Below are 101,104 nucleotides of genomic sequence, written 5' to 3'. Positions count from 1 at the left end.
GTCTTTTTCAGAGTTTCCTTAGAGGCCGATCGCTTATGAAAACACCTACCCAGACCAATGCAATTGACTTTGACAGTGCCAAATTGCAACGCCTGGGGTTTGGTCAGCCATCCCTCCTCCCCCGCCGCCCTACTACCCTTGCTCAACTTCGCCAGCAATTGGGCCTGCAATTGCAGACCAGCCTGGAGCCTGAGCGCATCCTCGGTGTGTTCTTCCGTGAGATCCAGCGCCTGGTGCCCCTGGACGCTTTGCAATACCGCCACCAAGCCAGCGACTTGCGCCTGGAATTCGGCCATCGCGGCCACCATTCGGTGAGTTACAGCCTGAGCCATGAAGGCGAGCACCTGGGCGAGCTGATCTTTCGCCGCAACCAGCGCCTGGCGGAAGAGGAACTCGGCCAACTCGAATCCCTGCTAGCCACCCTCCTTTACCCGATGCGCAACGCCCTGCTCTACCGCGCCGCCACCCGCAGCGCCTTGCGCGATCCGCTCACCGAGACCGGTAACCGCATCGCCATGGACCAGACCCTGCAACGGGAAATCGACATGGCGCGCCGGCACCTCAATCCGCTGTCCTTGCTGATGCTGGACATCGATCACTTCAAGACCATCAACGACACTTACGGCCATGCCGCTGGCGATAAGGTGCTGCGCGCCGTCGCCGGGGCGATCAAGAGCCAGTTGCGTAACGTGGATATGGTGTTTCGGTTTGGCGGGGAAGAGTTTCTGATCCTGCTGTCCAACACCGGCCGGGATGCGGCGGCGATGGTCGGTGAACGCCTGCGCCAAGCGGCGCAGGCCCAGGATTATTGGGCGGATGACACGCGGATCGAATTGACGGTGAGCCTGGGGTGCTCGACTTTGCTGGCCGCCGAGTCTGCCGAAAGCCTGCTGCGTCGGGCCGACAGCGCCTTGTACGTGGCCAAGCGCGAAGGGCGCAACCGCCTGGCAATGGCGGGGTAAGCCCCCGCCACTCACATTACATCACGCTTCGCTGGCGACCCGCGCCTGGCGCTCGCGCACCACGGCTGGGGCTTTTTCTTTCTCCAGGCGCATGCAGCTTTCCAGGAACAGGTACATATAGTCGTAGCTCTTGCACACGGCTTGGCGCAGCTCGGCCTGCAGTGCCTTGGTCGGGTTCATTCCGGCCAGGGTGCAGATGATTTCCAGCGCTTCCCAGGGGTGAGCGTCATCATACTGCGCGTGCATCTTCAGCCACTTCATCGCACGCTTGCGCTCTTCCTCAGGGAAAGCCGCCGCATAGACGCCGGTAGAACACACCACGGCGGACCATTCCCCGGTAGCGCCCTCGATCGCATAGTTGGTTGCGGCGATGGCCACGATAAGCGAATCGGCAGAGCTGGTGTGCCAGCACCAATGGCTCAGCGCGTGCAGCTCCGGTGGTACGTTCTGGGCCTGCAACTCCTCCAGGCTCACACCGTGGGCACGGGCCCAATGCACCCAGTAGTCGGCGTGGTTGAGTTCCACGCGAATATTGCGCATCAGCCAGCGGCGCGCCATGTCCTCCCCAGGATGGCGGGCAAATTTGGTCTTGGTGAGGTTCTGTGCCATGTACAAGGCAAACTGTTCCACCACGGGCCATCCACCGATCAGGTAGTGGCGCATGGTCTTGGCGCTGAGCGTGTTGTCGCGCATGCGCTGGTACAGTTCGTGTTCGACAACGCGGCGCTTGCTCTCGCTACAGTCCAGGATCAGTTTCTGAGCCCAGGCAGGGTAACTGGAGGCTTCCATAAGCGGGCCGGTTCTGATGAATGTGTCGATCACTGTTAAGGCTCCTTTTTAAGTGTGATTGTACAGACCAGCAAATGTTTCAGCGGAATGTGCCGGGCGCCTTGAATAACAGAGGCTGCGGCCGCACAGGTCGACACTGCAAGCTATCAAAGGTAAACAATTGCGGTCGTTCAATCAGGTAGCCCTGAGCGTAATCCACACCAATTTCGAGTAATGCCTGTTCGATTTGCGGTGTCTCGACAAATTCAGCAATTGTGCGCTTACCCATGACATGGCCGATGTGGTTGATCACTTCGACCATTGCGCGGTTAATCGGGTCGTCCAGCATATCCTTTACGAAACTTCCATCGATCTTCAGGAAGTCTACAGGTAAATGTTTAAGATAGGCGAATGAGGACATTCCGGCACAGAAGTCATCCAACGAGAAATGACAGCCTAAGGCTTTGAGTTCATTAATAAAGCGGATCGCACTGCCCAAGTTTGCGATAGCACTGGTTTCAGTTATTTCAAAACAGATCATGCTCGGCGGAATATTGTATGTATGAAACTTCTCACGCAAAAACCCGAGAAAGTCATCATCACCAATGGTGATGCCTGACAGGTTGATCGCACACATGGCCATCGGGCGTCCCGGTCGCTCCTGCATGCACCGGTTGATGATCTTGAACACATTCTCCACCACCCAGCGGTCCAGGGACGTCATCAGACCGTAGCGCTCGGCGGCCGGAATAAAGCTGTCGGGCAGGATGATACGGCCGGCCTCGTCATGCAGTCGCAGCAGGATCTCGATATGCCCATCCCCTCCGTCGGTCTGTCCCAGGGGCGAGATTTCCTGGGCGTACAGGCAGAACCGGTTCTCTTCCAAGGCCATGTGCAGGCGCTGCACCCAGGCCATTTCGCCAAAGCGCAGGGACAGTTCCGAGTCGTCGGCGTGGTACACCTGCACGCGGTTGCGGCCTTTTTCCTTGGCCATGTAGCACGCCATGTCGGCGGCGCGCAGTGAGGTTTCCAGGGTGGTCGGCGTGTGCCCCAGGTGCACCAGGCCGATGCTGACCGTAGTCATGAACGGCCGGCCCTTCCACACAAAATGCAGGCTTTGTACCGTGTGGCGCAGGCTCTCGGCGATCTTCTCTGCCACCGCCGCCGGGCAGTTTTCCAGCAGGATGCCGAACTCATCGCCGCCCAGGCGCGCCAGGGTGTCGCCTTCACGCAAGTCCGACTGCAACAGCGCACAGATATGCCGGAGCAGTTCGTCGCCAGCGGCGTGACCACAAGTGTCGTTAACCAGTTTGAACTGGTCCAGGTCGAGGAACATCAGCGCATGCCGCTCACCCAAGTGCTGCGCGGTGGGATGCATTACCTGTTCCAGGCGGAATTCGAATTCGCGGCGGTTGGCCAGGCCGGTCAAAGCGTCGTGGGTCGCCTGCCAGGACAGGTTGGCGATGTATTGACGCTCCTGGGTCATGTCATGCAATACCAGCACCGCCCCCGTGACCTTGCCGGCGCTGCGGATCGGCGCACCCACCAGCGTCACCGAAACCGTGCTGCCATCCAGGCGCTGGATGGTTTTGGAATGCTCGCTGCCGCCACTGAGCTGGCCCTTGACGATGTGTTCAATGAGTGTAAAGCCGTCGGGCTGGGCATTGTCATCCAGCAGGTTGAACAGCGCCGCCAGGGGCAGCCCATGAGCCTGGGCCGAATTCCAATGGGTCAGCGCCTCGGCCGCAGGGTTCATGTAAGTGATGGCGCCGTCGACATCGGTGGTGATCACCCCATCGCCAATCGACTCCAACGTGATCTGCGCTCGCTCCTTCTCTTGCTGCAAGGCGTCGGCAAACGCATGACGCTGGGTCAGCAGCTTATGGGTACGCAGCAGCGCCAGTACGATCAGGCCCAGAGCCGTGGCCAGGTTGGTGGTGAGCAGCAACCGCAGGATCATCCGCGAGCCTTCGCCCAAGGCATCACTGAACGCCTTGGCCGCCGGTGTCACGCCTTCGTTGATGGCGGTGATATGGGCTTTCCACTGGCGCACGTCGTTGGCGCTCACCTGGTCGCGGCTGATCGCGCCGTGCATCTCACGGGCGAGGTCATCCAGTTGCACCAGGTAGCCATCGCCGACTGTCCATAGTTCGATGGCTTTTTCCAGGTAGCTGAAATGACGGAAATTGAGGTACAGCCAGATCAGGCTGGAGACGTCGTCCGGGTGGTTGCCACCCTTGAGGATGCCCAGGCGGGCAGCGCTGAGGTCTGGTGTAGATTGGTCCAGCGCAACTCGCAATTCATGCCCGCCCTGTGGCACGGCAATCGCCTGCTGGTATTTGAGGTAGGTGGTTTCGTCACGATTGTCGGCGTAGAGCGTCAGGTAATAGATGGCATCTTTCTGGCCCTTGGACCACAGACTTTCACCTGCCACATAGCCGCGCACTGCCGAGAGCACGTAGAGACTGACGCAGCCTAACAATGCCTGGAACAGTACGACGGCGATAAAAGGCCAGACAATGCCCAACAGCCGTGGCGTTCCGAGAGTCCGCTTTTGCTTCATGAAGCCCCTTGCACATGCACCGCTGGATACGCACGCGAAACACCGCTTCCGATAGCTCAGCCTAGGCTAAATCAACGAACTTGCTGCAAGTGCCCGTAGAGTTTGGCGTACAACCCACCGTCAGCAATCAGCTGTTGATGGTCGCCGTCTTCTGCAATGTGACCGCCATCGAACACCAACACTCGGTCGGCTTGCTTAACCGCCGACAGGCGGTGGGCGATGATCAGTGTAGTACGGCCATTGAGGAACCGCGCCAGTGCCTGGTGCAGGTTGTACTCGGTGGCAGCGTCCAGAGCGGAAGTCGCCTCGTCGAGGATCACCACTTTCGGCTCGGCCAGCACCATGCGCGCAATCGCCAGGCGTTGGCGCTGCCCGCCGGAAAACCGCACGCCGGAACGCCCCACCACACTGTCCAGGCCCATCGGCAATGCCTTGACGGTAGCATCCAGCTGAGCGATTTCCAGTGCTTGCCAGCAGGCCTGGTCACTGCGCTCGCGGCCCATGGTCAGGTTGGCGCGCACCGTGTCGTTGAACAACGCAGGGTGTTGCAGCACCACGGCGACGTTTTCGCGAATGGTCTCCAGGCCGATTTCCTGCTGGGTCGCACCGCCAAAACGGATGGTTCCGGCCTGGGGCGTGTAGAGCCCGAGCAACAGTTGCACCAGGGTACTTTTGCCGCCGCCGCTGGCGCCGACGATCGCGACCTTTTCACCCGGCGCGATAGCCAGGTTCAACTGATCCAGCACCAAATCTTCGCCATAACCGAAATTGAGGCCGCGCACTTCAATGCCAACGGTCTCACGCCCCACAAAGGGATCTTCGCCCCCGGCGTACTGCGGCTCATCGGCACGCGCCAGCAGTTCGTTGATCCGCGTCAGCGCGCCGCCCGCCGCGTAATAGGCGTATTGCAGGTTCAGCAATTGCTCCACCGGGCCAATCATGAACCACAGGTAGCTGAACACCGCGAGCATCTGGCCGATGGACAGGTCGGAGAACAAAACGGTAAGCATCGCCGCTGCGCGGAAGATGTCGATACCGAACTGAAACAGCAAACCGCTGGCGCGGCTGGAGGCGTCGGTTTTCCACTGCGAATGGATCGCGTAGTCGCGCACTTCCTGTGCACGCTGGCCCAGACGCCCGAGGAAGAAGCCCTGCCGATTGCCGGCGCGGACTTCCTGGATCGCGTCCAGGGTTTCAGTCAGCGCCTGGGTAAAACGCGAAGTGCTGTCGTTTTCCAACTTCTTCAGGTGTTTGACGCGCTTGCCCAACTGCACCGTGGCGTAGATCACCAGCGGGTTGAACAACAGGATCAGCAACGCCAACTGCCAATGCATCCACACCAGGATCGCCGAAGTACCCACCAATGTAAGCATGGCCACCAGGAAGCGGCTGAGGGTTTCGCCGACGAATTTGTCCAGTGTGTCCAGGTCGGTGACCAAGTGCGTGGTGACCGTGCCGCTGCCCAGGCTTTCGTATTCGCCCAGGGAAATACGCTTGAGCCGCTCGATCAGACGCACACGGATGCGGTACACGATGTCTTTGGCCAGCCGCGCAAACAGCCGCGCCTGCACCACGTTGAACACCAGGGCACCACAGCGCAGGAACAGGGTCACCAGCAGCATCAGGCCGATATAGCCGGCCGCCTTCTGCCAGCCCAGCGGCAGCGCGTGATTCATCACCTTGAGGGCAGTGTCGCCGTGGCCCAGCAGGACCTCGTCCACCAGCAGCGGCAACAGCAAGGGAATCGGTACGCTGCACAGGGTCGCCAGCACGGCGACGCCATTGGCGATCCACAGGGATTTCTTGTGACGCAGGGCCAGGCGGCGAATTTCCGCCCAGGTCAGGCGATCAGTGCGCTGGGCGGGTTCATGCACAGGTGGCTCGCTCCAGCCATCGGCCCAGCAGAGGCGACAGCTCGGACAGCGGCTGGTAACCGTTGGTCAGCAACGCCAACTGACCATTACGCTCGGCCAGCAGCGTCGGGAAACCGGCGATGCCCAGGTCTTGCACCCAGGAAAAATCGGCCGCCGTGGCGGCATGCTGCTCAGCGCGGTCAAACTCGCCGGCAAACTCGATGCGTGGGATACCCGCCTGCTCGGCCAATTCCACCAACACGCTGGCGAGGGTCACGTCGCGGCCTTCCACATAGAACGCACGCTGGATCAGCCCCAGCAGTTTCCAGGCGCAGTCCGGCGCCAGGCTGCGGGCGGTGACGATGGCGCGGCACGCCGGCTCCGTGTCGTAGACAAAACCGTCGGGCAACGCGCCTTCGCGCTTGAACGGCTGGCCAGTGGCGTCGGTGACTGCCTGCCAGTGCTCAAGAATATAGCGCCGCGTGGTCGGCTCCAGCGCGGCGCCGCTGCCGGTGCGCAAGCCGCCCACCACCAGGTGCAGTTCCACGCCGGCCGCCTGGGCCTGCTCCACCAACGCCTCGGCAACCGGGGCAAAACCCCAGCACCAGGAACACATCGGGTCCATTACATAGAGCAGGCGCGCGGACATGGGTCAGGCCTCGGAAGGGGTTTGCTTGTAGTTGAAGCCAATCGGGTGCGGCATGTTGCGGGCCTTGGCCAGCTCGATCTGCTTTTGGCGGTCGATTGCGCTGCGACGGGTCTTCTCCGGCAGCTTATCCCAGCAATGCGGGCAACTGATGCCCGCCACATAATGCTCGGATGCGCGGTCTTCGACACTGACCGGTGTACGACAGGCATGACATTGATCGTAGTCGCCTTCGCTCAGGTCGTGGCGCACGGTCACGCGATTATCGAAAACAAAACAGTCGCCTTGCCATTTGGTTTCTGCCTGCGGCACCTCTTCGAGGTACTTCAGGATGCCGCCCTTGAGGTGGTAGACCTCGTCGAAGCCTTCGCTGAGCATGTAGCTCGACGCCTTCTCGCAACGAATGCCACCGGTGCAGAACATCGCGACTTTCTTGTGCTTGGCCGGGTCGAAGTTGGCTTTGATATAGTCGGGAAATTCGCGAAAACTGGTGGTTTTCGGATCGATCGCGCCTTCAAAGGTGCCGATGGACACTTCGTAGTCGTTACGGGTGTCGATCAACAGCACTTCCGGGTCGCTGATCAATGCGTTCCAGTCCTGCGGATCGACGTAGGTACCGACTTTCTTGTTCGGGTCGACGCCTTCGACGCCCAGGGTCACGATCTCTTTCTTGAGCTTGACCTTGGTGCGGTAGAACGGCTGGTCGTCGCAGTAGGATTCTTTGTGGTCGATGTCGACCATGCGCGGGTCGTTCTTCAACCAGGCCATCAGGCCGTCAATGCCTTCGCGGCTGCCGGAAACCGTGCCGTTGATGCCTTCTTGGGCGATCAGCAAAGTGCCTTTGATGCCGTTGTCGACCATCGCCTGCAGCAGTGGCTCACGCAGGGCGACGTAATCTTCGAGGGTGACGAACTTATACAGTGCCGCCACGACAATCGGTTGAGTCATGGGTGTTCTCTCCAGGTGGCTACCCTCGTAAAGGGTGAACCGGATGCAAAAAAAACGCGCCGGCTGAGCGGCGCGTTGCAGATTCTAACAAATGCCCGGTGTCAGAGACACCCGATCATCAATCATGTCCGCCAGCGCAGGTCGGCGAGGCCGGGGCTGCGTCGATTTTCGCCCATTCTTCAGGCGTGTAGGTATGCAACGCCAGCGCATGAAACTCGCTCATCAGGTCACCCAGGGTGGCGTAGACCTTCTGGTGGCGCTTGACGCGGTTGAGCCCCTCGAACTGCGGGCTGACCAGCACGGCCTTGAAGTGGGTCTGCAACCCACGGCTGTGCATATGGCTTTCGTCCAGCACGCTCAAGTGGTTGGTGCCCAAGGCGGCAAGCGCCGTTTCGATACGCTGTTGCATGGTCATTCCTGCTTACTTCTTCTTGGCCGGAGCGGCGGCTTTAGGCGACAGCTCGTTGGTCATGTCTTCCAGCAGCTTGTTGACCACCGGCACGGCGCTTTCCAGCTTGGCCTGGGTCATCTGGGCCGATTGCTGGGTCAGCTGCGGCATTTTTTCCAGGACTTTCTTGCCCAGCGGCGACTGGTAGAAGGCAACCAGGTCCTTGAGTTCGGATTCGCTGAAGTTGGTGGTGTAGAGCTTGACCATGTCAGGTTTCAGCTTTGGCCAGCCGATGGCCTGGTCCAGGGCGGCGTTGGCCTTGGCCTGGTAGCTGTCCAGTACGGACTGCTTGGCGGCAGGCGCCTTGGTCTGTTCGAAACGCTGGGCGAACATTTGCTGCACTTGCATGTACACCGGAGTACCCAGCTTGTCGGCATGGGCCAGGGTAAGGAAGGCTTCGGCACTGGCGTTGTGGCTGGCGGTATCGGCAAGAACCTGGCCGCTGGCGCAAACCAGAGCAACCGCGGTACAGATGGCACGAAGACGAGTCATCGAGTTTCCTTTTCTAGCAGGCGAGGTCAGACCCCAAGGGCGCCCATTCTGCGCCTAAAAAACCTTATGGCTCAACCCCGAGCCATGTAGGACAAGGATTCTCGAGGGATGAACCCGATGAAATGTCTTTTAGGGAACCCCACCGGTCGATCAAGGCCTAAACTGCGCAAACAGACCTGAAGGAGTGTGCCCGATGAGCCGTATCGAAACCGACAGCCTGGGAGAAGTCCACGTCCCGGAGGACGCTTACTGGGGCGCCCAGACCCAACGTTCGCTGGTTAACTTCGCCATTGGCGAACAGCGTATGCCGCTGGCGGTATTGCACGCCCTGGCCCTGGTCAAGAAGGCCGCAGCACGGGTCAATGACCGTAATGGCGACTTGCCCGCAGACATCGCCCGCTTGATCGAACAGGCCGCCGACGAAGTGCTCGATGGTCAACACGACGACCAATTCCCCCTGGTGGTCTGGCAGACCGGCAGCGGCACCCAGAGCAATATGAACGCCAACGAAGTGATCGCCGGCCGCGCCAACGAACTGGCGGGTAACAAGCGCGGCGGCAAGAGCCCGGTGCACCCCAACGATCACGTCAACCGCTCCCAGAGTTCCAATGATTGCTTCCCCACCGCCATGAGCATCGCAGCAGTGCAGGCCGTGCATCAGCGTCTGTTGCCGGCGATCGCCACGCTTTCCGGCGGCCTGGCCGAACAGGCCGCCAAGCACATGAAGCTGGTGAAGACCGGTCGCACCCACATGATGGATGCCACGCCGATCACCTTCGGCCAGGAGCTTTCGGCGTTCATCGCCCAGCTTGATTACGCCGAACGCGCCGTTCGCGCTGCCCTGCCCGCCGTGTGCGAGTTGGCCCAGGGCGGCACCGCCGTCGGCACCGGGCTGAATGCGCCCCACGGTTTTGGCGAGGCGATTGCCTCCGAGCTGGCGGCGTTGTCGGGCTTGCCGTTCGTCACCGCGCCGAACAAATTCGCCGCCCTTTCCGGCCACGAACCGTTGGTGACACTGCACGGCGCGCTGAAAACCCTGGCCGTGGCCCTGATGAAAATCGCCAACGACCTACGCCTGCTCGGCTCCGGCCCGCGCACCGGGTTGGCCGAAGTGAGGCTGCCGGCCAACGAGCCCGGCAGTTCGATCATGCCGGGCAAGGTCAACCCGACGCAGTGCGAAGCGCTGTCGATGCTGGCCTGCCAGGTGCTGGGCAATGACGTGACCATCGGCATCGCCGCCAGCCAGGGGCACTTGCAGTTGAACGTGTACAAGCCGGTGATCATCCACAACCTGCTGGAATCCATCCGCCTGCTGGCCGACGGCTGCAACAACTTCCAAGAACATTGCGTGGCCGGGCTTGAGCCCGACCCTGTGCAAATGGCCGAGCATTTGGAGCGCGGGCTGATGCTGGTGACCGCGCTCAACCCGCACATCGGCTACGACAAGTCGGCGGAAATCGCCAAGAAGGCCTACGCCGAAGGCTTGACGCTAAGGGAGGCCGCGCTGGACCTGGGCTACCTCACCGACGCGGAGTTCGACCAGTGGGTTCGCCCGCAGGACATGCTCGGCGCCTAGGACGCCATGCGCAACCGCCGGGCCTTGAGCCCGGCGAGCAACGATGGCGCCAGCGCGACGGTCGCCGAACCCAGCACCACCACCAACGCCCCGGCATAGCCCAGGGCGTTGATCTCTTCGGCCTGCACATAGTCAGGCCACAACCAGGCTGACAGGGCGACCGCCACGAAAGTCACCAGCGGCGTCAGCGCCAGGGTCGCACTGACCCGCGAAGCTTCCCAATGGGCAAGCGCCTCGGCAAAAGCGCCGTAGGCCACCAGGGTGTTCATGCAGCACGCCAGCAACAGCCAGCCCTGCAGCGGGCTCAGGTCCAACGCCTCCATAGGATGCGCCCAAGGCGTGAGCAACAAGGCGCAGGTGAGGTAGATCACCATCATCACTTGCAGCGAATTCCACACCGTCAGCAGTTGCTTCTGACCCAGGGCGTAAAACACCCAGATTGAAGTGGCAAGCAGGATGGTCAGCACGCCAGCGGTATAGGCGCCAAGGGACGTCAGCAACTCCTCCAGACGCTGGTTGAAGAACAGGCCAAAGCCTGCAATCAACACGAATAACCCGAGCACCTGCCCGCGACTGAAACGCTCCTTGAACACAAACACACTGGCGATCATCAAGAAGATCGGCCCCATCTGCACTACCAGCTGCGCGGTGCCGGGGCTGAGCATTTTCAGGCCCACCAGGTACAACACGTAGTTGCCCACCAAGCCACACACCGCCATGCCCACCAGCCAGCCGCCCTTGGGGCCCAATACCTTGCGACTGGGCAAGCGCTTGGTCAGCGCCAGGTAGATAAACAGGCAACTGCCGGCCACGATCAGGCGAAACCAGGTGACGGTGATCGGGTCCATCACCTGCAGCACTTGCTTGAGTTTGATCGGCAAGATGCCCCAGAGCAGCGCGGTCAGCAGGGTCAGGAGAAAACCGTAGACCCAGCGGCCGGAAGAGATGTGCATGAGTGCCCCAGAAGCCAGAGGAAGTGGAGCCGCATTCTAGGGGCACCCGACGCACTTTGTGTAGCGAAGATCAGCGCACCGCTTCGAACAATCCGGTGGCGCCCATGCCACCGCCCACGCACATGGTGACGATGCCATAACGCAGATTGCGCCGCTGCAACTCACGTACCAGATGCCCCACCTGCCGCGAGCCGGTCATGCCGAACGGGTGGCCGATGGAGATCGAGCCGCCATTGACGTTGTACTTGGCGTTATCGATTTCCAGGCGATTACGCGCATACAGGCACTGGGACGCAAAGGCTTCGTTGAGTTCCCACAGGTCGATGTCCGCCACTTGCAAGCCCTTGGCCTTGAGCAGCTTGGGCACCGAGAACACCGGGCCGATGCCCATCTCGTCCGGCTCGCAGCCGGCCACCGTAAACCCACGGAAAAATGCCTTGGGCTTGAGCCCCAGCGACAGGGCTTTTTCCAGGCTCATCACCAGCGTCATCGAGGCGCCGTCGGAGAGCTGCGACGAGTTACCCGCCGTCACCGAGCCGTCCTCGGCAAATACCGGCTTCAAGCCTTGCAGGCTGGCCAGGGTGGTGTCCGGGCGGTTGCAATCGTCACGGTCGACCACGCCTTCGAGCACCTGCACTTCACCGGTGTTCTTGTCTTCGACCTTGTACTTGACCGCCATCGGCACGATTTCATCGTTGAACAAGCCGTCGACCTGAGCCTGGGCAGTGCGTTGCTGGCTTTGCAGGGCGTAGAGGTCCTGCTCTTCGCGGCTGACGCTGTAGCGACGCGCGACGATCTCGGCAGTCTGGCCCATGGGGAAATAGATACCCGGCACCTGCTCTTTCAGCAGCGGGTTGATCAGGTTGTCGGTGTTGACGCTTTTCATGGTCAGGCTGATGGACTCGACGCCACCGGCAACGATGATATCGCTGCAGCCCGACGCGATCTGGTTGGCCGCGATGGCAATCGCCTGCAAGCCCGACGAGCAGAATCGGTTGAGGGTCATCCCCGCCGTACCGGTGCCCAATTGCGAGAGCACCGCCACATTGCGCCCGATGTTGTAGCCCTGGGCACCTTCGTTGGAGCCGGCACCGACGATGCAGTCCTCCACCGTCGCCGGGTCGATGCCATTGCGGGTAAGCAACGCGTTGACGCAATGGGCCGCCATGTCATCCGGGCGGGTCTGGTTGAACTTGCCGCGAAAGGATTTGGCCAGGCCGGTTCGCACGCTGTCGACGATCACTACTTCACGCATGGGCTACCTCGATCTTGTGGTTGGCGGGAGATGGATCGAGGATAGATCCAGCTCCCGCCAACCGCGACGATCATTCACCCCGCCTATACAAAACCATGGCGCCGAACCTATCTGTAGGAGCGAGCTTGCTCGCGAAAACTCGAGAGCGCCTCGCTTACCCAGAAAACACGCGCCATCGTTGACGATTTTCGCGAGCAAGCTCGCTCCTACTTCTTGCCTTTCTTGTCGTGCTTGTCGGATTTGCCGAACGCGTCTTCCAGCGCCCGGTTGATCGTGCGCAGCACCTTGACCCGTGCCCAGCGCTTGTCGTTGGCTTCCACCAAGGTCCAGGGCGCGATTTCGGTGCTGGTGCGGTCGACCATATCGCCGACAGCGGCGCGGTAGTCGTCCCACTTGTCGCGGTTGCGCCAGTCGTCCTCGGTGATCTTGAAGCGTTTGAACGGGATTTCCTCGCGGGCCTGGAAACGCTCCAGCTGGGTCTGCTTGTCGATGGCCAGCCAGAACTTGACCACGATCACACCCGCGTCGCGCAGTTGCTCTTCAAAATCGTTGATTTCGCCATACGCGCGCATCCAGTCCGCTGGGGTGCAAAAGCCCTCGATGCGTTCCACCAGCACGCGGCCATACCACGAACGGTCGAACACGGTGAACATGCCCCGCGCCGGGATCTTCTGCCAGAAACGCCACAGATAAGGCTGGGCACGCTCGTCCTCGCTCGGCGCGGCAATCGGCACAATGTGGTACTGGCGCGGGTCCAGCGCCGCCGCGACCCGACGGATCGCCCCGCCCTTGCCCGCCGCGTCATTCCCTTCGAACACCGTGATCAACGCGTGCTTGCGCATGCGCTTGTCACGCATCAGGCCGGAGAAGCGCGCCTGTTCGGTGATCAGCTGCTCTTCGTAATCGTCCTTTTCCAGGCGCTGCGTCAGGTCGAGGCTGTCCAGCAGGCTCTTCTTGTCCACGGAAGCGATCAACGGTGCCGGGTTCATGCCGCTGGCCTTGCCCTTGGGCAGCTTCAACGCATTTTGCAGGCCTTCGAGCAGCAGCTTGCCCACGGTGAGACTGCGATAGTTGCTGTCCACCCCTTCGATCACATGCCACGGCGCATAGTCGCGGCTGGTGCGGCGCAGTACGCGCTCGCCGAAATGCACGAATTTGTCGTAGGTCTCAGACTGCTGCCAGTCCAGCGGGCTGATGCGCCAACTGTGCAGCGGGTCGTCGGCCAGGGCCTTGAGCCGCGCCTTCATTTGCTTCTTGGAGAGGTGGAACCAGAACTTGAAGATCAGCGCGCCTTCATCGCACAGCATTTTCTCCAGGCGCTCCGCACCGGCGATAGCCTGGTCCAGGCGCGCGTCCTTGATCTGCCCATGCACGCGGGCCTGCAGCATCTGGCTGTACCAATTACCGAAGAAGATCCCCATGCGGCCTTTGGCAGGCAGTTGCCGCCAGTAGCGCCAGGCCGGTGGCCGGGCCAGTTCTTCATCGGTCTGCTGGTCGAATGTGCGCACCTCGATCAGGCGCGGGTCCATCCATTCATTCAGTAGCTTGACGGTCTCGCCCTTGCCGGCGCCTTCGATACCGTTGATCAGGATGATCACCGGGAAGCGCTTCTGCTGCTGCAGCTCGTACTGCACTTCCAGCAGGGCCTCGCGCAGGGCGGGCACTTCGGCGTCGTAGGTGTCTTTGTCGATGGCGTGACCGATTTCGGCGGATTCGAACATGGGCAGCTCCGTATCAAGATGGCTCAAGACTAGCGGATTGGGCAGCAACACGCGGGAGGAAATTCCATCGGCGCTTGTCGTAGGTCAATTCATTGCCGGTTGATCGGCTAGAATGGCGGCCTTGTCTCTACCGAGCTGCTCATGAACCCCATCACCCACGCCCAGCTTGACTGGGATGACCAAGGCCGCCCGCACTCGCGGGTATTCGACGACGTGTACTTCTCCGACAAGTCCGGCCTTGAAGAAACCCGCTATGTGTTCCTGGAACAGAACCGTTTGCAGGAGCGTTTCGCCGCCTTGCCGGTGGGCGGGCGGTTGGTGATTGGCGAAACAGGGTTCGGCACGGGCTTGAATTTTTTGTGTGCCTGGCAGTTGTTCGAGCAACACGCGGTGGCGGGCGCACGCCTGCATTTTGTCAGCGTGGAAAAGTACCCGCTGAGCCACACCGACCTGCAACGCGCGCTCGCCCTTTGGCCAGAGCTGCAACCGTTTGCCGAACAACTGCTGGCGCAGTACATCGCCATCCATCAAGGCTTTCAACGCCTGGTGCTGGATAACGGCCGCGTGACCCTTACCCTGTTGATCGGCGATGCTCTGGAGCAACTGCCGCAACTGGATGCGCAAATCGACGCGTGGTTTCTCGACGGTTTCGCCCCGGCGAAAAACCCGGACATGTGGACCGCCGAGCTGTTTGCCGAACTGGCGCGACTGGCCGCACCTGGGTCGACCATCAGCACCTTTACCAGCACCGGCTGGGTACGCCGACTGATCAATGCCGCCGGTTTCAAGATGAAGCGCACACCGGGCATCGGCCATAAGTGGGAGATCCTGCGGGGTGAGTTTCTCGGCTGGCCCGCAGAAACACCGGCACCGATCGCAACCAAGCCCTGGTTTGCCCGCCCGCCTTCCATTGAAGGCGAGCGGCATGCGCTGGTGATCGGCGGCGGCCTGGCCGGTTGCGCCACCGCCGCCAGCCTGGCGGCGCGCGGTTGGCGGGTCAGCCTGCTGGAGCGTCACGCGGGCCTGGCGCAAGAAGCCTCGGGCAACCCGCAAGGCGTGCTGTACCTCAAGCTATCGGCCCACGGCACAGCCCTGTCGCAGTTGATCCTAAGTGGTTTCGGCCACACCCGACGCCTGCTGGAGCACCTGCACCGAAGCGTCGACTGGGACGGTTGCGGCGTACTGCAACTGGCCTTCAACGCCAAGGAAGCCGAGCGCCAAGCGCAGTTGGCCGCCGCCTTTGCGCCCGACCTGCTGCACCTGCTGGACCCGGCACAAGCCCAAGCGTGCGCGGGCGTGGCGCTGGAGCACGGCGGGCTGTTTTTCCCCGAGGGGGGCTGGGTGCATCCGCCGGCGTTGTGCGAGTGGCAGGCACGTCATCCGTTGATCACGGTGTTAACACATCACGAAGCCCTTGAGCTGCAACGCGTTGACGGCCAGTGGCACGCCCTGGCCGGTGACACCCGGCTGGCCAGCGCGCCGGTGGTGGTGTTAGCCGGTGCGGCCGAGATCAAGCGTTTTCCGTTCAGCGCCGACCTGCCCCTCAAGCGTATTCGTGGGCAGATCACCCGCCTGGCGCAAACCCCGCAGAGCGAAGCCCTGGCCACCGTGGTCTGCGCCGAAGGCTACGTGGCCCCGGCACGCCTGGGCGAGCACACCCTGGGCGCCAGTTTCGACTTCAAGAGCGACGACCTCACACCCACCGCCGCCGAACACGCCGGCAACCTGGAGATGCTCCGCGAGATTTCCCTCGACCTGGCCCTGCGCCTGGGCGCCGACGCTTTGGTACCCGAGCAGCTTGAAGGTCGCGCCGCCTTCCGTTGCACCAGCCCCGACTACCTGCCGATAGTCGGGCCGCTGGCCGAACGCCGGGCCTTCGACGAAGCCTATGCTGCGTTGCGCAAGGATGCCCGCCAGATCCCCGAGGCCGCCTGCCCGTGGCTCGACGGGCTGTACATCAACAGCGGCCACGGCTCGCGTGGCCTGATCACTGCGCCACTGTGCGCCGAACTGCTGGCGGCCTGGCTGAACGATGAACCGTTGCCGGTGCCCGCCAGCGTGGCAGAGGCGTGCCATCCCAATCGGTTCGCCGTGCGGGCGTTGATTCGCGGCACGGGTGGGTCATAACAACGGTACCTCGCATACGTTCAACGCGCCGGGTTTCAGCGCTTCTTCGGTCCGGCGCTTGATTTCAGCACTTTCAACCTGCTCCCGCTCAAGCGCAATCACGTTCATCTGCTCGCGATAGTCCGCATCAGCCAGCGTCTGCCCCTGATCGAATACCGCCTGCAGGCGTTCGTAGAAAGGCTTCATTACGTGATCAAACTGGCTGTTGAACGTTTTTTTCAGGTAGCTGCTCCAGAACGGCAACTCAACCAGAAAGTCGGGCAAGGCGGAGGAAATCTCCGCCATCCGGACGCGGTCAGCGGCGCTCTTCAAGTCCTGAGCCGTCACCTCGGCCAACTGCTCAAAACGCATATGCCGGGGTTGGCCTGGCAGGTCAAAGGTATCGGCCAAGCCCTTTCGAAAGGCCAGGCTCACCTCCAACGGGTCGGCACTGGGATGTTTTGCACTGTGCTCCAAGGCATATCGCTCGATCTGGTCAAGCCGAAACAACCCCTTGCCCAAACGCAGTAAGTGCTCAATCGTCAACTCGCCGCCTTCAACGCCTTTTGAGGCGTCGTGAATATGCGTCAGCACCTCAAGATTGCTAAAACTTGCCGCCGCGCCATCATCACAGTTGAGCGGCGTGGCGGCGCGCTCGAAGATTTCTGCACGAAAATCTGCATCGGCTTCGGCGGCTTCAAGCACCCTCCAGACACGGCGGCTCATGTCCTCGCGGACCTTTTTGGTATCGGCAGTGCCGCCTAGCCCAGCGAGCAAATTGAACAGACCATCGGAACCCGGCTCCCCTCTGAGCGCCACCCAGGTGGCTCGCCTTTTTGCGAAGTCACTCCCTACATCCGTCAACCAGAGCTCCTGCGCCTTTTGCTCGGTCAAACGCACGATATCATCCTCCAGATAGCCCATGCCGACACCAATACGGTTGCGATAGGTACGCACCAAATGCCGGCTGGGCGTGTCCAGAGGGTTGTCCCCCAAGTGAAGCGTTTGTGCGAGTACTCTTGGGACTTCGGACAACCATTGCGGCAATGCGGTGATCTGGTTGCCGCGCAGATCAACCGTTTCCAGATAGGGGGGCCTTCGAAACCCGGCAGGCAATTCCTTGAGCCCGCAGTTATTCAGGAATAAGGCACGCAAGTCGAACATCCGGTTGATCGCCGGAGCGTTCAACAGCGGGTTGTGATTCAGGTTCAGGACCCGTAGCTCGGTCAAGCTCGCCAGCTTCGCCTGGGTAGTTTCGGTCAGTTGCAGTTGGTTGTGGTTCAAGTACAGGCGCCGCAGCTCAGGCATCTGTGACAACGCCGCCGGTAGCTGGCTCACCTTATTGCCTTCCAGGTCGAGTGCATTCAGCCCCTTGAAGTGCTCCAGGAAAGCCCCGACTTGATCATCAAGGTCCATGTTGCGCAATGCCAACCGGCGTACATGGGCAAAATCGACCTCGGGCGGCAGTTGCGGCAAAGCGCCTACGAGTAGACCGTCCAATTCCAGGCCAAGCACCTCTGCACCGCGCTCATTGCGCAGCAGTGTTTTGCGTTTCCAACTGCGTTCGATCGCCTTCATGACGGCCTTGCGGCCCTCGCGCAAGTCCTTCTTGGCCGAGCGAGTCATGCCCTTTACAGCCGCTTTATCGTCGCACCAGCGCGTCAATGCGAGCTGTAAATCCTTGAGTTGTTGTTGCAGCGCCTTGACGGCCTTGGCACGTGACACATGATCCGTGCCCAGGTCTTGCAGCAGTAGCGTGAGTTGGCGTGTGCTCAACTTGGGATAGAGCTTGCCGACCTTGCGCATCAAGGCTGACGGCTGCGGTGCCAGATCCTCAAGCACCGCCTGCACGCACGCCACCGACGGCTCGGGCACTGCGCGTTCGGGCCAGAGATAACGGGCGAGCGTATTGCGCTCTGTCTCCGCCTTGCCCAGCAGTTCATGACGTAAGTGGCTGGCACGCTGAGTCCCATTCAACCTCAGTGTGGCGAGCTGGTCGGCAGATAGCGTTTCGGTCAAGGCATGGTAAAACCCCTCAACGCCCTTTGCGACTGGCGCCAACGCCTTGCCTTGCGCGTCGAATGCCTGAAAACCGCCGGCAGACGAGACGATCGTGCGACGCGATGTCGCCCGCGGCCCGCCGAGCTGTGCGACAACCTCGCCATTCAGTGAGCCGCGGCGTAGCTGCAACGCCTCGGTCTGCGGCCAGTCGAACACGCGCCCCAGCAGCCCGATAGCCAGGCGCTGGGTCGCCTCCGTACCTTGCCTCGGCCAGTACAGGCCACTTAGCGCGCGGTCTTCATCCAGCAGTTGCAAGGCCTCCCGGGTTCGTTGGGCCAGCAGCAGCGGCACCCGCCGCGTCTCGCGCAGGCGCAAACGCTGGCGGGTCGAAGCAGTGGACAGCACCTCCCAGGCAACGCGATTCGGCAGGCTCGGGTAGTGATTCATGAGCAGTTCATGATCGACATGAGTGATGGCATCGGCCTCCCCATACAACTGCTCATAAACCTGCCGATGGCTGAGTTCGAGCGACGCAAGCAAGCGACGCCGCAACGTCGCTTCAGCCTGGGCGGGTTCGACGCTGCCACCCAGCAGCGCCTGTGTTTCCTCCGGGTCCAATGCCGCCAACAGCGTGGGCATCACTTCACCGCGTTCAAGTTGCTGCTCGGTGATGTGAATGCTCAGGTCTTCGTAGTCAAAGGGTGCGGTATCCGGGTAGCTCTCAATCAGGTTGCCCTCCTCGTCCAGCACCTCAAAAAAACGCCCACTGGGCCAGCCCGGCATATGCGGCAGTGCAAGCATCTGAGTGCGTGCGGTGCTCAGGTCCAACTGCTCCTGATGCTCAAGCTGCCAGGTCAGGTCACGGACTTTCTGCTCCTGCATGAAGCGCACCACGCCATCCTTGAAGCGCTCTGGCAATGGCAGGTTTTCCTGGGCCAGGTAACGCACGCGGGGCAAGGACAGATCGGCGATGGTTGCAATCTCTCTCAGCCGCTCCCCCGTCAATGCCCCAAGGGCGGGACCCAATCGCTTGATAATGTAGGCAGGCTCTTCCCAGTCCTCGGGCCGCTCCCATTCAAACTGCCAGCCCCCCGTGTAGTTATGCTTGAGCGGTGGGCGGTACGCCTCGCTTCGCAGGGGGTGCGTGACGGACCACTGCTTCGCGGTGACGTCGAAGGCGATCGAATACATTCCACCTGCGATCTTGGCGTAAGCGTGTCCGTTGGTCTTATACACGCCCATACCGTTAGCTACCGTGCCGGAGACCACGTGCGGGGACTGACGATAAGCCCCTGTCCTACGACGCCATAACCACTCACTACCGTCGGGTCGTTTGACGGCCTCCATTGCATCAAAATAATCCGCGGGCGGCGTGGCCAGTCGTTTGACTGCGCCGAAGGCCTTGGCTCCTGCCGCAAATGCCGCCATACCGGCGATGCTCTCTGCCACGTTGGCCAAGTGCTCCAACGCTTCGGTTTTCTCATTGTGGTTCCAGTCGTCAATGCCCTCGAACACCTCGCCCAGCAATTGGCCAATGCCAACGCCCATCATCAGTTGCCCCACCACCGGGACCACAAAGCCGGCGATGTTGAGCAAGGTCAAGCCTGCATCCAGATAGCCTTGCAGGCGCTTCTCACGGGCCTCTTCATCCACCTGCGCCGTGGGCACCGCCAATGTGTACGCGTCGATTTTCAGCTTGCCGGTACACACGTTGAAAAAGAACCTGGAGAAGTTGCCGGTATCCACCACAGGCTCCAACCGCATCAGTGTTCGGCGCTGGTCAAATCGTTGAAAAAAGCCGAAACGTTCGGACTCGTCCAAATAACCGGTAAAAAAACGCCGGTACGCGTTCACCTGAAGTTTGAGCGTCAGGTAGGTCTTGAAATCCTCCAGCGACGGGTACTCGTACCAAGGCCGTACCGGTTCGTTGGGCATATAGAGCACCACCGGGCCTGAGGGAAAACCGTCTTCGGCGGCGTTGGCCAACACCATCACGCCCCACAGGCAAGTACCGCCAACATTCAGCCCTTGCCACACCATGGGTTTGCCGTGAAACAGCAAATGCGTGACTTCTGTGGCGGGCAAATCGGCCTTGAGCAGCGCCTGCAACAAGGCATAAGTCGGTGCGCTGACAAAGCCTTTGGCATACGCGATATGCAGGTCAACCTGCATCTCCAGGCATCTGGATTTGCCGATATCGGCGACGGCAGGGTTATAGGGGCCATCACTCGGCGAGGGCAGTTTGAACACCTCCTGCAGGTGCTGCTGATAAGCCGCCCCCAGGTTCAGTTCACGACAGTAACCGGCAAACATCTCGGCGCCGAGGCCTCTCACGGCAGTGTTTCCCAGACTGATGACCGAGCCTCGCCCCATCCCGTCAGGCTGAGCACTCGTCGACGGAAAATTCTGCATGGCCGCCTGCAACAAGCTGTGTCTTTCCACCTTGACTTTGGTTCTCACCGGCGCTGTCGGCACTTCAATTGAGATAATCCAGTGGTGAACTTCCAACATCGTGCGCTCAACATCCAGCACTCCGTGCCCCTTTGCGGCCAGAAAGGCCTTGAGCTTCTCGGCGCAGAATTGCTTGAGCGGCTTGATCCGCGCCAACAGAGCGGCCGCTTGTTCACGCGGCCGCTTGCTGACTTCATGAGCTTCTAACAGGGCTTGGCGCGTGGCGACATCGGCGCCTTTAAACCAGTCAGGCAGCTTGTTTTGCAATACCTGGGCTTTGTCCCAGTCGCCTGTGATGTCTAACAGCGCGGCACTCATGTCATCTTGAGTCGGAGGCAAGACGAAATGGTTTGAATACTGTGTTTCGGCCATTGGCAATCATCCTTATTGCGTTGAGTAATGCTGTCCAACGATAAGGCCGATCCCACTGCTGATTGACGCAAATACTGGGCAGATCAGGCGCCCAACTCCCGCACTATTTGCATAACTCCCAGCGCTATGTACCGCCTTTTTGCTTGATGCCACGCCGTCCGCAGAGGAGTTCAAAGGCGGTCAAGGCTCTTTGCCTTATAACCGATTGTTCTAAAACTCCCAGGATAGGCGTGTGTCAGTTTCTGGGTACGCGCCCTTTGGGCGTATTGAGTCTTTCCCCTCCCCAACGGAAAAACCGGTAAGGAATTTATGTGCGGATTAGCTGGCGAGTTACGTTTTGATCAACAACCTGCCGACCTGGCAGCGATAGAACGCATCACCCACCATTTGGCCCCCCGTGGCCCCGACGCTTGGGGCTTTCATGCCCAAGGGCCAATTGCCTTGGGCCATCGACGCCTGAAAATCATGGACCTGTCCGACGGCTCGGCCCAACCGATGGTCGATGCGCACCTGGGCCTTTCCCTGGCCTTCAACGGCGCGATCTATAACTTCCCGGAACTGCGTGAAGAGCTGGAAGCCCTGGGCTACGCCTTCTATTCCGGCGGCGACACCGAAGTGCTGCTCAAGGGCTATCACGCGTGGGGCGAAGCGCTGCTGCCCAAGCTCAACGGCATGTTTGCCTTTGCGATCTGGGAGCGTGACGCCGAGCGCCTGTTTATTGCCCGTGACCGCCTGGGCGTGAAGCCGTTGTACCTATCGCGTACCGGCCAGCGCTTGCGCTTTGCTTCGGCACTGCCGGCACTGCTTAAAGGCGGCGACATCAATCCGATCCTGGATCCGGTTGCGCTTAACCATTACCTGAACTTCCACGCCGTGGTGCCTGCACCGCGTACCTTGCTCGCCGGCATCGAAAAACTGCCGCCGGCCAGTTGGTTGCGCATCGACGCCAGCGGCAAGACCGAGCAGAAAGTGTGGTGGACCCTGCCCTACGGACCACACGACGATGAAAAAAACCTCACTCTCGAAGACTGGACCGATCGCGTGCTCGACAGCACTCGCGAAGCCGTGGCCATTCGCCAACGTGCGGCCGTGGATGTGGGTGTGCTGCTTTCCGGTGGCGTCGATTCGAGCATGCTCGTCGGCCTGCTGCGCGAAGTGGGCGTACAGGATCTGTCGACGTTTTCCATCGGCTTTGAAGATGCCGGTGGCGAAGCGGGCAACGAATTCCAATACTCGGACCTGATCGCCAAGCACTACGGCACCCACCACCACCAACTGCGCATCGCCGAAAGCGAGATCATCGAGCAACTGCCCGCGGCCTTCCGCGCCATGAGCGAGCCGATGGTCAGCCATGACTGCATCGCCTTCTACCTGCTGTCGCGGGAAGTGGCCAAGCATTGCAAAGTGGTGCAGAGCGGCCAGGGTGCGGATGAACTGTTTGCCGGTTACCACTGGTACCCGCAGGTGGATGGCGCCAGCGACCCGTATGCCGCTTACCGCGGCGCTTTTTTTGACCGTAGCTACGACGACTACGCCGCCACTGTCGCGCCGAAATGGCTGACTGCCAACGACGCCGCCGGTGACTTTGTACGCGAGCATTTTGCGATGCCGGGGGCCGACGCAGCGGTAGATAAAGCCCTGCGCCTGGATAGCACAGTGATGTTGGTAGACGACCCGGTCAAACGCGTCGACAACATGACCATGGCCTGGGGCCTGGAAGCGCGCACGCCGTTCTTGGATTACCGCCTGGTGGAACTCTCGGCCCGCGTACCCGGCAAATTCAAGCTGCCCGACGGCGGCAAGCAAGTCTTGAAAGAAGCCGCGCGCCGCGTGATCCCGAGCGAAGTCATCGACCGCAAGAAAGGTTACTTCCCGGTGCCGGGGCTCAAGCACTTGCAGGGCGATACCCTGAACTGGGTGCGTGAACTGCTGCTGGACCCGAGCCAGGATCGCGGCCTGTTCAACCCGGCCATGCTCGACCGCTTGCTCACCGACCCGCAAGGCCAGCTGACCCCGCTGCGCGGCTCCAAACTGTGGCAACTGGCGGCGCTGAACCTGTGGCTCAGCGAACAAGGAATCTGATCGATGAAACCCCATGCAGCGGCTTACAGCCAACGCTTGCTCAAGGGCCAGGCGCCGTCGTACGAGCGCCTGCAGGCCCGGCTGGCCGAAGACGGCAGCCCGTTGAGCGCAGACCCCATCGCCGTGCATTGCGGTTGGGGACGGTTGTTGATCGGCCATACGTTTCCGGACCCTGCCAGCCTCGCCCAGGAATTGCTCAATGAGCAGCCGGGCGAGCGGGATATCGCCCTGTACGTGGCGGCGCCCCAGCAGATTTTGGGGATTGATCCGCAGCAATTGTTCCTTGACCCGTCCGATACCTTGCGCCTGTGGTTCAGCGACTATCGCCCTGCCACTCGGGTGTTTCGCGGTTTCCGCATTCGCCGGGTGCAGACCGAGGCGGACTGGCTGGCAGTGAATCAGCTCTACCAAGGGCGCGGCATGCTCCCGGTCGACGCCGAACGCCTCACGCCGCGCCATCAAGGTGGTCCGGTGTATTGGTTGGCGGAAGATGAAGACAGCGGCGCAGTGATTGGCAGCGTCATGGGCCTGAATCATCAAAAAGCCTTTCACGACCCGGAAAACGGTTGCAGCCTGTGGTGCCTGGCGGTCGACCCGCAATGTACGCGGCCCGGCGTGGGCGAGGTGTTGGTGCGCCATTTGGTGGAGCACTTCATGAGCCGTGGCCTGAGCTATCTGGACTTGTCGGTGTTGCACGATAACCGCCAGGCCAAGAACCTTTACGCCAAGCTCGGCTTTCGCGCACTGACCACCTTTGCGATCAAGCGCAAGAACGGCATCAACCAGCCGCTATTTCTCGGCCCGGGCCCGCAGGCGGGGTTCAATCCCTATGCGCGGATCATTGTCGAAGAGGCCCATCGGCGTGGTATCGACGTGCAAGTGGATGACGCAGATGCGGGCTTGTTCACCCTGAGCCATGGCGGGCGTCGCGTGCGTTGCCGTGAATCCCTGAGCGATTTGACCAGCGCGATCAGCATGACCCTGTGCCAGGATAAAAGCCTGACTCATAAAGTGCTGAAAGCCGCCGGTTTGCAATTGCCGTCGCAGCAATTGGCGGGCAGCGCCGATGACAACCTGGAGTTCCTCGACGAGCACCAGCGCATCGTGGTCAAGCCGCTGGACGGCGAGCAAGGCCAGGGCGTGGCGGTGGATCTGCAGAGCATCGAAGAGGTGCAACAGGCCATTGAAGCGGCGCGCCAGTTCGACAGCCGTGTGTTGCTGGAGAGCTTTCACGAAGGCTTGGACCTGCGCATCCTGGTGATCGGTTTCGAGGTGGTCGCCGCCGCAATCCGTCGCCCTGCCGAGGTGACCGGCGATGGCCACCATTCCATCGGCGCGCTGATCGAAACCCAGAGCCGGCGTCGCCAGGCCGCCACCGACGGTGAAAGCAAAATCCCCCTGGATGCCGAAACCGAACGCACCTTGAAAGCCGCCGGTTTCGACTACAGCAGCATCCTGCCCCGTGGCCAGACCCTGGCCGTGCGCCGCACCGCCAACCTGCACACCGGCGGGTGCCTGGAAGATGTCACCGCGATCCTGCACCCGACGCTGGTGGACGCCGCCGTACGCGCCGCCCGCGCCCTGGACATCCCCATGGTGGGCCTGGACCTGATGGTGCCCGCCGCCGATCAACCCGAATACGTGTTTATCGAAGCCAATGAACGGGCCGGCCTGGCCAATCATGAACCGCAGCCTACCGCGGAGAAATTTGTGGATTTGCTGTTTCCCCATAGCTGAACGATCCGAACCCCAGGAGTCTTTATGAGCCGAACCATCCCCGAACCGGATCTGAATTACCTGCAAAAAGTCCTGTTGGAAATGCTCGCCATTCCCAGCCCCACTGGGTTTACCGACACCATCGTGCGTTACGTGGCCGAGCGCCTTGAGGAGCTGGGCATTCCCTTTGAAATGACTCGTCGCGGCACCATCCGCGCGACCTTGAAAGGCCAAAAAAACAGCCCCGACCGCGCCGTGTCCGCCCACCTGGACACCATCGGCGCTGCCGTGCGGGCAATCAAGGACAACGGCCGCCTGAGCCTCGCGCCCGTAGGCTGCTGGTCGAGCCGGTTTGCCGAAGGCAGCCGCGTCAGCCTGTTTACCGATAACGGCGTGATCCGTGGCAGCGTGTTGCCGCTGATGGCCTCCGGGCATGCGTTCAACACCGCCGTGGATGAAATGCCGGTGAGCTGGGACCACGTGGAACTGCGCCTCGACGCCTACTGCGCGACCCGCGCCGATTGCGATTCCCTGGGGATTGGCATCGGTGACTATGTGGCCTTCGACCCGCTGCCGGAATTCACCGAGAGCGGCCACATCAGCGCCCGCCACCTGGATGACAAGGCCGGGGTCGCCGCCCTGCTTGCCGCGCTCAAGGCCATCGTCGACAGTGGCGAACCCTTGTTGATCGACTGCCATCCGCTGTTCACTATCACCGAGGAAACTGGCAGCGGTGCGGCAGCCGCCCTGCCCTGGGACGTGAGTGAGTTTGTCGGCATCGATATTGCCCCAGTCGCCCCCGGCCAGCATTCCAGCGAGCACGCGGTGAGCGTGGCGATGCAAGATTCCGGCGGGCCGTATGACTATCACCTGTCGCGGCATTTGCTGCGCCTGGCGTCGGAGAATGAACTGCCCGTGCGCCGCGACCTGTTCCGCTATTACTTCAGTGACGCACACTCGGCGGTCACCGCCGGCCACGATATCCGCACCGCCTTGCTGGCATTCGGTTGCGATGCGACCCATGGCTACGAACGCACCCACATCGATAGTCTCGCGGCCCTGAGTCGTTTGCTGGGCGCTTACATCCTCAGCCCGCCGGTGTTCGCCAGCGATGCACAACCGGCCCAGGGCTCCCTGGATCGGTTCAGTCATCAAATCGAACACGAGACGCAGATGGAGAGCGATACACGCGTGCCGTCGGTAGACAGCCTGGTGGGCAACAAGTCCTGAGGCTGGCAACTGGGGTCCCGGCACAGTAGCATCGCCGGGATCCATCACCCGAGGCCTGTATGCTGATTCCCTACGACGCACTTGAAGTCGACACCCTGACCCGTCTGATCGAAGACTTCGTCACCCGCGATGGCACCGACAACGGCGACGACACGCCCTTGGAGACCCGTGTACTGCGCGTGCGCCAGGCGTTGACCAAGGGTCAGGCGCTGATCGTCTTCGACCCGGAAAGCGAGCAGTGCCAGTTGATGCTCAAGCACGATGTGCCCAAGCATCTGTTCGACTGACGTCAGAGGTTAGGCACGGGCACCGGATGAGTGGCAGCGCCCTGGCGTTCGAGGATTTTCTGGTACACCTCCGCTCGATGAACCTGCACCCCGGTCGGCGCGCCAACGCCGAATTTCACCTGGTTACCGTTCAACTCGAGGATGTGCACGGCGATGTCATCGCCGATGGAGATGACTTCGCCTACAGCGCGGCTTAAGACCAGCATGGCGGTTGTCCTTTTTAATAGTGAAAGGACTTCGACCATGCACTCACCGGGTGGACCGCAGCAATGGCTTGCGGCGAAAACAGGCACCACCTACAAAGAGAGGTAAATTGCCTGACAGACCACTACCTGATCAGCCCTTGGCCGCCTGCGCTTTGGCGCGCATTTTGTCGGCCATGGTGGTCATCTCGTCATAGAGCAACTGCGGGTTCTTCTGTTTCAACGCCCACGCCATCCGCCCCTGTTCGTGGGGCAGGATCATGAACTCGCCCTCTGCGACGCGCTGGTAGATGTAGTCGGCAATGTCCGCCGCCGAGATCGGCGAGCTCTCAAGCAACTTGCCTACCTGGGCCTTCATCGCCGGGGTCGGCCCACGGAACGAGTCGAGCAGGTTGGTCTGGAAGAACGATGGGCACACCACGTGCACGCCGACCTCCTGCTGCTTGAGTTCCACCAGCAGGCTTTCCGACAGCGCAACCACACCGGCCTTGGCCACGTTGTAGTTGCTCATCGCCGGCCCCTGCATCAGCGCGGCCATGGACGCGATGTTGATGATGCGGCCCTTGCTCTTTTCCAGCAGCGGCAGGAACGCCTTGCAGCCCTTGACCACGCCCATCAGGTTGATTGCGATCTGCCAGTCCCAGTCTTCCAGGGACAATTCGGCAAAGAACCCACCGGAGGCCACGCCGGCATTGTTGACGATCACATCGATGCCACCCAGTTTCACTTCGCAAGCCTGGGCAAACGCGGTGAGCTGGCTGTAGTCGCGCACGTCGCAACGCTGGATAAACCCGTCGCCACCCACCTCGCGTACTAACTTGAGGGTTTCCTGCAAGCCGGGTTCGCTGACGTCCGACAAGGCCAACTGCCAGCCTTCACGGGCCCAGCGCAGAGCGATTTCGCGGCCCAGGCCCGACCCGGCGCCAGTGATCATCATGCGATTTTGCATAGCAAGTAGCCTTGTGGTTCACGGAAGAAGTGACCGGCAGTGTAGCGAAGGTTTTTCCTACTCCCATCCACCATCAGAGTGATGAATGCCCCCGGCAAACCTGCAGCTGGGTCGGATACTCGCCTATAGCCTAAGTTCAATATTTTTCAACTAACAACGCGAAGTTGCGAACGCATTAAAAGAAATAAGTATGTTTGCGAAATGCTTTAAAAAAATACTGAATTTTCCGCGGTGGGCCACAGTCGGAGTTGTTAAGGCGTTCGTGAATCAACTAGCGGGCCTATCGTTAATAACCGGTCTTTACAGAAGGCCAATAAGGAAAAAAACCATGAGCCTCATTCTGATCATTATCCTGATCCTCCTGCTGGTCGGTGGTCTGCCAGTCTTCCCTCACTCGCGCAACTGGGGTTATGGCCCGTCGGGTATCCTCGGTGTTGTCCTGGTAGTACTGCTGGTGCTGTTGTTGCTCGGTCGGATATAAAAGCGCCTCTGTAGGAGCGAGCTTGCTCGCGAAGATCGTTAACGGCGACACGGAGTTTCTGAATAAACGCGTTGTCCTTACGTTTTTCGCGGGCAAGCCCGCTCCTACAGAAAACCAAGCAAAAAAAAGAGGCCTAAAAGGCCTCTTTTTTATTGCCGGTTAATTAGTCCGGCTTACCGTCAACTACGCCGGCGGTGTTATCCAACAGGCTCTTGGTCGCCGTCTGCAGGAACGACTCCAGTTTCTGTCTTAGTGCACCTTCGTCCGGCGATTCGGCAATCACCTTACCGGTCGGGTTGGCACCCAGCTCATATTCCCACAGCTTCGGCGGCATTTCCTTCGGCAGTACCAGGATACGATCGCCGGTGACCAGCGCCACGGTCTGATCGCTGCCCGACGGCTTGATCACGCCGAAGCCTTTGTCGCCTTCCGGCAGGTTCAGCAGGTCGCGGCCCCAGCACTGGTGCAGGGTTTCGCCACCGAGGCGGCCCATGATGGTCGGCACGATGTCGATCTGGGTGCCCACGGTGTGGTCACGCTCGCCGAACTTCTCCTGCATGCCCGGTGCGATCATCAGCATCGGCACGTTGAAGCGGCCCAGGTCCATTTCGGTGATTTGTTGCTCGTTACCAAAACCGTGGTCACCCACGATCACAAACAAGGTTTCCTTGAAGTACGGCTCCTTGCGGGCCTTTTCAAAGAACTGACCCAGGGCCCAGTCGGAGTAGCGCATCGCCGTCAAATGCTCGTCGAGGCTGCCACGACCCGTGACTTTCTCCACCGGCAATGGCGTCGGCAAGGCATACGGTGTGTGGTTGGACAGGGTTTGCAGCAGGGCGTAGAACGGCTTGCCGCCTTCACGGGCTTTCAACTCTTCCAGGCCACGGTTGAACATGTCCTGGTCGGACACGCCCCACGTCGGATCGGAGAACACCGGGTCGACGAAGTCGTTACGACCGATGAAGTTGGTCATGCCCTGGTTGCTGAAAAAGCCCGACTGGTTGTCCCAGGCGAAATCGCCGTTGTACACATACACATCGTCAAACTTGCGCGCGCTGAGCAACTGCGGCAGGCCCGACAGCTTATGGCTGCCTTCCGGGGTCTGCATCAGGTATTCGAACGCCGGCAGGTTCGGGAAGCACGCCATGGTGGCAAACATACCTTGGTGGGTGTGGGTGCCGTTGGAGAAGAAGCGGTCGAACAGCAGGCCTTCCTTGGACAGTTTGTCGAAGTACGGCGTGATATTGCCCGGACGGCCCAGGGCGCCTACCGAGTGACCGGCGAAGCTTTCCATCAGGATCACGACGACGTTCTTGATCGGCAGGGTTTTCTCGGCCGGCGGGGTGAACTCACGGCGCACGGCGGCGGTGTCGGTATCCACCAGTTTTTCGGTCGGCAACACCAGCATGTCGCGCACGGTCTGGGTCGCCAGCGGCTGCTCCAGTGTGGCTTTCCAGGTGTTGTCACGGTGCTCGGAGAACCGCGCCTTGGCCGCGCCGATCAACGACAGCGTGCCATTGAGCCCCAACTGGTTGGCGAAGTTCGAATCGGTGGTGTACACGTCACCCCAACGCAGCGGCGGGCCCTGGCGCAGGGTGCCACGGATGGCGACCACAGCGATCAACAGGCAGACCACAAACACCGCAATGCGGGTGTACCACGGCGCCACTTGGCGGGTGCCGATACTGCCACCGCTGAACGGCCCGCGTGGGCGCGTTGCGCGGTCGGCGCCTTTGAAGGCCATGCTCAGGATCAGCGTACCTACGGCCCAGGCCAGCAGGTAGCGCACCACCGGGAAACCGTACCAGAGCATGCTCATCACGGTTTTCGGGTCTTCCTTCACGTACTGGAAGACCAGGCCGTTGAGGCGCTGGTGGAATTCACGGTAGAAGTCCATTTCCATCAGGCCCAGGAACAGGGCAATGCTGGATGCGACGGTCAGCCACAGACGGAAGAACCCACGCGCAGCCATGGCGCGGACGCTGAACAGCGCCAGCAGCAGCGGGATCAACGCGTACATCACGAAGCGGATGTCGAAGCGCGTGCCATTGGCGAACGCTTCCAGGAAGGTCGAGGCCGGCGTGTCGAGGATCATTTCGCGGTTGTACACCAGCAGCGCCAGGCGCAGCAGGGAGAACATCACCATCATGACCAGTGCACAGAGCAGCGTATACGCCAGATGGGATTTGACGGTCGGTTGCAGCAAGCGATTTGAAGCTCGCTGCTGATTCAGGGCGTCCGGGTTTGCCATGTCGTTTTAGGACCCATTGGAAGTTTAAGTGACAAAGTAGTGCGGTGGCGCGAATGGTGCCCGATCAATGGCAGCAAGGCTATTAATTACTGAACGTGCACCGCTGCCCCGCCTTTAGTGGCAGCTAGGATAGAGCCCTGGCGGGAGATAAAGCCGGCGAATTGTCTTGGATGGGATGTGAAAATTCTGTGCAGCGAATATTTCGAAACATAAATCTAATGATGTGCTGAAACCAATGTGGGAGCGGGCTTGCTCGCGAATGCAGTGTGTCAGTCGAAACATCCGTGACCGATAGACTGCATTCGCGAGCAAGCCCGCTCCCACATGGACTGTGCCCAGTCTAGATCGATTGGATAATCAGATCCGCACGTTGCCCCGCGGTCCGGCGATTGCCCAGATGATCAGCCCCAGCACCGGCAGCAGCAGGATCAACAGGATCCACAGCACCTTGGCGCCCGTGCTCGCGCCACTTTTGAACACGTTGATGATCGCCCAGATATCCAACGCCAGGATGATCAGCCCGATCAAGCCATTAAAAGTGGAACCCATGGTGTCGCTCCTAAAGTGAGGGCATGCACTTGTAGGATAGCCAGCCCTGGTGGGGGTTCCGTTTTATTTCAGACGTGAACGGCGATCTTCAGCGCTTCCAGGGACGGCTCGCCCTTGATGCCCACTTCGGCGCACAGCGCCAGCACGCGTGGCAGATCGTTACCGTACACCAGCACAGCCTGGATCTCGTCATCCAGCAGTTGGCTGAAATTGAGCAGCACATAGCCGCCGTCTTCGGGGCTCAGGGCACTCATCTGGATCTGGATGCGGTTCAGCGCCGTGAGGTCCTCAGTCTTCGCAAGCTGCTTGGGCTTGAGGTTGAACGCCACGCCCGGACCGAACGAGGCGACGATCTGCGCGAACAGGTCGCCGTAGGTGTCGGCCTGGAACAACACGGTCTCCGGCAGGCTGCCGACGACGACCCACTCCCCCAACGGAATCGGGAAGCTGTCGTCGTAGTTGATATCCGGGTTGGCCGCCATAAACGCCACAGGATCTGCGTAGGCCTGGGCCGCTTCATCGGCAATGCGCGCCACTTCGTCCTCGCTCATGACGCCGGCGCTGATTTTGCTGATGAGTTCGACGAGGGCGGTTTTCATGGGTGTGGTCCTGTGGCGGGCGGGTTTTCGAGGGCGGGTAGCCTACACCAGTTTCTGCAACTTCGCCGCCGTATCCGCTGCGCCCATGGTGTGTGCTGCCGCCAACGCGGTTGCGCCTTGGGCATCAGTCGCCTTGGGGTTGGCGCCCTGGCCAAGCAGGTAGTCGAGCATTTCCACGCGGTTGAACATCGCTGCCATCATCAATGCCGTACGGCCATCGGAGGACGACGCATCCACTGGCGCGCCGCCTTCGATCAGTGCCTTGACCACCTCCAGGTTGCCCTTGAACGCTGCGCCGGCCATCGGCAACTGGTTCTTGTCGTTGGCAATCAGCGGGTCAGCCTTGAATTCCAGCAGCACTTTCACCGCGTCGGCATGGCCGTGGTAGGCCGCCAGCATCAGTAGGGTGTCGCCATTGTGATTACGGAAATTGGCCGGCAAGCCTTTGGCCAGCAACGCAGCGAGCATAGCGGCATCGCCACGGCGGGCGACGTCGAACACCTGCTCGGCAAATTCTGCGGCTTCGTCATCGGTCATTTGTTTGGCTTGGTCTGACATGTGGGGCTCCTTGTCTGGTCCTCTATATGGCGCCCAGTGTCGCGAGGGAGTTCCCACCTGTCATGGTTTTTTTGTCAAAAGCCTCCATAGGCATATTCAATAACGAAAGTGCCCACCCTGGATCTGCGCCAATAGCTGCCCAGTGACCGGCACATAGCAGTCCGAGCCGGGCAACCAGGCATAGACCGGGTCATTGCCTGCCTTCTGCGGATCGAACGCCTCCTCCTTGAGCTTCACCTTCTGGTATTTAAACGTACCGGTGGTTTCCATCTTGACCTTGATACGCAGGAACAACGGCACCGCGTAGTGCGGCAACTGGCCGTGGGCGAATTGCAGCAACTCACGCATATCCAACGAGGCCAGCGATTCGCTCGGGGTGATGGCAACCATGCCGGCGCGGCCGTTGGTGTTTTCGATTTCCACACCGTAGGCCACCACTTCAGCGATCTGCGGGTGCTGCAGCAGCACGTTCTCCACTTCGGTGGTGGAGACGTTCTCACCCTTCCAACGATAGGTGTCGCCCAAGCGGTCGACAAATTGCGCATGGCCAAAGCCGATGCTGCGCACCAGATCGCCGGTATTGAAGTAGCGGTCGCCCTTCTCGAATACGTCGGTGAGGATCACCTTGCGGTTCTTTTCCGGGTCGGTGTAGCCGTCATAGGGCGACTTTTCATCGATCCTGGCCAGTAGCAGGCCTTGCCCACCGGTCTTCACTTTATGCATGAAGCCATCGCTGCCACGAATCGGCTCACCGCTGTCGTGAGCGTAGTCCACCAGCGCCCAGTGCTGAAGGCAAAAGCCGACGGTGTTATCGAAATTCAGAATGTTGGTGAACCCGATATTGCCGTCGCTGGCGGCATACAACTCGCAGACATGTTCGACGCCATAGCGCGCCTTGAACTGCGCCCACACGCCGGGACGCAGGCCATTGCCGACCATCTTGGTCACACCGTGATCACGGTCGTTGAGGTTGGCGGGTTGATCGAGCAGGTAACGGCACAATTCGCCGACATAACCCAGGGTGGTCGCCTTGAACCGGCGAGCGTCATCCCAGAATTGGCTGGCACTGAACTTGCGCCGGATGGCGAACCCGGCGGCCCCGACAATCGCCGATCCCCAACACACGCAAAGGCCGGTGGCGTGGTACAGCGGCAAGGTGCAATAAAGGACATCGTCCGGGCCCATGTCCAGGGCGATGCTGCCGAAGCTGACGGCGGTCTTGGTCCAGCGGCCATGTTTCATGATGCCGGCCTTGGGCAAGCCGGTGGTGCCAGAGGTGTAGATATAGAAGCAAGGATCGTTGAAAAAGATCTGCGCGGTGCTGACCGGGTTATCCACCGGGGCGTCGGCGCTGGCGACCATCAAGTCGATATAACCCTGGGGCGCCACAATGGCCTGCTGGTCCGGGATAAACCAGGACCGGTCCGGAGGAATGCCCGCTTGATCCCGCACGGCGTCATAGGCAGCCACCAATTCCGCGCCCACCACAATCGCCGCCGGGCTCACCAGGTTCAGACTGTGCACCAGCGCCGCTTGGGTCTGCGCCGTGTTGAGCATGGCGCAGATACCACCCAGCTTGGCCACGGCCAATACACTCAGCAGCAACTCGGGACGGTTTTCGATAAACATCGCCACTACATCGCCCTTGCGGATGCCCTGGGCCTGTAAGTGGTGGGCGATACGGTTGGCGGATTGGTTGGCCTCGGTGTAGCTGAGCACGCGGTCGGCGTACAACAAGGCGGTGCCCTGCGGATTGCGCAAGGTGGCCTGCTCGAAGTGCCAGCCCAGGCCGCAGGGCTGCTGAGGGTCGGTGACGTTGGCGGCACGCATGCCGCGCACCACCCGTGGCAGGGCGCGCACAATGGCGGGCACCTTACGCAGCATCATGCCCCAGGTGATCATGTCGTTTTGCGAATGGCTCATGGGAACGTCCTTTTTCTTATTCTTCGTAAACCTTGCAGGAAAGTACGTCAGCCTCTCTTCGGCTGTACACGCAGGATTTGAAAAGTTTTGTATCCCGATGAACGCCCGCTGAAAAAAGGAATTCAGCGACGCGGATGCAGTCTTTAAAGGTAATGGTGCGTCCGGTCGACCCTGTCGAGCCACGCAAAATGCAGGATGCATGATGGCCATTCATGCAAATTGCACGAAATCGAAAATCTGTAAAATTTATATCTTACTGATTTATAACGTTATTTTGAAAAATCGATAGCTGGCACAATCACTGCACCTATCACTCCATGCTTGCCAACTTGAGCCAACGGAGCTGATAGACATGAGCCTGATCCAAGATAAATTCGCTTCAGTATTCTCCAACTACGACGTCACCACCCAGCCACGTCCCGACGGTGGCATCCTGTTGACCCTGCGCAACAGCGAAGGCAAGCAGGTCAAGCGCTCGATTTCCTACCAGCAACTGCACACGGCCGACCAATTGACTTGGGTGATCAGCGCCATCCGTCGCGACCTGGCTGAACAAGCCAGCGACCTGCCACAGATTTCGATGCTGCAAAGCCAGAACCGCTTTGCCCTGCCGACCTACCACTCGGCCTAAGCAGCAGGTAAAGCAAAGGGCCGCGACACCCTTGGGTGTCGCGGCCCTTTTTTCATGCATTCAGCAAAGCCCTTTGCGCGCCGCTTCGTTCATCGCCTGGACACGGTTGCTGACTTCCAATTTGCCGTAGATATTGCGCAAATGGAATTTAACCGTGGCTTCAGACGTGGCGCGTATCTGGCTGATCTCCCACACCGTCTTGCCTTCCGAGGCCCAGCGCAGTATTTCCAACTCCGTAGGCGTGAGTCTCTTGCCCGCCAGATTAATGCGCCGCCTGACAGCGTTGGGCACCGAATACGGCGCCTGGAACGATTCCCCTGGGCCTCTCATTGGTTTCTCTCCTTTTTATTGGCTGACGTCCTATCACCCTTCGGATTCCTCCTATTGACGGATGATATAAACGTTATTGCCGAAGAGAGTTACATAAGGCGTGGGATTAAAACGCGCCCCCTACAATAAACAGCAAGCCCCTACAGGAGCTTAAGTTTCTTCCCACAACAACTTCCAATATGCGGGGGTTGAAGTTTCTGATCGCTGGCGATTAATCATCCAATCCGGGAAAACGGTGGGCAATATCGTCACCGGTGAATTCAGGATTCCACCCTTTCGCGGTATTGAATAAACGCAACGCCACGAAGTGCGGGTTATCACCCATGTCGAACCAATGCATCACACCGGCCGGGATCACCAGCAGGTCGTTTTTCTCGCAACGTATGGCGTATACGTAATCGCCAATATGCAGCGCGAACAGGCCCTGGCCGGCAAGGAAAAAACGCGCATCGTCTTCGCTGTAGCGGCGCTCATCGAGAAACTGCCCTCGTAATTCGGCGTTCTGCGCGGGGTCGCCGGCATCCCTCATCACTTCAGCTGCGCTGTAGCCGAGCTGATCAATCTGCGCCTGGCAGGCGGCAATCAACTCGCCATCGCTGGCGCCCTTCTCGACCGGGCCGGGCTGCCAACGCTCAAAACGCACCCCATGCTCGGCCAGGATGGCGGCGATGTCCTCAAAATGGGTCAGGACCTTGTTCGGCGTATCCGGTGTAGCGACGGAGTAGACAGCGACATAGCTCATTGAAGGGTTCCTTGGTTCTGCTCTTGCAATCGAAAACCGATGATAACGGCGGCCGCCAGGGCAGCGATGCTGGCGATGCTGAAGGTCAGGGTCGGCCCCAACAGGTTCCAACTGTAGCCTGAATACAGAGCGCCCAATGCGCCGCCAGTGCCGGCCAGCGCTGCATACAGCGCTTGGCCCTGGCCTTGTTGCCTGTCACCGAAACTGCGCTGCACAAAGGCAATCGCCGCCGCATGAAAGCTGCCGAAGGTGGCGGCGTGCATCACCTGCGCCAGCAACAGCACCCAGAAAAACTCGGCAAACGAGCCCAGCAGCAGCCAGCGCAGTGCCGCCAGCAAGAAACTCGCCAGCAACACCCGGCGTACCGAACAGCGCGAGAGGATGCGGCTCATGGCGAGGAACATCAGCACTTCCGCCACCACCCCCAACGCCCACAACATCCCGATCACACCCCGGCTGTAGCCCAAGTGTTCGAGGTGCAGCGTGAGAAAGGTGTAGTACGGGCCATGGCTCATCTGCATCAGCGCCACGCAGGCATAAAACGCCAGGACGCCTGGGCTGCGCAATTGCTTTAGAAAACCGTCACCCGCCAGGCGATTGCCGTGGCTGACAGGTTGCGCATTCGGCACCCACAGGCTGGCACCGATGATGCCGGCCATGATCACCACGACCACCACCGGGTAGATGTCCAGGCTCAGCCAGTCGAACAGGCGGCCCATGATCACCACGGTGAGAATGAAGCCGATGGAGCCCCACAGGCGGATCTGGCTGTAGCGCGAGGTCTGTTTTTGCAGGTGCGCCAGGGTGATCACTTCAAACTGCGGCAGCACCGCATGCCAGAAGAACGCATGCAGCGCCATGACCAGCGCCAGCCAGGCGTAGGTATGGCTGATGAAGATCAGCGAAAAACTCACCAGCGTGCACACCGCGCCAAAGCGCACGATGGCCAAGCGCCGGCCGGTGTAGTCGCCCAGCCAGCCCCACAGGTTGGGCGCCACGCAGCGCATCAGCATAGGGATGGCCACCAACTCGCCGATGCGCGCGCTGGAGAACCCCAGGTGGTCGAAGTACAGCGCCAGGAAGGGCGCCGTCGCCCCCAGGAGGGCGAAGTAGAAGAGGTAGAAGCTGGAGAGGCGCCAGTACGGAAGGGCTGTCACAGCCGACCCGTCACAGCTGGCCCAGCACCGGCGTACTCACGCGAACATCGGCATTCTGCCCACGGTTGCGCAGCAGATGGTCCATCAACACGATGGCCATCATTGCCTCGGCGATCGGTGTGGCACGGATGCCGACACAAGGATCGTGGCGCCCCTTGGTGATCACGTCCACCGGGTTGCCGTGCACATCAATCGAACGGCCCGGCGTGGTGATGCTCGACGTCGCCTTGAGCGCCAGGTGCGCCACAATCGGCTGACCGGAAGAAATGCCACCGAGGATGCCGCCCGCGTTGTTACTGAGGAAACCTTCCGGGGTCAGCTCGTCGCGGTGCTCGGTGCCGCGCTGGGACACACACGCAAAACCGGCGCCGATTTCCACGCCTTTCACCGCGTTGATGCTCATCAGCGCATGGGCCAGCTCCGCGTCGAGGCGGTCGAAGATCGGTTCACCCAGGCCAGGTTTCACGCCCTCAGCGACCACGGTGATCTTGGCGCCGACGGAGTCCTGGTCGCGGCGCAACTGGTCCATGTAGGCTTCCAGTTCCGGCACCTTGTCCGGGTCGGGGCTGAAGAAGGCGTTGTCTTCCACGCTGTCCCAGGTCTTGAACGGGATTTCAATCGGGCCCAATTGGCTCATGTAGCCACGGATCACAATGCCCTGCGTCGCCAGGTATTTCTTGGCGATGGCACCGGCCGCCACGCGCATCGCGGTTTCGCGTGCCGAGCTGCGGCCACCGCCACGGTAGTCGCGCTCGCCGTATTTGTGGTGGTAGGTGTAGTCGGCGTGGGCCGGGCGGAACAGGTCCTTGATCGCCGAGTAGTCCTTGGACTTCTGGTCAGTATTGCGGATCAACAGGCCGATGGCGCAACCGGTGGTGCGGCCTTCGAACACGCCGGAGAGGATCTCGACTTCGTCGGGCTCCTGGCGCTGGGTTGTGTGACGGCTGGTGCCGGGCTTGCGGCGGTCGAGGTCACGCTGCAGGTCTTCCAGGGACAGCTCGAGGCCTGGCGGGCAGCCGTCGACAATGGCGACCAACGCCGGGCCATGGCTTTCGCCCGCGGTGGTGACAGTGAACAGCTTGCCGAAGGTATTGCCGGACATGCAGGGCGCTCCGTGAAATCAGTTGAATCAAGTCAACCGTAATAACTTAAGGCGGCCAGTATACGCAGGCTAACCGAGTAGTTCATCCTCGAAACCTTAGCGGTAGACCTTGGTCCAACCGGCACCTCTCTCATAATGGCGCGATGATGCTGCGAGTTCTGCTTTTGACCCTCACCCTGTTTTCCAGCCTGGGCTTCGCCGCCTCCCCTGTGGTGCTGCAACGGCCTATCAGCCTCGACACCGGTAGCGGCGAGCTGTTTGGTTCGCTCTTGCTGCCCAAATCCGACAAGCCAGTACCGGTGGTGCTGATCATCGCCGGTTCCGGCCCTACCGACCGCAACGGCAACAGTGCCGACGGCGCGCGCAACGACAGCCTCAAACGCCTGGCCTGGGTGCTGGCGCGGCATAACATCGCCAGCGTGCGCTACGACAAGCGCGGCGTGGCGGCCAGCCTGGCGGCCACCCCCGACGAACGCAACCTGACCCTGGACGCCTACGTCGCCGACGCCGTGGCCTGGGGCAAATTGCTCAAGGCCGACAAACGCATGGGCCCGCTGATTGTGCTGGGCCACAGCGAAGGTGCGCTGGTGGCGACCCTCGCCGCGCCGCAATTGGACCCGGCGGGCGTGGTCTCGCTGTCCGGCAGCGCGCGCCCGGTGGATCAAGTCATCCGCCAACAACTGGCCGATCACCTGCCCCCTGCCCTGCTGCTGCGCAGCAACCAAATCCTCGATCACCTCAAGGCCGGCCAAGTGGACGCGGATGTGCCTGGCCCGCTGGAAGGCATTTTCCGACCCAGTGTGCAGCCGTATCTGATCAGCCTGTTCCGTGCCGATCCTTCGGCAGCCTTTGCCAAATTGAACATGCCGGCACTGATCATCCAGGGCACCAACGATATCCAGGTCGGTGTGGGCGATGCCCAGCAACTGAAAAAGGCCAAGCCCGACGCGCAGCTCGTACTGATCGAGGGCATGAACCACGTGATGCGCATCGTGCCCAACAATGTGAAACAGCAATTGGCCTCCTACAACGACCCGCAACTGCCCCTTGCCGCCGAGCTGGGCAACCGCCTGGTGCGCTTTATCGACGGACTTCAACCCCGTTAAGCGACAATTTGCCTCCAGTCCTCGGGAAAGCGGCCGATAAGCCCAGAGTCGACAGTAAAAAGACTGTCGACTCGCTGGGCTTGGACAGGATCGCGCCGCATGACAACCACTGAAGCAACACCGGAATCCACCGCCGAAACCCCGGCTGACAAAACCGAGGCCGTCGACGCGGCGCCCCTACCGTGGGCGGATGTCCAGGCTGAGCATTTCAAGATGCTGCGCCTGGCGCCCCTGGCCACCGACCGCGCCACCGGCGTGCGGCCTTTGCGCTTCGTGCAGTTCGGCTATGCCGAGCGCAATGACAAACACCACAGCTTGCTGCGCATGGTCATCCAGTTGCCCGGCCAGCGCGTGCGCCGTGAACAGAATCACCTGGATATCTGGGTTGACCACGATAAACATCGCGTGCACTTCGGCCCCGGTAACAGCCTGGAAATCGAACCAGCCAACCGTGGCATCGGTCGTTTCCTGGTGGCCCAGGGGGCCGCATGGGCGAAAAAGAAGTGGTCGCACTACCGCGTCGACGGCGTTGACCTGGCCAACAAAGATGCGCTGAACGAAGCCACCCGCCTGCGTCGCGATCACTTCCTGCGCATCCAGGGCTTTGATGTGGCTTATGCCGATGTGCAGCACCTCAAGGGTAACGTGCAGCCGGGCAAGGTCAGTGATGTGCTGGACAGTTGGAACACTGAAAAAGTGCAGTTCGTCGAGATTCTGGAAGCGGCGCAGATGCTGCAACAGGCCGAGCAGAATCTGTTGGAGCAGGAAGTGAAGCTGCGCAAGGAAGAGGAAAAAGTCACCAAGTTCAAGCGTGAGGACAGCGGGTTGCGCTTTACCATCACCTGCCTGGTGGCGTTTACGGTGTTTCAGGCGGGGTTGTTGATCTGGATTGCGACACACCGCTAGGCGCCCTGTTTATCGGACGCCCTGCGGGTAAGGATTAAACGCGGGCGGCAAACACCGCCTGATGTTGACGGCACTGCTCAGCCGTCAACATGAATACCCCGTGACCACCGCGCTGGAAGTCCAGCCAGGCAAAGTCCACTTCCGGGTACAACGCCTCCACGTGCACCTGGCTGTTACCCACTTCAACAATCAGCAACCCCTTCTCGGTCAGGTGGTCCGCCGCTTCGGCCAGCATGCGCCGCACCAGATTCAAGCCGTCGTCACCACACGCCAGGCCCAGTTCCGGTTCGTGCTGGTATTCGTCGGGCATGTCGGCGAAATCTTCGGCATCCACATACGGCGGGTTGGACACGATCAAGTCAAAGCGCTGACCCGGCAGGCCATCGAAACCGTCACCCTGCACGGTGTAGACACGCTCATCGACGCCATGGCGCTCAATGTTCTGGTTGGCCACTTCCAAGGCCTCGAAGGACAAATCCCCCAGCACCACTTCAGCGTCCTGGAATTCATAGGCGCACGCGATACCAATGCAACCGGAACCGGTGCACAAGTCGAGGATCCGCGCCGGCGGCTGCGCCAACCAGGGTTCGAAGCGGTTTTCGATGAGTTCGCCGATCGGTGAACGTGGAATCAGCACGCGCTCATCGACGATAAACGACATACCACAGAACCAGGCCTCACCAATCAGGTAGGGGGTCGGCACGCGTTCGTGGATGCGGCGATGCAACAAGCGTTGCAGGTGGGCGACTTCCTCTTCTTCCAGGTTGCAGTCGAGGTAGCTGTCGGCAATTTCCCACGGCAAGTGCAAGGCACCGAGCACCAGTTGCCGGGCATCGTCCCAGGCATTATCGGTGCCATGGCCAAAAAACAGGTCTTCCCCATGGAAACGGCTGACAGCCCAACGGATATGGTCGCGCAAGGTGCGCAGGCGGGAAGTGGTCACGGGGGCAAGCTCCTGGAAAAAACGACTGGCGATTCTAACAGCCTTCACCTGTACCGACGATGTACGAAAACCCGCCGCCATCCGTCGGATTTCATCCAAATTGCCATCATTGTGTTAAACAGGCCCACCTCTTGACATGGCTGCACGTCAACAACGGCGTACCTTACGATGGTAGCGATTCACAGAACCGCTCAGCCAGTGGACAATGTCGCAAAAGCCCCCCTCACAGGAGCCCCAGAATGTCCGTTCCAAAGACGATGTTTCAACTCAGCGGTCGTGGTTACGCAGCAGCGAACCTCAGCCATGCGACCCTCGTGATCATCGACGCCCAGAAGGAATACCTCAACGGCCCGCTCGCCCTCTCAGGCATGGACGCGGCCGTCGGCAACATCAAGCAACTTGTGTCAGCCGCCCGCAACGCCGGGCGCCCGATCGTGCATGTACGTCACCTGGGCACCGTGGGTGGTCTGTTCGACCCACAGGGCGAGCGCGGCGAATTCATTCCGGGCCTTGAGCCTGAAGGCGACGAAACCATCATCGGCAAGCTGCTGCCCAGCGCCTTTCATGGCACCGGCCTGGAAAAACACTTGCAGGACCTCGGCTCCTTGGACCTGATCGTCTGCGGTTTCATGAGCCACTCCAGCGTCAGCACCACCGTGCGCGCCGCCAAGAACCTGGGCTTTCGCTGCACCCTCGTGGAAGACGCCTGCGCCACCCGTGACCTGCCTTACAAAGGCGGCATCCTCAGCGCCGAGCATGTGCAGCAAACCGAAATGGCCATCATGGCCGACAACTTCGCCACCCTGGCGTTGACCAAAGATCTGATCTGATCTGATCGACCTTCTGATGAGCGGTGCGGCCTGTTTACGGCCCCGCTCATCCGCAAAGCCCTTTCATTTGGCGCATTTACCCCTCGCCCCGGAACAACCTGTGTATTGTCCGGTCGAAGGGCCGATACCCTGGAGGAAAGGTCGGAATGAAGATATCCGATGGTTTTGACGCTCGTCGCTTGCGCCCCAAGGGCCCGAGCAACTGGCGTCTGCGTCTGGTGGCCGGCATTGCCGCGCTGCTGGCGATAGTTGGTCTGCTGTTGGCCGGCGCTGGTGGCGCCGGTTTGTTTGGTCACTCGCCGGCCCTTGGTGAATTGAATGCCAGCCCTGGCGGCTCGGCGATTCTGTTGGTGATCGGGCTGCTGGTGCTGTGGTTGGGCGTATGGTTATGGCGGCGCAGCCGTCGGAAAATGCGTCAGCCGTTGTCGCTGAACATCGCTTCACACCTGATGAAAAAGCACGACTGATGGCGCTTGGATAGCGTTTCCTGCGCCCTGGCCGCCGCGATTTAGGTAAACTGCCCGCCCTTCGCGGAGGCCAACATGCAAGACGACGATTTTTCCCTGTTCAAAAACGAGCTGCGCGGCGTCAAGCCGATCAAGCACGACCGCGCCGACACCGGCAAACCCAAGGCCGACCGCGCGCAGATCGCCAAGCTGCGCCAGGCCGCGACCGTGCGCACTGACGCCACCACCGTGGACGGCCTGTCGGACCAGTTCGTGATCGATGTCGGCCCTGAAGACGAGCTGATGTGGGCCCGCGATGGCGTGCAGGAAAGCCAGATGCGCAAGCTCAAGGCCGGCCAGATCCCGTTCGAAGGCAGTCTCGACCTGCATGGCATGAACGTGGAAAAAGCCCGGGAAACCCTGTGGGCCTTCCTGGCCGAAGCCACCAAGTTCGAAATCCGCTGCGTGCGCGTCACCCACGGCAAGGCCGTGCGGCTGGATGGCAAGCGCCCGATGATCAAAAGCCACGTCAACACCTGGCTGCGCCAGCATGCCCAGGTCCTCGGCTTTACCTCATGCCAGGCCCGCCACGGCGGCGCGGGGGCGGTGTATGTGATGCTCAAGCGTACGATGATGGAAGGGCGCGACGAGTAACCATGAAAAAGCCCAGCGCTGAGGCTGGGCTTTTTTGTTCGGGGCTAAATGCCTAGCTATCACCAAACTCCCGAGATCTCTTTTCTTTCGCTAAAGAAATCACGGCTTTTTGCATCGTAATCGCAGTATTGGCCGCGCTTCGATACACCGCGCGTTTTTCCTCTACCGAACAGTTCCGGAAAAAGTCTGACATAGTCATTGCTGTATAGCTTTCTACCGTTTCCGTGATTTCGCCTTTCATAAGGCTGCTCCGGTCAAAATTCTCTCAAGTTGATCTGGATGGTAGGGCTGCCTGACTAACTCGTCAATTTCCTCGGCTGAAAGGTCGATGCCTATTTCTGCATCGCTACCATCCGTGTCCTTGATCAACACGTCGACTTGAAGACGCCCCTGAAATTCTCTCTTTAACTGGCAAACCGTTGACTTTGATGCGTAAAACTGGCGAGCGAACTCATTGCAGGGAATGTTTCGCCCTTCGATAGCCTCCCGTGCCATCACAAACTCCCATGCCAGCTCAGGCTTCTGATAAACGTAAATGATTTGAGCCGTTCGATTGTCTTTATCGAGCGCGCGTTGAATGTTCTTTCTGGCCACATCAAGACTCGCAAGTGTCCCATCCAGAAGAAACGATTGGCGCTGTTGATAAACCAAATCGATGGTCCGCTCAACGATAACGGTTACACCCCGCTGAAAAAGACTCGAGTTCCCACCTGTGTATTCCGGAAAATACGCTCTAAAGTCGTCAGGATCGATCCGAAGAGCTGTGGCACCACTCGCTTCCATCAAGCGAATAAAAGACTTCGAAACCTCTGTCTTGCCTGCGCCTGGGGAGCCAGCCATGAATACTGATACAGGAAATTCGTCAGCCGGATACCTTTTCAAGCAGGCCAATTGCCGGGCTATTCGTGTCCGGTTTTCCTTGGCAAAGAGCACCGCACGCTCAGAAATGCTTCGTTCCAATGGTGTCATCACGTCCCCCTCAACGGAGGCCGACTCTAACATCGGCATCGCCCAGGAATACAACTGTCGGCGCACCTACGCTACTATATGCGCCAATCACCAGCGCTCAATGCGGCATCCGCGCTGAAAAACGCTTCACATTGGTACAGGCATACACCGTACCGTTCTGAAACCCATACGGAAACAGTCCTGTGACATTGGAACAAAACTACACCGCGATCCTCGGCCAACTCGGCGAGGACGTTTCCCGCGAGGGCCTGCTCGACACGCCAAAGCGTGCCGCCAAAGCGATGCAGTACCTCTGCCGCGGCTATGAGCAGACTCTGGAAGAAGTCACCAACGGTGCCTTGTTCAGCTCCGACAACAGCGAAATGGTGCTGGTCAAGGACATCGAGTTGTACTCGCTGTGCGAACACCACCTGCTGCCGTTCATCGGCAAGGCCCACGTGGCCTATATCCCGAGCGGCAAAGTGCTGGGCCTGTCCAAGGTTGCGCGGATTGTCGACATGTACGCGCGCCGCCTGCAGATCCAGGAAAACCTCAGCCGCCAGATCGCTGATGCCGTGTTGCAAGTGACCGGCGCCCTGGGCGTGGCCGTGGTGATCGAAGCCAAGCACATGTGCATGATGATGCGCGGTGTGGAGAAGCAGAATTCGTCGATGATCACCTCGGTGATGCTGGGTGAGTTCCGCGAAAATGCGGCCACCCGCAGCGAATTTCTCAGCCTGATCAAGTAACAGGCTGCGCACAAAAAAACCGGCGTTCATCGCCGGTTTTTTTTCGTCTGCAGAAAATCAGGTAAGCTGCGGCCCCTTCTTCATGGGCAAGAGGTTTCAGCCATGTTCGTCAAAGCACTTCGAGTGGGCCTCGGCCACGTCATCATCGCGGGCGACTTTCTTACCCGCCCACGCAAAAAGCAGCGTTCTGCCGAGCAACAGGCACAGGTGAATGCTGCGGCCAAGGAGCTGACGCTGTATCAGTTCCACGCCTGCCCGTTCTGTGTGAAGACCCGCCGCACCCTGCACCGCCTGAATGTGCCCGTCGCGCTGAAAGATGCGAAGAACAACGAGCAGGACCGCCAGACCCTGCTGGAGCAAGGCGGCAAGATCAAGGTGCCGTGCCTGCGTATCGAAGAAAATGGCCAGACCAACTGGATGTATGACTCCAAGGTGATCATTGATTATCTGGACAAGCGCTTCGCTGGGGTTTGACCGCCTACCGCTGAATCGACAATTCCAGCAGCGCAGAGCCCAGGCACTTGCCATGGGCATCCAGCGCCAGCGAACGGGTGACGCCGCCGCGCAGGATGCCCGGCAACACGAAGTTCAGCGCCTGCACATTCGGCAATGCATAGCGCCGTACAGGCGCCGCGCCTGGCTCACGCAAACCCGCGAAAAACTCGGCAACACGTTCGGCCGTCAACTGTTCGCACAGCAGTGGGTAATCCTCGGCACGATAGGCAATGATCGAAATGTTCGACGTATCGCCCTTATCCCCGGTGCGGGAATGGGCCAGCATCTGTAGCTTCATGCTTCGATCCTCGGGTTGACCTTATCGCGCGGCAGCAACAACGACGCTACCGCCACCACCTGACGCACGCTTTTGCTGGCGCCGCCGCCGCCCGACGGGCCGTTGGTGTAGAGGGTTTCCACTTCATTGCCAACCCGCACTGCCTCACCGCGATCTTCACAGCGTGCGGCCACGCGCAGGCGCACTTCCCAGGGTTCGACACGGCTGCGCGGGCCGTGGAGCGAGTCCATGCCGATCAGTTCGGCACGCACGTCCTGCATCTTCACGCCCATCAACTCAAGACGCTTGAGGACCACATCCCGCGCCAGTTGCGCCCGTGCGACAGCACCGGGACCACCGTAGGACATCTGCCCTTCACCGATCCAACCGTCCAGATAGCCGACGCTGACCTTCAGCTTTTCGGGGCGTATACGGCCGTCCGCACCTTGGGCACGCACGCGATCAGTGCTTTCCTCAACGAAGCCCACTTGAGAGAAATCGGCCGTCACGTCAGGCGTGAGGTACGCCGCCGGGTCGTGCACTTCATAGATAAGCTGTTCGGTGCAGGTCGCACAGCTGACCCGCCCGCCGGACCCAGCTACCTTGGTAATCACCGCCTCACCGTCCGCAGTGATCTCGGCCAAGGGGAAACCCAGGCGAGCCAGGTCCTCCACATCCTTGAAGCCAGGATCTGCAAAATAGCCGCCGCTGACTTGCCCGGCACATTCAAGCAAATGCCCCACCAACGTGCCGCGCCCCAGGCGCTGCCAATCGTCCGCCGCCCAGCCAAATTCAAACATCTGCGGCGCCAGGAACAGTGATGGGTCGGCCACGCGCCCGGTGATCACCACGTCCGCATCAGCGTGCAGCGCCTGTAGAATGCCGTCGACGCCCAAGTAGGCATTCGCAGAAATCAGCCGCTCACCCAAGGAACCGACCGTCTGGCCGTTATCCAGCAGAAGCTCAGGTTTCAACACCTCCAACACGTCATCGCCGACCACCGCGACGACCTTGAGTGCAAGGCCCAGTTCACGCGCAATTCGCCGCACCTCATCAGCCGCCGACACCGGATTGGCCGCCCCCATATTGGTGATCACCCGCAGGCGACGACGCCCGGCCCTTACGCCTACAAACGGCAGCACGCGGCGCATGCGCTCGCTCAGCAACGGGTCGTAACCGCCCTCGGGATCGCTGATCCGCGCCTGTTGCGCCAAAGCAATCGTGCGTTCGGCCAGGCATTCGAACACCAGGTAATCCAGGTTGCCCTGCTCGGCCAGTTCCACAGCAGGTTCGATACGGTCTCCGGAATAGCCGGCGCCGGAACCGATGCGCAAGGTTTTCATCTCAAATAACTCCCAGGAGCAACGCGGTCAGGGTCATCAACACCGACGCGGCAAACAGAAACGGAATGGTGAAGCGCTGGTGATCGGCCAGTTCGATCTTGCACAGGCCCACCAACAAGAAGGTCGCGGGGGTCAGCGGGCTGACCGGGAAGCCGGTGGTGTGCACGCCCAGCAGCGAGGCCTGGGCCACTTGCAGCGGGTCGACGCCCAGGGCCTTGCCGACTTCAGCGATCACCGGCATCACGCCGAAATAGTAGGAATCCGGGTCAAACAACATGCTCAGCGGCATGGAGATAAAGCCCACCACCGCCGGGATCAACTTGCCATGGCCCGCAGGAATCTGCGCCACCGCCACCTCGGCAATCGCCTTGAGCATGCCGGTGCCCTGCATGATCCCGGTGAACACCCCGGCGGCGAGCAGAATGCTGGCCATGGTCAGGGCGGTCTTGGCGTGGGCGTCGATGCGGGCGCGCTGGGCATCAACGTTCGGGTAGTTGATGCACAGCGCCACCACGGTGCCGAGCATGAACATCACCACCGGATCGACCCAGCCGGCAATCATCACCACCATCACCAACACGGTCAGAATCAGGTTGACCCAGAACAGGCGCGGGCGACGCAGCTTGATGTCATCGTCACTGAGTACGCGCTGTGGCACCGCATCCACCGTGGAGCCGGCGCCGAGACCCAGGCGTTTTTCTTCGCGACGGCCGAGCCACCAGGCGCAGGCGAAAACGAAGATCAGGCCGACGATCTGCACCGGGATCAGTGGTTGGAACAAGTCCGCCACCGGCACGTGCAAAGCCGCCGACGAACGCAGCACCGGGCCGGTCCACGGCAGAAAGTTGACCCCGGCTGCCATCGCGCAGACACACGCCAGAATGCGTTTATCGATGCCCAGCCGTGTATACAGCGGCAGCATCGCCGGCACCGTCACCAGAAAGGTCACCGCACCGGAGCCATCCAAATGCACCAGCAGCGCCAAGGTCGCGGTGCCTACGACAATGCGTGTAGGACGCGTGCCGACCGTGCGCAGGATGCGATCAATGATGGGGTCGAGCATGCCGGCATCGGTCATGATCCCGAAAAACAGGATCGCGAACACAAACATGCCCACCACAGGGGCGACGTTCTTGATACCGGTGATGATGAAGGCGCTGGTTTGCAAACCGAACCCGCCGAGCAACGCGGCGATGATCGGCAAGGCGATCAGGGCCACCAACGGCGAGAGGCGTTTGCTCATGACGGCAGCGAGCAGGCACAGGATGGTGATGACACCCAGGGTAGCGAGCATGGGTTACTCCAGAGCGGCCTTGGTGGCCGGTTATTGTTTTACCCGGAGTATTGGAAGCGGGTTAATCTTTGTAAATTGGAATATTCACCCGCTAGTGTTCGGAAAAACAAAATGAAGAACAGTATCCAACACATTCAGGCGTTTCTAGCAGTGGCTCGCACCGGCAGCTTCACCAAGGCTGCCAATGAGCTGCATCTGTCACCTTCGGCGCTGACGGTGCAGGTGCAGCAACTGGAAGACTGGCTTGGCGTCGCCCTCCTCGACCGCAGTCCGCGCCATGTGAGCATCACCGCCGCCGGCCAGGACGCGCGTGGCCCCATGGAAAAACTGCTGCTGGACCTGGACAACATCGTCACCGGCTCCCGCGACCTCGCCGCCCTGCGCCGGGGCGTGGTCACCATCGCCGCCCTGCCCTCGGTGTGCGCCGGCAGTTTGCCGCCGGTTCTACGCTTGTTTCGCGAGCGCTTTGCCGGAATCGAGGTGCGCCTGCATGACCTGGTGGCCCATCGCATTCATGCCCAGGTGCGCTCCGGCGAGGTGGATTTCGGTATCGGCGTGCGTGCACGGCTCAGCCATGGCCTGGAATTCGTGCCGGTGTTGAATGATCGCCTGTGTGCGTTTGTGCCGGTGGACCATCCTCTCAGCCGCCATCGCCAACTGACCCTGGAACAATTGGCCGACCAGCCGATCATCCTCACCGGCCGCGACAGCAGCGTGCGCGAGCAAGTGGATGCGCTGTTCGATGAGACGCGCCTGACAATGAACGCCGGGATGGAGGCCAACTACATGTCCACGGTGTTGGCCCTGGTGCGCCAGGGGCTGGGAATCAGTGTGCTGCCGGAATCGGCGGCGGACAGCCTGGAGGGGTTGAGGCGCATCCACATCGATCATCCCGGCGTGAACCGGGAGATCGGGTTGATCAGTCGCAGCGCAATGGGCTTGAGCCCGGCGGCGCAGCGGTGTTTCGACCTGCTCACTGAAAAATTACCTGGCACAACATAGAGCTTAAGTGTGGGAGCGGGCTTGCTCGCGAAAGCGGTAGTTCAGCTAGAGCATCTCTGACTGGCGCACCGTATTCGCGAGCAAGCCCGCTCCCACATTTTTGACCGCGCTATCAGTCGAGCATCGCCACATGCTTGGGATGGCTGGCCACTCGCGCCAACCAGGCTTGAACACCCGGATAAGCCTCCAACTCAAAACCACCCTCATTCGCCACATGGGTGTAGGCATACAAGGCCACATCCGCGATGGAGAACTGATCGCCCACCAGGTACGGCGTGAGCTGCAATTGACGCTCCATGACCTTGAGCGCTTTGTAGCCGCCCTTGTGCAGCTTCTTGTATTCCTCCAGGCGATCCTCGGGCAGCCCCAGGTAAAACTGGATAAACCGCGCCACCGCAATGTACGGCTCATGGCTGTACTGCTCGAAGAACTGCCATTGCAGCACTTGGGTGCGCAGGCGCGGCTCGGACGGCAGGAATTCACTGCCATCGGCCAGGAAGTTGAGGATCGCGTTGGACTCCCACAGGCAGGTGCCGTCTTCCAGTTCCAGCACGGGGATCTTGCCGTTGGGGTTCTTCGCCAGGAATTCGGCGGTCTGGGTGTCACCCTTGAGGATGTCCACATCGATCCATTGATACGGGATGCCCAGCAGGCTGAGCATCAATTTGATCTTGTAGCAGTTGCCCGACTTGTAATCGCCATAAACCTTGTACATGGGGCTCCCCTTATGCCGCTTGCGCGTGCTGTGCTTGACGGACCACCGCGGCCAGGCGCTTGAGACCTTCGTCGAGGCGGGCCGGGTCGATATGGCTGAAATTGAGTCGCAACGAACCGTGATGCTGGTCCGGCTCGGAAAAGAACGGTTCACCGGGCATGAACGCGACGTTCTGCTCCAGCGCTTGCGCCAACAAGGTGCGGGTGTCGAGTGGCTGTTTCAAGGTCAGCCAGAAGAATAATCCACCTTGGGGCACTTGCCAGTCGGCCAGATCAGCGAAGTGACACTCTAGCGCAGCCTGGAATGCATCGCGGCGCTGGCGGTAAAAACTGCGCAGTTCCACAAGATGCCTTTGGTATTTTTCGCTGCCTATCCACTGCATCGCCTGCCATTGGCCCACACGATTGGTGTGCAGATCGGCCGATTGCTTGAGCTTGAGCAAGTGCGGGAACAGGTCCGGGCTGGCGATCAAGTAGCCCACGCGCAGGCCGGGCAACAGGGTCTTGGACACGGTGCCGGTGTAGATCCAACTGGCTTTTTTCAGGCGCCCGACGATGGGTTTGGCGCTGCCGCCGTCGAAGGTCAGTTCGCGGTAGGGCTCGTCTTCGATTAGGGTGACGCCGAATTCATCAAGCAACGCGGCGACGGCTTCGCGCTTGGCTTCGCTGTAGCGCACGGCCGACGGGTTCTGGAACGTCGGGATCAGGTAGATGAACGCCGGGCGATGGCGTTCGAGGTTGGCGCGCAACGCGGCCAGGTTCGGGCCATCGGCTTCCAGTTGCACGGTAAGGCAATCGGCGCCGAACAGTTGGAAGATCTGCAACGCGGCCAGGTAGGTCGGGCCTTCCAGCAGGATCTGCGTGCCTTTGTCGATGTACAGCTTGGCCGCCAGGTCCAGTGTTTGCTGGGAACCGCTGACCACCAGCACCTGGCTGGCCTGGCACGGCACGCCGAGTGCGCGCGCTTCGGCGGCAAGCAATTCGCGCAACTGTGGCTCGCCTTCGCTCATGCCGTATTGGCCGATGTTGAGGGGCATGTCGTCCCAGTTCAGCGCGGGCAGCATGGCTTCGGCCGGCAGGCCACCGGCGAACGACATCACTTCCGGGCGCTGGGCTGCCGCGAGGATTTCACGGATCAAGGAGCTTTTGAGGCGCGTAACACGTTCAGAGAAGGCCATAAGGTCACCGGTAGCGAAGCCTGTGGAAAATACGTCAAACTGGTTGACCGAAATTACGACGACTCACACGGATACGTCAATATGCTTGACCTTAAAAACCCCACCGCCCAGCAAACCGCCATGGAAGCGTTCTTCTTCGGCTACCAGGCGTTTACCGCCAAGGCCGACGAAATGCTTGAGCGCCGTGGCCTGAGCCGGGTGCATCAGCGCATTGTGTTTTTTATCGCGCGCTACCCGGCCTTGAGCGTGAAACAACTGCTGGAATTGCTCGGCGTGAGTAAACAAGCACTGAACATTCCGCTGCGCCAATTGCAGGAAATGCAATTGGTGAACAGCGTTGCGTCCGAGACCGACAAGCGCAAACGCCTGCTCGAATTGACTGAGGAAGGCCTGCGTTTCGAACAGTCATTGCGCCGTGAACAGGTGAAACTGCTGCAACGTGCGTTCAGCGAGGCCGGCGAAGAAGCGGTAGCCGGATGGCTGGCTGTCAATCAGGCATTGAGCGCGAACTAGCGCTTCACACCGCTATTCGAAAACATTATTTGCTTTATTTGTATACAAAAGCATAATTCGCCTCGTGCGAGTTCCTGACCTATTGGTCAACAAAACCCGCCAGTACCTCAAAGCGCTGTTGCCCACATCCGTGACCGGCGCTGGAAATAACAATAAAACTCTTGAGGAGTACTCGCTGTGGATAGCCGCAAATCCGAAGCCCCTACGCTGGACATCGCCCCGCCTAATAACAGTTGGCTAGAACGCCTGTTCAAGCTCAGCTTGCATGGCACCACAGTGAAGACCGAGCTGATCGCCGGCCTCACCACCTTCATCACCATGGCCTACATCATCTTCGTCAACCCCAACATCATGGCCGACGCCGGCATTGACCACGGCGCGGCGTTCGTCGCCACCTGTATCGCCGCCGCGCTGGGTTGCCTGTTGATGGGTCTGTACGCCAACTGGCCGGTAGGCCTGGCGCCGGGCATGGGGTTGAACGCGTTCTTCACCTACACCGTGGTCGGCACCATGGGCTACACCTGGGAAACCGCGCTGGGCGCGGTATTTATCTCGGGCGTGCTGTTCATGGGCCTGACGCTCTCGCGGGTGCGTGAATGGTTGCTCAACAGCATTCCCGTCAGCCTGCGCCATGCCATGGGCGCGGGCGTGGGCCTGTTCCTCGGGGTGATCGGCCTGAAAACCGCCGGCATCATCGTCGACAGCCCGGCCACGCTGATCAAACTCGGTTCGCTGCACGAACCCGCGCCACTGCTGGCAGCCGTGTGCTTTCTGCTGATCGCCATCCTCAGCTACCACCGGGTGTTCGGCGCGATCCTGATCAGCATCATCGCCGTCACCTTGGCTGGCTGGGGCCTGGACTTGGTGCATTACAACGGCATGGTGTCTACACCACCGAGCCTGGCGCCAACCTGGATGGCCATGGACATCAAAGGTGTATTCAATGTCAGCATGATTAGCGTGGTATTCGCATTTCTTTTTGTACACATGTTCGACACTGCGGGTACACTGATGGGCGTCGCGCAACGGGCCGGGCTGGTCAATGCCGAGGGCAAGATCGATAACCTCTCCCGTGCATTGAAGGCCGACAGTGCCTCCAGTGTGTTTGGTGCCATGGTCGGTGTGCCACCGGTCACCAGCTATGTGGAAAGTGCTGCTGGCGTGGCCGCTGGCGGTCGCACGGGGCTCACCGCCGTGACCGTGGGCGTGCTGTTTGTGGCTGCGATGTTTTTTGCACCGCTGGCCGGCATGATCCCGGCCTACGCCACCGCTGGCGCGTTGATCTACGTGGCGATGCTGATGATGGCAAGCATGGCGCACATCAATTGGGATGAAGCCACGGACAGCATTCCGGCGATTGTCACGGCGATCATGATGCCGCTGACGTTCTCGGTTGCGGACGGTATCGCCCTGGGCTTCATCACGTATGTGGCACTCAAGGCCGGCACCGGTAAGTACCGCGAAATCTCGGTGAGCCTGTGGGTGCTGTGCGCGATCTTCATCGCCAAATTCATATTTCTATAAAAAGGAGTAACGGATGAACCTGGAAACCTGGCTACTGTTCAGCGGCGCGGCATTGGTGGTGATCCTGATCCCAGGGCCCCTGTCATTGCTGATGATCAGCAACAGTCTCAACTTCGGCCTGCGCCGTTCGTATCCAGCGTTTCTCGGTGGGGTGTTTGCCTCGATCTGCCTGTTGAGCGCCTCGGCCCTGGGCCTGGGCGCTCTGCTACTGGCTTCCGAGCAACTGTTCAGCGCCTTGAAGATTGTCGGCGCGCTCTACCTGTTTTACCTCGCCTGGCAGAGCTGGCAGCAATCGCGTCAACCGGCGCAAGGCGCCGTGGTCCCCCAGGCTGTCGCCACCCCACGCTTTCGCACGTTGTTTGGTCGTGCGTTTGTGCTGGGCGCCAGCAACCCCAAGGACATTCTGTTTTTTGCCGCCTTCCTGCCGCAGTTTCTCAATGGTGCACAACCCTTTCTCCCGCAGCTGTTGGTGATGATCGTCACCTGGACCGTACTCGACCTGCTCTGCAAGCTCGCCTACGGCCTGAGCGCCCATGGCGCTGCGCGGTACTTGCGCAGCGGCAAAGGCCAGAATTGGTTCAACCGCGTCAGCGCCGCCTTGTTCAGCGGCGCTGGGGCGGCGTCGCTGCTCAGTCGCTGAGGTTGCTGTGCTCAGATCCCTGTGAGCCTGACGAAATACACCGTGAACGTCCGTGAGTTGGCATCGTGCTGGATCCCCGCCAGCACTTTGACCAAACGTCCCTGCGCGAGGGCCGTCGTGACACGCGACATGGCGCTGCGTTGACCCGACCATTGGGCACGACTACCCGCCTGGAACCAGGCATCCGATAGCTGCATACCACTGCCGGATCTCATTTGTACGCTGGGAGAGTCCGTCCAGCGCGTCAGGAAAAAATAGACGTTGCTGGACTTGGGGTGCGTCGCGACAAGATTGTGCAGTTTGATCGAGTTGCTTTTGTGGGTTTTTTCCACGATGAAGCCCTGGCGTACCAACACCTGTTCGACCGCACGCTGCATCGCGTAAGGCTTGGCCATTGGCGCAATGACGGCGCCCGGGGTACGCAGCGAAGCGTCCAGCGTGAACGGCACCAGGAAATCCACCCGCTCAAACCCCGGCGACACGCCATCGAACCCCAGATAGATGGACGTCCTTGATGTCGGTGTCACCGGCCGAAGCATACGCAACAGGTCATCGGTTTGCCCCGCGATGCCGGGAGCAGGTGGCAGCCAGTCATCCAGCGTCGCTCGGATGTTCAGCAGGCGGGTGGCCGTCATCGAACGGCTGGTGTCCGCCAGTTCCACCAAGCGTTGCGCGGCAAAACGGCGACTGGCCTGGGTCAGGCCAGGAAAAGCCGCGCCCAGCGCTTGCGTCAGGGGTCGGTCGAACAACGGTTGGCGTGGCGTCCACAGCCCGTCGGCACCGTGGGTAAACGGGATCGGTTGCGTGCTGCGATCACCCGCCAGCCATCGACTCATGTCGTCGTGGGCGTTTTGTGCCAATGGGCGGCTCCGGGTAACAAACACCACATCGTCTGGCGCATTCAGGCCGCCGGGCAGTACTTCGTAGTATTTGTTACCCAGTTGCAGTGCGTCGTAGGGCCGGTCCCCGCTCACCCGGTAGAGGCGGCGGGAGGCTGAAAATTCCTGGGTAACGTCTGGGCTCAGTGCCTGGCCCCAGGCTTGCCAACCCTGGGTGCCCAGCACTGCCCGAGTGTGTGTCGCCTGCGCCATCGGTGTCGGCGGCGCCCAACCCGTACCGGGCGCGGTGTTGCCCCATGGCCGCCAACGCGCTGTACTCGGCCCGGGTTGCGGCGCGGGTGCATCGGCACCCAATAGCCATTGCCGGGGTTCTTGAATGTGCAGCACCAGCTCATTCTCCCCGGGCGTCAAAGGGTTTTTCAGGCGCAATGCGTCTTCCCCGGGTCGCCGGTACACGGCGTAAGTCTCAACACCATTCGCCACCCGTTGCTCACCCGCACGGGCATACGTGCCCTCGTTGCGCCCACGCAAGGGCACTGCGTTGTCGAGGAGGCTCGGGAGGCGGTAATCGTCCAGCCCCTTGAGCGGGCGACCAGGCGCTACATTGCGCATATAAAAGCGCCCACCCGCCACTCTCCATTGTTGGCGATGCAATTGGCCAAGCGCCTGGCGCGCCAGTAACTGACCTGCGCCACGCCCGAGCCGGGCGCTAGCGACCGGGCTCAAGGTCAAGGCCATTTCGAACAGTGCCTGATGCACACTGACGACCAACTCGAACAGACTGTGCCGTGTCGCCTGCTGATGCACCTGGCGAGCCGCCAGCAACACTTCATACAGCTTCACACCCAGACCAATACCCGGCACGAACGACAACAACCCACGCACGCGCACATCAGCCTGCTCACCCAACCGCCACGCTCGATACGCTTGCAGCTCTTCCTGGCTATTGGACTCGCTGCGGGCCTGGCGCTGCACCGCCAATACCCGGGAGTGGGCCAGCAGTGCCAGCAGGTCATGACTGTCGGTAAGCGTGATGCCCAGCCAACCACGGGGCGCCTGGGCGCGTTGCTCGTTGATTTCAGCTTCTATCTCAACCAACTGCTTGGCGGGCAATGCACGCCAACTGCTGAACCAGGCGTGCAAGTCCTGCGCGAACCCGGCGAGGCTCCAATTCCTCCAGGCCTCCCACACAGCCGCCCAGTTGATCCGTTCGCCCTGCCGGCTCAGGCCATCGGGATAACTGGCTAAGGCTTGGGATTCCCAACCCGGCGCTACGTTGAGTGCCAGTTCCGGGACCTGCGCAAGATCAATCAACGCCTGTTGGGCCGTCGCTACATCGTGATACTCGGTCAATGCCTGATGCGTCGTGGCTTGCGGCCAATACACCAGGCATCGGCCACTGGCCTGATCAACGATCACCACCACCCCAGCGATATGCCGAGGGTGCGGCAACGTCAGCCCTTCCAGCCGTACACAACGCAGCTGTACCTGATGCCCATCGCGCTGCAAGTCGGCAGCCGATTTTGCGCTCAAGGCTACGTTGAACAGCCGTTGCCCCGCCTCACTCAGGCCGGCGCCAATGGCGGTGAACAGGTCCAGTTGCAGCCCCAGGCGGAATGCCCGCAGCAACACCGGCCGCAATCCCGTCGACTCGCCGCTCTCGCCATAAAACGTGCGGGCGATCAAACGCTGGTAGCGCCCTCCCAGGTCCAGCTCGGCAATCATCTTCAGCAAGTAGTCAGGCGTGAGTGTGTTTTTCCAGGTGGCGTCCAGATAGCGCGCATGACGCAAGCGCTGCATGGCCCAGGGCGCATCGCTGTCCAGGCCGTGCAGCGCCAGTTGCAACAGGCTGAATTGAGTGCGCGCCTGGCTGACCACAGTCTTGATGCCTGACTCGCCGACCGGACGTTGCGGGTGGCCCTCCCAGTGCGTGCTGACGTCATCGGGCACGTCCAGCAGCGGTCGGTCAATGTCTACGGCGGGGTGAAGGCCGGTGGATTTCAACCGGGCAGTCAAGGCATCGCGAGCAAATGCCTCAAGTGCCGGCAGCTGTGCCAGCAGCCCTTCTTCAAGAGCATGCCGGGCGTTCAGCGTTTGGGTTTTCAGGCGCCGGTAACGCCTGCGTTGCACGGTTGTCGCCTGGGCCAGCCAGGCCGGTGACTGCCGAGCGTCAGCCGCCGCCAGACGCAACACCTGAAGGTTGGCCAGCGCATGCACCCGTGCGTCACTGGGTGGCACTTGTAAACAGTCGACGGCTTCATCAGCGAGCAAAACCCTGGCCAATGCAGGGTCCGCTAGCTCACTGAACACTGCTTCGCCGGCTGCCACTTGCTGCTCCAGCACGTTGAAGCCGCGTACTTGCGCCGGTATCGCCTCCTTCAAGGCGTGCCCCTCGATCACCGTGTACACCACCGAAATCGACTCATCCACCGCCAACGCCTGAATATGCGTCAGCGCCTGAGGGCGTTCGAGGCGCGGGATGGCTTGCCATATACCGGGACCTTCCATGCTTTTAAGGCTGGCATCCAGGCCTGCGGACACAGCCGCCAGGGAATCGAACCCCTGCAGGCCTCCCCGTGAACCCGGCACATAAAGCAGAGCCGGTTGTTCGCGCGACGGTTGCTCGAGCGCCTGGGCGGTGGTGATGACCAGCGCGCCCGCCAAACGCTGCCCGCTCGCCAGGGCAACCCCCAACACACGTGTATCACTGAGGCCTCTGGCGCTCGCCAACGGTTGACCAAGGACTTCCTGCACCAACTGCAATTGACGCGCACTGAGCAAGGTAAGCCGGTGTTGCAACTGCGCCTCGCTCGCCATTGCCTGTTCGCGCGCCTGCAGCAATTGACCTGCCCGCGACAGCTGGCCCACAGCCTTATGCGTCCAGAAGGTCACATCCCAGAGTCGATGGGCATGCCCGTCCATCACGGCCGAGGCGGCTGCCCGCTGCGCTAGCCATTGCTCATGCAGCGCAACGAACTCTCCATAAGCGGCGCTATCCAGGTCGAGGTGTTGCGCGTCGAGCAGCGCCAATATGGCCTGCTCGTGGCGACGGACCTTGGCTTCCCGAATATTGATCGCAAGGTCCGGCGCCAGGCTGGCGAACGCGATGCGCCGCTGGCAGCGCTGCTGGTCCCAGTCGCGCAGGTACTCCAGCGCCATCGGCAGCAACGGGCGCCGCCGATGCCAACGACGGCGCTCTCGCTCCAGTGCCTGTATACGTTCGAGGGCCGGGCCATGGGCACCCCGTGTGGCATCGCGCGGGTACAACCAGGCGAGGTTGATCTGTAAGACGCAATCCCGTTCGTTTTGCCATTGGTTGTCGATCAGGCTATCGGCGCTGTGGTGCAAGGCATCGCTCAGAAGAGGTACCGGCGCAACCAGCGTCAATGCCGCCTGGCCCGCATCCAGCACGTGCCGACGACGCAAAGGCAGGCGTTGCCACAACTGCACCACATGGCTGCGCAGCAATTCGGGCAAACGCTCTTGCAACGAGCCCACAGCATCGAACTCGTGAAACACACGCTCCAACCCCGGCAGAAACACCACCTGGCGTGGGTCGCCCACACGAGAGATCAGCAGCGCACCCGCCAGTGGCACGCTATGGCTACCAGGCCAAAACAAGGGCGACACACGCAAGTCGTTCCAGAACCCGCCTGCCTGCGATCGCGCCTGGCGTGTGGGTGCCTCGGCAATACCGTGGGCCATGGCCAGGCCTTGCTCCGACAGCTCGCCGACACCCTCGGCGAGCAGTGCCTGGTCGGCGAACCAGTGCGCATACAGTTCACGCCAACGGTCGCGGCGCGAACGCCAGGACTCAGGCGCCAGCCCCTTCCAATAGCCCGCGTTGGCAGCGTCGATACGTGCCGGCCAATCGTCGCCCAACACCTTGCCCAGCGCCTCATAAGACACGCAATCGCGGGTACAGGCCAGTGGGCTGTCGTCCGTGCCTTGCCCGGCCAGAACAGCCAAACTCGCTTCGACCAGTTCCCGACTTTGAGGGACGCCCTCCAATTGCGCCGGGACCTTGAGCAGCAAGGTATCCGGGTCCACGCCAAAAGCATCACGCAGTGCACTGCGAATCATCCAGGGAATGCGTGGGGCTCGTTCGAGCAAGCGGGTGAGTTGCTTGGCAGCCATCTCGCTACGCGTACTGGCAGCGTGCAAGTCGTTGATCAGCAGACTGGGATGGGCGCTGCGATTGATGCGTTGTGCCAGGCCGGAACGGATGGCATCACCGTCTGCTGGCCGGGCGTCTGTGTCGGATGCCGTGCTCATGAATGCCTCCTTGGCAATGAAAACCAGAGGCTAGGTAAACGACGTACGGTGGGTGAGGTAGATAGTTGACCTGAGACCAAGACGAAAAAAAGCCCGCAGTGTGGGCGGGCGAAAAACCAACGAAGAGCTTTGGGGGTGTGAAGCGAGGTGACGCTAGCTACCGCGATAGGTGGAGTAGCTGTAGGGCGAAATCAGTAGCGGGACGTGGTAGTGATCTTGTTCGGCGCTGATGCCGAAGCGCAGGACCACCACATCCAAAAAGGCCGGTTCGGGCAGCTGCACGCCACGGGAGCGGTAGTAGTCACCGGCGCTGAATTGCAGTTGGTACACACCACTGCGGTAATCATCGCCCTGTAACAAGGGCGCGTCGCAACGACCGTCGTTGTTGGTGACGGCGGTGGCGACCAGCTCCAGCTGCGCGCCTTCGACGCGGTACAACTCAACCTTGATGCTGCTGCCGGGGCAGCCGTGTGCGGCATCCAAAACGTGTGTGGTCAAACGTCCCATGGCGTCTACGCGCCTCCCATAGTCAGTAGAAGAGTGATCCGCACTTTTTCAGGGCAACGAAAAAGCCGGCGATGGCTGATTAAGACACTTTTTAAAAAAATTGTACACAATAAAAATCACAAACCTTTGGATCTACCTGCCGCCATTGCTCAAGGGCACAATCGATGAGTAATCCTTGCTTTTAAACAACCTTTTGTCCATTAGCTGACCAACCAGGCAAGTTTCTTGCTACACCATTCATCTAGAGCCCTGCAGAAAAAATGCAGAAATGTAGGCTTACAAAGTGCGCGATAAGTTGTATACAATCACTCATCGCTATCACGACGAACAAGAAGGAAGACTGCAGTGAGCGCTGACTACCCACGCGACCTGATCGGTTACGGCAGTAACCCTCCTCACCCCCACTGGCCGGGCAAGGCGCGCATTGCGCTGTCTTTCGTACTCAACTACGAAGAAGGTGGCGAGCGCAATATCCTGCACGGCGACAAAGAGTCCGAAGCCTTCCTGTCGGAAATGGTCTCGGCCCAGCCGCTGCAAGGCGCACGCAACATGAGCATGGAGTCGCTGTACGAATACGGCAGCCGTGCCGGCGTGTGGCGCATCCTCAAGTTATTCAAAGAATTCGATATCCCGCTGACCATCTTCGCCGTGGCCATGGCCGCCCAGCGTCATCCGGATGTAATCCGTGCGATGGTCGAGGCCGGTCATGAGATCTGCAGCCACGGTTACCGCTGGATCGACTACCAGTACATGGACGAGGCCCAGGAACGCGAGCACATGCTCGAAGCTATCCGCATCCTCACCGAGCTGACCGGCGAACGCCCACTGGGCTGGTACACCGGCCGCACCGGCCCCAATACACGCCGGCTGGTAATGGAGGAAGGCGGCTTCCTCTACGACTGCGACACCTACGACGACGACCTGCCCTACTGGGAACCCAACAACCCCACCGGCAAGCCGCACCTGGTAATCCCTTACACCCTGGACACCAACGACATGCGCTTCACCCAGGTGCAGGGTTTCAACAAGGGCGATGACTTCTTCGAATACCTCAAGGACGCGTTCGACGTGCTCTACGCCGAAGGCGCCGAGGCACCGAAGATGCTTTCCATTGGCCTGCACTGCCGCCTGATCGGCCGCCCGGCGCGCCTGGCGTCGTTGAAGCGGTTCATCGAATACGTCAAAGGTCACGAACAGGTGTGGTTCACTCGTCGCGTGGACATTGCCCGTCACTGGCACGACACCCACCCGTACACGGGAGCCGCGAAATGACTGCGTTTCACACCTTGAAACCGTCGACCCTGAGCCGCGATGCATTCGTCGCAGCCTTCGCCGATATCTACGAACATTCGCCATGGGTAGCCGAAAAGGCCTACGACCTGGGCCAGGATGATTCGATCGACCAGATCGAAACCCTGCACCAGCGCATGAGCGACATCCTGTTGAGCGCCGATCATGCCAGCCAGTTGGCGCTGATCAACGCTCACCCGGACCTGGCCGGCAAAGCTGCCGTCCAGGGCCAACTCACCCAAGCCAGCACTGATGAACAGGCTGGCGCGGGGATTCACCAATGCACGGCCGAAGAGTTTTCTCGCTTCACCGAGCTGAACGATGCCTACAAGGCCAAGTTCAAGTTTCCCTTCATCATGGCGGTAAAAGGCAGCAACCGGCACCAGATCCTGGCCGCGTTCGAAACGCGCATCCACAACTCGGTGGACACCGAGTTCAAGTGCGCACTGGCCGAGATCAACAAGATCGCGTTGTTCCGATTACTGACCCTCTAAACGACCATCCCCAGCCACTCTCTTTAAGGCAGACAAGAAGAATGAAAGCTTACGCCGTACCTTTCGAAAAGTTCGTCAACCTGGCCGACGCCCGCCTGGGCACCAAGATCATTTCCGTCACCGATGACTGGTTCGCCGACGCCAACCGCCTGTTCCAGCCGACCCCGGCCGTGTGGAAGGAGGGCGTTTTCGATGACAACGGCAAGTGGATGGACGGCTGGGAGTCGCGCCGCAAGCGCTTCGAAGGCTACGACAGCGCTGTGATCCGCCTGGGCGTACCGGGCAGCATCAAAGGCGTGGACATTGACACTTCATTCTTCACCGGCAACTTCCCGCCGTCGGCTTCCCTGGAAGCTTGCTTCCTGGCTTCGGGCGAGCCGGATGACAAGACCCAGTGGGTGGAAGTGCTGTCGGCCGTCGAGCTGCAAGGCAACAGCCACCACTACCACGAGATCAACAACGACCAGGCATTCAGCCACCTGCGTTTCAACATCTACCCGGATGGCGGCGTGGCCCGTCTGCGTGTGTATGGCGTGCCGTTCCGCGACTGGTCCTCGGTGGGTGACAACGAACAGGTCGACCTGGCTGCCGCATTGAATGGCGGTCGCGCCTTGGCGTGCTCCGATGAACACTTCGGTCGCATGAGCAACATCCTCAACCCAGGCCGTGGCATCAACATGGGCGACGGCTGGGAAACCGCACGTCGCCGCACGCCAGGCAATGACTGGGTGATTGTAGCGCTGGGCCATCCGGGCGAGATCGAGAAGATCATCGTCGACACCCTGCACTTCAAGGGCAACTACCCGGACACCTGCTCGATCCAGGGCGCCTTCGTGAAGGGCGGCACCGACAGCCAGATCGAAACCCAATCGCTGTTCTGGCGCGAACTGCTGCCGGCGCAGAAACTGGAAATGCACGCTGAACACACGTTTGCCGAGCAGATCAAGGCGCTGGGGCCGATTACCCATATCCGCCTGAATGTGTTCCCGGATGGTGGTGTGAGCCGCCTACGGGTCCTCGGTAAAGTAGCCAAGTAAGCGGTGAACCCGATCGCAGGCAAGCCAGCTCCCACATTTGAATGTATTCACAAATCAAAATGTGGGAGCGGGCTTGCCCGCGATGGCGGCAGAACAAACAACACAACATTCGGATAAGAAGACAGCCATGCGCACACTAGTGATCGAACCCCTGACCAAAGAAGCCTTCGCCCCTTTCGGAGACGTTATCGAAACCGATGGCAGCGATCACTTCATGATCAACAATGGGTCGACCATGCGCTTCCACAAACTGGCAACGGTGGAAACCGCCAAGCCAGAGGACAACGCCATCATCAGCATCTTCCGCGCCGACGCGCAGGACATGCCGCTGACCGTGTGCATGCTGGAACGACACCCGCTGGGCAGCCAGGCTTTCATTCCGCTGCTCGGCAACCCCTTTCTGATCGTGGTCGCGCCACTTGGCGATGAACCTGTATCGGGCTTGGTCCGCGCCTTCGTCACCAACGGCAGGCAGGGCATTAATTACCATCGCGGCGTCTGGCACCACCCGGTGCTGACGATCGAAAAGCGGGATGACTTCCTGGTGGTTGATCGCAGTGGCACAGGCAATAACTGCGATGAGCATTTTTTCAAAGAGGATGAGCGGTTGATCCTCGCCCCCCACCAATAAGAGAAGGTCTGATCACCCGACAACAAGGGTGACAGGCGAGAGGTAAAGACTGTGGAAGCACATTTGATGGAATGGCTGAACCTGAGCGTGCGCTGGGTTCACATGATCACGGGCGTCGCGTGGATCGGCGCTTCTTTCTACTTCGTCTGGCTGGAAAACAACCTCAATCGCGTCAACCCCAAGAGCGGCCTGGCCGGTGACTTGTGGGCGATCCACGGTGGCGGTATCTACCACCTGGAAAAATACAAACTGGCCCCGCCGACCATGCCGGACAACCTGCATTGGTTTAAATGGGAAGCCTATTTCACCTGGATGTCCGGTATTGCGCTGCTGTGCGTGGTGTTCTACTGGAACCCGACCTTGTACCTGCTGGCTCCGGGCAGCAGCCTCAGTGGTCCGGAAGGCGTGTTGCTGGGCATTGGCTCACTGTTCGCCGGCTGGTTCATCTACTCCTTCCTCTGCGACTCGGCCCTGGGCAAGCGCCCTGCCCTGCTCGGCTTCATCCTGTTCGTGCTGTTGATTGCCGCCGCGTACGGCTTCAGCAAAGTGTTCAGTGGCCGTGGCGCCTACCTGCACGTGGGTGCGGTGATCGGCACCATCATGGTCGGTAACGTGTTCCGCATCATCATGCCGGCGCAACGCGCGTTGGTGGCGGCAATCGCGGAGAACCGCACGCCGGACCCGGCACTGCCGGCCAAAGGCTTGTTGCGTTCACGTCACAACAACTACTTCACCTTGCCGGTGCTGTTCATCATGATCAGCAACCACTTCCCGAGCACCTACGGCAGCCAATACAACTGGCTGATCCTGGCGGGTATCGCGGTGGCGGCGGTGCTGGTACGGCACTATTTCAACACCCGGCACAACAGCCAGAAATATGCGTGGACGTTGCCGGTAGGCGCGTTGGCGATGATCAGCCTGGCGTACGTCACCGGACCAAAACCGGTGTCGACCGCCCCGGAAGTGGCCAAGGCACCCGCGGCCATCGAGTACCAGCCATTGCCGGAAACGGCGTTGGGTGGTGGCTTGAAACCCGCTGCACCGGCCGCACCCGCCGCTCCGGCGGCTGAACCGGCACCGGCCCAGGCCACCACGGATTTCGGCCAGGTCCACAACGTGATCGAGCAGCGTTGCACCGTGTGCCATTCGGCCAAGCCCACCAGCCCGCTGTTCAGCACCGCACCGGCTGGAGTGATGTTTGATACACCGGCACAGATCCAGCAGCAGGCCGCGCGCATTCAAGCGCAAGCCGTGGCGAGCCAGATCATGCCGTTGGGCAACATCACTCAGATGACTCAGCAGGAACGGGATTTGATTGGCACCTGGATCAATCAGGGGGCGCGTACCAACTAGCTCTGACGCATCCCCACTGTAGGAGCGAGCTTGCTCGCGAAGAACGTCAACGATAACGCGTACATGCTGAATGAACGCGGCGCTCTTGGGTTTTTCGCGAGCAAGCTCGCTCCTACAGGGATTGAGAACAGCTCTACGGCAATTGAATGCCGAACAACACAAAAATAAAAAAGATCCGAGGTGTTGCATGACCGAGTTAGCCGAACCGCAGATTCCTGCCGCGCCCGCCATGGTGCGGCTGCCCCTCTTGCAACTGATTCTGGTAGGCCTGCAACACGTCTTGCTGATGTACGGCGGCGCCGTCGCCGTGCCCCTGATCATTGGCCAGGCCGCCGGCTTGAGCCGTGAAGAAATCGCATTCCTGATCAACGCCGACCTACTGGTGGCCGGTATCGCCACCATGGTGCAGTCATTCGGCATCGGCCCGGTGGGCATTCGCATGCCGGTGATGATGGGCGCCAGTTTCGCCGCCGTCGGCAGCATGGTCGCGATGGCCGGCATGCCCGGCATCGGCTTGCAGGGAATCTTCGGCGCGACCATCGCCGCCGGGTTCTTCGGCATGCTCATCGCGCCCTTCATGTCCAAGGTCGTGCGTTTTTTCCCGCCACTGGTGACCGGCACGGTGATCACCGCGATTGGCCTGTCGCTGTTTCCGGTGGCTGTGAACTGGGCCGGTGGCGGCAGTGCCGCCGCCACGTTTGGCTCACCGATCTACCTGGCGATTGCCGCACTGGTACTGGCCACCATCCTGCTGATCAACCGCTTCATGCGCGGTTTCTGGGTCAATATCTCGGTGCTGATCGGCATGGGCCTGGGCTACGCCTTGTGCGGTGCGCTCGGCATGGTCGACCTCAGTGGCCTGGCAATGGCGCCGTGGGTGCAGGTGGTGACGCCGTTGCACTTCGGCATGCCCAAGTTCGAGTTGGCGCCGATCCTGTCGATGTGCCTGGTGGTGGTGATCATCTTTGTCGAATCCACCGGAATGTTTCTCGCCCTGGGCAAGATCACCGGCCAGGATGTCACGCCGAAGATGCTGCGCCGTGGCCTGCTGTGTGATGCCGGCGCGTCGTTCTTTGCCGGTTTTTTCAACACCTTCACCCACTCCTCGTTCGCCCAGAACATCGGCCTGGTGCAGATGACCGGTGTGCGTTGCCGCTCGGTGACGATCATGGCCGGGGTCTTCCTGATTGTGCTGAGCCTGCTGCCCAAGGCCGCTTACCTGGTGGCGTCGATTCCACCGGCGGTGCTGGGCGGCGCGGCCATCGCCATGTTTGGCATGGTGGCGGCGACCGGGATCAAGATCCTGCAGGAAGCCGACATCGCCGACCGTCGCAACCAGTTGCTGGTGGCGGTGAGTATCGGCATGGGCCTGATCCCCGTGGTGCGCCCGGAGTTCTTCGCGCAACTACCGCTGTGGATGAGCCCGATTACCCACAGTGGCATCGCCATGGCCACGCTCAGCGCGTTGTCGCTGAATATCCTGTTCAACATTCTCGGTGGCGCTGAACGCCCTGAAGTCGCTCATACGCATTGATTCCTTCGTTCAAACAAAAACAATAACGAAACGGGAATAACCACATGCACACCCTTCACCTGGGGCCGGCCACAAGCCGTGCCCCATTCTCGCCCCACGCGCGCTTTAACAGCGCACTTGAGCCACGGCCTGGGAGCCAGTATTCTCCGCGCCCGCTCGAATCGACTCAAAAAAAAACAGCGAATGTAAAAGCTGACTGCAAGGCCAACTTATCCCGGCCTTATGTCTGCGGCCAAAGTGCGCAAAAGTCCTCTGAATTCGACTGCATCCCATGCAGCCGACGGGGATTTTTTGGCTTTTTAAACACCTTGGCGCAGCTCTTGCTAAAAGCACTAAAGCTGACCGAACAGACGATTTTTGCAGCGAACCAAAAGGCGCCACACCAGAGCGCCTGCGTAGAAGAAAAACCATAAAACTTTAACTCGGGAGCAACCGAATGAAACCTATGTTCAAAGGCCTGATGCTGGCGGGATCCCTGCTGGCCGGTGGCCAAGCCGTGGCCGGTGACCTGTTGCAGTGGCAGAACAACAGCCTGACTTACCTGTGGGGCAAGAGCTTTACCGTCAACCCGCAGATCCAGCAAACCGTCACGTTCGAACATGCCGATGCGTGGAAGTACGGCGACAACTTTATCTTCGTCGACCGCATCTTTTACAACGGCAAGGAAGACGGCAACGTCGGCCCCAGTACTTACTACGGTGAAATAAGCCCACGCCTGTCGTTCGGCAAGATCTTTGATAAAGATCTGTCGTTCGGCCCGATCAAAGACGTGTTGCTGGCCTTCACTTACGAGTTTGGCGAAGGCGATAACGAGTCGTACCTGCTCGGCCCAGGCTTTGACCTGAACATCCCCGGCTTCGACTACTTCCAGCTGAACTTCTACCAGCGCCAGACCGAAGGCAATCGTCCGGGTGACGGCGTCTGGCAGATCACTCCGGTCTGGTCCTACACCATCCCCGTGGGCAACTCCGACGTGTTGATCGACGGCTTCATGGACTGGGTGACCGACAACGACAAGAACGCCCGTGGCACTTACCACGCCAACCTGCACTTCAACCCACAGGTCAAATATGACCTGGGTAAAGCGCTGCATTGGGGCGACAAACAGTTGTATGTCGGCTTCGAATACGACTATTGGAAGAACAAGTACGGGATCGAAGATTCAGGCGCGTTCAAGACTAACCAGGACACCGCGAGCTTCCTGGTCAAGTATCACTTCTAACAGTTGACCACGGTTCCCTGTGGGAGCTGGCTTGCCTGCGATAGCGGTCGGTCAGCCCCGCATCGGGTGACTGATACACCGCTATCGCAGGCAAGCCAGCTCCCACATTCAGATCGGGGGCAACCCCAGAAACCGTGTGATTTCCTCGCGCTTGGCCAACGCGTCGCGCCGCCCCAACTCGATCAACTCGCTGCAATACCCCGCCTCGAACAGCAAGTAGCTCAATACCCCCGCCCCGCTCGTCTTGGTCGCCCCCGGCCCACGCAAGAACAAGCGCAATGCCGCCGGCAATTCCTGGCGATGCCGTGCCGCGATTTCGTCGATTGGCTGACTCGGTGCAATCACCAACACTTCCACCGCCGCCACGCCAGGCGCGGCGTGGCTGTACTGATTCAAGCGCTCCAACAACTCGATATCGCTTTCCAGGCTGTCAATGAACGTGCTGTTGAGCATGTGCCCGCCAATCTGCGCCAGAGTCGGCTCCTGGCCGGTGTAGGTACGCTGCGCCGCCGGTTCATTGCCGCGCGGGTTGCCGCTGACGCCGACCACCAGCACACGACTGGCGCCCAGGTGCAACGCCGGGCTGATGGGCGCCGACTGCCGAACGGCGCCGTCGCCGAAATACTCCTGATCGAGTTTGACCGGGGCGAACAGTAAGGGAATCGCAGAGCTGGCCAGCAGGTGTTCAACCGTCAATTGAGTGGGCATGCCGATACGACGGTGGCGCAACCAGGCATCGATGGTGCCGCCCCCCTGATAGAAGGTCACTGCATGGCCGGATTCGTAACCGAAGGCCGTGACCGCTACTGCATGCAGATGTTTGTTGCGAATCGCTTCATCAATGCCAGGCAAGTGCAGCTTGTCCTTGAGCAGCGCTTTCAGCGGCGTGCTGTTGAGCAGCGCCACCGGCACCTGCGCGCCAAGACCCAGGAGGCTGTGGATAAAGAAACGGCTCGCCTGGCGAATCACCCCCGGCCAATCACTGCGCAGCACCAAATGGCTACGGAAACCCTGCCAGAAGGCGGTAAGACGTTGAATCGCGGCCCCGAAGTCCGTGGCGCCACTGGCCAGGCTCACCGCATTGATCGCGCCGGCCGAGGTGCCGACAATCACCGGAAACGGATTGGGCGCCCCCGGCGGCAACAGCTCGGCAATCGCCGCCAGTACCCCCACCTGATACGCCGCTCGCGCCCCGCCGCCGGAAAGAATCAAGCCTGTAACCGGTTCAGCTGGGCGCATTGCGTCACTCCATGTGGGGAAATGTCTGTCTTTTGTGGCGAGGGAGCTTGCTCCCTCGCCACAAGTGCTCGTCTGTTTTATCGGCGGCGTTTTTCGTACAGCTTAGGTTCACCCGGCGGCCGGCTCTTGAAGCGGCGATGGGTCCATAGGTATTGCTCAGGGCATTCACGCACCGACACCTCGACCCATTGGTTGATGCGCAAGCAGTCAGCCTCATCGCTCTCGCCAGGAAAATCGGTGAGCGGCGGATGGATCACCAGACGATAACCGCTGCCATCAGCCAGACGCTGTTGGGTGAACGGCACCACCAGCGCCTTGCCCAGCTTGGCGAACTTGCTGGTGGCCGGCACCGTGGCGGCCTGGATGCCGAACAGCGGCACGAAGAGGCTTTGCTTGGCGCCATAGTCCTGGTCCGGTGCGTACCAGATCGCGCGACCGGCACGCAGCAGTTTGAGCATGCCGCGCACGTCTTCGCGCTCCACGGCCAGGGAGTCCAGGTTGTGACGCTCGCGGCCTCGGCGCTGGATGTAGTCGAACAACGGGTTGCCGTGCTCGCGGTACATGCCATCAATGGTGTGTTTCTGCCCCAGCAAGGCTGCACCGATTTCCAGGGTGGTGAAGTGCAGGGCCATGAGGATCACGCCCTTGCCCTCCAGTTGCGCCTGCTTGAGGTGCTCCAGGCCCTCAACGTGGGCCAGGCGCGCCAGGCGCTGGCGCGACCACCACCAGCTCATGGCCATTTCAAAGAAGGCAATGCCGGTGGAGGCAAAGTTTTCCTTAAGTAAATGTTTACGCTCTTTGGCGGATTTTTCCGGGAAACACAGTTCCAGGTTTCGCGCGGCAATGCGGCGACGTTCGCCGGCCACGCGGTACATGCCGGCACCTAGCAGGCGACCAATGGTCAGCAGCGCGCGGTAGGGCAGTTGGGTGACCAGCCACAACAGGCCGAGCCCCAGCCATAGCAGCCAAAAGCGCGGGTGAAAAAATACAGCTCGAAAACGCGGGCGATCCATTACAGATTCCGGTAAAGACAAGGGCCGCGCATTCTACAACGGTTCGACTCGGCTTGCGGCGGGTGAGTGTTCTCGTTATAAGTCTCGACACTTTTCGTGACAAGCCGCTTTTGCCGACCATGAGCCAAACCGAACCGCTAGACCAAGATCCCGTGTTCCAGCTGAAAGGCAGCATGCTCGCCATCACCGTGCTGGAACTCGCCCGTAACGACCTCGACGCCCTGGACCGCCAGCTCGCCGCCAAGGTCGCCCTGGCCCCCAACTTTTTCAACAATGCCCCGCTGGTGCTGGCGCTGGACAAACTGCCGGCCGGCCAGGGCAGCATCGACCTGCCCGGCCTGATGCGTGTATGCCGCTCCCATGGCCTGCGTACCCTGGCGATCCGTGCCAGCCGTATCGAAGACATTGCTGCGGCCATCGCCATTGAACTGCCAGTACTGCCACCGTCCGGCGCGCGCGAGCGTCCGCTTGAACCATTGGTCGGTGAAGAGAAGAAAAAACCGGAAAAACCACCCGAACCTGCGATCAAGCCTACAAAGATCATCACCTCGCCCGTACGGGGCGGGCAGCAAATTTACGCCCAGGGTGGCGACCTGGTGGTGATCTCTTCTGTCAGCCCGGGGGCGGAACTTCTCGCCGATGGCAATATCCATGTATACGGCCCGATGCGCGGACGTGCCCTCGCCGGCATCAAGGGTGATACCAAGGCCCGTATTTTTTGCCAGCAGTTGACCGCTGAGCTAGTGTCCATCGCAGGCCAGTACAAGGTTTCAGAAGATTTGCGCCGTGATCCGCTGTGGGGGGCTTCGGTGCAGGTCAACCTGTCGGGCGATGTGTTGAACATCATCCGTCTTTAACGGATACTGCCGCATTTTCCAAGCATCTCTAGACTCTGATAGCACAGCGAAACCGGCATTACTTATGTAGGAATTTTTTTTCCTACAAGGCTGTCCGCCTGCAGCGAGTTCCAAGAGATGTTTTTCAGGGACCGAAATGTCCTTCTTCCTTAGGGGTGAAACACCTTGGCCAAGATTCTCGTGGTTACATCCGGCAAGGGTGGTGTGGGTAAGACCACCACCAGCGCCGCTATCGGTACCGGCCTCGCTCTGCGCGGCCACAAGACAGTTATTGTCGACTTCGACGTCGGCTTGCGTAACCTCGACCTGATCATGGGCTGCGAACGCCGCGTGGTGTATGACTTCGTCAACGTGGTCAACGGTGAAGCCAACCTGCAACAGGCCCTGATCAAGGACAAGCGCCTTGAGAACCTGTACGTGCTGGCTGCCAGCCAGACCCGCGACAAAGACGCACTGACCAAAGAAGGCGTGGGCAAAGTCCTGGCCGAGCTGAAGGAAACCTTCGAATACGTGGTCTGCGATTCGCCGGCCGGTATCGAAACCGGTGCTCACCTGGCCATGTACTTCGCCGATGAAGCCATCGTCGTGACCAACCCGGAAGTCTCCTCCGTACGTGACTCGGACCGCATGCTGGGCCTGCTGGCCAGCAAATCCAAGCGCGCCGAAGAAGGCCAGGACCCGATCAAGGAGCACTTGCTGCTCACCCGCTACAACCCTGAGCGCGTCAGCAACGGCGAAATGCTCGGTGTTGAAGACGTGAAGGAAATCCTCGCCGTGACCCTGCTGGGCGTGATTCCAGAATCCCAGGCCGTCCTGAAGGCTTCAAACCAGGGTGTTCCGGTGATTCTTGACGACCAGAGCGACGCCGGCCAGGCGTACAGCGATGCCGTCGATCGCCTGCTGGGCAAGTCCGTGGAACATCGCTTCCTCGATGTCAAGAAGAAGGGATTCTTCGAGCGTATCTTTGGAGGCAACTAAACAATGAAATTTCTCGACTTCTTTCGCGCCAACAAAAAGCCTACGACCGCGTCGGTCGCGAAAGAGCGTCTACAGATCATCGTGGCGCACGAACGCGGCCAACGCAGCACGCCGGATTACCTGCCAGCCTTGCAGAAGGAACTGGTCGAGGTGATCCGCAAGTACGTCAATATCGGCAACGATGACGTGCATGTCGCCCTGGAAAATGACGGCAGCTGCTCGATTCTGGAACTCAATATCACCCTGCCTGATCGTTGATCGAACAGGCGGCCGCCACGGCGGCTCGTTCACCCTGATCCCTTTTTGGGGCCGGGTGGGCGAGCCGCCGTTGGCGTTTGTTACGAGGCTGTTTAATGCCGCTGTCCAACATCCACATCATCCATCAGGACGACGCCGTCCTGGTGGTGAACAAGCCCACCCTGCTGCTCTCGGTGCCTGGCCGCGCCGACGACAACAAGGACTGCCTGATCACCCGCCTGCAGGAAAACGGCTACCCCGAAGCCCGCATCGTGCATCGCCTGGACTGGGAAACCTCAGGCATCATCCTGCTGGCCCGTGACGCCGACACCCACCGCGAACTGTCCCGCCAGTTTCACGACCGTGAAACCGAAAAGGCCTACACCGCCCTGGCCTGGGGCCAACCGGAACTGGACAGCGGCAGCATCGATTTGCCCCTGCGCTACGACCCGCCGACCAAGCCACGGCATGTGGTGGACCACGAATTCGGCAAGCATGCGCTGACCTTCTGGAAAGTGCTGGAGCGCTGTGGCGATTGGTGCCGTGTAGAGCTGACGCCGATTACCGGGCGTTCACACCAACTGCGCGTGCACATGCTTTCCATCGGCCACCCCTTGCTGGGTGACGGCCTGTATGCCCATGAGCAGGCCCTGGCTGCCTGGCCGCGCCTGTGCCTGCACGCGAGCATGTTGAGCTTCACCCACCCCCAAAGCGGCGAGCGCCTGCGCTTCGAGTGCCCTGCCCCTTTCTAAGGCAAAGACGCTTACCTGTAGGAGCGAGCTTGCTCGCGAAAAACCAGAGAACGCCATGTTCATTCAGAATGCCCGCGTTATCGTTGACGTTTTTCGCGAGCAAGCTCGCGCCTACAATGAATCGGCGGAGCCAATACGGTAAACTCCGCGCACTGCTGTCTGGAGCTATTTATGCGCGAAGCGTTGAATCAAGGCCTGATCGACTTCCTCAAGGCCTCCCCTACTCCTTTTCATGCCACTGCCGCCCTGGCCCAGCGCCTGGAAGCGGCCGGTTACCAGCGTCTGGACGAGCGCGAGACCTGGACCACCGAGGCCAACGGTCGCTATTACGTGACCCGCAACGACTCCTCGATCATCGCCTTCAAGCTCGGCCGCCATTCGCCGTTGCAGGGCGGTATCCGTCTGGTCGGCGCCCATACCGACAGCCCGTGCCTGCGGGTCAAGCCCCAACCTGAGCTGCAACGCCAGGGCTTCTGGCAACTGGGCGTGGAAGTCTACGGCGGCGCGCTGCTGGCGCCATGGTTCGACCGCGACCTGTCCCTGGCCGGCCGCGTGACCTTCCGCCGCGACGGCAAGGTCGAAAGCCAACTGATCGACTTCAAGCTGCCCATCGCCATCATCCCCAACCTGGCCATTCACCTGAACCGTGAAGCCAACCAGGGGTGGGCGATCAATGCCCAGACCGAGCTGCCGCCGATCCTCGCGCAATTTGCCGGCGACGAGCGCGTGGACTTCCGCGCCGTGCTCACCGAGCAGTTGGCACGGGAACATGGCTTGAACGCCGACGTGGTGCTCGACTACGAGCTGAGCTTCTACGACACGCAAAGTGCTGCGGTCATAGGCCTGAACGGCGACTTCATCGCCGGCGCCCGTCTCGACAACCTGTTGTCGTGCTACGCCGGTCTGCAAGCCTTGCTCACCAGCGACAGCGAAGAAACCTGCGTACTGGTGTGCAACGACCACGAAGAAGTCGGCTCCTGCTCGGCGTGCGGTGCCGATGGCCCGATGCTGGAACAGACCCTGCGTCGTCTGTTGCCGGAAGGGGATGAATTCGTACGCACCATTCAGAAATCCCTGCTGGTGTCTGCGGACAACGCCCACGGCGTGCACCCCAACTACGCCGAGAAGCACGACGCCAACCACGGCCCCAAGCTCAACGCCGGCCCGGTGATCAAGGTCAACAGCAACCAGCGCTACGCCACCAACAGCGAAACCGCCGGGTTCTTCCGCCACCTGTGCATGGCCCAGGAAGTACCGGTGCAGAGCTTCGTGGTGCGCAGCGACATGGGTTGCGGCTCCACCATCGGGCCGATCACCGCCAGCCATCTGGGCGTGCGCACCGTGGACATCGGCCTGCCGACGTTTGCCATGCACTCCATTCGTGAACTGTGTGGCAGCCATGATTTGGCGCATCTGGTAAAGGTGTTGGGTGCGTTTTACGCGAGCCACGACTTGCCCTGATGTGACATGGGGTTGATGTGTTTCTGATACACATCAACCCCACTTCCTGCAATCCGACCTAGACTTGTCAGTATTCCCACTCCGACAAGGCCGTCGCACCATGATCTCCATGTCCTCCTTCCACGCCATGCTGATTCCGATCCTGATCGGCATGATCATGCTCGCCGTGGGCTTCAACTTCCGTGACAAACCCCTCGGCGTGTTTGGTATGTGGATCGGCATGCTGCTGATCCTGGCCACCGTGGTGTACAAGATCCTCGCAAAACTGGCTGAATGACGATTGCGCTCGTACACTCGGTCAACTCGTCGTTTCCAAGGTTGACCGCCTCGTGCTTTCCCGTCTGTTTGCCCTGCCCTGCTACTGCCTGATCGCCCTGCTGACGCTGCTGCCGCTGACGCCTGCCCACGCCGTGGGCCTGCCCGGCCTGCTCGGCAACACCAACAAGGCCCAGCCCCAGGCCGAAGTGCCGCTGGGGCAGTCGTTGGACGAGGTGATCAAGACCCTGGAAAACGACCAGCAACGTACCCAGTTGCTGAGTGACCTGAAAAAGCTGCGCGAAGCCACGAAAAAAGCCCAGCCAGCCGCCGAAGAAGGCGTGCTGGGTTTGATCGGCGGCACCCTGGCCAACCTGGAAGCGCAGTTCTCCGGGGCCGACAGCCCGCTGGGGCGCTGGTCCAATGAAGTCGACCAGGCCAAGGAAGAACTCAGTGCGCTGATACTGCCGGCCAACGAATGGCTGCCGATCATTTTCGGTTTTGCCCTGATCCTTGCCGTGTGGAGCCTGCTCGCCGCCGCGCTGATCTGGCTCAGCCACCGCGTACGCGAACGCTTCGGCCTGCCTGAAGAGTTGCCGCAACATCCGCGTACCTGGGACATGGTGCGCTTTGCCCTGCGTAAACTCGGCCCGTGGCTGATCGCCTTGGTGATCACGGTTTACCTGAGTTACGCCCTGCCCTCGTCCCTAGGCAAATCCCTGGCGATGGTATTGGCCTATGCGTTGGTGGTGGGCACCTGTTTCTCGGCGATCTGCGTGATTGCGTTTTCCGTGCTCGACGGTCCGCATCGCCATCGCGCGTTGTACATCCTGCGTCACCAGGCGTTCCGCCCACTGTGGTGGATCGGCAGTTTTGCCGCCTTCGGTGAAGCCCTGAGCGACCCGCGACTGGTCGCGGCGCTTGGCCAGCACTTGTCCCATACCGCCGCAACTGTCGCCAATGTGATGGCGGCGTTGTCCACCGGCGTGTTCATCCTGCGCTTCCGCCGGCCTATCGCCCACCTGATCCGCAACCAGCCGCTGTCGCGCCGCCTCACACGCCGCGCCCTCAGCGACACCATCGAAATCATCGGTTCCTTCTGGTACATCCCCGCGCTGCTGCTGGTGGGTATTTCGCTGTTTGCCACCTTCGTCTCGGCCGGTGATACCAGCACGGCATTGCGCCAATCGCTGCTGTGTACGGTGTTGCTGGTGCTGTGCATGGTGATCAACGGCCTGGTACGCCGCCACGCCCTCAAGCCGCAACGCGGGCACAAGCGCCATGCGTTGTACTCCGAACGTCTGAAAAGCTTCGTCTACACCCTGGCCCACCTCATCGTTTGGCTGGTGTTTATCGAGCTGGGCCTGCGGGTGTGGGGCCTGTCGCTGATCCGCTTTACCGAGGGCGACGGCCATGAAGTCAGCGTCAAGCTGTTCGGGCTGGCCGGGACCCTACTGTTTGCCTGGTTGATCTGGATCCTCAGCGACACCGCGATTCATCACGCCCTGACCCGCTCGCGCAAAGGCCTGGCCAATGCCCGTGCGCAGACCATGATGCCGTTGATCCGCAACGTGCTGTTCGTGACCATCTTTATCATCGCCGCGATTGTCGCCCTGGCGAACATGGGCATGAACGTCACGCCACTGCTGGCCGGTGCCGGTGTGATCGGCCTGGCCATCGGTTTCGGCGCACAGTCCTTGGTGGCGGACTTGATCACCGGCCTGTTCATCATCATCGAAGATTCCCTGGCCATCGATGACTACGTGGACGTCGGCGGTCACCTCGGTACCGTCGAAGGCCTGACCATCCGTACCGTGCGCCTGCGCGACATCGACGGCATCGTGCACACCATCCCGTTCAGCGAGATCAAGAGCATCAAGAACTACTCGCGGGAGTTCGGCTACGCGATCTTCCGCGTGGCGATCCCGTACAACATGGAGATCGACGACGCCATCAAGCTGATGCGCGATGTCGGCCAGAAAATGCGCAACGACCCGCTGCAGCGCCGCAATATCTGGTCACCGCTGGAGATTCAAGGCGTTGAGAGTTTCGAGTCGGGCAGCGCGATTCTGCGCGCGCGCTTCAAGACCGCGCCGATCAAGCAGTGGGAAGTGTCGCGGGCGTTCAACCTGTCCCTCAAGCGTCATCTGGATGAGGCCGGGCTGGACCTGGCCACGCCGCGCCTGAGTGTGCAGGTGGTGACCGCCGGCACTGTGCAGGAGAAAGATCAACAACAATAAACTCAGGAGAGGTCCTTATGCGTTTAACCGGTCTGACACACCCGTGGATTGTTGGCATGTTGTGCGGGGTCGCCAGCAGTGCCGTGATCGCCGCCAGCAGCGGCCAGGACAGTGCCCGGGAGGAAATCGCCGCTCAGGCAAAAGCCCTTGAGCCGGCGCTGCTGGAAACCCGACGCGACATCCACGCACACCCTGAACTGGGCAATACCGAAACCCGCACCGCCGAGTTGGTCGCCAAACAACTGCGCGACCTGGGCCTTGAGGTAAAGACCGGTGTCGCACGCACCGGCGTCGTGGCGGTGCTGAAAGGCGCCCTGCCCGGCCCCACCGTGGCCCTGCGCGCCGACATGGACGCGCTGCCGGTGAAGGAAGTCGCCGACCTGCCCTTCGCCTCCAAAGCCAAAGGTACCTACCTGGGCAAGGAAGTCGACGTGATGCACGCCTGCGGCCACGACGCCCACGTCGCGATCCTGCTGAGCACTGCGAAAATCCTGACCGGCATGCGCGAACGCCTGCCCGGCACCGTGGTGTTCTACTTCCAACCGGCCGAGGAAGGCCCGAGCGACTTCATCCCCGACGGCAAAAACACCTGGGGCGCCAAAATGATGGTGCAGGAAGGCGTGATGAAAGCGCCCAAGCCGGACGCGGTGTTCGGCCTGCACGTGTGGGCCGGTGTGCCCGCCGGCCAGATTGCCTACCGTCCAGGACCGACCCTGGCCAGCTCGGACGATTTGCGCATCAGGATCCTCGGTAAACAGACCCACGCCGGTCGCCCTTGGGACGGTATCGACCCGATCACCGTGGGCGCGCAGACCATTGTCGGCCTGCAGACCGTGGTCAGCCGCCGCACGGATATCTCGTCATTCCCGTCGGTGGTGAGTATCGGCACCATCAATGGCGGCACGCGTTACAACATCATTCCGGAGTCGGTGGACATGACCGGCACCATTCGCTCCTACGACTACGGCATCCGCCAGAAGCTGCACGCGGACGTGCGCCAGACCGTGGAAAAGATCGCCGAAAGCGGCGGCGCCAAGGCCGAAGTCACCATCATCGAAAAGTACGATCCCACCATCAACAACCCGGCGCTGACCGAGAAGATGTTGCCGAGCCTGCGCTGGGCGGCCAAGGATGACGTGGTACAGGGCCCATTGGTGGGCGGCGCCGAGGACTTCTCGTTTTATGCCAAGGAAGCGCCGGGGCTGTTTGTGTTCCTGGGGGTGACGCCGAGGGATCAGGACATGAGCAAGGCGGCGCCGAACCACAATCCGGGGTTCTTTGTGGATGAATCGGCGTTGGTGGTGGGGGTGAGGACGCTGGCGTCGTTGGCGACGGATTATCTCTATACCCAGCAACCTCAATAACATACCTTCCTGTAGGAGCGAGCTTGCTCGCGAAGAACGTTAACGAATACGCGGGCAGGCTGAGTGCCCGCGGTGCCTTTGCGATTTTCGCGAGCAAGCTCGCTCCTACAGTGAATCTTGGTGGATCAACCGGCCACCGCAGCACCGTCCATCTTCTGGCGCAAGCTCAACGGACGCATATCCGTCCAGACTTCTTCGATGTAGGCCAGGCATTCTTTCTTCAGACCGCTTTTGCCCACCGTGCGCCAGCCTTCCGGCACAGCCTTGTAGTCGGGCCAGATGGAATACTGTTCTTCGTGGTTGACCACTACCTGAAACAGGATGTCGTCGCGGTCAAATACTGAGGTCATTGCTGTTCTCCATCACTGAAAGGCTGGCTGCGCACCGCGCGCAGCACTGATATCTGTAGAAACGTACCAAGCGTGCAAAAAATTAGAGACTATGGACCGCCGCCGCCAACGCGCGCCCGAAGATGTCCGCCACTTGGTCGACTTCAGCCGCAGTGATCACCAGCGGCGGCAGGAAACGCACCACGCTGCCGTGTCGGCCACCGAGTTCCAGGATCAAGCCACGCTTGAGACATTCACGCTGCACCAGCGGCGCCAGTTGGCGGTGCACGGGTGGGTGGCCCTGAACGTCCAGTGGGCCATTCGGGTCCACCAGCTCCACACCGAGCATCAGCCCACGGCCACGAATATCCCCCAAGTGCGGGAAGTCGCGCTGCAGGATGCGCAGGTGTTCACCCAGGCGTTCGCCCATGGCGGCTGCATGACTGGCCAGGTCGTGGTCCTTGAGGTAGCGCATCACCGCGGAGCCCGCCGCCATCGCCATCTGGTTGCCTCGGAAGGTGCCGGCATGGGCGCCCGGCAGCCAGGTGTCGAGCCAGTCGCGATACACCACCACCGCCAGCGGCAGGCTGCCACCGATGGCCTTGGACATCACCACCACATCCGGGACGATACCGGCGTGTTCGAAAGCAAACATCTTGCCGGTGCGACCGAAACCGCTCTGGATTTCATCAACGATCAACGCCACGCCCGCCTGCTCGGTGATACGGCGCAGGCCGCGCAGCCAGTCGAGATCCGCCGGAATCACACCGCCCTCGCCTTGCACCACCTCGACAATCACCGCCGCCGGCAATAGCACGCCCGCTTCGGGATCGTTCAGCAGGTTTTCCAGGTAATGCAGGTTGACCCGAACGCCCTCCGCGCCACCCAGGCCGAACGGGCAACGGTAGTCGTAGGGATATGGCAAAAACTGCACGCCATTGCCGAGCAAGGCACCCAAGGGTTTTTTCGGCCCCAGGCTGCCCATCAGACTCAACGCGCCCTGGCTCATGCCGTGGTAACCGCCCTGGAAGGACAGCACGGTGCTACGGCCAGTGGCAGTGCGTACCAGCTTCAATGCAGCTTCCACCGCATCAGTGCCGGTGGGGCCACAGAACTGGATTTTCGCTTCCCGCGCCAACGCGGGCGGCAACAGGCCGAACAGGTCTTGTACGAACTGATCCTTGACCGGCGTCGTCAGGTCCAGGGTGTGCAGGGGCAATTCATCGGCCAGCACTTGCTGGATGGCCTCGATCACCACCGGGTGGTTATGCCCCAGCGCCAACGTACCCGCACCGGCCAGGCAGTCAATGAAACGGCGGCCTTCCACGTCTTCCACATAGAGGCCCTTGGCGCGTTTGAGCGCCAGGGGAATGCGTCGCGGGTAGCTGCGGGCATTGGACTCCTGCTGGCGCTGGCGGGCGAGCAGTGGGGTTTCGTCGAACTGGTAAAGCGTTTCATGCACCTGGACGTCTTCGATACGGCTGGTAGCGACTGACATTTCTCGATCCCTCAATACGCTGATGATGGTGACCAAACTGCCGATCCGCTGGCGTCTGGCCCAAGGGGCATGCGCACGGATTTCCTGTTCTGGAAACGCACCAGCATGAGAGGGATTTAGTGACTGTGATCGTTAACTGATGGATGAAGATCCAAATGTGGGAGCGGGCTTGCTCGCGAATGCAATCTGCCAGTTGATGGGAGTGGCGACTGACGCACCACCTTCGCGAGCAAGCCCGCTCCCACATTTGAACCGCGTTCGGCATCAGAGCCCCAGGTATTTTTCGTTCAGCGCATACAAAATCGCGCAGGTCTCCCCGTCCAGAAACCCGCAGTAATCCCGAGGCCGAAAGTGCATCTGAAACGCCCTCGTCCTCTGCTGAAACCCTTGCCGATTTTTCGCAGGCGCATACCCGTAACGCTGAAACGCCCGCTCCACCTCGACCTCTGGCGGCAACCCGAGGCAAAAGCGGCGCTGGTACATTGCCCGCGTCGCCTCATCAAACCAGGCCCCTACCCCCGCCTCATGCAAACCCTGCCACGGCAGCCGAGGCCCCGGATCACTCTTGCGCCCGTACGCCACGTCCGAATGCCCGAGAATGTCGGTAGGTCCAATCTGTGGATAACGCCCAAGGATGTCGCGAACCAAGGCAATCAACACCTCGACTTGTTCTTCACCATAGGCGGGAAAGATGAACACGCCAGCGTCATCCCGTGCCAGATTGACGATTTCGATGCCAATCGAGCGGCTGTTGAGGTTGTCGCGACCTGCCCAGTGGCTCACCCCGGCATGCCAGGCGCGCTTGTCTTCTTCCACCAATCGAAACACCCGCAACTCTTCATAGCCTGCGGCGCAGTAGCTGGGATCGTCAGGGTCGGGTAGCAAATAGTGTGCACTCACGCCATCGTGGGTCAGGGTGCGCAGGGATGAGCCAAAAGGTGCTGCGGTGTAATGCAGGATCACCTGCCGCACGAGTTCGCCGTTACGTTCGTTGAAGCCTGTGGCAGGGAAGCTTGTATCGATGACCAACATGAGAACCATCCTTTTCAATACAGGCCGAGTCGTTCAGCCCGTTCAAGCGCAAAAAAATTACCGCCATCCTGAAGGCTTGATCCTCAGGAGGGCGGTAACTATGTGGCACTTGAAAGAAAAGTGATCAGCGCCGTAGCGGCATGCCCAATTCAACACGCAGGCCATCCAACTGGCTGTCGAACTTCAGCGAGCAGGAGCAGCGCTGCACGATCGCTTGCACGATCGCCAGACCCAGGCCGCAGCCTTCGCTGTTGCCATTACGCCAGAAGCGTTGGGTCAGGTATTGCAGGTCCTCCGGCGAAATCTGCTGGCCGTGGTCACGCACGTGAAACACGACGTTATCGGCTTCGGTCAACACGCTGAGTTCCACCCGCGTATCCGCCGGCGTGTGGCGCAGGGCGTTGTCCAGCAGGTTGCGCAGGGCCGCGACCGCCAGGCCCACCGGCATTTCCACCGGGGTAACCGAGAGGTTATCCGGCAGGATCAGGTCGATGCGCGAGTTATCACCGGCATTGGCATCCTGGATGGCCAGCCGTGCCACGTCCTCGGCACTGGAGTGCATGCCATCGTCAAATGACAGGTTGCCCTCCACCCGCGCCAGCAGCAGCAATTGCTCCAGGGTGCGATGCAGGCGGTCAGCGCCCTCCTCGGCATGGGCCAGGGATTGGTCGCGGGCTGCGCCGTCGGTCATGCGCGCCACTTGCAGGTGGGTCTTGATCGCTGTCAACGGGCTGCGCAGTTCATGGGCGGCGTCGCCGGTGAGGCGGCGCTCGCGCTCGATGGTCTTGGCGATGCGTTGCAACAGTTGGTTCTGGGTGTCGAGCAGTGGCTTGAGTTCGCTGGGCAATGGGTGGATCTGCAGCGGTTCCAGGGAGTCCGCACTGCGCCGCATCAAGGCGTCACGCATGCGGTTGAGCGGCAGCAGGCTCTGGCCGATGCCCAGCCACAGCAGGCACAGGCAGCCAAGCATTGCCACGCCGACCGGCACCGAAGCGGCCAGCAGGATCGACAGGTTCAACGCCTCACGCTCCACCTGACGGTCGGCGGTGGTAATCAAAAGATCGCCACGGGACAGGGTGAAACTGCGCCAATTCACGCCATCAATCACCTGATCACGAAAGCCACTCTGGCGCGATTCCAGGCCTTCATCCGGCGTGGCATGACTACGCGCCAGCACTTCGCCACGCAAGGAACTGACCTGGCACGCCATGCCACCTGGCACATTCAGTTGTGCCCCATGGAAATGCGCTCCGCCGCTCACACTGGCCAGGCCGGGCATCTGCTCGGTCAGCCCCGCCACCATGCGCGCCGACGCCACCAGGCGTTGGTCGAGGGAGAACATCATCTGGTTGCGCAGATCGTTGAGCATCCAGGCCGCGGCCAGGGCCCAGATCAACACAAAAGCGGCGCCCAGCTTGAACGTCAGGCGCAGGCGCAGGCTTTTCACGATGCGTCCTCGCCCCCATCCGCCGGGCCCAGGCGATAACCCAGGCCGCGCACGGTCTCGACGATGCCATTGCCCAATTTGCGCCGCAGGTGGTGGATATGCACGTTGAGGGCGTTGCTTTCCAACTCGTCATTGAAACCGTAGACGCTGTCCTTGAGTTGCTCGCTGGACAGCACCCGGCCTTTGTTGTGCAGCAAGGCTTGCAGCAGCGCCTGTTCGCGGCGCGACAGGTCCACCGGCTCGCCGCCCAGGAAGGTTTCGCGGCTGCTGGGGTCGTAGGCCAGGCGGCCATGTTCGATCAGGTTGACGCTGCGCCCCGCCACCCGTCGCAGCAGGGTTTGCAGGCGGGCGGCGAGTTCGCGCAGGTCGAAGGGTTTGAGCAGGTAGTCATCGGCGCCGGCTTGCAGGCCGTCGACACGGTTGGTCACCGAATCGCGCGCCGTGAGGATCAGCACCGGAATCTCCAGCCCCTGGCTGCGCTGTTGCTGCAGCAGCTTGAGGCCGTCTTCGTCCGGCAGGCCGAGGTCGAGCACCATGATGTCGAACGTGGCCGCCCTGAGCATCGCGCGCGCGGCGCCGGCCGAGGCCACACGCTCCACGGTAAAACCTTGTGCGGTCAGGCCGGCCACGATGCCGCTGGCGATCAGTTCGTCGTCTTCACAGACCAGTACGTGCATGGTGAACCCTTCATGAAAGATCGGGTGATTAAAAGTGCCGTGGATTAACTGCAGATTATGCCGCTAAACCCCCCACACTCAATCTAGAATAGCCTCGGTTAATCATCGGTTAATCAACGCCACACATTGTGTGCCTACTTGCATCGAACTAAGGCTTGACCATGCGGCATCTGTTTACCTTTCTGCTGGTGTTGTTCGCGGGGTTCGCCCAGGCCGCGCCGGGCAATCCGTTTGAGACCAAACCCGATTTCCTCCCGGTGGGCAAAGCCTTCACCTTTACCTCCGAACGTCTTGAAAGTGGCGAGACCCAGCTGTATTGGCAGATTGCCGACGGTTATTACCTGTACAAGCAGCGCATGAAGTTCGACGGCCTGGCGGAAAAGCCCGCGCTGCCGCAAGGCGAGGCCCATAGCGATGAATTCTTCGGCGACCAGGAGGTGTATCGCCAGGGCCTGGAGGTGAAAATCCCGGCCGGCGCCACCGGCCAGGTCAACCTTGGCTGGCAGGGCTGCGCCGATGCGGGCCTGTGCTATCCGCCGCAGTCGATTACCGTGGACCTGGGCGGGAACCCGGCCGTCGCCGCCACCGCCGAAGCTCAGGATCAGAGTCTGGCCAGTGGCCTGCAGCAGCGCAGCCTGGGCTGGAGCCTGCTGATATTCTTTGGCTTGGGATTGCTGTTGGCCTTTGCCCCGTGTTCATTGCCGATGCTGCCGATTCTCGCCGGTTTGGTGGTAGGCAGTGGCGCCAGCCCGCGTCGCGGGTTTGCCCTGGCCAGCAGCTACGTCGTGTGCATGGCGCTGGTGTATGCCGCACTCGGCGTATTGGCTGCGTTGCTTGGCGCCAACCTCGCCGCGCTCCTGCAAACCCCATGGATCCTCGGCAGTTTCGCTGCGCTGTTCGTGATCCTCGCCTTGCCGATGTTCGGCTTCTTTGAACTGCAACTGCCAGCGTTCCTGCGCGACCGCCTGGACAACGTCAGCCGCCAGCAAAGCGGCGGCAGCCTGGTGGGCGCAGGGATTCTCGGTGCGCTGTCCGGCCTGTTGGTGGGCCCGTGCATGACCGCGCCCCTGGCCGGCGCCCTGCTCTACATCGCCCAGAGCGGCAATGCGCTGCACGGTGGCCTGATCCTGTTCGCCATGGGCATCGGCATCGGTATTCCGCTGTTGCTGCTGGTGACCGTGGGCAATCGCTTCCTGCCTAAGCCAGGCACCTGGATGAATGTGCTCAAGGGCATCTTCGGCTTCCTGTTCCTCGGCACGGCTGTACTGATGATCCGCCCGGTGGTCGGCGAAAACCTGTGGATCGGCCTGTGGGGCGTACTCGCGCTGATCATGGCCTACTGCGGCTGGACCCTGGCCCGCGAATACGGCCTGGCCGCCAAGGTGTTTGGCGCCGGTTCTCTGGTGCTTGGCCTGTGGGGCGCGGTGCTGGTGGTGGGCGCAGCGGGTGGCAGCGATGACCTGTGGCAACCGTTGAAGGTCTACAGCGGCTCGCGGACCGCCGCCGCACCGAGCGCCCACGACGCCTTCATGACGATTAATGACCCGGCCGTGCTGCAAAGCCAACTCGACAGCGCCAAGGCCCAAGGCCAGTGGGTGCTGGTGGACTACTACGCCGACTGGTGCGTGTCGTGCAAGATCATGGAAAAACAGGTGTTCGGTAAACCCGAAGTGATGGACGCCCTGAAAGACGTACGCCTGCTGCGCCTGGACGTCACCGCCGACAACGCCGCCAGCCGCGAGCTGCTCGGCCGCTATAAAGTCCCTGGCCCGCCGAGCTTCGTGTGGATCGGCCCGGACGGTGAAGAACGCCGCGCCCAACGCATCACCGGCGAAGTGGATGCCGCCGCCTTCCTGCAACGCTGGACGCACACCCGGGACGCCCTCTGAATGCTGACCCTGACCATCGGCACCTTCGCCATCGCCCTGAATCACATCCTGCTGATCAGCGCGCTGATTCTCGCCACCCTGGTGGGCTGGCGCGTGGCCAAGCGTGGCGGTGAAAACCCGGAATCGGTGCTGTTCAGCCTGTTCCTGCTGGGCATGCTGGTGGCCCGCGTCAGCTTTGTGCTGATGTACTGGAGTGATTACAGCCACGCGCCGCTGCAGATGGTCGACCTGCGTGACGGCGGTTTCCTCGCCTGGCCGGGTGTGATCGCGCTGATCCTGGGTGCGCTGCTCTACGGCTGGCGCCGCCCTGCCCTGCGCAAGCCGCTGGGCGCCGGGGTGATCACCGGCCTGGCGTTCTGGGGCCTGACCAGTCTGTCCCTGAGCCTGTACGACAAAGGCTCGCAACTACCGGACATCACCCTGCGCAACGCCAATGGCGACGTGGTGCAACTGGCCGATTACAAAGGTGGCCCGCTGGTGATCAACCTGTGGGCCACCTGGTGCCCGCCGTGCCGTCGCGAGATGCCGGTGTTGGAAAGAGCCCAACATCAACGCCCCGACGTGACCTTCCTGTTCGTCAACCAGGCCGAAAGCATGCAGAGCGTCAGCACCTTCCTCGCTACCCAAGGCCTGACCCTCGACAACGTGCTATTCGACGCCAGCGGCCGCCTCGGCCAGGCCGTTGGCTCGATGGCCTTACCGACCACCCTGTTCTACCAAGCCGATGGGCGCCTGATCAACAGCCACCTCGGTGAACTGTCCCAGGCCAGCCTGGCCCGTGCCATGGAACCCTTCGACGCCACACTAAGGAAACCGACATGCCAAGCCTCCGTCACCTGCTGATCTCGCTGCCGCTGACGCTCGCGGCCACCCTGGCCCAGGCCGAAGACTGGCCGGCACCGATCAAACAGATCGAAGCCAAGGGCGCCAAGATTCTCGGCAAGTTCGACGCCCCCAGCGGCCTCACCGGCTACGCCGCCCAGTACCAGAACCGTGGCATGGCCCTGTACCTGACCGCCGACGGCAAAAGCGTGATCGCCGGCAACCTGTACGACGCCCAGGGCAACGACCTGAGCAGCGCGCCCCTGGAGAAGCTGGTGTACGCGCCGATGGCCAAGGAAGTCTGGGCCAAGATGGAAAAAAGCAGCTGGATCCAGGACGGCGACGTTAAAGCGCCACGCATCGTCTACCTGTTCAGCGACCCGAATTGCCCGTACTGCAACATGTTCTGGGAACAGGCGCGTCCGTGGGTGAAGGCCGGCAAGGTGCAGTTGCGCCACATCATGGTCGGCATCATCCGCGAAGACAGCCCAGGCAAATCCGCCGCGCTGTTTGCCGCCAAGGACCCGCAAAAGGCCTTGGAAGAACACGAAGCCGCCGGTAAAGGCAGCAAGTTGCAGGCACTGGACAAGATCCCGGCGGATATCGAGGCCAAGCTTGATGGGAATATGAAGTTGATGGATGAGCTGGAGTTGTCGGCGACGCCGGCGATTTTCTATCTGGATGACAAGGGTGGGTTGCAGCAACAGCAAGGGGCGCCTTCGCCGGAGAAGCTGGTGAAGATTCTTGGGCCGAAGTAGGCGGCGCCTTGACTGAAGCCATCGGGCGCAAGCCCCTCCCACATTGGAAATTCATTCCAAGTGTGGGAGGGGGCTTGCCCCCGATGAGGCCTTGACTGACAGCGAAAATTAAAGCCCCTCCAACTCCGCCATCAAATCACTCAACCGATCCACCTTCTCGGCGCTGATCTCATTCGCTGCCAGCCCATCGATATACTCGGCCAATTCCCCCACCGTGCTGCACTCGAACATCGCCCGCAGCGGCACATCCCGCTGCAACGTCTTCTGCACCCGCGAGGCAATCTGCGTCGCCAGCAACGAATGCCCGCCCAGTTCAAAGAAGTTGTCTTCGACCCCTACCCGCTCAACCTTCAGCACTTCGGCCCAGATCGCGGCCAAGGTGGTTTCCAGCTCGGTGCGCGGCGCCAGGTAGTCCTGGCTGTGCAACTGGCCGATCTCCAGGGCCGGGAGTGCCTTGCGGTCGAGTTTGCCGTTGGCGTTGAGCGGCAGGCGGTCGAGCCACAGCCAGTGCAGCGGCACCATGTATTCCGGCAGTTCGGCACGCAGGCGTTGCTTGATGCGGTCCAGGCGTTCGCTTGGGTTCAGTGCCTCATCCGCCGCCACCAGGTAGCCGACCAGGTGCTTGCCGTTGACGCCTTCCTGCACGCCCACCGCCGCATCGCGCAATTCCAGTTGTTCGTGCAGGCGCGCTTCGATTTCACCCAGTTCAATGCGGTAGCCGCGAATCTTCACTTGATGGTCGACACGCCCGACGTACTCCAGCACGCCGTCACTGCGCCGGCGCGCGAGGTCGCCGGTGCGGTAGAGGCGTTCGCCCGGAGCACCGAAGGGGTTTGGCACAAACACCGGCGCGGTGCGCAGCGGGTCACTGACGTAGCCGCGACCGACGCCGGTACCGGCGACGCACAACTCACCCACCGCGCCTTGCGGCACCAGTTCCAGGGCGCCATCGAGCAGGTATAAACGGTTGTTGTCAGTCGGCGTACCAATCGGCAAGTAGGTGCCACGGGTCGACGCCAGGTCGACGCGATAGAACGCCACATCATCGGAACATTCCGCCGGACCATAAGCGTTCACCAGCCCGATCTCGGGGTAACGCAACAACCACTGATGCGCCAGCTCCGGTGGCATCGCTTCGCCGGTTGGCAGCATCCAGCGCAGGCCATCCAGGCTGATGCGGTCCTGGGCCAACATGCCCTGGATCAGTGATGGCACGCTTTCCAGCACGGTGATCCCTTGGGTCTGAACGTGTTCCAGCAGGCCTTGGGGATCATGCGCGATGGTGTTCGGCACGATATCCACCCTCGCGCCAAACAACGGCGCGGCAAGGAACTGCCACACGGAAATATCGAAGCTCTGCGACGCGGTCTGCGCGATCACATCCGCGTCACTCAAGGCCAGGTACGGCACCTTGCTCAACTGGTTATTGAGCATGCCGCGCTGTTCCACCATCACGCCCTTGGGCAGGCCGGTCGAGCCCGAGGTGTAGATCACGTAGGCCAGGTTGTCCGGGCCACTGTAGATGCCGGGGTTTTCGCCACGTGCCGGTATTTCTTCCCACACCAGCAACTGGCTGTCGAAACCCTCCAGCAACTCGATGGCCTGCTCGCGGGACGCTTCGGTGCAGACCAGCAATGGCGTGCGGCTCAAATCGATGATGCTGCGCAGGCGCTGGCTTGGCAGGCCTGGGTCCAGCGGCAAGTAGCCGGCACCGGCCTTGAAGCTGCCGATGATCATGCCGAGCAGGTCGAGATTACGTTCGGCCAGCAATGCCACCGGCTGATCCAGACCGACACCCGCGGCTATCAGCGCATGGCCGAGGCCATTGCTGCGGCGGTTCAGTTCGTCATAGCTCCATTGCTGATCAAGGCAACTGGCGGCAATGCGCTGCGGGTGCGCGGCGACCTGTTCTTCGAACAGTTCGATGTAGCTGCGCTCCAGCGGGTAAACATGCTCACTCTGGTTGCAGCCCTCCACCAGGAACTCACGCTCCTGCTCGCCAATCAGCGGCAGGTCGGCCATGTCGCCATGGAAGCCTTGGACCAACGCCAGCAGCAGGCGCTTGAACTCGCCGAGCATGCCTTGCACGGTGGTTTCGTCGAAGTAGCGCTGGTCGTAGGACAGGTGCAAGCCCAGGTCATCGCCCGGATAGCACACGGCCGTCAGCGGGAAGTTGGTGTGGGTGCGGCCGGAGTCCGAGGTGGCATTCAGGCTTTGTGCGCGGTCCAGCACCGAGACTTCCACCGGGGCGTTTTCGAACACGAACAGGCTGTCGAACAGCGGCTGGCCCTTGGGTAGTTCGCTGTGTTCCTGGATCGTCACCAGCGGCAGGTATTCGTACTCGCGCAGTTGCATATTGCTGTCGAGCAAGCCACTCAACCACTGACGCACGCTGCAACGCTGGTCGTCCTCGGGCAGTTTCACGCGCAGGGCGATGCTGTTGATGAACAGGCCGACGGTGCGTTGCATCTCCGGCATTTCCACCGGGCGGCCGGCCACGGTCACACCGAACAACACGTCGCGATCGCCGCTCAGGCGACGCAGCACCAGCGCCCATGCCGCCTGGGCAAAAGTGTTGACGGTCAGTTGGTGAGCCTGGGCCAGCTCGCGCAGTTGCGCACCGTCGTGGGCTTCGAGGCGGGTGTAGCAGTCGCCCACCACCATGCCGCCGCTGTGGCCCGCGTGCTCACGCAGGAACGGCCGGTCGCTCGGGATCGGCGTGGTGCGTTCGAAGCCTTGCAGGTTCTGCTGCCACCATTGGCGTGCTTCGTTGAGGTTCTGGCGTTGCAGCCAGGCGATGTAGTCGCGATAACGCGGCGGTGTGGCCAGTTGCGCGTCGCGGCCTTCACCGAGGGCCATGTAGAGCTCGAAGAAGTCATTCATCAGCAACGAACGGCACCAGGCATCGATAAGGATGTGGTGGTTGCTCATCATGAACCAGTAGCGCTCGGCGCCGACGCGGATCAGGCGCAGGTGGAACGGTGCCTGGTTGAGCAGATCGAAACCGGCTTCGCGCTCTTGCTTGAGCAGCGCTTGCAGGCGTGGTTCCTGTTCGCTTTCCGGGTCGTTGCTCCAGTCCAGGTACTCAATCGGCGTGCTGCCCGGTTTGTGGATCACTTGCAGCATGTCTTCGCCGACGTTCCAGCAGAACGAAGCGCGCAGGGCTTCGTGGCGGGCGATCACCGCCTGCCAGGCCTGGGCGAAACGCTCGGGGTCGAGCGCGCTGTTGATGCGGTAACGGTCTTGCATGTAGTAGAGGCCGGTGCCGGGCTCCAACAGGGTGTGCAGCAGCAGGCCTTCCTGCATGGGGGTCAGCGGGTAGACGTCTTCGATGGCGCTGGCGGCAATCGGCAGGCTGTCGAGTTGCGATTGGGTCAAGTGCGCCAGCGGGAAGTCGGACGGCGTGAGGCCACCGGCATCGTCTTGCAGGCAATGCGCGACCAGGCTTTGCAGCTCAGCGAGGTAGGCATCCGCCAGTTCATGGATGCTCTGTTGATCGTGACGCTCGCGGCTGAAGGTCCAGCGCAGCACCAGTTCACCGCCGTACACCTGGCTGTCGACGCTCAACTCGTTGGGCAGCGGCGCGTCCGGGTCATGGGCCAGGCCGGCGGGCTCGTCCAGCGGGTGGAACAGCGCGTCAGCGCCGAAGCTCTGGTCGAACTGACCGAGGTAGTTGAAGGTGATCTGTGCGCTCGGCAGCGCAGCCATGCTCTGTTTGCACAGGTCATCGGCCAGGTAGCGCAGCACGCCATAGCCCAGGCCTTTATGTGGCACGCCGCGCAGTTGCTCCTTGATCGCCTTGATCGAATCGGCCTGCCCGGCGTGCGGGGTCAGGCGCAGCGGATAGGCACTGGTGAACCAGCCGACGCTGCGGGTCAGGTCGATTTCATCGAACAGGGTCTCGCGGCCGTGGCCTTCCAGTTGGATCAACGCCGAAGCGTGGCCGCTCCAGCGGCACACCGCACGGGCCAAGGCGGTCAGCAACAGGTCGTTGACCTGGGTGCGGTAGGCACTTGGCGCCTGCTGCAGTAATTGGCGGGTGTGTTCGGCATCCAGGCGCACGCTGACGGTGTCGGCATCGCGGTTGCGCAGCGAGCCTTGTGGACGGGCCACTGGCAATACGGTTTCCGGCCCAGCCAATTGGTCTTGCCAGACGCTCAACTCTTCACGCAGGGATTCGCTGCCGGCGTAGGCTTGCAAACGCGCCGCCCAGTCACGCAACGCGCTGGTTTTGGCCGGCAGGCTGACGGACTGACCGTCGCTGAGTTGGCGGTAGACGTTTTGCAGGTCTTCCAACAACACACGCCACGACACGCCATCCACCACCAGGTGATGGATCGCGATCAGCAGGCGTTGCTGCCCCTCGGGACCGTCCACCAGCAAGGCGCGCAGCAGCGGGCCGTGTTGCAGGTCGAGGCTGCGTTGGGTGTCGGTGAACAGCGCGGTGCAGTGCGCCATGTCGCGCACTTGCGCCTGCATCAACACGCCGCCTTCCGGCACGGCCAAATGCTCGGCGTGCCATTGCGCGTCGCGCTGGCAGAAGCTCAGGCGCAGGGCGTCGTGATGTTCCAGCACTGCCAGCAGCGCTTGCTCCAGGCGATGCGGGTCGAGCAGTTGCAGCGGCTTGAGGACCAGCGCCTGGTTCCAGTGCTGAGGATTCGGGATCTCGGTGTCGAAGAACCAATGCTGGATTGGCGTCAGGCCCGAAGGGCCGGTAAGCACGCCTTGCTCTGCGGTGATTTGCTCGGAGCGCGTGGCTACGGCGGCCAGGGTCTGCACGGTCTGGTGCTGGAACAGGTCACGCGGGCTGAAATGAATCCCGGCCTGCCGCGCACGGCTGACCACCTGGATCGACAGGATCGAGTCGCCACCCAGCTCAAAGAAGTTATCGTCCAGGCCGACTTGCTGCACGTTCAGTACAGCACACCAGATCGCAGCCAGGGTGCTTTCCAGTTCGTTGCGCGGTGCCACGTACTGCTGGCGGTTCGCCTCAGGATCTGGTTGCGGCAGGGCACGGCGATCAAGTTTTCCGTTGGCGGTCAGCGGCATGCTGTCCAGCACGATCAAGTGCGCGGGCACCATGTAGTCCGGCAGTTGCGCCTTGAGATGGGCCTTCAGCGCGTCACGCAGCGCGCCGTGCTCGGCATCGCTGACCAAATACGCCACCAACTGTTTGCCGCTCGGCGAATCCAGCGCCAGCACCACCGCTTCGCGCACGGCTGCATGTTCCAGCAGACGGGTTTCGATCTCGCCCAATTCGATACGGAAACCACGGACTTTCACCTGATGGTCGATCCGTCCCAGGTACTCCACCAGGCCATCGGCGCGTTGGCGCACCAGGTCACCGGTGCGGTACAGGCGCCCGCCGTTGCGCGCAAACGGGTCCGCGACAAACCGTTCCGCCGTCATGCCCGGACGCTGGTGATACCCCTGGGCCAGGCCGGCGCCGCCGACGCACAACTCGCCGGTCGCGCCTTGCGGCACCAGGGCCAGGTCGGCGTCGAGAATGTAAGCCACGCGGTCACCGATGATGCTGCCGATCGGCACGCTGGCGGCGCCCTCCTCCAACTGCTCCGGTGCAAGGCTGGCCAGCGGCATCACCACGGTTTCAGTCGGGCCATAGGCGTTGAAGAACACCTGCGGCTGGAACGCGGCACGGATGCGCTGCAAGTGTTCGCCGGTGAGGGCTTCGCCGCCGGTGATGCACATGCGCACCGGCAAGGTCTGCTGCTGAGTGGCCAACCACTGCGCCAACTGGCTGCCGTAGCTCGGGGTGAAGCCCAGGATGTTGATGCCATGGGTGCGGATCAGCCCGCAGATTTCTTCTGCATCCCACTGGCCTTGAGCCCGCAACACCACCTGCGCGCCGCTGAGCAGCGGCACCAACAGGCGCTCGGTGGCGGCGTCAAAGTTGATCGAATAGAAGTGCAGCTCGCAGTCCTCCGCGCGCATGCCAAACCGCTCGATCACCGCCGCGCAATGCATGGCGATCTCACCGTGGGACACCACCACGCCTTTCGGCTTGCCGGTGGAGCCGGAGGTGTAGATCAAGTACGCCTGGTGTTGCGGCAGGCTGGTAAACGGCAGCGCATCGGCCGGGTAGTTGGCCAGCACTGGCGAGTCATCTTCCAGGCACCAGCACGCGACGGTGGCAGGCAACTCGCCGAGGGCTTCGAACATCGCCGCATCGCTGAGCAGCAGGCCGATACCACTGTCTTCGATCATGTAGTGCAGGCGGTCCAGCGGGTATTCCGGGTCCAGCGGCACATAGGCGCCGCCCGCCTTGAGGATCGCCAGCAGGCCGATGACCATTTCCAGGGAGCGCGGCAACGCCAGGCCGACACGCACCTGCGGGCCGACGCCACGTTCGCGCAGCATCCAGGCCAGGCGGTTGGCGCGGGCGTCGAGTTCGCGGTAGCTGAGGGTAACGCCGGCAAAGGTCAGCGCCGGCGCATCGCCACGCACTGCCGCTTGCTGGCTGAACAGTGGGTGGATGCACTGGTCGAGACGGTGCTCACCTTTCTCGACGCCCAGGCTGTCTTGCAATACACGCTGTTCATCGGCGCCCAACAACGGCAATTCGCTGAGGCGTTGCTGCGGATCCGCGATCAAGGCTTCCAGCAGGTTACGCCAATGCTCGGCCATGCGCGCAATGCGCGGCTCATCGAACAGGTCGGTGCTGTAGGTCAGGCAGCAACCCAGCCGATGATCGAGGTCGGTGACTTCCAGGTTGAGGTCGAACTTGGTCGCTCGGGCATCGTTGGCCAGGTATTCAACGGTCATGCCGGCCAGTTGGCGGCTCTGTTGGAACTCCCAGCGCTGCACGTTGCACATCACCTGGAACAGCGGGTTGTACGCCGCGCTGCGCGGGGGTTGCAGGGCTTCCACCAAATGGTCGAATGGCAGGTCTTGATGGGACTGGCCCTCGATCACGGTGTGGCGCACCTGCTCGAACAACTCTGCGACATTCATCTGCCCATTGAGCTGGCAACGCAGCACCTGGGTGTTGAGGAACGCGCCGATCAGGCCTTCGCTTTCCGGGCGAATGCGGTTGGCGACCGGAGCGCCGATGCGCAGGTCGGTCTGGCCGCTGTAGCGGTAGAGCAACACAGCCAGGGTGGCGGTCATGGTCATGAACAGGGTAAGGCCGCGTTCGGCATCGAAGGCACGTACGCGGGCCGCAAGGTCGTCGCTGAGGTCGAAGCGATACAACTCGCCCTGGTGGCTTTGCACAGGCGGACGCGGACGGTCGCCGGGCAGTTCCAGCAGCGGGTGTTCATTGCCCAGTTGCGCGGTCCAGTAATCCAGCTGGCGCTGGCGTTCGCCGGACTCCAGCCACTGGCGCTGCCACACGCTGTAGTCGAGGTATTGCACGGGCAGCGGCGCCAGCGGTGAGTCGCGCTCGTCGATAAAGGCTTCGTACAAGGCGCTGAGTTCACGGGCAAAGATGTCCATGGCCCAGCCTTCGGTGACGATATGGTGCAGGGTCAATACCAGGTAGTGTTCCTGCTCGCCGGCCTTGACCAGGCACGCACGCAGCAACGGCCCGGTTTCCAGGTTGAACGGCGTGTGCGCCTCATGATCGGCCAGTTGTTGCAGGCGCGGTTGGCGTTCGGTTTCGCTCAGCGCGGAAAAATCCTGCCAGTCCATGCGCAGTCCGGTTTGCGGCGAAACCTTCTGATAGGCCACACCGTCGACGCTCGGAAACGTCGTGCGCAGGGTTTCATGACGCATGATCAGCGCTTGCAACGCTGCCTCGAAACGCCCCACATCCAGCACGCCGCGCAAACGCGCCATGCCGCCGACGTTGTAGGCCGGGCTGTCCGGTTCCATCTGCCACAGGAACCACATGCGCTGCTGGGAATAGGACAACGGCACCGGTTGGCTGCGGTCGACCTTGGCGATGGCAGTCTGTTGGTTGCGCTGGCCCGATGCTTGGATCAGGCCGACCTGCTCGGCAAACGCCCCCAACTCACTGGCTTCGAACAGGGTGCGCAACGGCAGCTCGACGTCACACGCGTGGCGGGTGCGAGAGATGATCTGCGTGGCCAGCAACGAGTGGCCGCCGAGGGCGAAGAAGTCATCGCGCAGACCAATGCCTGGCAGGCCGAGCACTTCGCGCCAGATGGCGGCGATCTGCTGTTGCAGCGGGGTTTCAGGTTCGACGTGCTCACGCACTTGCCACACCGGTTCCGGCAATGCACGGTGGTCCAGCTTGCCGCTGGGGCTCAGCGGCATGGCGTCCAGACGTATCAGCAGCGCGGGCACCATGTACTCCGGCAGCTCGGCGGCCAGGGCGGTTTTTACAGCCTCCTCATCCAGTTCGCCCTGGGCGGTGAAGTAACCGATCAACTGCCCGTCACGCACCCGCACCACGGCTTGGGCGATACCCTCCAGGGCGAGCATGCGCGCTTCGATTTCTTCCGGCTCCACACGAAAGCCGCGCAGCTTGACCTGCTGATCGAGCCGACCGAGGTACTCGATCACGCCGTCGGCGCTCCAGCGCGCACGGTCGCCGGTGCGATACAGGCGCGCCCCCTGCTGGTCGGCAACAAAACGCTCCGCCGTCAACCCGGCACGCCCGAGGTAACCGCGGGCCAGGCCGATGCCGCCGATGCACAACTCACCCGGCACGCCCAGCGGCACAGGGTTGAGCTGTTCATCCAGCACACGGCAGATCACATTGCCCAGCGGCCGGCCAATCGGCGAACGCTCGCCGTCTTCGGCGCGGCAGTGCCAGTGAGTCACGTTGATCGCGGTTTCGGTCGGGCCATAACGGTTGTGCAATTGCACCGCTGGCAACTGTGCCAACACGCGGTTACGCAACTCGGCGGGCAAGGCTTCACCACCTGAGAACAGGCGACGCAGGCTGGTGCATTCAGCCACCAACGGTTCGTCGATAAACAACTGCAACAGCGGCGGCACAAAGTGCAGCGTGGTCACGCCGTGTTCCTGCACCAACTGCGCGATGCGGTGCGGATCGCGATGCTCACCAGGGCCAGCCAGCACCAGGCGGCACCCGGTAATCAGTGGCCAGAAGCATTCCCACACCGACACGTCAAAACTGATCGGCGCCTTTTGCATCAGCACGTCGGTGTCATTGAGTTGATACGTAGCCTGCATCCACTGCAAGCGCTCGGCCAACGCCGCATGCGTATTACCCACGCCTTTGGGCTGGCCGGTGGAACCGGAGGTGTAGATCACGTAGGCGAGGTTATCGCCGTGCAGGTGCAGGCCGGGCGACTGGGTTGGCCAGCTATCGAGGTGCAGGCTGTCCATGGCGATCACGCAAACGCCTTCGGCACTCGGCACCTGTTCCAGCAGCGCGGTCTGGGTCAACAGCAGGTGTACGCCACTGTCCTTGAGCATGTAGGCCAGGCGCTCGGCGGGGTAATCCGGATCCAGCGGCACGTAGGCGCCACCGGCCTTGATGATCGCCAGCAGGCCGACCAGCAATTGCGGCGAACGCTCGGCGGCGATGGCCACGCACACGTCCGGGCCGACGCCTTTGTCGCGCAGGTAATGGGCCAGGCGGTTGGCCTGGGTGTGCAGTTGGGCGAAGGTCAGGCTGCCGCCGTCCCAGACCAGCGCGGTGGCGTCCGAGGTCTGCTGGTTGAGCAGCTCCGGCAGCCACTGCTGGGCTGGCGCGCAGGGTGCTTCGCTGTAAAGCGCCTGTTCGTCGTGCTGCATCAGCGCAAGGTCACCGATGGCTTGCTCGGGCTGTTCGCAGACGGCGTGCAACAGGTTGATGTAGTGCTCGGCCAGGCGCTGGATGGTCGCGTTTTCGAACAGCTCATCGGCGTAGTCGAACGACAGGCCCAGGCGCCCGTTGCGGTCTTCTTCGGTGTGCAGTTGCAGGTCGAACTTGGCTTCGCGGCTATGCCACGGCAGCTCGTCGGCGAGCATGCCCGGTAGGCGGCGCAACGCGCTGAGGTCGCGCTGCTGGTGGTTGAACATGACCTGGAACAAGCCCTGCTCGCGGGCCTGCGGGAAGGCTTCCAGCAGTTGTTCGAACGGCAGGTCCTGATGGGCTTGGGCACCCAGCGCCGCCTGGCGTGTCGCGGCTAATAGCGCGTTGAACGGCAGGCGTCCATCCAGCTCGGCACGCAACACGAGGGTGTTGATGAAGAAGCCGACCAGGCCTTGGGTTTCCTGGCGCGGGCGGTTGGCGTTGGGCACGCCGATGCGAATGTCGCGCTGGCCGCTGTAGCGATGCAGCAGGCTTTGGAATGCCGCCAACAGCAGCATGAATGGCGTGGATTCGTTGGCCTGGGCGGTCTGGCGAATCGCTTCGCTGAGGCTCGCGCCAAGGCGCACGGTGTGGCGTGAGGCACTGTGACGGTGGTGTGCCGAGCGCGGGTGGTCGGTCGCCAGGCTGAGGGTGGGATGCTCCTCACCCAGCTGCGCTTTCCAGTACGCCAGTTGACGCTGGGCTTCCCCTTCGGCCAGCCATTGGCGCTGCCAACTGCCGTAGTCGGCGTATTGCAGGGCCAGGGGCGGCAGTTCCAGGGTTTGGCCCTGGGCTGCGGCGGCGTAGAGGCGCGAGAATTCGTCGATCAAAATGTTCAGCGACCAGCCGTCGGCGATGATGTGGTGCAGCGTCACCAGCAGTTGGTGATCTTCATCGTCCAGGCGCACCAGCGTCACCCACAGCAGCGGGCCTTTTTCCAGGTCGAACTGGGTACGTGCTTCGTCTTCGCGGATCTGTTGCGCACGGGCTTCGCGCTCGGCAACGGGGAGGTCGCTGAGGTCGATGACTTGCAGCTCGAAATCCGCCTTGGCGTCGACACGCTGGAAAGCCTGGCCGTCGCGCTCGTAGAAGCGCGTACGCAGGGCTTCGTGGCGCTGGATCAATTGCTGGAAGCTGGCGCGCACGGCGTCTTCATCCAACTCGCCGCGCAGGCGCAGGGCGCCGGGGATGGTGTAGGCGCTGCTGTGCGGGTCCAGCTGCCAGGTGATCCACAGGCGGTTCTGCGCCAAGGATTGGGGCAATTCCTCTTGGCGCGACAGGCGGTGAATCGCGCCTTGGGCGACGCCACCGTCTTGCTGCAACTGCGCGACGTTGGCGGCGAAGCCTTCCAGGGTCGGCGCTTCGAACAGCATGCGCAGATTCAGTTCCAGGCCGAGGGTTTCGCGCAGGCGTGCGACCACCTGGGTGGCGGCGATGGAGTTGCCGCCGAGCAGGAAGAAATGATCATCGGCGGCAACGCTTGCGATGTTCAGTTGCTCACACCAGATCGCCGCAATCTGGTTGTGCAGCTCGGATTCCAGCGCCCCATCGCTCACCTGCGCTTGCAGGTCGGGGAACTGGGCATAACTGTCGAGGCTGCCGTCCTTGTGACGAAGCGCACAGGCTGCGCGCTGCACTTTGCCGCTGGAAGTCTTCGGCAAGGCGCCGGGGTTGAGCAGCACCACTACGCTTGGCGCCTCTTGATACGCCTCGGCAACGGCTTGGCGGATCGCCTTGATCAGCGCTTCGGGCGGCAGGATTTTCTGCACGCTGCGGCTGATTTCGGCGGCAATGCCGATGCCTTCCAGGCCCTGTTCATTTACCGCAAATGCCGCAACCCGCCCCTTGCGCACCACTTCCACTTCGCGCTCGATGGTCTGCTCGATGTCCTGGGGATACAGGTTGTGGCCGCGTACGATCAGTAAATCCTTGAGGCGACCGGTGATATACACCTCGCTGTCACGGATGAAGCCCAGGTCGCCCGTGCGCAGCCAGGTACGGCCGGCGTGCTCTACGAAGGTCTTGGCGGTGGCTTCGGGGTTGCGCCAGTAGCCGTGGGCGATGCTCGGGCCAGTGGCCCAGAGTTCGCCGACGCTGTTGTCGCCCAGCTCGGTGAGGGTGTGGGGGTCCGCGATCAGCACCGCGTGTTCCGGCTGGCTGGTGCCGCAGCTCATGATCGCGCTGCCCTGCCCCGGTTCGGCGCGGTTGGCAGCCAGGGCCTGCTCGTCGACGCGCAGCGCAGGGATGCCGTGGCCACGTGTGCCACCGGCGACAAACAGAGTCGCCTCGGCCAGACCGTAGGAGGCAAAGAAATTGTTCGGGGTAAAACCGCAGGTGGCGAACTTCTCGGCGAAGCGCTCCAGGGTGTCGAGGCGGATCGGCTCGGAACCGGAATAGGCCACGCGCCATTGGCTCAGATCCAAGCGTTCCAGGGCCGTCTCGCTGACCCGTTCACTGCACAGGCGATAGGCGAAATCCGGACCGCCGCTGATGGTGCCGCCGTATTCGCTGATCGCTTCCAGCCAGCGCAACGGCCGGCCGAGGAAGTAGGCCGGTGACATCAGCACGCAGGGCACGCCACTGAAGATCGGTTGCAGCAGGCCGCCGATCAGGCCCATATCGTGGTACAGCGGCAGCCAGCTGACGATCACGTCATCCGGGTTCAGGTCGATGCCAAAACCGCGACGGATCAGCACTTCGTTGGCGACCAGGTTGCCGTGGCTGACCTGCACGCCCTTGGGTAATGCGGTGGAACCGGAGGTGTATTGCAGGAAGGCGATGTCGTCCGGGCGCAGGTCGGGGGCGACCCAATGGCCGACACTTTCCAAGCTATCGACGCTCATTACCGGCGGCGCGTTTTCGATCTGCGACAAGCCATCGGCGAGGCTGGCGATGGTCAGCAACAGGCGCGGCTCGGCATCGCTGATGATCGACAGCAGGCGCTCCTGATGGTGGCGACGGGTGGACTCCGGTGGATAGGCCGGCACCGCGATCACCCCCGCGTAGAGGCAACCAAAGAACGCCGCAACGTAATCCGGGCCGCTGGGAAACAACAGCACGGCACGGTCGCCCAGGTCCGCATTGGCTTGCAAGGCGGCAGCGATGGTGCGAGCGCGCTGGTCCAGGTCGCGGTAACTGAGCACAACACTGTGCTCGGCGGACTCGGCGAGGAAGCGCAAGGCGACCTGGTCCGGGGTCTGCGCGGCACGACGTTGAAGAGACTGGACCAGGGTGCGGGGAAGTTCGAAGGCGTCCATCATGGGGTTCCTGCCTGAAATCGGCTTACGGGAAATTCAAGAATTCGGGGGGGCTTGTTCAGCCGACGGCGAGTGACCGTGCCGCGCCATTGCGCCAGCGGGCCAGGTGTTCGTCGGCGTAGCGCCGCATGCAGCGCAGCACGGCGCTTTCGTGTTGCATGAGGAAGAAGTGGTGGCCGTCGAACATGTCCAGGGAAAAGCCGCTGGCGGCGTCGAGCTGCCAGTCGAGCAACTGGTCGGCGCGCACGCTGTCCTGCTTGCCGCCGAACACGTGGATCGGCATGCCCAGCGGTGCGCGCTCGCCGTAGGTGAAGCTGCCGCACAGCAGGAAATCGGCGCGCAGGATCGGCAGCATCAACTGCATCAACTCGGGGTTGGCCAAGGCTTCTTCGGCGGTGCCTTGCAGCTCGCGCAGGCGGGCGATCAGTTGTTCGTCGGTCTTTTCGATGGCGTACTCGCTGACGTCGCGACGCGCCGGTCCAGCCGTTCCGGAAGCGAAGAGGGCCAGCGGCGGCGGCACGTTGCGCGCACGCAACGCATGCGCCAATTCGAAGGCGAGCAGGCCGCCGAGGCTGTGACCGAACAAGGCGTAGGGGCCGCTCAAGTCGTGGCTGATTTCGTCCGCGAGCTGGGCCGCCAAGGCCTTGATATCACGCTGCAACGGCTCGTCCATGCGCATGCCACGCCCTGGCAATTCCAGCGGGCACACCTGCAACCATTCAGGCAGGGCCCGGCGCCAGCGCGCGTAAACCATGGCGCTGGCGCCCGAATAGGGCAGGCAGAACAGGCGCAGTCGGGTCGGCGTACTCATTGAGTGACGACTCCAAACTGAAACACGCTGTATGCACGATAGAAACCCATTTCGTCCTCCTGCGGGTGCTGATCCTTGGCCGTATTGCTAACGGACCTGTCACCCAGAAGAACGGACGGCACCGGCAAATAATTAGTCGCCGGGTACGAGCGAGACGTGGTTCACACCTAACAAGAAAGCATAAGATTAGTTCGCCTTCTCATTTGACAATCATTATCATTCAGCATAATTTGTTGCCCGATGTGTAGGAGGCCTCAGCAAGGACGCCCTCCCCTAACCTCTTTTGCGACAAGGTGATTTCCATGACGGAACAAGTATCCACAGGCAGGTGCGACTCACCGCTTCTCCAGGCATTCGTCGATAATCGGCTGATTCTGGTGAAAATCGCGGCGCGCATTACCGGGTGCCGCTCCCGTGCCGAAGACGTAGTGCAGGACGCCTACTTCCGGCTGCAGTCGGCACCGACGATCACGTCATCGTTCAAGGCTCAATTGAGTTATCTGTTCCAGATCGTGCGCAACCTGGCCATCGATCACTACCGCAAGCAGGCCCTGGAGCTCAAATACTCCGGGACGGAAGAGGAAGGCTTGAATGTGGTTATTCACGGCGCTTCACCGGAAACCTCGCACATCAATTTCAACACCCTGGAAAACATCGCCGACGCCCTGACGGAGCTGCCGCAACGCACCCGCTACGCGTTCGAGATGTACCGTTTGCACGGCGTGCCGCAAAAGGACATCGCCAAGGAACTCGGCGTCTCGCCGACCCTGGTGAACTTCATGATCCGGGATGCGCTGGTGCACTGCCGCAAGGTGTCGGGCAGCCATAGCGATACGTTTGCACGCAGGGTCTGATGACCGTCACTGTAGGAGCGAGCTTGCTCGCGAAGAACGTCAGAACGCCACGTTAATTCTGAATCAATGCGGCGCACTCAGGTTCTTCGCGAGCAAGCTCGCTCCTACAGAGGAACTGCGGTTACATCGATGCGATAGGGCTCGAAAATCTTCAGCATCTCGCCGTCGTCGCGCAAGCGCTTGAGCAACGCGGCAAACGCTTCCCCCGTAATCGGCGCTTTCGGGCGCAGCAAGGCGTAGTGGTGATAGACCTGGTCAATGCGTTCCGACACCAGGAACTGCCCGGCCATGTCCGCGTTGCGCACCATGAAGTCACTCAAGTACGAACGCGTCACCAGGGCGATGTCGGCACGCCCGCGCGCGACCATCAGCAGGTTGCTGTCATGGGAGTAGGTCAACGTGGCATTGAAGTGCTCGGCCATGTACCTGGGGTCGGGGTTGAAGTTGGCGAAGGCGTAGTGATAACCACTGAACACCGCCAGGCGCTTGCCGTTCAAGTCAGCGAAGTAAGCCTGATCACGGCCGGGCTCACGCTGGGCGACGAAGATTTCGGCGTCTTCCAGGCCCATGTCGACACTGGTATGAGGAATCTTCTGCCAGCCCCAGGCGGGGTTTTCGAAGATAGCCATATCGACCCGGCCCTGCTCGAAATCGCGGAAACGTCGAGGGATAGAGGTGGGCACCAACACAAACTGGTAATCGGTTTGCGCGGCGTTCAACGCCTCGACCAGTTGCGGCAGCAAACCCGTATCGGCGCCCTGCTCCGGGCGCACGGTATAGGGTGGAAAGTGCGCCGCACCGATGCGCACCAACTGCGCAGCCGAGGCTGGCACCCACCACGCGGTGCCCAGTGCCCAAAAGGTAAGTCCTGCAGCCAGCCGCCATGGCGAAAACATCAAGGCACACACCGTTCAAAAACGCTAATGGCGATAAGCTAGGGAAACTCTGAAAAAGA

At 61.3% G+C, this 101,104-nt stretch carries 82 protein-coding genes; 40 read left to right on the top strand and 42 right to left on the bottom strand.

What is annotated here, in order from left to right; translation table 11 throughout:
* The first annotated feature begins 35 nt into the window (after positions 1-35).
* Positions 36-962 carry a GGDEF domain-containing protein gene (locus HX793_RS29385; protein WP_016976404.1) on the top strand — a complete coding sequence of 309 codons (927 nt, stop codon included), beginning with the start codon at positions 36-38 and terminating at the stop codon, positions 960-962.
* 21 nt (positions 963-983) lie between these two features.
* Here HX793_RS29385 and HX793_RS29380 read toward each other — a convergent pair whose 3' ends face one another.
* The 7 genes from HX793_RS29380 to HX793_RS29350 all read right to left on the bottom strand — a co-directional run bounded on the left by HX793_RS29380 (position 984) and on the right by HX793_RS29350 (position 8,680).
* Positions 984-1,751: an iron-containing redox enzyme family protein gene (locus tag HX793_RS29380; protein WP_218168663.1), complete on the bottom strand. Its 768-nt coding sequence runs from the start codon at positions 1,749-1,751 to the stop codon at positions 984-986.
* A gap of 79 nt (positions 1,752-1,830) precedes the next feature.
* Positions 1,831-4,293, bottom strand: coding sequence for an EAL domain-containing protein (locus tag HX793_RS29375; protein ID WP_016976402.1), 2,463 nt, complete (start codon positions 4,291-4,293; stop codon positions 1,831-1,833).
* A 71-nt stretch (positions 4,294-4,364) separates the two neighbouring features.
* Positions 4,365-6,167, bottom strand: coding sequence for an ABC transporter ATP-binding protein (locus HX793_RS29370; RefSeq protein WP_177053570.1), 1,803 nt, complete (start codon positions 6,165-6,167; stop codon positions 4,365-4,367).
* Complete coding sequence (locus tag HX793_RS29365) at positions 6,160-6,762, bottom strand: DsbA family protein (RefSeq protein WP_177095695.1); 603 nt, start codon at positions 6,760-6,762, stop codon at positions 6,160-6,162. The genes HX793_RS29370 and HX793_RS29365 overlap by 8 nt, the downstream gene beginning before the upstream one ends.
* A gap of 36 nt (positions 6,763-6,798) precedes the next feature.
* Positions 6,799-7,740, bottom strand: a complete 942-nt coding sequence (trhO, locus tag HX793_RS29360) for an oxygen-dependent tRNA uridine(34) hydroxylase TrhO (protein ID WP_016976399.1) — start codon at positions 7,738-7,740, stop codon at positions 6,799-6,801.
* A gap of 118 nt (positions 7,741-7,858) precedes the next feature.
* Entirely contained in the window at positions 7,859-8,155 is a 297-nt protein-coding gene (locus HX793_RS29355; RefSeq protein ID WP_016976398.1) for a BolA family protein, read from the bottom strand.
* A 6-nt stretch (positions 8,156-8,161) separates the two neighbouring features.
* Positions 8,162-8,680, bottom strand: coding sequence for a DUF2059 domain-containing protein (locus tag HX793_RS29350; RefSeq protein WP_016976397.1), 519 nt, complete (start codon positions 8,678-8,680; stop codon positions 8,162-8,164).
* A gap of 193 nt (positions 8,681-8,873) precedes the next feature.
* On the opposite strand from HX793_RS29350, the gene HX793_RS29345 reads away from it, so the two are divergent.
* Positions 8,874-10,256 carry a class II fumarate hydratase gene (locus tag HX793_RS29345; RefSeq protein ID WP_177095466.1) on the top strand — a complete coding sequence of 461 codons (1,383 nt, stop codon included), beginning with the start codon at positions 8,874-8,876 and terminating at the stop codon, positions 10,254-10,256.
* Here HX793_RS29345 and HX793_RS29340 read toward each other — a convergent pair.
* The 3 genes from HX793_RS29340 to pap form a co-directional block, all read right to left on the bottom strand.
* On the bottom strand, positions 10,253-11,209 hold the full coding sequence (locus tag HX793_RS29340) for a DMT family transporter (RefSeq protein ID WP_177053572.1): 957 nt from the start codon (positions 11,207-11,209) through the stop codon (positions 10,253-10,255). The two genes, HX793_RS29345 and HX793_RS29340, sit on opposite strands and share 4 nt — an antisense overlap.
* Positions 11,210-11,279: 70 nt before the next feature.
* On the bottom strand, positions 11,280-12,464 hold the full coding sequence (locus tag HX793_RS29335) for a thiolase family protein (RefSeq protein ID WP_177095465.1): 1,185 nt from the start codon (positions 12,462-12,464) through the stop codon (positions 11,280-11,282).
* A gap of 206 nt (positions 12,465-12,670) precedes the next feature.
* A complete protein-coding gene (gene pap, locus HX793_RS29330; RefSeq protein ID WP_177002994.1) occupies positions 12,671-14,185 on the bottom strand; it encodes a polyphosphate:AMP phosphotransferase in 1,515 nt (504 codons plus the stop codon).
* Positions 14,186-14,326: 141 nt separating this feature from the next.
* Here pap and mnmC point away from each other — a divergent pair, with 141 nt between their 5' ends.
* Complete coding sequence (gene mnmC, locus HX793_RS29325; protein ID WP_177095463.1) at positions 14,327-16,312, top strand: bifunctional tRNA (5-methylaminomethyl-2-thiouridine)(34)-methyltransferase MnmC2/FAD-dependent 5-carboxymethylaminomethyl-2-thiouridine(34) oxidoreductase MnmC1; 1,986 nt, start codon at positions 14,327-14,329, stop codon at positions 16,310-16,312.
* Here the strand turns inward: mnmC and HX793_RS29320 are convergent.
* On the bottom strand, positions 16,307-21,115 hold the full coding sequence (locus HX793_RS29320; RefSeq protein WP_256354446.1) for an NEL-type E3 ubiquitin ligase domain-containing protein: 4,809 nt from the start codon (positions 21,113-21,115) through the stop codon (positions 16,307-16,309). The genes mnmC and HX793_RS29320 overlap by 6 nt on opposite strands.
* 309 nt (positions 21,116-21,424) lie before the next feature.
* Here HX793_RS29320 and HX793_RS29315 point away from each other — a divergent pair, with 309 nt between their 5' ends.
* The 4 genes from HX793_RS29315 to HX793_RS29300 are packed head-to-tail and all read left to right on the top strand — an operon-like array spanning position 21,425 to position 26,430.
* A complete protein-coding gene (locus HX793_RS29315) occupies positions 21,425-23,197 on the top strand; it encodes an N-acetylglutaminylglutamine amidotransferase (protein ID WP_177058797.1) in 1,773 nt (590 codons plus the stop codon).
* A gap of 3 nt (positions 23,198-23,200) precedes the next feature.
* Positions 23,201-24,934 (top strand): N-acetylglutaminylglutamine synthetase, encoded by a 1,734-nt coding sequence (ngg, locus tag HX793_RS29310; protein WP_177095461.1) that lies wholly within the window; start codon positions 23,201-23,203, stop codon positions 24,932-24,934.
* 24 nt (positions 24,935-24,958) lie between these two features.
* Complete coding sequence (locus HX793_RS29305) at positions 24,959-26,143, top strand: osmoprotectant NAGGN system M42 family peptidase (protein ID WP_016976388.1); 1,185 nt, start codon at positions 24,959-24,961, stop codon at positions 26,141-26,143.
* Positions 26,144-26,202: 59 nt separating this feature from the next.
* Positions 26,203-26,430 (top strand): YheU family protein, encoded by a 228-nt coding sequence (locus HX793_RS29300; RefSeq protein ID WP_003192759.1) that lies wholly within the window; start codon positions 26,203-26,205, stop codon positions 26,428-26,430.
* Between the two features lie 2 nt (positions 26,431-26,432).
* Here the strand turns inward: HX793_RS29300 and csrA are convergent, their stop codons facing one another.
* Both csrA and HX793_RS29290 read right to left on the bottom strand, forming a co-directional pair.
* Positions 26,433-26,636: a carbon storage regulator CsrA gene (gene csrA / locus HX793_RS29295; RefSeq protein ID WP_016976387.1), complete on the bottom strand. Its 204-nt coding sequence runs from the start codon at positions 26,634-26,636 to the stop codon at positions 26,433-26,435.
* A 130-nt stretch (positions 26,637-26,766) separates the two neighbouring features.
* A complete protein-coding gene (locus tag HX793_RS29290; protein ID WP_177053577.1) occupies positions 26,767-27,582 on the bottom strand; it encodes an SDR family oxidoreductase in 816 nt (271 codons plus the stop codon).
* Between the two features lie 328 nt (positions 27,583-27,910).
* Here HX793_RS29290 and HX793_RS29285 point away from each other — a divergent pair, with 328 nt between their 5' ends.
* Complete coding sequence (locus HX793_RS29285; protein ID WP_015885095.1) at positions 27,911-28,063, top strand: DUF3309 family protein; 153 nt, start codon at positions 27,911-27,913, stop codon at positions 28,061-28,063.
* Positions 28,064-28,226: 163 nt separating this feature from the next.
* Here the strand turns inward: HX793_RS29285 and HX793_RS29280 are convergent, their stop codons facing one another.
* From HX793_RS29280 to HX793_RS29260, 5 genes are all read right to left on the bottom strand, one after another.
* Positions 28,227-30,314 (bottom strand): LTA synthase family protein, encoded by a 2,088-nt coding sequence (locus HX793_RS29280; RefSeq protein ID WP_016976384.1) that lies wholly within the window; start codon positions 30,312-30,314, stop codon positions 28,227-28,229.
* Between the two features lie 357 nt (positions 30,315-30,671).
* The gene (locus tag HX793_RS29275; protein WP_003172956.1) at positions 30,672-30,863 is read right to left on the bottom strand and encodes a PLDc N-terminal domain-containing protein; all 192 of its coding nucleotides are present in this window, start codon (positions 30,861-30,863) and stop codon (positions 30,672-30,674) included.
* A gap of 68 nt (positions 30,864-30,931) precedes the next feature.
* Positions 30,932-31,462 (bottom strand): hypothetical protein, encoded by a 531-nt coding sequence (locus HX793_RS29270; RefSeq protein ID WP_177053579.1) that lies wholly within the window; start codon positions 31,460-31,462, stop codon positions 30,932-30,934.
* A gap of 42 nt (positions 31,463-31,504) precedes the next feature.
* Positions 31,505-32,020 (bottom strand): ankyrin repeat domain-containing protein, encoded by a 516-nt coding sequence (locus HX793_RS29265; RefSeq protein ID WP_177095459.1) that lies wholly within the window; start codon positions 32,018-32,020, stop codon positions 31,505-31,507.
* A gap of 96 nt (positions 32,021-32,116) precedes the next feature.
* A complete protein-coding gene (locus tag HX793_RS29260; RefSeq protein WP_177095457.1) occupies positions 32,117-33,943 on the bottom strand; it encodes a long-chain-acyl-CoA synthetase in 1,827 nt (608 codons plus the stop codon).
* A 352-nt stretch (positions 33,944-34,295) separates the two neighbouring features.
* On the opposite strand from HX793_RS29260, the gene HX793_RS29255 reads away from it, so the two are divergent.
* Positions 34,296-34,574 (top strand): DUF3509 domain-containing protein, encoded by a 279-nt coding sequence (locus HX793_RS29255; protein WP_010208870.1) that lies wholly within the window; start codon positions 34,296-34,298, stop codon positions 34,572-34,574.
* Positions 34,575-34,634: 60 nt separating this feature from the next.
* On the opposite strand, the gene HX793_RS29250 is transcribed toward HX793_RS29255, so the two are convergent.
* From HX793_RS29250 to aroC, 4 genes are all read right to left on the bottom strand, one after another.
* Positions 34,635-34,904, bottom strand: a complete 270-nt coding sequence (locus HX793_RS29250) for a response regulator transcription factor (RefSeq protein WP_016976380.1) — start codon at positions 34,902-34,904, stop codon at positions 34,635-34,637.
* Between the two features lie 211 nt (positions 34,905-35,115).
* The gene (locus HX793_RS29245; protein ID WP_177095455.1) at positions 35,116-35,646 is read right to left on the bottom strand and encodes a 1,2-dihydroxy-3-keto-5-methylthiopentene dioxygenase; all 531 of its coding nucleotides are present in this window, start codon (positions 35,644-35,646) and stop codon (positions 35,116-35,118) included.
* Positions 35,643-36,803: an MFS transporter gene (locus HX793_RS29240; protein WP_016976378.1), complete on the bottom strand. Its 1,161-nt coding sequence runs from the start codon at positions 36,801-36,803 to the stop codon at positions 35,643-35,645. Before HX793_RS29240 ends, HX793_RS29245 begins: the two co-directional genes overlap by 4 nt.
* A gap of 10 nt (positions 36,804-36,813) precedes the next feature.
* Complete coding sequence (gene aroC, locus HX793_RS29235) at positions 36,814-37,905, bottom strand: chorismate synthase (protein WP_016976377.1); 1,092 nt, start codon at positions 37,903-37,905, stop codon at positions 36,814-36,816.
* 143 nt (positions 37,906-38,048) lie between these two features.
* Between aroC and HX793_RS29230 the strand changes: the two genes are divergently transcribed.
* Both HX793_RS29230 and HX793_RS29225 read left to right on the top strand, forming a co-directional pair.
* The gene (locus HX793_RS29230; RefSeq protein ID WP_177095452.1) at positions 38,049-39,011 is read left to right on the top strand and encodes an alpha/beta hydrolase; all 963 of its coding nucleotides are present in this window, start codon (positions 38,049-38,051) and stop codon (positions 39,009-39,011) included.
* A gap of 99 nt (positions 39,012-39,110) precedes the next feature.
* Positions 39,111-39,917 (top strand): hypothetical protein, encoded by an 807-nt coding sequence (locus tag HX793_RS29225; RefSeq protein ID WP_177053584.1) that lies wholly within the window; start codon positions 39,111-39,113, stop codon positions 39,915-39,917.
* 34 nt (positions 39,918-39,951) lie between these two features.
* On the opposite strand, the gene prmB is transcribed toward HX793_RS29225, so the two are convergent.
* Positions 39,952-40,860 (bottom strand): 50S ribosomal protein L3 N(5)-glutamine methyltransferase, encoded by a 909-nt coding sequence (gene prmB, locus HX793_RS29220; RefSeq protein WP_016976374.1) that lies wholly within the window; start codon positions 40,858-40,860, stop codon positions 39,952-39,954.
* Positions 40,861-41,099: 239 nt separating this feature from the next.
* On the opposite strand from prmB, the gene HX793_RS29215 reads away from it, so the two are divergent.
* The 3 genes from HX793_RS29215 (at position 41,100) to HX793_RS29205 (ending at position 42,790) form a co-directional block, all read left to right on the top strand.
* Positions 41,100-41,690: a cysteine hydrolase family protein gene (locus HX793_RS29215; RefSeq protein WP_016976373.1), complete on the top strand. Its 591-nt coding sequence runs from the start codon at positions 41,100-41,102 to the stop codon at positions 41,688-41,690.
* 146 nt (positions 41,691-41,836) lie between these two features.
* Complete coding sequence (locus HX793_RS29210; protein WP_028617257.1) at positions 41,837-42,157, top strand: hypothetical protein; 321 nt, start codon at positions 41,837-41,839, stop codon at positions 42,155-42,157.
* A 75-nt stretch (positions 42,158-42,232) separates the two neighbouring features.
* Positions 42,233-42,790 (top strand): Smr/MutS family protein, encoded by a 558-nt coding sequence (locus tag HX793_RS29205; RefSeq protein WP_016976371.1) that lies wholly within the window; start codon positions 42,233-42,235, stop codon positions 42,788-42,790.
* Positions 42,791-42,842: 52 nt separating this feature from the next.
* Here HX793_RS29205 and HX793_RS29200 read toward each other — a convergent pair whose 3' ends face one another.
* Together HX793_RS29200 and HX793_RS29195 are read right to left on the bottom strand one after the other, a co-directional pair.
* The gene (locus HX793_RS29200) at positions 42,843-43,031 is read right to left on the bottom strand and encodes a hypothetical protein (protein WP_177053586.1); all 189 of its coding nucleotides are present in this window, start codon (positions 43,029-43,031) and stop codon (positions 42,843-42,845) included.
* Complete coding sequence (locus tag HX793_RS29195) at positions 43,028-43,759, bottom strand: zeta toxin family protein (protein ID WP_177095450.1); 732 nt, start codon at positions 43,757-43,759, stop codon at positions 43,028-43,030. Before HX793_RS29195 ends, HX793_RS29200 begins: the two co-directional genes overlap by 4 nt.
* 182 nt (positions 43,760-43,941) lie before the next feature.
* Here HX793_RS29195 and folE point away from each other — a divergent pair, with 182 nt between their 5' ends.
* Positions 43,942-44,487, top strand: coding sequence for a GTP cyclohydrolase I FolE (gene folE / locus HX793_RS29190; protein ID WP_003175229.1), 546 nt, complete (start codon positions 43,942-43,944; stop codon positions 44,485-44,487).
* A 102-nt stretch (positions 44,488-44,589) separates the two neighbouring features.
* The gene (locus tag HX793_RS29185; protein WP_177053588.1) at positions 44,590-44,961 is read left to right on the top strand and encodes a glutathione S-transferase N-terminal domain-containing protein; all 372 of its coding nucleotides are present in this window, start codon (positions 44,590-44,592) and stop codon (positions 44,959-44,961) included.
* A 4-nt stretch (positions 44,962-44,965) separates the two neighbouring features.
* Here HX793_RS29185 and HX793_RS29180 read toward each other — a convergent pair whose 3' ends face one another.
* From HX793_RS29180 to HX793_RS29170, 3 genes are read right to left on the bottom strand one after another with little or no spacing between them, the layout of a single operon-like run.
* Entirely contained in the window at positions 44,966-45,280 is a 315-nt protein-coding gene (locus HX793_RS29180; protein ID WP_016976367.1) for an AtuA-related protein, read from the bottom strand.
* Positions 45,277-46,602 (bottom strand): acyclic terpene utilization AtuA family protein, encoded by a 1,326-nt coding sequence (locus tag HX793_RS29175; protein ID WP_177053590.1) that lies wholly within the window; start codon positions 46,600-46,602, stop codon positions 45,277-45,279. Before HX793_RS29175 ends, HX793_RS29180 begins: the two co-directional genes overlap by 4 nt.
* A 1-nt stretch (position 46,603) precedes the next feature.
* Positions 46,604-47,896: a CitMHS family transporter gene (locus HX793_RS29170; protein WP_016976366.1), complete on the bottom strand. Its 1,293-nt coding sequence runs from the start codon at positions 47,894-47,896 to the stop codon at positions 46,604-46,606.
* 111 nt (positions 47,897-48,007) lie between these two features.
* Here HX793_RS29170 and HX793_RS29165 point away from each other — a divergent pair, with 111 nt between their 5' ends.
* On the top strand, positions 48,008-48,898 hold the full coding sequence (locus HX793_RS29165) for a LysR family transcriptional regulator (RefSeq protein ID WP_016976365.1): 891 nt from the start codon (positions 48,008-48,010) through the stop codon (positions 48,896-48,898).
* A 112-nt stretch (positions 48,899-49,010) separates the two neighbouring features.
* Here HX793_RS29165 and HX793_RS29160 read toward each other — a convergent pair whose 3' ends face one another.
* Together HX793_RS29160 and HX793_RS29155 are read right to left on the bottom strand one after the other, a co-directional pair.
* Positions 49,011-49,613 carry a glutathione S-transferase family protein gene (locus HX793_RS29160; protein WP_095017071.1) on the bottom strand — a complete coding sequence of 201 codons (603 nt, stop codon included), beginning with the start codon at positions 49,611-49,613 and terminating at the stop codon, positions 49,011-49,013.
* A 10-nt stretch (positions 49,614-49,623) separates the two neighbouring features.
* Entirely contained in the window at positions 49,624-50,790 is a 1,167-nt protein-coding gene (locus tag HX793_RS29155; RefSeq protein ID WP_016976363.1) for an aminotransferase-like domain-containing protein, read from the bottom strand.
* Between the two features lie 81 nt (positions 50,791-50,871).
* Between HX793_RS29155 and HX793_RS29150 the strand changes: the two genes are divergently transcribed.
* From HX793_RS29150 to HX793_RS29140, 3 genes are all read left to right on the top strand, one after another.
* A complete protein-coding gene (locus HX793_RS29150) occupies positions 50,872-51,303 on the top strand; it encodes a MarR family winged helix-turn-helix transcriptional regulator (protein ID WP_016976362.1) in 432 nt (143 codons plus the stop codon).
* A gap of 177 nt (positions 51,304-51,480) precedes the next feature.
* A complete protein-coding gene (locus HX793_RS29145) occupies positions 51,481-52,827 on the top strand; it encodes an NCS2 family permease (protein WP_016976361.1) in 1,347 nt (448 codons plus the stop codon).
* A 13-nt stretch (positions 52,828-52,840) separates the two neighbouring features.
* Positions 52,841-53,467, top strand: coding sequence for a LysE family translocator (locus tag HX793_RS29140; RefSeq protein WP_016976360.1), 627 nt, complete (start codon positions 52,841-52,843; stop codon positions 53,465-53,467).
* A gap of 11 nt (positions 53,468-53,478) precedes the next feature.
* Here the strand turns inward: HX793_RS29140 and HX793_RS29135 are convergent, their stop codons facing one another.
* The gene (locus HX793_RS29135) at positions 53,479-58,581 is read right to left on the bottom strand and encodes a dermonecrotic toxin domain-containing protein (protein ID WP_177095448.1); all 5,103 of its coding nucleotides are present in this window, start codon (positions 58,579-58,581) and stop codon (positions 53,479-53,481) included.
* A 153-nt stretch (positions 58,582-58,734) separates the two neighbouring features.
* Positions 58,735-59,088 (bottom strand): hydroxyisourate hydrolase, encoded by a 354-nt coding sequence (gene uraH, locus HX793_RS29130; protein ID WP_177095446.1) that lies wholly within the window; start codon positions 59,086-59,088, stop codon positions 58,735-58,737.
* 345 nt (positions 59,089-59,433) lie between these two features.
* Between uraH and puuE the strand changes: the two genes are divergently transcribed.
* The 8 genes from puuE (at position 59,434) to HX793_RS29090 (ending at position 66,649) form a co-directional block, all read left to right on the top strand.
* A complete protein-coding gene (gene puuE / locus HX793_RS29125; RefSeq protein ID WP_177095444.1) occupies positions 59,434-60,360 on the top strand; it encodes an allantoinase PuuE in 927 nt (308 codons plus the stop codon).
* Positions 60,357-60,872 carry a 2-oxo-4-hydroxy-4-carboxy-5-ureidoimidazoline decarboxylase gene (uraD, locus tag HX793_RS29120; protein ID WP_177095443.1) on the top strand — a complete coding sequence of 172 codons (516 nt, stop codon included), beginning with the start codon at positions 60,357-60,359 and terminating at the stop codon, positions 60,870-60,872. Before puuE ends, uraD begins: the two co-directional genes overlap by 4 nt.
* A gap of 41 nt (positions 60,873-60,913) precedes the next feature.
* The gene (gene alc / locus HX793_RS29115) at positions 60,914-61,909 is read left to right on the top strand and encodes an allantoicase (protein ID WP_028617271.1); all 996 of its coding nucleotides are present in this window, start codon (positions 60,914-60,916) and stop codon (positions 61,907-61,909) included.
* A 127-nt stretch (positions 61,910-62,036) separates the two neighbouring features.
* Entirely contained in the window at positions 62,037-62,540 is a 504-nt protein-coding gene (locus HX793_RS29110) for an ureidoglycolate lyase (protein ID WP_016976354.1), read from the top strand.
* Between the two features lie 51 nt (positions 62,541-62,591).
* Positions 62,592-63,893 (top strand): urate hydroxylase PuuD, encoded by a 1,302-nt coding sequence (locus HX793_RS29105; RefSeq protein ID WP_177095441.1) that lies wholly within the window; start codon positions 62,592-62,594, stop codon positions 63,891-63,893.
* Positions 63,894-64,080: 187 nt separating this feature from the next.
* On the top strand, positions 64,081-65,427 hold the full coding sequence (locus HX793_RS29100; RefSeq protein ID WP_016976352.1) for a nucleobase:cation symporter-2 family protein: 1,347 nt from the start codon (positions 64,081-64,083) through the stop codon (positions 65,425-65,427).
* Positions 65,428-65,471: 44 nt separating this feature from the next.
* On the top strand, positions 65,472-65,840 hold the full coding sequence (locus tag HX793_RS29095) for a hypothetical protein (RefSeq protein ID WP_126570984.1): 369 nt from the start codon (positions 65,472-65,474) through the stop codon (positions 65,838-65,840).
* Between the two features lie 23 nt (positions 65,841-65,863).
* Complete coding sequence (locus HX793_RS29090) at positions 65,864-66,649, top strand: outer membrane protein OmpK (RefSeq protein WP_028617274.1); 786 nt, start codon at positions 65,864-65,866, stop codon at positions 66,647-66,649.
* A gap of 108 nt (positions 66,650-66,757) precedes the next feature.
* Here the strand turns inward: HX793_RS29090 and HX793_RS29085 are convergent, their stop codons facing one another.
* Positions 66,758-67,888, bottom strand: a complete 1,131-nt coding sequence (locus HX793_RS29085) for a patatin-like phospholipase family protein (protein ID WP_177053599.1) — start codon at positions 67,886-67,888, stop codon at positions 66,758-66,760.
* 77 nt (positions 67,889-67,965) lie between these two features.
* Positions 67,966-68,901: a lipid A biosynthesis lauroyl acyltransferase gene (locus HX793_RS29080; protein WP_016976349.1), complete on the bottom strand. Its 936-nt coding sequence runs from the start codon at positions 68,899-68,901 to the stop codon at positions 67,966-67,968.
* Positions 68,902-69,020: 119 nt separating this feature from the next.
* Between HX793_RS29080 and minC the strand changes: the two genes are divergently transcribed.
* The 8 genes from minC to HX793_RS29040 all read left to right on the top strand — a co-directional run bounded on the left by minC (position 69,021) and on the right by HX793_RS29040 (position 77,045).
* Positions 69,021-69,758: a septum site-determining protein MinC gene (minC, locus tag HX793_RS29075; RefSeq protein ID WP_033900844.1), complete on the top strand. Its 738-nt coding sequence runs from the start codon at positions 69,021-69,023 to the stop codon at positions 69,756-69,758.
* 165 nt (positions 69,759-69,923) lie between these two features.
* A complete protein-coding gene (minD, locus tag HX793_RS29070) occupies positions 69,924-70,736 on the top strand; it encodes a septum site-determining protein MinD (RefSeq protein ID WP_034099397.1) in 813 nt (270 codons plus the stop codon).
* 3 nt (positions 70,737-70,739) lie between these two features.
* Positions 70,740-70,994 (top strand): cell division topological specificity factor MinE, encoded by a 255-nt coding sequence (gene minE, locus HX793_RS29065; protein ID WP_010208824.1) that lies wholly within the window; start codon positions 70,740-70,742, stop codon positions 70,992-70,994.
* A gap of 95 nt (positions 70,995-71,089) precedes the next feature.
* Positions 71,090-71,725, top strand: a complete 636-nt coding sequence (locus HX793_RS29060; protein WP_017737534.1) for an RluA family pseudouridine synthase — start codon at positions 71,090-71,092, stop codon at positions 71,723-71,725.
* 171 nt (positions 71,726-71,896) lie between these two features.
* Positions 71,897-73,186, top strand: a complete 1,290-nt coding sequence (locus HX793_RS29055) for a M18 family aminopeptidase (RefSeq protein ID WP_025854984.1) — start codon at positions 71,897-71,899, stop codon at positions 73,184-73,186.
* Positions 73,187-73,286: 100 nt separating this feature from the next.
* A complete protein-coding gene (locus HX793_RS29050) occupies positions 73,287-73,463 on the top strand; it encodes a hypothetical protein (RefSeq protein ID WP_016976345.1) in 177 nt (58 codons plus the stop codon).
* Positions 73,464-73,515: 52 nt separating this feature from the next.
* Complete coding sequence (locus HX793_RS29045; RefSeq protein WP_016976344.1) at positions 73,516-75,681, top strand: mechanosensitive ion channel family protein; 2,166 nt, start codon at positions 73,516-73,518, stop codon at positions 75,679-75,681.
* Between the two features lie 17 nt (positions 75,682-75,698).
* Positions 75,699-77,045 carry an amidohydrolase gene (locus HX793_RS29040; RefSeq protein WP_016976343.1) on the top strand — a complete coding sequence of 449 codons (1,347 nt, stop codon included), beginning with the start codon at positions 75,699-75,701 and terminating at the stop codon, positions 77,043-77,045.
* A 125-nt stretch (positions 77,046-77,170) separates the two neighbouring features.
* Here HX793_RS29040 and HX793_RS29035 read toward each other — a convergent pair whose 3' ends face one another.
* The 5 genes from HX793_RS29035 to HX793_RS29015 all read right to left on the bottom strand — a co-directional run bounded on the left by HX793_RS29035 (position 77,171) and on the right by HX793_RS29015 (position 82,028).
* Positions 77,171-77,395: an MbtH family protein gene (locus HX793_RS29035; RefSeq protein ID WP_016976342.1), complete on the bottom strand. Its 225-nt coding sequence runs from the start codon at positions 77,393-77,395 to the stop codon at positions 77,171-77,173.
* 82 nt (positions 77,396-77,477) lie between these two features.
* Positions 77,478-78,872, bottom strand: coding sequence for an aspartate aminotransferase family protein (locus HX793_RS29030; RefSeq protein WP_177097333.1), 1,395 nt, complete (start codon positions 78,870-78,872; stop codon positions 77,478-77,480).
* Between the two features lie 264 nt (positions 78,873-79,136).
* Positions 79,137-79,904 carry an N-acetylmuramoyl-L-alanine amidase gene (locus HX793_RS29025; RefSeq protein WP_177053601.1) on the bottom strand — a complete coding sequence of 256 codons (768 nt, stop codon included), beginning with the start codon at positions 79,902-79,904 and terminating at the stop codon, positions 79,137-79,139.
* 124 nt (positions 79,905-80,028) lie between these two features.
* A complete protein-coding gene (locus HX793_RS29020) occupies positions 80,029-81,351 on the bottom strand; it encodes an ATP-binding protein (RefSeq protein ID WP_016976339.1) in 1,323 nt (440 codons plus the stop codon).
* Entirely contained in the window at positions 81,348-82,028 is a 681-nt protein-coding gene (locus HX793_RS29015; RefSeq protein ID WP_010208813.1) for a response regulator, read from the bottom strand. Before HX793_RS29015 ends, HX793_RS29020 begins: the two co-directional genes overlap by 4 nt.
* Positions 82,029-82,189: 161 nt before the next feature.
* Between HX793_RS29015 and dsbD the strand changes: the two genes are divergently transcribed.
* Genes dsbD through dsbG form a run of 3 tightly spaced genes read left to right on the top strand, consistent with a single transcriptional unit; the run spans position 82,190 to position 85,497 of the window.
* Positions 82,190-83,917, top strand: a complete 1,728-nt coding sequence (gene dsbD / locus HX793_RS29010) for a protein-disulfide reductase DsbD (protein ID WP_177053603.1) — start codon at positions 82,190-82,192, stop codon at positions 83,915-83,917.
* Positions 83,918-84,760 (top strand): TlpA disulfide reductase family protein, encoded by an 843-nt coding sequence (locus HX793_RS29005; RefSeq protein WP_177053604.1) that lies wholly within the window; start codon positions 83,918-83,920, stop codon positions 84,758-84,760.
* Positions 84,736-85,497 carry a thiol:disulfide interchange protein DsbG gene (dsbG, locus tag HX793_RS29000; protein WP_016976336.1) on the top strand — a complete coding sequence of 254 codons (762 nt, stop codon included), beginning with the start codon at positions 84,736-84,738 and terminating at the stop codon, positions 85,495-85,497. Before HX793_RS29005 ends, dsbG begins: the two co-directional genes overlap by 25 nt.
* 108 nt (positions 85,498-85,605) lie before the next feature.
* Here the strand turns inward: dsbG and HX793_RS28995 are convergent, their stop codons facing one another.
* Together HX793_RS28995 and HX793_RS28990 are read right to left on the bottom strand one after the other, a co-directional pair.
* Positions 85,606-98,487 (bottom strand): non-ribosomal peptide synthetase, encoded by a 12,882-nt coding sequence (locus HX793_RS28995; RefSeq protein WP_177097335.1) that lies wholly within the window; start codon positions 98,485-98,487, stop codon positions 85,606-85,608.
* Between the two features lie 55 nt (positions 98,488-98,542).
* Positions 98,543-99,295 (bottom strand): thioesterase II family protein, encoded by a 753-nt coding sequence (locus HX793_RS28990; RefSeq protein ID WP_095017093.1) that lies wholly within the window; start codon positions 99,293-99,295, stop codon positions 98,543-98,545.
* Between the two features lie 302 nt (positions 99,296-99,597).
* Between HX793_RS28990 and HX793_RS28985 the strand changes: the two genes are divergently transcribed.
* Positions 99,598-100,149: an RNA polymerase factor sigma-70 gene (locus HX793_RS28985; RefSeq protein WP_005789991.1), complete on the top strand. Its 552-nt coding sequence runs from the start codon at positions 99,598-99,600 to the stop codon at positions 100,147-100,149.
* Between the two features lie 104 nt (positions 100,150-100,253).
* On the opposite strand, the gene HX793_RS28980 is transcribed toward HX793_RS28985, so the two are convergent.
* Positions 100,254-101,045 (bottom strand): substrate-binding periplasmic protein, encoded by a 792-nt coding sequence (locus HX793_RS28980; protein ID WP_016976333.1) that lies wholly within the window; start codon positions 101,043-101,045, stop codon positions 100,254-100,256.
* Positions 101,046-101,104: the final 59 nt, after the last annotated feature.

Source organism: Pseudomonas reactans (genome assembly GCF_013387025.1).
Classification (GTDB): Bacteria; Pseudomonadota; Gammaproteobacteria; order Pseudomonadales; family Pseudomonadaceae; genus Aquipseudomonas; species Aquipseudomonas reactans.
The sequence above is the reverse complement of the archived record's forward strand: the minus strand, read 5'-3'. Positions and strand labels throughout refer to the sequence as shown.

Coding starts and splice junctions, on each gene's coding strand:
- HX793_RS29040 (WP_016976343.1), top strand. CDS start 75,699: ATGCGTTTAACCGGTCTGACACACCCGTGGATTGTTGGCATGTTGTGC.
- HX793_RS29035 (WP_016976342.1), bottom strand. CDS start 77,395: ATGACCTCAGTATTTGACCGCGACGACATCCTGTTTCAGGTAGTGGTC.
- HX793_RS29175 (WP_177053590.1), bottom strand. CDS start 46,602: ATGAAAACCTTGCGCATCGGTTCCGGCGCCGGCTATTCCGGAGACCGT.
- HX793_RS29155 (WP_016976363.1), bottom strand. CDS start 50,790: ATGGCCTTCTCTGAACGTGTTACGCGCCTCAAAAGCTCCTTGATCCGT.
- HX793_RS29340 (WP_177053572.1), bottom strand. CDS start 11,209: ATGCACATCTCTTCCGGCCGCTGGGTCTACGGTTTTCTCCTGACCCTG.
- HX793_RS29290 (WP_177053577.1), bottom strand. CDS start 27,582: ATGCAAAATCGCATGATGATCACTGGCGCCGGGTCGGGCCTGGGCCGC.
- HX793_RS29200 (WP_177053586.1), bottom strand. CDS start 43,031: ATGAAAGGCGAAATCACGGAAACGGTAGAAAGCTATACAGCAATGACT.
- HX793_RS29225 (WP_177053584.1), top strand. CDS start 39,111: ATGACAACCACTGAAGCAACACCGGAATCCACCGCCGAAACCCCGGCT.
- HX793_RS29285 (WP_015885095.1), top strand. CDS start 27,911: ATGAGCCTCATTCTGATCATTATCCTGATCCTCCTGCTGGTCGGTGGT.
- aroC (WP_016976377.1), bottom strand. CDS start 37,905: ATGTCCGGCAATACCTTCGGCAAGCTGTTCACTGTCACCACCGCGGGC.
- HX793_RS29100 (WP_016976352.1), top strand. CDS start 64,081: ATGACCGAGTTAGCCGAACCGCAGATTCCTGCCGCGCCCGCCATGGTG.
- HX793_RS29275 (WP_003172956.1), bottom strand. CDS start 30,863: ATGGGTTCCACTTTTAATGGCTTGATCGGGCTGATCATCCTGGCGTTG.
- HX793_RS29305 (WP_016976388.1), top strand. CDS start 24,959: ATGAGCCGAACCATCCCCGAACCGGATCTGAATTACCTGCAAAAAGTC.
- HX793_RS29210 (WP_028617257.1), top strand. CDS start 41,837: ATGAAGATATCCGATGGTTTTGACGCTCGTCGCTTGCGCCCCAAGGGC.
- HX793_RS29170 (WP_016976366.1), bottom strand. CDS start 47,896: ATGCTCGCTACCCTGGGTGTCATCACCATCCTGTGCCTGCTCGCTGCC.
- minC (WP_033900844.1), top strand. CDS start 69,021: ATGAGCCAAACCGAACCGCTAGACCAAGATCCCGTGTTCCAGCTGAAA.
- HX793_RS29050 (WP_016976345.1), top strand. CDS start 73,287: ATGATCTCCATGTCCTCCTTCCACGCCATGCTGATTCCGATCCTGATC.
- csrA (WP_016976387.1), bottom strand. CDS start 26,636: ATGCTGGTCTTAAGCCGCGCTGTAGGCGAAGTCATCTCCATCGGCGAT.
- HX793_RS29345 (WP_177095466.1), top strand. CDS start 8,874: ATGAGCCGTATCGAAACCGACAGCCTGGGAGAAGTCCACGTCCCGGAG.
- HX793_RS29185 (WP_177053588.1), top strand. CDS start 44,590: ATGTTCGTCAAAGCACTTCGAGTGGGCCTCGGCCACGTCATCATCGCG.
- HX793_RS29165 (WP_016976365.1), top strand. CDS start 48,008: ATGAAGAACAGTATCCAACACATTCAGGCGTTTCTAGCAGTGGCTCGC.
- HX793_RS29270 (WP_177053579.1), bottom strand. CDS start 31,462: ATGAAAACCGCCCTCGTCGAACTCATCAGCAAAATCAGCGCCGGCGTC.
- HX793_RS28990 (WP_095017093.1), bottom strand. CDS start 99,295: ATGAGTACGCCGACCCGACTGCGCCTGTTCTGCCTGCCCTATTCGGGC.
- HX793_RS29250 (WP_016976380.1), bottom strand. CDS start 34,904: ATGAGAGGCCCAGGGGAATCGTTCCAGGCGCCGTATTCGGTGCCCAAC.
- alc (WP_028617271.1), top strand. CDS start 60,914: ATGAAAGCTTACGCCGTACCTTTCGAAAAGTTCGTCAACCTGGCCGAC.
- HX793_RS29085 (WP_177053599.1), bottom strand. CDS start 67,888: ATGCGCCCAGCTGAACCGGTTACAGGCTTGATTCTTTCCGGCGGCGGG.
- trhO (WP_016976399.1), bottom strand. CDS start 7,740: ATGACTCAACCGATTGTCGTGGCGGCACTGTATAAGTTCGTCACCCTC.
- HX793_RS28995 (WP_177097335.1), bottom strand. CDS start 98,487: ATGATGGACGCCTTCGAACTTCCCCGCACCCTGGTCCAGTCTCTTCAA.
- HX793_RS29030 (WP_177097333.1), bottom strand. CDS start 78,872: ATGTCAGTCGCTACCAGCCGTATCGAAGACGTCCAGGTGCATGAAACG.
- mnmC (WP_177095463.1), top strand. CDS start 14,327: ATGAACCCCATCACCCACGCCCAGCTTGACTGGGATGACCAAGGCCGC.
- HX793_RS29110 (WP_016976354.1), top strand. CDS start 62,037: ATGCGCACACTAGTGATCGAACCCCTGACCAAAGAAGCCTTCGCCCCT.
- HX793_RS29375 (WP_016976402.1), bottom strand. CDS start 4,293: ATGAAGCAAAAGCGGACTCTCGGAACGCCACGGCTGTTGGGCATTGTC.
- uraH (WP_177095446.1), bottom strand. CDS start 59,088: ATGGGACGTTTGACCACACACGTTTTGGATGCCGCACACGGCTGCCCC.
- HX793_RS29060 (WP_017737534.1), top strand. CDS start 71,090: ATGCCGCTGTCCAACATCCACATCATCCATCAGGACGACGCCGTCCTG.
- HX793_RS29350 (WP_016976397.1), bottom strand. CDS start 8,680: ATGACTCGTCTTCGTGCCATCTGTACCGCGGTTGCTCTGGTTTGCGCC.
- HX793_RS29180 (WP_016976367.1), bottom strand. CDS start 45,280: ATGAAGCTACAGATGCTGGCCCATTCCCGCACCGGGGATAAGGGCGAT.
- HX793_RS29280 (WP_016976384.1), bottom strand. CDS start 30,314: ATGGCAAACCCGGACGCCCTGAATCAGCAGCGAGCTTCAAATCGCTTG.
- HX793_RS29015 (WP_010208813.1), bottom strand. CDS start 82,028: ATGCACGTACTGGTCTGTGAAGACGACGAACTGATCGCCAGCGGCATC.
- HX793_RS29255 (WP_010208870.1), top strand. CDS start 34,296: ATGAGCCTGATCCAAGATAAATTCGCTTCAGTATTCTCCAACTACGAC.
- HX793_RS29055 (WP_025854984.1), top strand. CDS start 71,897: ATGCGCGAAGCGTTGAATCAAGGCCTGATCGACTTCCTCAAGGCCTCC.
- HX793_RS29335 (WP_177095465.1), bottom strand. CDS start 12,464: ATGCGTGAAGTAGTGATCGTCGACAGCGTGCGAACCGGCCTGGCCAAA.
- HX793_RS29005 (WP_177053604.1), top strand. CDS start 83,918: ATGCTGACCCTGACCATCGGCACCTTCGCCATCGCCCTGAATCACATC.
- uraD (WP_177095443.1), top strand. CDS start 60,357: ATGACTGCGTTTCACACCTTGAAACCGTCGACCCTGAGCCGCGATGCA.
- HX793_RS29230 (WP_177095452.1), top strand. CDS start 38,049: ATGATGCTGCGAGTTCTGCTTTTGACCCTCACCCTGTTTTCCAGCCTG.
- HX793_RS29355 (WP_016976398.1), bottom strand. CDS start 8,155: ATGACCATGCAACAGCGTATCGAAACGGCGCTTGCCGCCTTGGGCACC.
- HX793_RS29245 (WP_177095455.1), bottom strand. CDS start 35,646: ATGAGCTATGTCGCTGTCTACTCCGTCGCTACACCGGATACGCCGAAC.
- pap (WP_177002994.1), bottom strand. CDS start 14,185: ATGTTCGAATCCGCCGAAATCGGTCACGCCATCGACAAAGACACCTAC.
- dsbD (WP_177053603.1), top strand. CDS start 82,190: ATGCGGCATCTGTTTACCTTTCTGCTGGTGTTGTTCGCGGGGTTCGCC.
- HX793_RS28980 (WP_016976333.1), bottom strand. CDS start 101,045: ATGTTTTCGCCATGGCGGCTGGCTGCAGGACTTACCTTTTGGGCACTG.
- HX793_RS29260 (WP_177095457.1), bottom strand. CDS start 33,943: ATGAGCCATTCGCAAAACGACATGATCACCTGGGGCATGATGCTGCGT.
- HX793_RS29380 (WP_218168663.1), bottom strand. CDS start 1,751: ATGGAAGCCTCCAGTTACCCTGCCTGGGCTCAGAAACTGATCCTGGAC.
- HX793_RS29090 (WP_028617274.1), top strand. CDS start 65,864: ATGAAACCTATGTTCAAAGGCCTGATGCTGGCGGGATCCCTGCTGGCC.
- HX793_RS29385 (WP_016976404.1), top strand. CDS start 36: ATGAAAACACCTACCCAGACCAATGCAATTGACTTTGACAGTGCCAAA.
- HX793_RS29315 (WP_177058797.1), top strand. CDS start 21,425: ATGTGCGGATTAGCTGGCGAGTTACGTTTTGATCAACAACCTGCCGAC.
- HX793_RS29300 (WP_003192759.1), top strand. CDS start 26,203: ATGCTGATTCCCTACGACGCACTTGAAGTCGACACCCTGACCCGTCTG.
- HX793_RS29195 (WP_177095450.1), bottom strand. CDS start 43,759: ATGACACCATTGGAACGAAGCATTTCTGAGCGTGCGGTGCTCTTTGCC.
- HX793_RS29025 (WP_177053601.1), bottom strand. CDS start 79,904: ATGTTGGTCATCGATACAAGCTTCCCTGCCACAGGCTTCAACGAACGT.
- HX793_RS29080 (WP_016976349.1), bottom strand. CDS start 68,901: ATGGATCGCCCGCGTTTTCGAGCTGTATTTTTTCACCCGCGCTTTTGG.
- HX793_RS29150 (WP_016976362.1), top strand. CDS start 50,872: ATGCTTGACCTTAAAAACCCCACCGCCCAGCAAACCGCCATGGAAGCG.
- HX793_RS29320 (WP_256354446.1), bottom strand. CDS start 21,115: ATGGCCGAAACACAGTATTCAAACCATTTCGTCTTGCCTCCGACTCAA.
- ngg (WP_177095461.1), top strand. CDS start 23,201: ATGAAACCCCATGCAGCGGCTTACAGCCAACGCTTGCTCAAGGGCCAG.
- HX793_RS29365 (WP_177095695.1), bottom strand. CDS start 6,762: ATGTGTTCCTGGTGCTGGGGTTTTGCCCCGGTTGCCGAGGCGTTGGTG.
- HX793_RS29205 (WP_016976371.1), top strand. CDS start 42,233: ATGCAAGACGACGATTTTTCCCTGTTCAAAAACGAGCTGCGCGGCGTC.
- HX793_RS29135 (WP_177095448.1), bottom strand. CDS start 58,581: ATGAGCACGGCATCCGACACAGACGCCCGGCCAGCAGACGGTGATGCC.
- minE (WP_010208824.1), top strand. CDS start 70,740: ATGAAATTTCTCGACTTCTTTCGCGCCAACAAAAAGCCTACGACCGCG.
- HX793_RS29160 (WP_095017071.1), bottom strand. CDS start 49,613: ATGTACAAGGTTTATGGCGATTACAAGTCGGGCAACTGCTACAAGATC.
- HX793_RS28985 (WP_005789991.1), top strand. CDS start 99,598: ATGACGGAACAAGTATCCACAGGCAGGTGCGACTCACCGCTTCTCCAG.
- HX793_RS29095 (WP_126570984.1), top strand. CDS start 65,472: ATGCACACCCTTCACCTGGGGCCGGCCACAAGCCGTGCCCCATTCTCG.
- dsbG (WP_016976336.1), top strand. CDS start 84,736: ATGCCAAGCCTCCGTCACCTGCTGATCTCGCTGCCGCTGACGCTCGCG.
- HX793_RS29215 (WP_016976373.1), top strand. CDS start 41,100: ATGTCCGTTCCAAAGACGATGTTTCAACTCAGCGGTCGTGGTTACGCA.
- HX793_RS29265 (WP_177095459.1), bottom strand. CDS start 32,020: ATGTCAGACCAAGCCAAACAAATGACCGATGACGAAGCCGCAGAATTT.
- HX793_RS29140 (WP_016976360.1), top strand. CDS start 52,841: ATGAACCTGGAAACCTGGCTACTGTTCAGCGGCGCGGCATTGGTGGTG.